Genomic DNA, 89810 nt, shown 5'->3' on the forward strand with positions numbered 1-89810 from the left:
TGTTGCTCAACCCGAATACCTTGAGCGAAACACCCGCCAGACTGCGTGGCCAATTGTTCCAGTTCATCCAGCGACTGAGGCCCCGCGAGGCTCAACGTCATCTGCCCGGCCTGATAGAACCGTCGGTAGAAATCCTGCAGCGCATGCTGGAATGTTTGACGGGGAACCGGAAGGCTGAAGCGATTGCCGGCATGAAACCATCGAATCGGATGCAAGGCCGACAAGGGCTGCAGGCGCTTCAGCAGGTCACGAGAGGCATCGTCCCGCGACCAGGCGATGAATTCCGCGTGCAGCACCTCCCGTTCTCGCAACTGATCGGCAATCGTCATACGCGGATGTGCGAGCATTTCGCACAGCCGCTCGAGACCGTCGGGGAACACGGCGCGCGGCAGTTCGAAGAAAAAGTCGGTAGTGCGCTCGCGTGTGCTGGCGTTCACTTGCCCGCCATGACGCTGCACGAACGCCATCAGCTTTTCGTCATCCGTGAAGCGCTCGGTGCCGAGAAAAAACAAGTGCTCAAGAAAATGCGCCAGCCCCGGCCAGCGGGCCGAGACATCATGACTGCCTGCCGCCACCCGCAATGCCGCCGCGCAACGCTTCAAACGTGGGGCCGAAACAAGCACCACGTTCAGGCCGTTGGGCAGGGTCAGGGATCGCTGGCTGATGGGGTTGGGCATGGCGCTGTGAGGTTTGATGACTGAGCGGCCATGCTAGCGGATTACGGGCGTGCAGGTGTGGGACGTGCGCAGGGGCGGCGCAGGAGAATTACCTTACGGTTTACTCAGGCCGGAATAAAACCCCGGTCGGCGATCCTTGAAATACGTATTGATCGCCTGAGACTCGCTCATCGATTCACGATCCAGATCCGCAATCACCAGCGCCTCATCCTGTCCAGCAAGACCGATTTGGCGACCGTCCGGCGCGCAGATGCTGCTCAAACCGCAGTAATGGATCTCGCCCTCACTGCCGCAGTAATTGGCATAAACCAGGTAGCACTGGTTCTCGAAGGCGCGGGCCCGCACGGTGACTTCCGCGACGAAATCGTACGGCGCCATGTTCGCGGTCGGTACCAGAATCAGGTCGGCGCCGGCCAGGGCCAGACGCCGTGTGTTCTCGGGAAACTCGACGTCGTAGCAGATCAAAAAGCCGAGTTTCCAGCCTCCGAATGCCACCACCGGAAAGTGCTCATCGCCCGCACTGAACATCGCGTTGTCCAGCTCGCCATACAGATGGGTCTTACGGTAATTGCAGAGCCGCACACCTTGCGCGTCGATCAACTGCACCGCGTTGTAAACCTGGCCGTCGGTGCTCAACTCCGGGTAGCCGTACAGAATCGCGACGCCCGTGGCCTGAGCGATCTCGGCAATCTTCAGCGCAGCCGGGCCGTTGCTTGCTTGCGCCAACTCCCGCGCGGCCTGGGCGCCAATGTTGTAGCCGCTGAGAAACATCTCCGGGAAGACCAGCAGCTTCGCCCCCTGCGCCGACGCCTTGATCGCCTGAGCTTCCAGGCGCAAAAGGTTGGCGCTGACATCCAGCGGCAGCGGCGGGCATTGGTAGAGGGCGACGCGCATAGTGGCTTCCTTATTCCGGCAAAACGATCGGGCCGATCTCGTGGAACACGTCACCCGGGCCCGGGTTCTCGGCGTGAGTCTTGCCGCCAAAGTGGGTCATGATGCCCCACACCGCGTTCAGCGACGTCTGCACAGCGCCCTCGACCCAGGCCGGCGTCCAGGACACGTCGTCACCGGCGATGAAGATGCCCCGTTGCTCGTCAGGCATGTCCTTCTGCATGAAATGCGCGTACATCCGCTGGTTGTAGCGGTAGTGGCCCGGCAGCGCGCCTTTGAAAGCACCGAGGAAGTGTGGGTCGGATTCCCATGACACGGTGATCGGGTCTCCGATGACGCGTGCGGCGATATCGACCTTCGGGTAGATCTTTTTCAGCGCGCCGAGCGCCAGGCTTACGCGTTTTTCAACGGGGTGGGGCAGCATTTTCAGCGCGTCACTCATCCACGAGTACGACAGGCAAATCACCCCCGGCTTCTCGACGCCGTTGGAATAGGTGCCGTTGTCGAATAGATAGGTGCCACGGGTCAGGCGATCAGTCAGGGTCATGCTCATCATGTCGCGGCCGGTCTCCGGGTCTTTGTCCTTCCAGAACGGCCGGTCGACCATGACGAAGGTTTTCGACGCCTGCATGTAACGCGTGCGGTCCAGTGCCATCCACATCTTCTGGGAAAACAGCGACTCTTCGCACTCGATCTGGGTGGTCAGCAACCAAGTCTGGCACGTCGCCAAAACCGCATCGTAATGGCGAACGTCACCCAGATTGTCTGTGACCGCGAACTGGCCGTTGGCGGCGCGGCTGATGCCTTTAACGCCCGTGCGCGGGGCGCCTCGGTGCAGCGTCGACAGGCTGGTGCCTTCTGGCCAATGCGCGCAACGTTCAGGGGCGTGGCGCCAGATGCCGATAGGGACTTGCGCGACGCCGCCGACGATCAGGTGCTGGTGATCGTCGCAGTTGGTCATGACCACGCGGAAGATCTCCAGCATCGAGTTCGGGAAGTCCGAGTCCCAGCCACCGGTGCCGAAACCGACCTGCCCAAACACTTCGCGGTGATAGAACGACAGTTTGGCGAAGGCTTTGGACGTGGCGACGAAATCATAGAACGTGCGGTCGTCCCACAACGGCACCAGCTTGTTCCACAGCTCCTTCAGCCGGGGCACATCGCGGTCGCGGATGGCTTGTTGGATGTCGGCGAACTGCGAGCCGTCCTCCAGCGCGTCGGCCCAGGCGTCAGCCACTTCCTGAAACAGCGCGGGCAAGTCCGACAGTTTCTGTGCGTAGTGGGTGCTGCCTTCCAGATCAATCACTGTGCTGCCCGACGCTGCCGTCAGCGGATTGGGGAAGGGCTTGGATTCCAGGCCGAGCTTGTCGACGTAGTGATAAAAAGCGGTGGAGGACACCGGGAAGCGCATGCCGCCCAGCTCGGCGATGATGCCTTCAGCGCCTTCGAATTGCTGCGAACGCAGACGGCCGCCCATTTTGGAGGCTTCATAAACGACGGGTTTGAGGCCCAGCTTCATCAGCTCATAAGCCGCGACCAGCCCGGCGATGCCTGCGCCGACAATCGCCACCTCTTTGCCGAGGTTCTCCGTAGGAATGCTGCCGAGGCCCGCAGGATGTTCGATCCAGTCATCGAAGGCGAACGGGAAGTCCGGGCCGAAAATCGTGATCGGTTTCTTTCCGTTGGCGGGGTGGCGATTGTTCTTCATGACTGACCTTGTTCGACTGAGGCGCGAAAGTGAACAAGTCTAGATAACAGTTGGGACGTTAATAAGACGCAGAGTGCCGTCGTTGTGTCGAGAACCCCAGCAAAGTGACGGAGCTTTTCGTCATATTGTCGGAAATGGCACGTCAGGACGGCTGGCCGCGATCAATCTTGCTGCTGAGGATGATCGACGTGGTGGTCTTCTCGACCCCGTCGACGCTGCCGATCAGATCAAGCATCTGATCCAGCTGCTCCGGCGAGTCCGTGCGCAGCCACGCCACGTAATCGAATTCGCCACTCACTGCGCACAACTGTTGCACTTGGGCGAGCGCACTCAGCCGCCGCAGCACTTCCTTGCCGGAGCGAGGCTGCACGGTGATGCCGACGTAAGCCTGCAGACCTCCATCCACCAGCCGCTGACCCAGTCGCACGCCGTAGCCGGTGATGATTTTGGCTTTTTCCAGGCGCGCCAGTCGCGAGGTCACGGTCGTCCGCGCGATGCCCAATTGCCGAGCAAGATTCGCGACCGGTTCCCGGGCATTGATTTGCAGCGCGGCGATCAGTTTGCGGTCGATGTCGTCGAGCGCTGGTGGGCGGGTGTCAGGCAAGGGCGGATCTCCTTCGGCAAGCGGGGCATGTTAGGAGATTCCGTAGGGGTTTGGGTGATATTCGAATGGCAAGGCGACGCGAAAGCTCAAGGATTCTGCGTTGATCGTCCACCAGAGATGGGCGTCAGAGAACCTGCGTCGGTCATGTAGGACTTTTCCGCGCTGTAAGGCTTTTGTCATTCTTCTGTCACCCCTGGCGTGCCTAAATTCTCTCCCCACCCCCTTTGAATCCACGCCGGGAGCCTCGTCATGACTCTGGATTTCTCCGAAACCGCCCGCTATATCCAGGCCGATATCCTCGACAGCTTCGACGAAGAACTGGAAATGGAGTACGACGACGCACGCCTGGATGGCCTGTTGGCTGATTTGGGTGAGGAGGTGCCCAAAGGGATTGATCGCCGCCTGTATTTCCGTGAGCTGCTGCGCCTGCAGGGCGAGCTGGTGAAACTGCAGGACTGGGTGGTGAGCCAGAAGCTCAAGGTGGTCGTGCTGTTCGAAGGCCGGGATGCGGCAGGCAAGGGCGGTGCGATCAAGCGCATCACTCAGCGGCTCAACCCGCGGGTCTGCCGTGTGGCTGCACTGACCGCGCCGAGTGAACGCGAGCGCACGCAGTGGTACTTCCAGCGCTACGTCGCGCACCTGCCTGCGGCTGGCGAAATGGTGCTGTTCGACCGCAGTTGGTACAACCGGGCCGGGGTCGAGCGGGTCATGGGCTTCTGCAATGACGAGGAGTACGAAGAGTTTTTCCGCACCGTCCCCGAATTCGAAAAAATGCTGGTGCGCTCGGGCATCATCCTGATCAAGTACTGGTTCTCCATCACTGATGACGAGCAATACCGGCGCTTTTTGATGCGCATCCATGACCCGCTGAAACAGTGGAAGCTTTCGCCCATGGACCTCGAATCCCGTCGTCGCTGGGAGGCCTACACCAACGCGAAGGAAGAAATGCTCACGCGTTCCCACACTGACGTCGCGCCGTGGTGGATTGTCGAGGCCGACGACAAGAAACGCGCGCGCTTGAATTGCATTCACCACCTGCTGGAGCAGATCCCGCGCGGCGATACCGAGACACCGCAAGTGGTGCTGCCGGAGCGCGAGTACAACGCCAATTACCTACGGGCACCGGTACCGCGTGAGATGGTTGTTCCGCCGGTTTATTGATCCTCCGCCGATATGTGATCACAGCGCTGGCAGGGTTCAGATCTTCCACGCCGGCGCTGTTTTCGCCAGTCGCTGTTGCAGGCTTTCGAGATTCTGCGTGAACTGGCGGGTCATTAGCTGATAACCGAGCACCTCGGTCGAGGCGGTTGGAACGTCGGGCCCGACGGTCAAACTCTCGGTCGGCCGCTGCAAACGCTCGGTCGCACCGGTCTGCAGCGCGCGGGCCATGCCGATCAACATGCGACGAATGCGCCGTTGCTCCGCCGTCACGCCCGTGCTGCCAGCGTCTGCCGGACGCAGGTTCGACAGAATTTCGAGAATGCTCAGGCACATGCGGTAGTGGCTCTGAATAGCGTCCAGCTCAACGATCGAAATCTTCACTTCCTTGGACACCGACGGCATCAGCGAACGCAGCTGCAGTAACGTCGCGCCCATCCGTGCCGTCAGCTTCACGTGCTCATCTGCGGTGATCGACTGCCCGCTGGCGATGCGATCGTAAGCCAGGGCACAGTCCCGCAGGCCACTTGCCAGGTTGTAGCGCCACGAATACACGGCGTACAGCGGCAGCGCGAATGAGAACGCCAGGGCGAGGGCGATGCCGATCAGGATATCCACCGTCCGCCACAACCCGTCCGTGATCGGGTTATCACCGTGGCCCGCCACGATAAACAGGGTGATCGCCGACAGCAGTGCCGTGTAGCCGCCCTTGCCGATGGCGTGATACGCGAAGAAGCCGCAGATCAGCGACATGATCACGTAAGTCAACAACGGCATGCCCAGATAGCTTTCCTGCGCCACGATCGCCAGGCCCAGGGCCGCCCCTATCAACGTCCCGTAGGCCCGCTCTACCGACTTCTTGCCGATGTTGCCGTGGTGCTGCAATCCGCCAATCACGATCAGCATCGTGACCGACGCCCACTCACCGTGGGGCAAATTAATGCCGGTCGTCAGAAGAATCGACACCAGCAGTCCGACCACGATGCGGCCGGCGTGAATGTAGCGGGCATGGCGATAGCGGCGGTATGGGTCCAGCAGTGGACGCAGGGCGCGGCGAAGCCAGGAGGGGAGAGAGGCTGAGTTCATGGGGTTACAGACCATGGGGATGATGAATATATCCGAAGCCCGGCAAACGCGGCGCGTCACCACCGGCATTGCCTCATTCACCAAATCATCACATGTGAGATGTTGCGTATCGGGATGCTTGCGCGTAGGGTGCGTTGCTATCACATGTGATGTTCAGGAAAAACCTCAATGGCTCGGAAAACTTCAACCGACTACATGCGCGAAATGCGCGCTCGGCTGACGGCTGCCGGGTACGTGAAACGAGAGCTGTACGTACTTCCAGAAAACGCGGAAGTGCTGAGAGACATCGAAAAAGTGCTGCGCCAGCCCTACTTGGGTAACCGGATCAAACTGGAGGGATTCATGACTGAGAACACCAATTGGACCATCGACACGCTTCACTCGGCCTTCGCCGAACTGGACGTGGTGAAGAACGAAGACATCAAACTAACCCTTATTCACGGTGCCGAGCCGAGTCTGAGCCTGGTGATGAACCAGTTCGGCGGCTTGCCCATCATCATTGCCATTGCGGGCGACCAGATCCTGGTTGATTCCGTCCTGGTCTACGCCTCTCAGGTCAAAGACCCAACGTCTTTCAACGAGACAGTGTTGCGCAGTCGGGACCTCTTCCCGCTGTCTTCGATCGGCATCGAGACCATGCCAAACGGCGAAACCGTCTACAGCATGTTCGGCGCCCTGAGTGCCGCCTCTTCGCTGACGGTCATCGTCCACGAAGTCCTCACGCTGGCAGACAACGTGATTCGTGCGGCTGATGCCTACGAAGACCTTCTAACAGTTGATTCACAGTAATCGGGAGACACATCAATGAGCCTTTGGAAAAAAATGGTCACAGCGCTGCGTGGTGGGGCTTCCGAGGTGGGTGAAGCCATCGTCGATGCTCAGGCACTGCGAATCCTCGACCAGGAAATCCGTGACGCCGACGCCTCTATGCTTGCGGCGCGCAACCAGCTGATTCAGATCAAAGCCAAGCACAAGCTCTCGCTGCAACGCGTCGAAGAGCACGACAAGAACATCGCCAACTGGGAGCAGAAAGCCCTCGCCGCGATGAATAAAGGCGAAGAAGCCCTTGCCCTGGAGTGTGCCGAGAAAGTGGCCGAGCTGACGGCCCTGCGCGATCAAGAGAAGCTTGCCGCCGATCAGTTTGGCGTACATGTGGCCAAGTTGACCGCACAGGTCATCAAGGCTGAAAGCCAGATCAAAGGCTTGCGTCAGCAGACCGATATGGCCAAGGCCCGCGACAGCGTGCAAAAGGCGCAGATCAACGCCGCTGCCGCAACCGGTGGTGCCAACGGCCGACTCGAAACCGCAGTGGGTTCGCTGGCCCGTATCAAGCAGCGTCAGGATGAGCAGGACGCGAGGCTTGAAGCGGCCGACGAGCTGACCGAGGCTGCTAATGGCGGTGATCTGGAGCGTCGTCTTCAGGATGCCGGGATCGGCGCAAAAACAGGCGGCGCGGCTGATGTTCTGGCCCGCTTGAAAGCGCAAAACCAGAGCGGTAACGCTGGGCAATAAGCACCGTTAAAAATAGGCAGCCGGATTTCCGTCTGCCTTTTTTCGGTTTCAGTTTTTTGGGCTCCAGCGGTGTACAGATGAATATCGGAAATGGACTACGAACGATACTTTGCCTTGCCGCTGTGATGATCGTTGTGCAGATGGTTAACTCCCTGACCGCCAACAGCCTGCTGTCCCACGGCCTGGTGCCCAGAACGGTATCCGGACTCCAAGGCATCGTGTTCTCCCCGTTTCTCCATGGCTCTGTCCGTCACCTGCTGAGCAATCTGCTGCCTTTTGTGGTGCTGAGCTGGCTGGTTGCGACCGAGGGGCTTCAATGTTACGTCCGCGTGGTGCTGCTCATCGTTGTGCTCGGCGGGCTGATGGTCTGGGTGGTCGGCCGGCCGGTCATCCATGTGGGCGCCAGCGGTCTGATCTTTGGCTTGTGGGCGTATCTGCTGGCCCGGGCGTGGTACCAGCGCAGCCTGGCGAGTTTCGCGATTGCACTGGTGACCCTGCTGGGCTACAGCGGATTGATCTTTGGGTTCATTCCGGTGCCGGGCGTATCGATTGAGTCACACCTGTGTGGCGCGCTTGCCGGTATTGTGACGGCCTGGCTGATGCACTCGCGGCGGCTTCTCGAGCGAGGTCCGGCGCAGTGAATTTAAAAATTTTTTACATCGCCTCGGCGCGAATTCAAAGGAGATGAAACATGAGCTGGATCAAACGCGCGTTAGGCTTGGAGTCCCCCACTCCACCGGGCGGTCTCGGCAATCCAAGCCTGGCTAATCCGTTCGGGCTGGCGACCGGTCGTATGCTCGACCTCGACGACTCGCTAAAGCTGATGCTCGACGGCCATTCAGAGCTGGTGGTACCTGACGAAGAAGTGGTCTGGGCGGTGGGTCAGGTTGACCTCGGGCAATCGGTCCGTCTGGTGCGCTTCTACTTCGAGGACGAGGATTACTGGCTGCAGGTCATGATGAACGGGCCTGCCGCTGAAGATGTTCAGGACATCATCCTGTTCGGTTACAGCAGCGCCGTCACGATCAACAGCGAGGCGGAGCTCAAGCGTCTGGTGGGGCCTGCGTCCAAAGTCGGTCTGCCGGTATTCGAGCATGACGGCTGGGAGTACGGTCGTCAGTGGGGCACGGAACAAGGCCAGACCGAGCTCACGCCCATGGACGAGCACGTCGTCAGTCCTGACGGTGCCTACCGCATCAAGCACCTGAGCATGTTGTACGCGCGGGACACCGGACTGGTGGATCGTCGCGAGTTTCTGTTGCTGTCCGTTGAAGAGGACGAGGAGGGCGTTGTCTCCTTCACCACGTCGGTCGGCGTGACCCTGCAGTCCACTGATTTCACCGTCATTTAAAAGGAAGTAAAAAATGCTTGAAGCGCTTCGTATGTCTGTCAGCTTCCAGTCGTTGCTGAGTTTTGTGGTCTACATCATTGTGGCCGGCGGATTGTTCTCGTTGTTTCAGATGGCCTACACGCGTCTGACCCCCCACAAGGAATTTGCCCAGATTCGTGAGGGCAATGTTGCCGCCGCCGTCGCCCTCGGCGGTGCGCTGATCGGTTTCGCTCTTCCTGCCAGCAACGTGATCACCTACAGCATCAGCGTGCTGGATGTGGTGATCTGGGCAGTAATCGCAGCAGTCGTACAGCTGCTGGCCTTCACCGCCACCAGCATGGTGCTCAAGGATCTGTCCGCACGCATCACCCGAGGCGAGCTTGCCGCGGCCATCTACGCCGCCAGCGTCTCGATCAGTGTCGGTTTTCTTAATTCGGCCTGCATGACGCCGTCGACCTGATCGCCCGTTATCGAAAAAGGAGTTATCGATGAGACGTAGTTCCCTCAAGCTGGTCCTGGCCAGCACCCTGCCGTTAGCGATCAGCGCATGCAGCAAGTCCGATACCGTCGAGGTTTCCGCGCAGCAGACCTATCCGTCGGTTCAGTCCTGCGTTGACCAGAAAGTACCGGTCGACATCTGCTCGGACGCTTACATGAGCGCCCTGGCGGAGCACCGCCGCATTGCCCCGACCTACGACGACAAGACGGCTTGCGAAGCAGATTTCGTCCCCGATTACTGCCAGCAGAATGCCGATGGCAAGTTCACGCCCAAGCTCGGCGGTTTTCAGCTGGAAGTTTCCGGTGAGCTTCCCAAGTCACAGGTTGATGCAGCGAAGGCTCAGGCTAACCAGTCGGGTGGCGGTGGCGGTGGCTTCGGTTCCGGGGTGAACGGATTCCTGATGGGCATGCTCGTCAGCAACATGGTCAACGGATTCACCGGCGGTGGTGGTCGTTACTACGCTCAGCCCATCTACCAGGAGCGGGACTCGCGGGGTGGGTATGGGTATTCCACACTGTCGCGCCAGATCGAGCAGGGCAAAACCTTCGGCAACTCCACCCAGGCGCGAAGCAGCTCGACCGGCACTTACAGCAAAAGCACCCTTGGTCGTAACTCCTCCGTCTCTTCTTCTGTTTCGCGTGGCGGTTTCGGCAGCCAGGCCACCGCTCGCAGCGGTTGGGGTGGCAAAAGCAGCGGTTCAAGCTTCGGCGGATAACAGGGACGTTACCCATGAAAAGGATCAGCATCCAGGAACGTCCTGACTGGCGCCAGACGGCCGAGCGTGAAGGCTTCAACTTTCACACCATCGACGGCGAGCGCTACTGGGATGAGCGGGCCTACTACCAGTTCACCGAAGCGCAGATCACACGCGACATTGAAGCGCCGACCCAGGAGCTTCATGCCATGTGCCTGGACGTTGTGGAAAGGGTCGTCGAGAGCGAAGAGCTGCTGACCCGGCTGGCCATTCCGCAGGCGTTCTTTGATCTGGTTCGCACCTCGTGGAAGGAAGGCCACCCGCATCTGTATGGCCGCTTTGACTTCAGCTATGACGGAGTAAACCCGGCCAAGCTGCTGGAAGCCAACATGGACACGCCTACGTCAGCGTATGAAGCGGGCGCGTTTCAGCTCATCTGGCTTGAAGAGCAGATCCAGCGCGGCGTATTGCCGGCCCACGCTTCGCAATTCAACTCGATAGCGGAGGATCTGGTCCGGGCTTTTGCGGCGATCAAGGAAGACGGGCCGTTCTACTTTTCGTGTATGTCAGGCTCCATCGAAGACCGGGGTACGACGGAATTCCTGCGCAAAATGGCTGAACATGTCGGCATCGACACCCGCCACATCGACATCGAAGACATTGGCCTGAACGCCAACGGCCGATTTGTCGATCTTGAGGGCCGCTGGATCGAACGCATCTTCAAGCTGCACGCTTGGGAGCATGTCTTTCATGAGCCCCACGGCCAGGCCATCCCCCAGTGCGATACGCAGTTCATCGAACCTGCCTGGAAGGCGATTATTTCGAACAAAGGCATCCTGCCGCTGCTTTGGGAATTCAACGAAGGACATCCCAATCTGCTGCCGTCCTTTGTGGATAAGCACCCGCAATCTGCGGTGCCAAAAGGCTGGGTGCGCAAGCCTTACTTTTCCCGCGAAGGCGCCAACATCGAAATCCGCACCCCGACTGACCAGGTCATTTTCGAAGACGGGCCCTACAACGATGCGCCCTACATCCTTCAAGAGTTCGCGCCACTGCCTCGTTTTGGAGACAGCTACACGCTGATCGGGTCTTGGGTGGTGGGTGATACGGCTTCGGGGATCGGGATTCGTGAAGATGACAGTTTGATCACCAAGGACAGCAGCCGGTTTTTGCCGCATGTGGTGATTGACTGAGATCGTGATGAGCCCGGTGTGGGTGCCGCGCAAGAACGAAAAAAGCCGCGCAATGCGCGGCTTTTTATTTGGTGGGCCCACACGGACTCGAACCGTGGACCAAGGGATTATGAGTTGCTGGGTGACCTGATATATCTAGATAAAACTGCATTAGATTAGCGTAGGTACAAAAAGCTGAAAACATCATAGGTTAAGGTGTTGAGCGTAATCCGGTGAAAGAAACCGAAGGTCTGTACTGTACCGCTGGCGTACCTCGGGGTACAGGGGTTTTTACCATAGACCAAGGCTGGAGCTATCGCAGATAGTGGTACGCGTTAACTTTTTAACCAAAAGTTCCAGCTGCTTTACAGGCTTGCAGAAATCCATACTTCAAAAAATTCTCATTGGTATATGGTGATTTGGCTGTGTGGCGGGCGACAGCTCGCAAGTACGCTTCAGGGCCTCTACCTTCCGCACCTGCTGATTCCTGGTGCCAACGCCATTCATCCATGACTTCCACGACCCATGCCTTTGCATCTAAGCTGCATAACTTCGCGCGATAGCGCTCTTCAATGCTATAGATTTCTTTCCAAGTCTCGATTTGCTCGTTCAGCTCAGCTGGGCCGAAGTTTAGGCCTATGTCGGCAGTAGTCAGCTTGTCGTGGTCAGCGTGCTGGATGAGCACATGCAAACTAATTGTGTAAGGTATGGTCGAAAATGGGTAAAACACCTTGCGGCGCTCCTGCAGGCCGCAGGGGTCTTTGGCGGTAAACGCCGTGTCTTTACTGCTCTTATAGCTACTGTTGCAATGTTGGCAGGCTGGGACCAAGTTTTTGAAGTTTATAGAGTTGAATGGGTAGATCGACTTCGGCATGTAGTGGTCGTATGCTTCGCGCTTGGTATGGTCTTTCCCCAAGAGATCGCTAATGCCGCAAAAGGGACATTTATCATTGCTATTGGTACTTACGAATTGCCTATAATGATCATTGATATCGCCAGTTTTTTTTGTCATGGCCGCAGCATCGAAGTCATAGAGGCCGACAAAGAACGCGCGCATGTCGCCAGCGATAACGGGAAACTTACTCTCAATGTCAGAGTGTCGAGTTGCATGACTTCCAGAGTGGTTGGCGCATAGCTGTTCGATGTTGTTATTGCTGCAATACCACCATTTCAACCGCCGAATCTGTTTTTGATTTAGATTACTAAAACCTTTGAAGATCTTCTCGACGTGACCATAAAAAAAGTCTGCGTTTTTTTTATCTGAGTAGTAAAATGCCTCCATCACCTCACGCAGTTCAACGTTGCCATCGAACAGGTGCAGACCGAACGGACCTACAGATGGCGCTTTGCACCAGACGTCAAAGAATATGTAGTCGATGAACTCTTGCATCTTCTCCATTTGATGTGGCACATAGGTATAAGGGAACAACATCAGTTTTGCCCCTTCTCTCGGTCCTGCGGAGCACGGCCGAGCATGGTGTTGACAAGCAATACTTTTTCTAACGAGTCGCCAAGTTCTTGATCTAGCTCGGTAATTAGAGCTGACACCTCCTCTCCACGTTCGAAGCGTTCCCGTAACCCAGTGAGGATTGACTGAGCATGTCCGCCGATGGTTTCGCGCTTGCCGAAAGTTGTCATGGTAATCTTGTTAATCGATGCGCCCAGCGTATTGTACTCGGGATGGGCAATGTTAACGGCACCACTATCCAAGTCTTTGTCGAAAATCATTACCTTGCCGGGCTTACTGTCTGATATCAGGAAAGGCGAGTGGGTGGTAATTAGCATTTCCTGACTAGTTTCGGCTTGTCCTTGTAAGCATTCACGTAGACGGCTGATGAAACTCGCTCGCCACGCTGGATTAAAATGAGTCTCAGGTTCATCCAGCAGGAACAGGCTGTTAGTATTACGAAATAGCAGGCATAGGCCTAGGCTGTGCAATAACTGGTGCTCACCGTCCGACAACTCTTTGAGTAGCATCGGTTTGGCTACACCCTTCTTCTTTAAGTAAAAATTCTTAAAGCGCATAGCACGTTCGTCGGAGGCCAGCGTAGGTACCGTTTCGCTCACGTAGTAACTTTTTGATCGATAGATATCGGTCTTTAGGCTGTCACTCACCGAATGAAGATTTAATACTAGTCACACTTGAAAAGCTTGAAATAAGTTGAGGGGCGCCCCGTCGAAGTTGTCATTAAATGCTTTCCTGGTAGCTTCATTTACCCAATAATCGAGAGTCAGTGTGTCTGTGGCGTCATCTTGATAACTCAAAGTGGCGCAACGCTTGAGCTTTTCTATTATTGAAGATCTTTCATCGCCTTCCAGAAGGCGCATTAGATTAACTGTATAGGCACCCGTCTCTGAATTCCATGATATGGCCGGGTTGTCTGTGAAATAGCCGTCCTCTGAATATCCAAGGGAGAAGTAGTCGCCTGAAGTCAATTGTGCTGCTTGCTTAGCAGGCACCTCAATGCTCCGCTTGAGGATGATGCGAAACTGCCTAAGCGCCTCGATACCTACATCTTCGCGGAAGGGTTGCAGTGTTGTGTGGTCTTGGAAAAGCAGATTGCAAAGCAGAATGGCCTGACTGAATCCGTTGTCCAGGTAGGCCAGCCGTGTTTCGGGGTGCCCGGGATAGCTCAACTGTTGAATCAGCGAATTCCAGTATTCGTCGAACTGCACGAAGCGCAGTTTGAAGAATGGCAGGCTGAGAATTTCGTTTTCGCCTGACGAGTAGCCCAGCACATATTGCGGCATCAGAATGTCAGCGTGGCCGCCGTCAAGCGCGTCGTAAACATTAGCGTTGAAGTCGCCTTGGTTGTTCCAAAGGAAACGTACGGATTCGCCGGGTTTTTTCCAGACGCTTACCTCGGCCCACACTGGACCATCGGGCTGGATGTATTCCGCTGGCACACGAATCAGGTAGTCCAACTCGAACGCCACAGGCGAGAAATCCTCACCTGCGTTCTGGAGTACCTCTGGCAGGAAGCTACGGCGTACACGCAAAATTTCAAGTTGGAAAAAGATCGCTGCCAGGGCTTCAAGCAAGTTGGATTTTCCGCTGCCATTCCGGCCTGCGCATACGAAAGGGGCGAAGTCTTCGGATTCTGTCAGCTCGTCCTGGAGTCCCCATTCGGTGCGAAAAAGGTGTTCAAAGCCGCAGGGCAAACTGCGAAAGCCTGCCGCGTCGGTGATCTTGATGCGCAGCAGTTTCATACCTGCACAGCCTTGAGTTCGATACGGTTGTTTGCGTCGTCAAAAGCCTGCACCAGCTTCCCAGCAGCCAGTGCCTCGAACACCCACGTCTTGATGTGTTCAAACTCATTAGTGCCCAGCTCGAAATCGTTGTCGAGTTGCCGCTCCACTAGGCGGGTTTGCGCCGCCGTCATAAAGTGCTGTATCGAAAACGGCGTGTTTCCCAGTTGACCTCGGTAGGCCTCCAGCCACTGCGTGATCAACGCCGCTCTCGCGTCAGCATTCTCAAGCGTCTCCAGCAAGTTTTCAGTGTCGGGTAGGTGGATGGCGAAGCCTTCTGCGGACGGATTATGTAAGAGTTCTACTGGCATGGCTTTCTCTTCTTCAGGTTCTATGCCCGGCAACGGAACACGCGACAAATCCAGCGTACCCTTGAATGCCTGCTGGCTCAGCGTGTTGAAGAGGGCTTCCAGATCAATGAAGCTTTGTTGGTAGCGGGATCTGAGCTCTTCGACTTTTTCGACGATGGCTGAAAACGCCTGTTGTTTTTCAAACGGCACGTCAATTGTGGGGATTGGATATATTCGAGAACCAGACACAAGCGGCTGCGCGGCCCTTCCTGCTATCTTGTTGAGATCATGAGCTGCTAACAAGTGTTTGAGAAACACGAGGTCTGTTCTCTTCAAAAATTTTTTAACGTAAAGCGCGTTATCAGTAACCCATGACTTTGGCTCTGTGATGTGCACTGAACCGCAGTAGTACCCCACTCGTCCAATGACAAGCGTTGGCGCATCAAACATATATTCTGAATGAACACCATTTACACCATTCCCGCCGTAAACTTTGTGCGGCCCCTGGGTGTTCATGTCTTTGGCCACTAGGCCATTTCCACTGGCCACCTTGATGAGCTGCCCAATTATCGTTGGTTCCCACCCCTTTTCATTCCGCACCGGATCGCCAAAAAATTCCAAAAATAGGCTCTTAAGCAGGTCATCAAGCTCCTTCAGATTTCGTTTGCGTACGGCGATGAGCCCTTCCACTTTGCCGAGCAGATGTACAATACGTATTTGGTTGTTAAAATCTGGGGCGTTATTCTCGAAAGGTATCGGTATTTCAATCTGTTTGAGAAATTTGAAATGCCTGCTGTATCCGGCTTCTTTAAGCTGAATGGACCGAAGGTAGTAGTAGATGTAGCGGGTGTGCGCCAGGTCAGGATTTACCCAAAGCGCTTTGGCACCGTCTGCACCCAGTGCAATCGGATCGTTTTCATATTTCAGTGCACGCGTGTGATCGCCAAAAATCAATATTGGAAGTAATTGGCCATTAACAAGGTTTGTGTCATCGGTGTAACCGGCAATTGGCGCTTTGCCTTGATCAATGATTTTGTATTTGCCTTGAGCCTGATATTCAGAGGCCTTGATTTTCGAAAACTTAGAGGTGGCATCTGTAATAACCTCTGAAAAGGGGTACCACTTCATCCCAGCATCCCCTTCAATTCGAGAAGCTCGCGCACTATGCCGCTTTGCACCCTGGCGAGTTCCATTTCATCCACTTCACCTACTTCGGCCTGAATCAAACGTTCCAGAATCACGCCCGGCGCGTCGTAGTGTACGTCCTCAAAAACGTTGGTTTTGTAGCGGGAATGCGAGAGGTCGTAGTTGTTTTTTTCGCTCGCAATCTCGGTGCGCGGTACCATGAAGCACTTGGTCGTGCGGTCGGTGTCGGCGGCGGTACTGCAGGAATCGCGGTTATGGAATTGAACAATGATGTCTTGTAGGTCGCCGTTGCCTTCTTGCTTGCTGCGTCTGTCGTCTAGCGAATAGCCGTCGGCGGCCATCTCATAGAACCAGACTTTTTCGGTCGCAGGCTGGGTGACTTTGTCCTTCGACCCCCAGACCTTGGTGAACAGCAGAATGGCTGTGCTGACTCCGGCATAGGGCTTGAACACGCCGCTGGGCATCGTGACGACGGCCTTGAGGTCGCAGCGCTCCACCAGCAACTGGCGAAGGGTCTTGAATGCGCCGCCTGAGCCGAACAGCACACCCTGCGGCACAATCACGCAGGCAGTGCCGCCTTTCTTGAGTAAGCGGAAGATGTTCTCGACAAATAGCAGCTCCGTTTTGGTTGTGCCCAGTTGCAGATTTTCATTGATGTCTCCCTTGTCGATGCTGCCGGTGAAGGGAGGGTTGGCCAGCACGATGTCGTATTCAGATTCCTCGGTGTAACTCTTGCTGAGGGTGTCTTTGTAGTCAATGTGTGGTTCGTCGATGCCGTGCATCATCAGGTTCATCAGTCCCAGGCGTACCATGGTGGCGTCGATGTCGTACCCCCACAGTGAACTGGCCAGAATTGCCTGAGCTTTTTCCGTGAGGGTTGCGGCTACTGAGGTGCGGACGAAGCCGTCTTCATCAGGTGTGAGGTTGTTTGTGCCCGCATTGATGGCTAGCTGCGTGACAATGTACTGGTAAGCACCGAGCAAAAAACCGCCGGAACCACAGGCCGGGTCGGCGATCTTGTGGCCCAGTTGAGGCTGCGCCAAATCGGCCATCAATTTGATGATGTGACGGGGGGTGCGAAATTGGCCATTTTTGCCAGCGGTGGCTATCTCTGACAGCAGCATTTCATAGACATCGCCCTGTATGTCTTGAAAGGCCTGGCCGTTCTCGCGCGAGTCGCGCTCCATCACCTCGAAGATGTCGTCGATAGTCTTCACCGCCTCCACTAGCAGGGCGGGCTTGGGGATGATGAATACTGCGTTTCTCATGTGATGGGTGAAGTTGGACTCCGCGCCGTTCAGGTCTTTTAGAAAAGGAAATACTTTGCCCTGCACATGCTGCAGCATCTCTTCGGCCTGCATGCGCTTGAACTCGCTCCAGCGCAGAGTACGTTTATCAATGCCGTACTGGTGTCGGTCATGTGCAAGGATTTCGACTAACTCCGTCGCGCTCTCACGACCACTGAGCTTGGTTCGATGTTCCGGTGGAACCCAGACACCCTCAAACTTGGATGTGTACTTTTCATCTGTCCATTCGGCGTCTGACTGGCGCTTGAGATCGAGCTCATCTAGCCGCTTCATGAAAAGCAAGTAGGTGATCTGTTCGATGGCGGTGAGCGGGTTGCTGATGCCACCGCTCCAGAATTTGTCCCAGAGCAGATCGATTTTGCCTTTGAGTTCGCGGTTGTTCTGTAGCATGAGTTGCCCTGATATTTAGGCAGACAACCGTTCGGTCAGCTGCAGGATTTCTTTGATTTCGCCCGGACTGAATACTCCACGGATGCCCTGTGGGTGAATGACCGTGAAGGGGGTGTTGATCAGGTCTTTCTTATCTACCTTTTCGCGCTCGATGATGAAGTTCTTCAGCAGGTTGAGGAACTCCATCTGCCGGCTGCTGAGCGTGGTGTGGGCGCGGATGAATTGGGCGAAGGCCGCGCTCACCTCGTCCGGGAAGCTCCTGAGCACTTCTATGCCCAGGATATGGCGGATGAACTGGATAAAGCTCGCCTTACGGTTTCTATAGACTTGGCGCAGTAGGTTTTCGGTGATATGCGGATGCTCTTCGTGGAGTATATCGGCTAGCTCACAGGACTCATCTGCACTCACTACTTCACCGTTCTTGATTTTCTGCAGCACAGGGTTGCGCTCGGTCAGTTCCGCAATCAGGCTTTCTACCATTTCACGGTAGCGGGTGATGCTCACGGCCTCGTGCTGCGGGCCGAATTCCACCCACTCCTTCTTGTGCAGTTCATCAGCCAGGTCGAGGTGGGTTTGCTCCTGGCCAGTGCTCTGTTCTCGAAATTTCATCAGCGGGCCGAGTTTGGCGACCATATTGTCGAAGGCGTCTTCATCGGCATTGGCCCAGTAGTAGATGGTCTGCGCGGTGCGGATCAGGTTTTCTTCCTGCTTCACGAAACTGACCGAGAGTGGCAGCTCGCTGATCTGTTCGACGATGCCCTCTTTGAGGATTTCCGCTTGCTCCTTGTCTTCGTTCAGTATGGCCAGCGAATATTCGAGCAGGTCGCGCTCGAAACGCATGGCCTTGAAGTCGGCCTCGGAGACGGTGCGGAACAGCGGCTTAATTTCTGCGCGCAGGAATTCTAGCCGGTCGTGGCTGAGGCTGATCCAGAAGTTGTCGTCGTCTAACCTTGCCAGGGCAGCGGCGGCCTCCTTGATCACCACGGATTCCTTGGGCAGCGCAGTAATTTGCAGGCGGAGCTTGGTGATTTCACGACTGGCAATGTCGACATGGCCGCTGTCGTTGGCCTTCTCGATCTTATCGAGCCGCAGACCCACCAGCCGCACGGGCAGCGACAACTGCGGCTTGAGTACTTTGCCCTTGGGATTGAGCTTGAAGTACTCGAAGTTGTCCCAGCAGTCGAGGATCAGGAACGCATCTTTCTCAAGGCACCAGGGCTTGGGCTTGCTGGTTTCCAGCAAGCGAGTGCCGCGCCCGACCATCTGCCAAAACTTGGTGTAAGAATAAACTGGTTTGGCGAACACGAGGTTCACGATTTCGCGCACATCAATGCCGGTGTCGAGCATGTCCACGCTGATGGCGATGCGTGGCATGTCGTTGTTGGTGAACTGGTCGAGCAGACCGCTTTTGCCGTAGACGCGCGGATCGTCCGACACCAGCACCTTGGCCAACTCGCCGTGGTGCTGTGGGTAGAGCTTGTCAAAGATTTCTTCCATACGCCGGGCGTGCGCCTTAGTGGCGCAAAAGAAAATGGTCTTGCCTGGCAGCACGCCGTTGGCGTCCTTGATGGATTCTTCCATGAACTCGCGGACGATCAGGGTGTTGGTGCCCTTATTGATTACTTGCTTTTCGAGCTGGGTGCCTTCGAAATTTATGTCTTCAACCTCTTTGCCCTGCAACATCAGCTTTTTCTGGTCTTCCAACGAAATGGTGCGCTTGCTAATGCCCTCCATCTGAAACTTGGTCTGGATCTTCATGACCTGGAAATTGGTGAGGTAAGGCGGTAGGTTGTTCACAGCTTCTTCGAAGGTGTAGGCGAAGGTCGGGAGGCCGTCGTCACAATGAAAGAGCTTAAATGTGTTGTGATCAATGATATCGGTTGGCGTAGCCGTCAAACCCAAGGTGATGGTTTTGAAATAGTCGAGTACTTCGCCGAAGGTGTTGTAAATGGAGCGATGGCTTTCATCGACGACGATGAAATCGAAGAAGTGTGGCGACAGGTGTTGCGCCTCATCCCGAATGATGTTGAGCATTGTGGGATAGGTGGCAACGTAAATGCGACGGTCCGTGGCAATCAGCTTTTCGCCCATATTGGGCCAGCGCGGCTCGTTGGGCATGTGTTCCTTGAAGGCCGCCAGTGCCTGCTCGCGCAGGGCAATACGGTCGACTAGAAACAACACCTTTTCGGCGTGGTCCGCGCGCATCAGCGCATCGACCATGGCGATGCAGGTGCGGGTTTTTCCGGTGCCAGTAGCCATCACCAGCAGAAAGTCGCGCTTTTTCTGCTCGATGCCTTCGAGTACTGAACGGATGGCGCGGATCTGATAATCACGACCTGCAATCGAAGTGTTGATGAACTCTTGCGTCAGCGGCTTGCGATTGCGGCGAATATAGGCGAAGCGCTCCAAATCGTCGCGCGTGGGAAAGCCGATTACCTTGCGCGGCGGGGCGTTTTCCAGATCCCAAAAGTAGATATCGTGACCGTTAGTGTAGAAACAGAAAGGCAGTTCGCCGCTCAGCTGCTTTTGAATGTTGTAGCAATATTGCTTGGCCTGCTCGCGGCCTATAGCGGCGTCTCGGCTGGTCTTCTTGGCCTCAATGACGGCCAGCGGCTTGCGGTCCTTGCTCAACAAAACGTAGTCACCGAACTGATGAGCTTCGTAAGTCGTGCTTGGTTCAGCCGCACCTTCAGGCAAGCCGATCAAGATATCGAACTCTTCAACTACCTGTGTAGGGTCTTTGACGTTCCAACCAGATCGCGCAAGCTGCTGGTCTACAAGCTCTGATCTTGTTTGCGCTTCGGATTGAAACATTCTTTATCGCCTCTTCCAATGTAGCGATTTTGAGATCAGCCCGTCTGAGGATGCACCGCCCAGAGCTACAGATTTCCGCAAGGGTATCTGGAGGGTGTCTATTCGGATTGGGCGCTCATCTATGTCATAGGTACGTCTGCCCGTACAGATCGAGCGATGCTACCCCCGCAACGGCCAGTTGCTGATTCTAACGTAATCGGGTGAAATTGATCGAAGTTTGAGCAAGTTAGCCGTGCCTCTCTACAGAGCAATGTCACCCCTGTCTCAGTACCCTTTTCTTGCACAAGCATCTCAGTGTTGCGCCGGAGGTGGATGGTGCACCCGCTTGCAGACATAAGCCTCATGCGTTTTTTTGGGTAGCTCGCCCAGATGGTGGTTTGTAATGGCGTTAGATACGCTGACTAACCCTTACCGCGAGCTATGGATGCCATCTTTGAAGCTGGTATGCACATAGCTAGCAATGTCCGCACATGCCGGAGTTGAGACTACAACGGTGTACCAGTGAACTGCCTAAGAGGAGGGATTGCCGATGGCGTAATCTATGCGGGCCTCGTCGATCTATGCGGGGTCTAGCCCGCGCTTTGCTGGCGAATTTTTTGATACCAATGCCGACGAGCTATGGGTGCCTGATATCAAGGCGTGTGCGCCAGGCGATAAGTGGCAGGTCTTCAGGGATGTAATGTTTGTCGAGCCCAACGGTGCCGCCTTCATCTTCGGAGTCGAGCACGAGGATGGCCGGCCACACGGCGTCAAAGTGGGGCTGGCTGAAGGACAGCAGCTTTTCATCGATTTCTTGCGAGAGCAAAACGAAATTAGCGACCTGGCGATAGGTGCTCTCAGGGCTATTTTTCATGGCTCAGAGCACGCTAGCAAGCGAGTGCCCCGGCGGTATACACGATCCATCGACAGCATCTTACAGAACTTGCTTAATGCTATCGAAATCGCGAAGGTGAATACGTGTGTGAAAAGTTCGAAGGTGAGGATAGGTTTCTCGAGAGCGCCCACGCTACGCTGCCTTTTGACGAGCTGCACCGTTAGTTCGTAGCCGGAGACGGTTCTTGTCCCAAGGGGGTTATCAGACATGCGTCAATCACTAATTGACTCCATAGGTCGTGAAAGCGCCCTGAAACTGATGGGCGATGCCGTGTTGCAAGCCATTGAGGAAAGCGGTTCCTCTGGCGTTCTTCGTAAAGCCAAAACGGACCAATTGATTGATGGCCCCCTATGCGTGGTCGAGGATGACCGCCAGGTTCCTCTGGTTGCCGATCCATCGCCAGTATCTCGATCACTGAGCAAACAGGTTCCTATTGCATGATTAATCTAGCCCTGCTTTGGCAGCTATCGCTGAGCTTGAGGTTTTGGATTCAGACAGTCGCTACTTGGGCTTATGAGTCTCAAAAGACATAGGTTCAGCCGTCGCTGGAGTAGGTCTACGTGTCCCAAGCTCCGTCAAAGTATCTACCCCATTTGCCTGCAAAATTGACTGAAGAGTCGTGCGTGTGACGAATGCGGGTAAGGACGCGCTGACATGGTTCTGCTCGTCAGTGAACTGCGGTTCTGCTGGAGAGGTGGGCTTCATTCTTCTGCTCATGTGCCTGTCGTGGGTAAGACCGCCGCAGTCAAGATGCGACGGTGCCAGTGAAGCCTAATCCTGCGGTGGACTCTTGTTAACGAAGTCCGAAATTTCATCCGAGCCCATGCTCAAACTATTACCCTCAAACAAAGAGTTGTCGCCAGCTTGCGACTTCTTGCTGCTTTCATCAATTGCTGTTGCTAACCTTCCCCCCGCCGTACCCGCAATCGCGGCACTGGCCTGGCTACTCACGTTGTGACCCACACGATCGGCAATAATCAATCCTGCTTGAGCCGCCAGTCTTCCCGCAGTCGCCACTTTCGATGCGTAGCCAGATTCCTGTCCACTGCCTGAGCCCATAGCATGAGCGAAAGCCGACGACCCTCCGGCGCTCGATGTTGGCTGATCACCAGCTGAATCACTCATGATGCTACCGGTATCGTTCGAGGTGCCTTCCATATTGGCCTGAGCTGACTTGAAAGCTGCGCTGAGGGCCGACGTGCCTCCTGCTAACTCATTGGCTCCCGCTAATGCCGCGCTACCCGCTGACGCTACTGCTGATGCCGCCATCGTGGCCGCCCCCAGCGCCGCGCCAGCACCGAAGCCGCCGATCCCAGAGGCTTGCCCACCTGTGCCGACGATACCCGCCAGCATGGGCGGGAGTTTGTTGACCAGCGTGAGCAATATCACGGAAGCCACAAGCAGAACGCAGAGGCTGTTCAAATCGGGCGTTCCAACCTCAAATGCCTTGTAGTACTGGTCTAGAAATGATTTACCTACGCCGATCAGAAACGTCATGGTGAAAAGCTGGATGCCTACGCCAAGCACGGTTTTATAGAAGTTGATTGCGATATCCGAGGTCCAGCGGCTGCCGCCAAAGCCTAAGAGGAAGATACCTGCGTAAGCGAGTAGCCATGCGGATACAAGCAACAGGAGCATATTGACCGCGATCAGCGCCAGTATCACCAGCACCACGATAGCGGCGGCAAGCATCAGCGCTGTGACTACTGGGTACATCACTGACGAGGATTCCCCGACCTTCGTGAGAATATTGAAACCGATGTCGATGATGCTCGATGGTGACAAGCCACTACCTAGCCCTGAGGCATCTGCACTGATGGTACGCATGGTGTCGATGATGGCTAAAGATATGGCGGGGCCATTGACGAGTAGCCACCAAAAGAATCCCAAAGTGCCAAAGAAGCGAACTGTTTCGGCAAAAAAAGCCTGTATATCAGCGTTCCTCAGTGCCATCAGGCCATAGGTCCAGGTCATGCTAATTAACGCTAGCCCCCAAAATAACCATGACGCTTTGGCAGTGATCTCGGATCGCCAGGTGACAGCAACCGTTGAAAAGCTATCGAGAATTTTGTTGAGCATGTTTCCGCTGTCCAAGCCGGCTGCCTGAGCGGTATGACTGAACGCCAATGTGATAAGTACTAGGTAGATGAGGGATAGTTTTTTCATGGATCACCATTTCCGGTCGGTGCTTTGAGTATTTCCATGCCCTAGGACGCAGCCTGCGTAATCGGTAGGACCGCTCTGCGGTAACTGCCGTCCGTTTGCACCAGGGCATTCGGTGCGCTTAGCGTCGTTCTTTGCATCGCAGCTGCTCATGAGTAGTACTGCGAGCGCTATGCCGAAGATGAGTCGAATAGGTAGGCGCATGTCTTCACCACTCCTTGTCGCTGCTTTTGCTGTTGCGACCCGCTAGCGCTTTATTACTAGCGGCAAGCCTTTGAGCGTCACGGTCAGCTTCAACTTGGGCGCTGGTGGCGAGAGCATTTTGCTGAGCTATTAGCAGGCTGCGAATTTGTAAGAGTTGGTTCGTCTGGGCGCTCGCCAACTGATTAGCCGATTGAATGGCCTGCATTTGGCCTGTGGCGCTGGTCGCCGAGCGCTGGAGGCGTGCAAGGGCGTCGGCATCTGCTTGCAGGGTTCCCTGTTGGTTCGAGACGCTGGCTAAAAGGGCGTCGTTTGCCTTTTTACGGGCGGTGGTGGCTTGGCTCTGTGCACTCGCGATTGTTTCGAGGTCTTGAGTCGTACAAGTGTCCACACCTATGCAGGGTGCTTCGCCGTAATGAGCTGAGTCCTGATAGCGCGAAAGGTACTGTTCTAGGCTCCCTGCTTGAGTTTTGTAATAGCTGAGTGTGTCCTGCGCCGCGAGCAGTTTGGAAATTGTCTGGTCCGCTTCGCTCCAGATGTAGGCCGCAGGCGCAGCAGTGTTCTGCAGCATGTTTTGATACTGCTGTAATTGGGTCGTGTATTGCTCAATCTGCTTGGTCACAGCTGCGACGTTTTGGATGGCACTGATGGTCGTCTGCGTTGTATTGGCAACGTCAATCACCGGAATGCCGGCGAGTGCGACATGGAAGGGCAGGGCAACGATCAGCCAAATAGTTCTTCGTATGCTTCTTGGCGTGTTCATTTGGACTCCAGAGGGAAAAGTGAAGTGCGGATTTTTTAGCCGCTAAAATTTCAGTGCCTGAACCAACCTAAGCATTTCGTCTTGGTTGGCTTCAATCCGCTTCAGAAGAGCTCGCACTACGCCGGGCGTCCAATCACTGCCGCAAACGGCTAGCTTGGGATCATCTGTTAGCCACAGCTTCAGCAATCCACCAAGTCTGCCTTGGTCTGCATTGACCTTCACGAGTTGCAGGACATATTCGGAGTCGAGCGTACTTTTTACTTCGTAACCTAGACTTAATCGCCTTAGATATTCCGCAACTGGCAGACTTACATGCGCTGCATTCTCTTTAATTTTTTGCTCCTCGCCAGGTAAGACGGGTACTCGAAGATGCTTCCCATATTTTCGGGTGTGTTCCTGCTGTTTGTTGGAGTTCATTTGTTAGTTTCCTTGTGGTGTCCCTAAAGTCGCGGTAGCGACCGGCCTCGCAGAGCAAGACAGCATTGAGTGCCGCAGGCGCGAATACGCGAGAGTGAAGTTAGCTAACCGACTTGTCGGTTGGCTAACTTCACCTATCTTGCCCCACAGTTCATCATCTTTTGTTTGATCTACACCTCTGGCTGAAGCTGAGCAAAAGCGTTCATTTATCGATTAATCGATAAATGATCGTCAAAAACACGAGGTTGTTCATGCGGATATCGCCTCAAAATAAGATTGTTCATTGAAACAACGGTGGAACAACGATGTTTCGACGGCCACTGGCTGCGTCGGCAGGTTACCGGTTTGGTTTCGTTATGAGTTTACGGACGTGCCTACGAAACGCTTGATAGTCAAACTTGATTACGCCTTCTTCGCTCAATGTTTCCCAGATTTTAAGCAATGAGTTTCCCTCTTTGAGAGCTTCTCTGATCTGAGCTTGATTGATAACTATCACGGCATGACGTGCTGATGGAGAATCTGGAATGGTGTTTTTGATGACGTATTCCGCAATTCTTTGGCTTAATGACTTCATGACTCCCTCCTAAGCGTTTGGGTTGTCTTGGTTTGAAGTGCGCCCCTCATCTGTCATACAACACTCGTCTAATGGGTGGGAGTTGCTCCTAATTCGCTTTAGCTTACCCAGGTGCTCTAATCCTACGCTGGATGGCTCGCTGCGCTTGACACTTGAGGGGCCGTCTTTGGTTGACGTTTGGGAAAGGGCAGCGCCCCTGATTGCGTGGTCTGGTGGAACTGACGGTGGCGTCACCGGCTTAAAGTTATAAGCCCCTTCCTGGTAGCGTTTAATCACCCCGTGGAACCAACGCACAGCCGTTGTCTTGATTGCTCCTGATTTGATCGCAGCGGACAGATCGTCGAGCATCCGTTGGCGATCCGCTGGCTCAACCTGCTGCACGGCTCTCAAAATTTGGTCTCTCGTCTCGGTGAGCAATGGAGCGGCGATGCGCAGGTCGTGGACAGCGGTTGCCGTTTGCTGAGCTCCAGGTGTAGTAGTCTTTTTATTTTTGAGTTTTTTTGTATTGTTAGTATTTATTAGCTTCTCTTTTTCCGAAGCTGAGATTTCCATAGGTGGATTTTCCATATATGGTTTTTCTTGGCTTGGATGTTGTACCTCACGGCCTTCTGGTAGGTCGGTTAGGTGCCATTCGTAGCCCGAAAATTTACGGCCGGCACCGTATTTTCTTTTAGATTTCAAATACCCCGACTCTTCAAGCTCTTTTATTGCAGACCGGATCGCTGAAATTCCTGTTCGGTGATGTTTCGCTAGTCCCTCCACGCTTAGCTGCCAGTTCGGTGGTAGTGATAGGAGCGCGGTGATCAGCCCTTTTGCTTTCAAGCTCAGTTGCGGGTCGCTGATGATATGGTTGGGGATTTTCGTAAAGCTCCTAGATGAAGCTTTCCTATCCACTATCAGAGAAGTCGGCATGTCTCTAACCTTGGTCGATGACTTTGGCAATGTCGGCGGTTCGGAAATAAATGCGCCGTCCGATTTTTACTTTGCACGGCAATAGCATTCTCGAAACCTCATTGTCTCCACCAAGACTTAGACGTAGGCCGTCTTTGCTTCGCAGCAGGATTTCTGCGAGTTGATCTATGGACAGCAAGGGGGCTCCGTCGTATCTCGCAAGCAACGCTTCTTCAGTAGTCATAGTTTTGCTCAGTTGTTTGGTTTCCGAATAATCCTAAGTAAGTTTTGCGGAGTTTTAAAGGTTATTTTTAAGTTTTGTAAGGTTTCTTAAAAATTTCTAATGTTTTCAATGGTTCTATTTTTAAATGTTCGTTATATCGGTTGGTTTTCTTTGGTATTTCCTCTTGGGATTTTTTGCAAGGCTTGCTGTACGGCCCTGTCCTCAGAGATCGATGAAGGAATTTTAGCCGCTAAAATCTTTAAAGTTTTCGCTATATCTAAAGCACGCTTTGCAATGAGCCGGAAGTTACAGAGGTTTAGCTAAAGTTTCTCGCTTCGGCTTTTTGATTTTGTCTATTCTCTTAACAAGATCTTCAGCTCGTAAGTGTGTATAGCGCTTTAGCATCTGCATTGATTTATGCCCGCTGATTGCAGATACCTCCTGATCGGAAAGTCCACCTTCGACCAATCTGCTCACCGCCTCATGTCTTAGATCGTGGAACCTGAAATCAGGCAGCTCCAGTTTTTTTACGAGTGTTCTCCATATTTTGGTGAACGTGTAAGGCCGCCGTTTGTTGTCCTTGCCAGGCTCTCCAAAGAACACCAGGTTGCAGTCAATTGGTCGTGTGGGATTCGCGATTGCTGTCTTGAAAAGCTCCGCAGCACGTTTGCTAAGCGGTACGATTCTGTGAGAATCGTTCTTGGTGTCTGTCAGCTTCACAATACGTCGTTCTATATCAACCTGCGGTCGCCGGAGTGACGCTATCTCCGTTGAGCGCATACCGGTCTCCAGAGCGATACCAACGATCCAGCCGAGCATGGGGTTGCTATGGTTATTGACGGCGGCAAGCAACCGGCGCTCTTCGTTGGGCGACAGACGACGATTGCGGCCTTCCCCTGGGCTTGGCTTGCGAATGTTCAGTACCGGGTTGAACGTTAGACCTAAACCCCATTCCTGAATCGCTACGGTGTACAAGTGACTCAATAGGGCCAGTTCGAGTCGCACGGTATTGTTGCTGATGGTCCCACCACGACTGGGCTCGTTCAGGCGCTTGTCGCGGTAGCCTGCGATGATTTCAGCGGATAGGGCAGCTAGTGAATATTTGCCCAGGTGCTCGATGAGCTTCTTGGCTTTCGAGGTTTCGCCACGCTGAGTAGTGGGCTTCTTGGTGGGGGTGATGTCGCTCAAGTAACGCTTGAGGGCTGCCTCCAGCGTCATGCGCTCGGAGCCGGTGCGCTGGATATACACACCCCTCACCATTTCGTCTTCGGTGCGACGCGACCAGTCCTCCGCATCGCGTTTGGTGCGGAAGGTTTTCGCCACTGTTGGCCAGCCGGTTTTGCGGATCAAAGCCTTCCAAGTGCCGGAAGGGGTTTTGACTAGTGTTGCCATCTGAGAGGACTCCAAAGGTGTACTGGCGCACCAGCACTGTACCGATTTTGTACCTTTGGACCATAGGACTGTATTTGTGCAGAACCACCCAGAAACGCGAAAGCCGCGCAGTGCGCGGCTTTGAGTATGGTGGGCCCACACGGACTCGAACCGTGGACCAAGGGATTATGAGTCCCCTGCTCTAACCAACTGAGCTATAGGCCCTCAGTAGGCCGCGGATTATAACGACGGTTTACGCGCTGTGCTATCCGAAACGTCTGAAACGGTTGTACGAAGAAATGTCGTGCAGAATTCCTCCGCGCGCAGGGGGAGGCTGACGAGGTAGCCCTGGATTTGTTCGCAGCCCTCGTCCGCCAGGAATTGCTGCTGTTCGAGGGTTTCGACGCCTTCTGCGATGACTGTCAGCTGCATGCTGCGGCCCAGCGCAATGATGGCGCGGACAATCGCTGCATCGTGGGGGTCATCAGGCAAACCGCGCACGAACGATTGGTCGATCTTGAGGATGTCCAGCGGCAGGCGCTTGAGGTAACTGAGCGAAGAGTAGCCGGTGCCGAAGTCGTCGATCGCCAGCTGTACACCGAGTGTTTTCAGGCGATGCAGGACTGAAAGCGCTTCCTCGGTCTGCGACATGATGAAGTTCTCGGTGATCTCCAGTTGCAGACACCCTGGCTGCAGCTCGTGCTGGAGCAGCAGTCGTTCGATCTTGTTGACGAGATCGGTCTGACGTAACTGGGCGCCGGCAAGGTTCACTGACAACGGGCCGGACATGTCGTAGCACTGGTTCCACGCATGCAATTGCTGGCAGGCCGTATCGAGCACCCATTCCCCGATCTGCAGGATCATGCCGTTTTCTTCTGCCAGCGGGATGAACCGCTCAGGTGGGACATCGCCGAACGTGGGGTGAAACCAGCGTATCAGCGCTTCGGCGCCGACCAGTCGGTGTGTCAGCAGGCTGATCTTGGGCTGGTAGGACAGGGTTAACTCGTTACGCTCGATGGCGCGCCGCAGTTCGTGCTCCAGGGCGACTCGCTCGCTGGCCTGAGCGGTCAGATCGCGTGTGTAGTGCTCGACGCGGTTACGACCTTTGGCCTTCGAACGATACATCGCCGCGTCGGCGTTCTTGATCAGCGTGGCGACGTCCGCGCCGTCTGTGGGAAACAGCGCGCTGCCAATGCTGGTGCTCATGAAGAACTCGTGTTCGCCCGCTTGAAACGGCGCTGAAAAGCTGTTGAGCAGCTTGGTGGCGACTACTTCGGCGTCAGTCGGATTTTGCAGGCCCGGCAACAGGATAATGAACTCGTCGCCTCCGAGTCGCGCGACGGTGTCGATGTCACGCAGGTTCTCCTTCAGGCGCACCGCAATGCTTTTCAGCAGCAGATCGCCGACCGGGTGACCGAGGCTGTCATTGATGTGCTTGAAGCGATCCAGGTCGAGGAACAACACCGCGCCGAGGCTGTAAGCCGCTCTTGAGTGAATCAGCGCGGCGTGCAGTCGGCTTTCGAACAGTGTCCGGTTTGGCAGGCCGGTCAGCGGGTCGTGGTGCGCCTGATAATCCAGCCGTGCCTGGGCCTGTTTCAGGCTGGAAATATCAGCGAACACCGCGACGAAATGGGTGATGAATTTATCGCGATTGCGCACGGCACTGATGGTCAGCCAGCTCGGGTAGATCTCACCATTTTTTCGCCGGTTGCTGATCTCGCCCTGCCAGTGACCTTCGGCCGTCAGTTGGTACCACATGGCGGCGTAGAACGCGCTGTCGTGGAATCCGGACGCCAGGAGACGCGGTGTCTCGCCGAGGGCTTCCTGTTCGCTGTAGCCGGTGATCTCGCTGAAGGCGCGGTTGACGGCATTGATCCGCTGTCGGGTGTCGGTGATCAACACACCCTCCGCCGTGCTCTCGAATACCGTCGCGGCCAGTTGCAGTTTCTCCTGCATCTGGTGGCGGTCGGTGATGTCGCGCGCGATGGTGAGCATGCAATCCTCACCGGCAATCGGCAGCGGTCGCGCGGAAATCTCGCACAGGCGGATCTGACCATCCCTTCGACGAATGTGGCTGGTGAAGTCCTTCACAAAGCCGTCGCGGTTCAATTGCTCAAGCAGTTGCTGTCGCTCGTTCAGGTCTACCCAGATGCCCAGGTCGAGGGTGGTACGGTCTACGGACAGCGAGCTGTGATAACCGGTGATCCGGCTGAAACCGTCGTTAACCTCCACCAGCAACCCGTCGTTTTGCCGTGTAATCAGCAGTCCGTCTGGCGAAGAATGGAAGGCCTTGGCAAATTTCTCTTCGGACATTTGCAGCTGTTGCTGGGCTTCCTTGAGCGGCGTGATGTCCCTCACCACCAGAACCACTGCGGCCGTGGAGTCCAGATCAAAGGGCTCGGCTGACAGAAGCCCGGTGAACAGGCGGCCATCACTGCGCCGAAACGGCATTTCCAGATTGCGTATGCTGCCCCTTTGAAGGCGTTGCAGCAGACTGTGGCCGATGTCGGGAATGCCCCAGATATTCAGCTCGGAGGGCACGCGTCCTACAACGTCGGCCGGGCTGACGCCAATTTGCTCGGCAAATGCCGGATTGGCCTCCAGAAAACAGCCATCGGAAAGGCGCGCGATCACCAGCATGTCAGGGCATTGCGCGAACACCGAGGCGAACTTCCCTTCCGACAGGCGCAGCGCTTCTTCGGTCTGCTTGGCTTCGCTGATGTCGATCATCAGCCCGCGCATCACGGGCTCTCGGCCACAGCCGATCATGCTCACGATATCGCGAATCCAGACCACCCTGCCGTCGGCGCTCAGGACTCGGTAATCGACGCTGTGATCATTGCCTTCCGCCACCTCACGGTCGCAGTAGGCTTGGGCGTAGTCGATGTCCTCGGGATGAACGATGCTGCGCCAGAATCCGGGCCTTCGCCATTGGTGCAGCGGATACCCCAGCAATTCCTGCGCATGGGGCGAGACGTAGTTGTAGGAGTAGTCGTGAGTGTTGGCTTCCCATGCGATGGCCGAAAGGCTCTCGATCATCCCGCGATAGTGGTACTCGCTGCTGCGCAGCTCTTGTTCCAGCGCGATCCGGCGGGAAATTTCCGAGCTGAGGCGACGGTTGACCCGCACCACAATGGCCAGCACCGTTGTCAGCACCAGCAGCCCGGGCAGTCCGATCAGCAAGAACTCGTGCCAGAGCTTGCTGCGTTCGCTGGCATGGATACCTGCCGGCAATGCGGCTGACGAATCCGTCAGGTCGTTGTGTCGTTCTGATGGGCGCGCCTGATTGACACCGACAAATCGGTCGCTGAGCAGGGGAGTGGATAAGTTTTGGTTTATATCGACTGGATTTCTGGATTGGGCGTCTTCGGTGGACTGTAACCCTTGCCGCATCGCTTGCCCTTCATCTTCGTTGTGAAGCAATGCCTGGGCGGAGACTGCAGAGGGGGTAAGCAAGCATAAGAGAGCAATGGCCGGCATCCAAATCATGGCAGCCTCGGTGATTCATTGGTAAGAATCAAACGAGTGTAGCCGGGCTGGACAACAGTGGCACTGTGCCGAAAATTTATTCCTTAAAACGCAAAACCCCCAGCAATGCCGGGGGTTTTGGTATGACGCGTCGCTTACTCGTCGAGGAACGAACGCAGGTGTTCGCTTCGCGTCGGGTGACGCAGCTTGCGCAACGCCTTGGCTTCGATCTGACGGATACGCTCACGGGTTACATCGAACTGCTTACCGACTTCCTCAAGGGTGTGGTCAGTATTCATGTCGATACCGAAACGCATACGCAGAACCTTGGCTTCACGGGCGGTGAGGCCCGACAGCACTTCGCGCGTCGCTTCTTTCAAGCTCTCTACCGTGGCGACATCGATTGGCGACTGCATAGTCGAATCTTCGATGAAGTCACCCAGGTGGGAATCTTCGTCGTCACCGATCGGCGTTTCCATGGAGATCGGCTCTTTCGCGATCTTCAACACCTTGCGGATCTTGTCCTCAGGCATTTCCATGCGTTCGCCCAGCTCTTCCGGCGTCGGTTCGCGACCCATTTCCTGCAACATCTGACGGGAAATGCGGTTGAGCTTGTTGATCGTCTCGATCATGTGCACCGGAATACGAATGGTGCGTGCCTGGTCAGCGATCGAGCGAGTGATCGCCTGACGAATCCACCAGGTGGCGTACGTCGAGAACTTGTAACCACGACGGTATTCGAACTTGTCCACCGCCTTCATCAAACCGATGTTGCCTTCCTGGATCAGATCGAGGAATTGCAGGCCACGGTTGGTGTACTTCTTGGCGATCGAGATCACCAGACGCAGGTTGGCTTCAACCATTTCTTTCTTCGCGCGGCGGGCCTTGGCCTCACCGATCGACATCCGACGGTTGATGTCCTTGATTTCCAGGATGGTCAGGCCGGTTTCTTCTTCCAGCGCGGTCAGCTTTTGCTGGCAACGCTGAATGTCGGCCTGAAGACGACCAATGGCTTCAGCGTATTTGCTTTTGCCTTTGGCCAGCCCATCGGTCCAGCTCTGGTCAACTTCGTTGCCCGGGAACTGGCGCAGGAAGTCGGCGCGCGGCATGCGTGCATCACGAACACACAGCTGCATGATGGCGCGTTCCTGGGCACGCAGACGCTCAAGGGCACCGCGGACGCGCTCAACCAGACCTTCAAACTGTTTCGGAACCAGCTTGATCGGCATGAACAGCTCGGCCAGAGCCAGCAGTTCAGCGTTGGCCTGCTTGCTGCCACGACCGTGCTTTTTCAACGCCTTGAGGGCGATTGCCATCTGGTCTGAAACGGCACCAAAGCGCTGGGCGGCGATGACTGGATCCGGGCCGCTTTCGACCTCGTCCTCTTCATCGTCGGTAGCGTCGTCCTCCTCGTCGTCAGCCCCTTCGACCTTCTCGGCCTTGGGATCTACCGGCGGCGGGACTTCGGCTGGCGGCGCTATGCCGTCATCCGGGTCGATATATCCGCTCAAAACGTCGGACAGGCGACCGCCTTCGGTGGTAACGCGAGTGTACTCGGAGAGAATGTGCTCAACCGTGCCAGGGAAGTGCGCGATGGCGCCCATCACTTCACGGATGCCTTCTTCGATACGCTTGGCGATTTCAATTTCGCCTTCACGTGTCAGAAGCTCGACGGTACCCATTTCGCGCATATACATGCGCACTGGGTCAGTCGTGCGACCGATGTCGGTCTCCACCGCAGCCAACGCAGCAGCGGCTTCTTCAGCGGCTGCCTCGTCGGTATCGGCGTCGGCCAACATAAGGGCGTCCGCATCCGGAGCACTCTCGTGTACGGGGATCCCCATGTCGTTGATCATGCGGATGATGTCTTCCACCTGCTCTGGATCTGAAATATCCTCAGGCAGGTGGTCGTTGACCTCTGCGTAAGTCAGATACTTCTGCTCACGACCCAGGGTGATCAACTCTTTGATACGAGACTGCTGTTGCGCTTTTCCGGACATAACACCCTATCCACTGAAGGTCTTGGCGGGCAAAAAACAAGCCGGGGATTATACCCGAGCTATGACCTCACACGCCAGTTGAGGTCGGGGTTTGTGCAGGAACTTTGCGATTTAACAGGTTGAGCAGCTGAACTTTTTCTTCCGCGCTCAGGCCTGACTGCCGTTCCTTCCTGATCAATTGCTCCAGATGTCGCTCGCGTTGGCGGGCAGACAAGCTAGTTATAGTGTCGAAAAACTGTTGTTCAAGGTTATCGGCCGAGATCAGCCATTCCTTTTCCGCCAGTTGACGCAGCAATCGTCCTTGATCGGTGCCATGCCAGCGGGCAATCAACTGCATCGTGCGCAGCTTCGGGTTTTTCTGTGTAGCGTCGATCAGGGCCACCAGAAGCTGTGAATACACATTCTCTTCATCGGCGAACGTACTGGCGTTGGCGACCTGCGCTGACAGTTCAGGGTGATGCAGCAACGTTCTGAGTGCTGTCAACGCCGGCGGCTCAACCGTCGCCGGTGTGCGTGGCCCGCGAGGTTCGAAATCAGGACGCTTGCCGTTCTTGTCCCATTTCTTGCCTTTGTCCCACGGCTTCTTGTCCCATTTCTTCTGCTGACCGCCCGGCGCGCTCGGTGTCCATTCCTGTTGCGCCTGATAATCGTGCTGCTGGTAATCGCCGTAATCGGGCACGGCGTCGTAATCAAAGCCCGGATCGTAGCTGGGCTGGGCTTCCGCCGGAGCAGACTGCATCAACTGGCTGACTGCAGCGGTGTCCAGTCCGGTGATCTCTTTCAGGCGTCGACGCATCAGCTCACGCAAATTCGCGCCCGGCACTTTTTCGATCAGTGGCGCGGCCAGCGTTACCATGTGTGCCTTGCCTTCCAGGGAGCGCGGGTCGGCCTCCTTGGTCAGTTGCTCGAAAAAATAGTCGGCCAGCGGCTGTGCGTGCTGGTTGATCCTGGCCTTGAATGCGTCGGTACCTTCGGCCCGCACCAGAGTGTCGGGATCTTCTCCTTCGGGCAGAAACAGAAACCTCGCGCGTCGGCCGTCTTGCAAACCGGGAATCGTCGCTTCCAGCGCACGCCAGGCGGCGTTTCGGCCAGCCTGGTCACCGTCAAAGCAGAACAACACGTTCGGTACCACGCGAAACAGCCGCTTCAAATGCTCTTCACTGGTCGCCGTACCCAGCGTCGCAACGGCATTGCGCAAGCCTTGTTGGGCCAGCGCAATAACGTCCATGTAGCCTTCGACGACGATAATCTCGTCCAGGTTACGGTTAAATTTGCGAGCTTCGAATAAACCGTATAACTCCTGACCCTTATGAAACACCGGGGTTTCAGGAGAGTTCAGGTATTTGGGCTTGTCGTCGCCCAGTACCCGCCCGCCAAATGCGATAACACGGCCGCGACTGTCGCGAATGGGGAACATCACCCGGTCGCGAAAGCGGTCGTAGCGTTTGCCGGTTTCGGCGTTTTCGATCAACAGGCCGGCATCGATCATCGCCTTCTGTTGAAGGGTGTCGCTGCTAAGGTGTTTGTAGAGGTTATCCCAGCCAGGAGGGGCGAAGCCGAGTCCGAAGTCCCGGGCAATCTCGCCTGACAGGCCACGGCCTTTCAGGTATTCCACCGCAGATTTTCGCGTTGGATGGCTCTTCAGCGCAGCGCGATAGTAGTCGGCGGCGGCTGTTAATAGGGGGTAGAGCGGCGAATCGGTAGGCTGCCTGGGCTTTTGCCCTTTGACGCCTTGTTCGCGTGGGACTTCCATCCCGGCGGCTTTGGCCAGGTCTTCGACGGCCTGGGGGAAATCCAGGTTGTCGTGGTCCATGATGAAGCCGAGGGCATTGCCACCCGCGCCACAGCCGAAGCAGTAATAGAACTGTTTGTCCGGGCTGACGCTGAACGACGGTGTCTTCTCTTTATGAAAAGGACAACAGGCGCTGAAGTTCTTGCCGGTCTTTTTTAATTGAACGCGTGAGCTGACAACATCGACGATGTCGGTGCGGTTCAGGAGGTCGTCAATAAAACCTTGGGGAATCAGTCCGGCCATGGCGTTCTCATCATCAGGCGCCCCGCCAGAAAGATCGTGGCGAATCCAAACCGTAACGACGGTTGCTTGGTCAGTGTAGACGGGTCAACGCGGCCTGAGTCAGGCTGGAAGAAATCGACGGGGTTTGTCTCGGTCGCATCTGCGGCGTCAACAGCCTCTGTCTTGTGTTGCTTGATCGGTGTTGCCTGAGGCTAAAACTGCAACTGCCGACAGCCCGGCTTTGAAGGCCGGGCAAGGCAGAAGCTTGCGTCAGACGTCTGTATTAATACAGACGAACGGCGCGGCGCTGTTCGCGCTGTACTTTCTTGGCGTGACGCTTAACAGCAGCTGCTGCTTTACGCTTACGCTCAGAAGTCGGCTTCTCGTAAAATTCGCGGCTACGAACTTCAGCCAGAACACCGGCTTTTTCGCAGGAGCGCTTGAAACGACGCAGAGCTACGTCGAAGGGTTCGTTCTCTTTAACTTTGACGGCTGGCATCCAGAGCTACCTTCATTCATTACCGGGGTCAACGCTTACTGCAACGCTTGCACTAAGTACGTCGGTTTTTAAGGGTTGCGGATGTTAACCCCTTGCTTCGCGGAATGCAAAGCCTCTGATCGAAAAGCACTGGTCGCAGGCATGAGCGGCGACTATTATGCGCGCCTTCGAATTCAGCCTCCACAAGGCGTACCCCATGCTAGTACTGGGAATGGAAACTTCCTGCGATGAGACCGGTGTCGCGCTGTACGACAGCGAACGCGGGTTGCTTGCCGATGCATTATTCAGCCAGATCGACCTGCACCGCGTCTACGGTGGCGTGGTCCCGGAGCTTGCCTCGCGTGACCACGTAAAACGCATGCTGCCCTTGATTCGTCAGGTGTTGGCCGAGGCGGACTGCGCCGTGACCGAGATCGATGCCATCGCTTATACCGCTGGCCCGGGACTGGTCGGGGCCCTGCTGGTAGGGGCTTCGTGCGCACAGGCTCTGGCATTTGCGTGGGACATCCCGGCGCTGGGTGTTCACCACATGGAAGGGCATCTGCTGGCGCCGATGCTGGAGGAAAATTCGCCTGAGTTTCCGTTCGTCGCTTTGTTGGTTTCCGGCGGCCATACGCAGCTGGTTCGCGTCGATGGCATTGGTCTTTACGAACTGCTGGGCGAGACCCTGGACGACGCCGCCGGCGAAGCTTTCGACAAAACCGCAAAGATGATGGGGCTGAACTACCCCGGTGGTCCGGAGATTTCCCGTCTGGCGCAATCCGGTGTGGCTGGGCGGTTTGTCTTTCCGCGTCCGATGACGGACCGCCCCGGGCTGGATTTCAGTTTCAGCGGCTTGAAAACCTTTTCGCTGAACACGTGGCAGCAGTGCCAAAGCGCCGGGGACGACAGCGAGCAAACCCGTTGCGACATCTCGCTGGCCTTCCAGCAGGCGGTGGTGGACACTTTGACCATCAAGTGCAAACGCGCGCTGAAGCAGACCGGGCTCAAACGTCTGGTCATTGCCGGGGGCGTGAGCGCGAACAAGGCGTTGCGCCTGTCGCTTGGGCAGATGCTCGATGGCCTGGGTGGCAATGTCTACTACGCGCGTCCTGAGTTCTGCACCGACAACGGCGCGATGATCGCCTTTGCCGGCTGCCAGCGTTTGCAGGCGGGGCAGAGGGAAAGTCTGAGCATTACGGTTCAGGCGCGCTGGCCGATGGAGCAGTTGCCCGGTCTTTGAGGGCAAATAGGTTCGAGCGCCTGATTGGGGATGTGAAAGGGGGCAGCGTCAGAAATGCCGTTCGCGCCCGGCAAACAGGTCGCGTAGATTGCCCCGATGGCGCCAGACGATGAGCAACGTCAATACGCTCATCGGCAGCAAAGCGTGGGGTTCCTGCCAGGCAAGCAGCGGAAGGGTGAGCGGCGTGGCAATCAGGGACGCCAACGAGCTGGTGCGAGTGAGGTAGAACGTCAGCAGCCAGGCGCCTATGGCGAGCAGGGCGGCTGGCGGATACAAGGCCAGCAACATGCCGGCGGCCGTGGCCACGCCCTTGCCGCCACGAAAACGGAAGTACAGCGGGAACAGATGCCCCAGCACTGCGCACAGTCCGATCCAGGCTTGCAGGCGTGGGTCGAGGTCCAATCCTCTGGCGATCAGCACCGGGATCATGCCTTTGCAGACGTCGCCAATCAGGGTCAGTACCGCGAGTTTCTTGCCGGCCAGGCGCAGCATGTTGGTGGCGCCGGCGTTGCCCGAGCCGCTGGCGCGAGGGTCCGGGCGACCGGTTATGCGGCTGATCAGGATGGCAAAGGACAGCGAGCCGAGCAGGTAGGCGAGGACCGCCAGTAACCAAAACATGCTAACCATTCCGGGCGAGGTTGCCTTGATTCTAACGGCGCATCGCGCCCTTGTCGTGCAGCGGAGAAACAGGCTTGGACAGAGTTTTCATTGAGGGTCTGGAGGTCGATACCGTCATCGGCGCGTACGACTGGGAGCGTGGCATTCGCCAGTGCCTGCGTCTGGACCTGAGTTTTGCCTGGGACAATCGGCCTGCAGCCGCAGGCGACGACCTGACCAAGGCGCTCGATTACGCCAGTGTGTCCGCACGAATTCAGACGTTCGCCGAAGCCTCTCAATTCCAGCTGGTCGAGACCTTTGCCGAGCGACTCGCCGAAGTGCTGATGAGCGAGTTCAACATTCCCTGGCTGCACCTCAAATTGACCAAGCCGGGAGCCGTGCCTGCGGCGAAGGGCGTTGGGGTGGAGATCGAGCGCGGATGTCGCTGACACGGATTTTTCTGGGACTGGGCAGCAACATCGAGCGGGAGCGCCATCTGTGCGCAGGCCTCGACGCCCTTGCCGGCTTTCTGACCGACATGACCTGCTCGCCCGTGTTCGAAAGTCATCCGGTGGGGATCAAGAGCGGGCCGTTTTTCAATCTGGTGGTGTCGGCGCTGACCGACCTGCCGCTGACTGAACTGGACCGCCGCCTCAAATTCATCGAAGCCGATAACGGGCGTTATGCCCCTGATCGAAAGGGGCTGCCGCTGGACATCGACGTCCTGCTGTATGGCGAAAAGGTCGGCAACTTCGACGGCCTGATTCTGCCTCGGGCCGAAATCCTCAAAAACGCGTTCGTGCTGTGGCCGCTGTCACTGATCGCGCCGCAACGCCTGCATCCAGAGGCCGGCGTGTCATTTGCCCAGCTTTGGGCCGATGCGAACATCGATCAGAAACTCTGGCCGGTTGCCTTTGAATGGCGCGGCGAGCAACTCACCCCGGCCACCCTGCTGGTTACGATGTAGCAGGCAGCCCGACCGAGCCGCAGCCAAGCCAGCGGCTTAAAGCTGATACGACGCCTTGTATACCTTCAGAGTATCCAGCCGCTCCCGCTTAAGCGCCTCGCCCAGTTGCTGGCCCTGAAAACCCTTCTCCAGCAGCGGTTGCACTGCCACTTGCCGCGCCGCTTCGGCAGCGCCGCGCAGATACTCGGCCTGCGGATACGTGCGCTGCTCAAGCCCCTTGCGGCCTCGGGCGTCCATTTCGCAGGCAGCGATAAACTCCTCGAAGCGCTGCGGGCGGCGATACACGTCAAAGCTCTGCAGCAGATCCAGCAATGTCGAAGGCTTCAGCTCCAACGCGCGATGACCATGGGTGTGATATTCGCCCACCAGCAGCGCCAGTTCCTGACAGTCCCTCGGCACTTTGAAACGCTGGTTCATTGCCTTGATCGCTTTGAGTCCCTTGTGCTCATGGGCGATATGGCGCGGCCAGTCCTCTTGCGGCGTGAGGCCCTTGCCCAAGTCGTGCAGCAAGCAAGCCCAGCGAACGCTTAGTGGCTGGCGGTGCAGGGCGGACTGATGCAACACGCTGAGAACGTGCGCACCGGTATCGATTTCAGGGTGATGGGCTTCCGGCTGAGGCACGCCAAACAGCGCGTCGACTTCTGGCATCAGCACGTTCAGGGCGCCGCATTCGCGCAGGACTTCGATGAACACCTGCGGCTCCCTTTCCATTAGCGCGCGGGAAATTTCCTTCCAGCTGCGCTCCGGTGTCAGCGCTTCCAGTTCACCCGAACCGCTCAGTTGGCGCATCAGTTCGAGGGTTTCCGGGGCGATGGTGAAACCGTCGGGAGCATAGCGCGCAGCAAATCGGGCCACGCGCAGGACGCGCAGTGGATCTTCGGCGAACGCGGGGGAAACGTGACGTAATACTCGGGCTTCAAGGTCCTGCTGACCGTGATAGGGATCAGTAAGTTGTCCATTCTTGTCTTCGGCAATGGCATTGATGGTCAGGTCGCGGCGGATCAGGTCTTGCTCCAGCGTGACGTCCGGGTGGGCGTGAAAAATAAAGCCGCCGTAGCCTTTGCCGGTCTTGCGTTCGGTGCGGGCCAGTGCGTACTCCTCACCGGTCAGCGGATGCAGGAAAACGGGAAAATCCGTTCCCACCGGGCGGTAGCCCTTGACCAGCATCTCTTCGGTCGACGCACCCACTACTACCCAGTCAATGTCAGTGACCGGTTTGCCAAGCAGGCGATCGCGTACCGCGCCGCCAACTTTATAAATCTGCATAAAAAAGCCTCCGTGAGGGCGACAGGATAAACCTTAAGTCGCGATCGCGGAGGCTGGAAACGCTCAGGGTTTATAAGTGGACGACCGCCAGGTCCAGCCGGGGATATTCACTGTCAGCGTGTTCGCTTCTCGGCGGCACATGGTGGACTTTCATCACCTGGTCGCCTTGCAGCGTTTCCAGATGGATATCAAAACCCCACAACCGATGCAGGTGTTTCAGCACCTCATCCGTCGAATCGCCCAAGGGTTTGCGGTCGTGCTGTTGATGACGCAGGGTCAGGGAACGGTCGCCGCGGCGGTCGATGCTGTAGATCTGCACGTTGGGTTCGCGGTTGCCGAGGTTGTATTGCGCGGCGAGGGTTTCACGAATCACCTTGTAGCCGGTTTCATCGTGGATGGCGGGCACGAGAAGATCGTCCTTTTGATCATCGTCCAGAATGCTGAACAACTTCAGGTCACGGATCACCTTGGGCGACAGGTACTGCAGGATGAAGCTCTCGTCCTTGAAGCTGCTCATCGCAAACTTCACCGCGGTCAGCCAGTCGGTGCCGGCCAGATCGGGAAACCAGTGGCGGTCTTCCTCGGTCGGGTGCTCGCACATCCGCCGGATGTCCTGATACATGGCAAAGCCCAGCGTGTAGGGATTGATACCGCTGTAGTAGGGACTGTCGAAGCCCGGCTGGTAGACGACACTGGTATGAGAGGTCAGGAATTCGAGCATGAAACCGTCAGTCACCAGCCCCTCGTCGTACAGATCGTTCATCAGCGTGTAATGCCAGAACGTCGCCCAGCCCTCGTTCATCACTTGGGTTTGACGCTGCGGGTAGAAATACTGGGCGATCTTGCGCACGATACGCACCACTTCACGCTGCCAGGGCTCCAGCAATGGGGCGTGCTTTTCGATGAAGTAAAGGATGTTTTCCTGGGGCTCGGCGGGGAAGCGCGAGAAGTCCTCTTTGTCGTTCTTGCTCGCACTTTTCGGAATCGTACGCCACAGATCGTTGATCTGCTTCTGCAGGTGCTCTTCCCGGTCCTTCATGCGGCGGCGTTCTTCCTCCGCCGAAATCGGATAGGGCCGCTTGTAGCGATCGACGCCGTAGTTCATCAGCGCGTGGCAGGAATCCAGCAGATCCTCGACCGCATCGATCCCGTGGCGCTCTTCGCACTGCATGATGTACTGCTTGGCGAAGACGAGGTAATCGATGATCGAACTGGCGTCGGTCCAGGTGCGGAACAGGTAATTGCCCTTGAAGAAGCTGTTATGCCCATAGCAGGCGTGGGCCACGACCAGCGCCTGCATGCAGATGGTGTTCTCTTCCATCAGATAGGCGATGCACGGATCGGAGTTGATGACGATCTCGTAGGCCAGACCCATCTGGCCTCGCGAGTAGGATTTTTCCGTGCTGAGGAAGTGCTTGCCGTAGGACCAATGGTGATAACCCAAGGGCATGCCGACAGACGCATAGGCGTCCATCATCTGCTCGGCGGTGATCACCTCGATCTGGTTGGGGTAAGTATCCAGCGCATAACGTTCGGCAATGCGGCTGATCTCCCGGTCGTAGGCCTGGATCAGTTCGAACGTCCACTCTGAACCCGTGGAGAGGGGTTGGCGCTTCTGCTCTCTAGCGGTCATGTCACTAACCTGCGCTGGAAGAGTTCACGGAACACCGGATAGATATCACCGGCAGAGACCAGCTGCTGCTGGGCGAACGTGTCGGCGAAGGCTTCGCCGATGCGCTCGTATTCGAACCACAGCGCCTGATGCTCGCGCGGGGTAATTTCGACGTAGGTGTAGTACTGCACGAACGGCATGATCTGTTTGATCAGGATATCGCGGCAAATGGGCGAGTCATCGTTCCAGTTGTCGCCGTCCGAGGCCTGGGCTGCGTAGATATTCCATTCGTTGGTGGGGTAGCGCTCCGCCATGATTTCCTGCATCAGCTTCAATGCGCTGGAAACGATGGTGCCGCCGGTTTCCCGTGAATAGAAAAACTCCTCTTCGTCGACTTCCCGCGCACTGGTGTGGTGGCGGATGAAGACGACTTCGATCTTGTCGTAGTTACGCTTGAGGAACAGATACAGCAGGATGAAAAAGCGCTTGGCGATGTCCTTGGTGGCCTGGGTCATCGACCCGGAAACGTCCATCAGACAGAACATCACGGCTTTGGAGCTGGGGTTCGGCTGTTTGACCAGCAGGTTGTATTTGAGGTCGAAGGTGTCCAGATACGGGACGCGACGGATGCGCGCTTGAAGTTTTGCGGCCTCGATTTCCAGTTCCTGGATATCGCCGAAGTTGTCGGGCTCCTCGATCCTCAGGCGTTCCAGCTCAGCCTGCACTTGGCGCAGCTTGGCCCTGCTGCTGCCGGACAGCGCGATACGCCGCGCATGTGCCGAGCGCAATGTGCGGATGATGTTGATGCGTGACGGGTTGCCTTCGTTACTGATGCCCGCGCGAACGGTCTTGAACGTGTCAGTGCCGCTCAGGTTGCGCTTGACCAGATTGGGCAGCTCCAGGTCCTCGAACATGAATTCGAGAAATTCTTCCTGAGTGATCTGGAACACGAACTCATCCATGCCCTCGCCGGAGTTGCCCGCCTTGCCAGGCCCTTTGCCACCGCCGCCACCTTGCGGGCGTGCAATGTGCTCACCGGTGGTGAACTCCTTGTTACCCGGATGAACAACCGTTTGCTTGCCGCCGCGACCATGGTGCAACACCGGTTCGTCGATATCCCGCCCCGGAATACTGATCTGTTCGCCGTGCTCCATATCGGTAATGGAGCGCCGGCTGACGGCTTCTTCAACTGCCTTCTTGATGTGGTCACGATAACGGCGAAGAAAGCGCTGCCGATTCACCGTGCTCTTGTTCTTCCCATTGAGACGTCGGTCGATCACATAGCTCATAGGCCCCTCCGGGGAGCTTCAAGTTGTGAGCCGCAAGCTGCGAGTAGAGGCGGTTATCCGGATAGCAGATGACGCGCTTTCTTCCTGCAGCCTGTGGCTTGACGCTTGCAGCTGCCTTACTGCGATTTCCGGACCCGTAGGTACCATTCGGAAAGAAGCCTTACCTGTTTATCGGTGTAGCCCCGCTCGACCATTCGTGTGACAAAGTCGTTGTGCTTCTGCTGGTCCTCTTTGCTGGCTTTGGCGTTGAAACTGATGACAGGCAGCAGGTCTTCGGTGTTCGAGAACATTTTCTTCTCGATCACCACCCGCAGCTTCTCGTAGCTCAGCCAGGTCGGGTTCTTGCCGTTGTTGTTGGCGCGGGCTCGCAGCACGAAGTTGACGATCTCGTTGCGGAAGTCTTTCGGGTTACTGATGCCAGCCGGTTTTTCGATCTTCTCCAGTTCCTCGTTCAACGCCACGCGATTAAGGATCTCGCCGGTCTCCGGATCACGGTATTCCTGATCCTGAATCCAGAAGTCCGCGTACAGCACGTAGCGGTCAAAAATGTTTTGGCCGTACTCGCTGTAGGACTCGAGGTACGCAGTCTGGATTTCCTTGCCGATGAACTCGATGTAGCGCGGCGCCAGGTATTCCTTGATGAAGCGCAGATACCGCTCGCGGGTTTCGGCCTGGAACTGCTCCTGCTCGATCTGTTGCTCCAGCACGTACAGCAAATGGACCGGGTTGGCGGCGATCTCATGGGGGTCGAAGTTGAAAACCTTCGACAAGATCTTGAACGCGAACCGGGTCGAGAGTCCGTTCATGCCTTCGTCGACACCGGCGCTGTCGCGGTATTCCTGAATCGACTTGGCTTTTGGATCGGTGTCCTTGAGGTTCTCGCCGTCGTAGACCCTCATCTTGGAATAGATGTTGGAGTTGTCCGGCTCTTTAAGCCGCGACAGCACGGTGAACTGCGCGAGCATTTTCAGCGTGTCCGGCGCGCAGTGGGCTTTGGCCAGCGAGCTGTTGAACAGCAGCTTGTCGTAAATCTTGATCTCGTCACTGACCCGCAGGCAGTACGGCACCTTCACGATGTAAATCCGGTCGATGAAGGCTTCGTTGTTCTTGTTGTTGCGGAAGCTGTGCCATTCCGATTCGTTGGAGTGGGCCAGCAAAATACCGGTGAACGGAATCGCGCCCAGGCCTTCGGTACTGTTGTAGTTACCTTCCTGGGTGGCGGTCAGCAATGGGTGAAGCACCTTGATCGGCGCCTTGAACATTTCCACGAATTCCATCAGGCCCTGGTTGGCCCGGCACAGCGCGCCCGAATAGCTGTAAGCGTCGGCGTCGTTCTGTGGGTATTCCTCGAGCTTGCGGATATCGACCTTACCCACCAGCGCCGAGATGTCCTGGTTGTTCTCGTCACCGGGCTCGGTTTTGGCGACGGCGATCTGGTTGAGAATGGAAGGGTAGAGTTTCACCACTTTGAACTGACTGATGTCGCCGCCGAATTCGGCCAGTCGTTTGGTCGCCCATGGCGACATGATGGTGTTCAGGTACCGGCGCGGGATGCCGTAGTCCTCTTCGAGGATCGTCCCGTCTTCGGTGGGTTTGAACAGGCCCAAAGGGGATTCGAAAACCGGGGACCCTTTGATGGCGTAGAACGGTACTTTTTCGACCAGCGTTTTGAGTTTTTCAGCCAGGGACGACTTGCCGCCGCCTACCGGGCCGAGCAGGTAAAGGATCTGTTTCTTCTCTTCCAGGCCTTGGGCGGCGTGGCGGAAGTACGAGACGATTTGCTCGATGCAGTCCTCCATGCCATGGAAATCCTCGAACGCCGGATAGCGCCGAATGACCTTGTTGGAGAAGATTCTGGACAGCCTGGAATTAGTCGACGTGTCGAACAACTCAGGCTCACCGATGGCCATCAGCAGACGTTCTGCGGCGGAAGCGTATGCGCTGCGATCGGTTTTGCAGAGCTCGAGATACTCCTGTAGCGAGAGCTCTTCCTGCCGTGTCGATTCAAAGCGTTGTTGGAAGTGGCTAAAAATACTCATGACGTCACCTCGCTCGATACGTGGAGCCGGCGGCGGATCGTCAGTTGATGCTGGATGGAAGCCGATCACGCGGCTGCCATTACCCCCCAAACACCATAAAAGTAGCTACCGATGACCCACGCGCCGGTGTACCGGCTCTCCCCTGATTCGGATGGCCTGAGGCTAAGAGTAGTTCGGATTCGGGCACAGAAAGAAGCGATGGAGATGAACAGGGCATACCCGTTCGTCAGATGAGGGCGCGAGCCCGCGTAGGACGCGGGATAGCGGCCAGCAAAAATATTTTTCGATCAGCCTTGCGTGGTTTCAGCAGGGAATTGGGTTTTCCACAACTCGAAACCGCCATCCATGCTGTAGACCTCGGAGAAGCCCTGACCTACAAGATAGGCCGCTGCGCTCTGACTGGAGTTGCCGTGATAGCAGAGGACGACCAACGGTTTATCCAGATCGGCCTGACGGATGAAGTCGGCGATGGAGTGATTATCGAGATGATGGGAATCCGGAATGTGCTGGGACGCGTAGGTCTGCGCGTCACGTACGTCCACCAGTACCGCGCCTTGTTCGCGCAGGGCATGGACTTGTTCGGGTGAAATGCGTTTGAAGTCAGTCATGGCTCGGGCTCCTGGGCCGTCGGGTCCTCGAACGGTCGAGAACGTAGTGAGATCTTTACTGCTGCAGCGGAATTGGCTCGCTGAGGGGGGTTAGCGCAGGGGCGGGTACCTTTGCGTCGCCGCGCTCGTCGCAGTCGCAACGGATCAGCGCGCGAGTGTCGACGTTGAGCAGCGTCATGGCGCCGCCCCAGACACAACCCGTGTCCAGCGCATACACCCCGGGCTCGTCACATCGGCCTTCAAGTGCGGCCCAGTGACCAAAAATGATACCGACGCCTTTGGTCTTGCGCTCCTTGTGCTTGAACCACGGCGCGTAACCCGCCGGCGCACTGTCGAGGCCTTCTTTGCTCTTGAGGTCGAGCTTGCCATCGCTGGTGCAAAAACGCATGCGCGTGAAGTAGTTTGTGATCACCCGCAGCCGGGTGACGCCCTGGAGGTCTTTGTCCCACTTGGCAGGCTCGTTGCCGTACATGCCGTCGAGAAAAGGCTCGAAGCGATTGTCATCGCGCAATGCCTGTTCCACCTCTTCGGCGCAGCGCAGAGCTTTCTTCAGCGTCCATTGCGGCGGAATCCCTGCGTGCACCAGTGCGATGTCGCGTTCGTCGTCGTAATGCATCAGCTTCTGTTGGCGCAACCAGTCGAGCAGCACGACGGCGTCTGGCGCTTCCAGAATCTCCCGCAGCGTGTCGCCTTTCTTCAAGCGCTCGATATTGCGGCCGGCCGCCAGCAGGTGCAGGTCGTGATTGCCCAGCACGCAGACGATCGAGTCGCGCATGGCGTAGAGATAGCGCAGGGTTTCCAGTGACTGTGGACCTCGGTTGACGAGGTCGCCGACCAGCCAGAGCGTGTCTTTGCCGGGCTCGAATGCAACGCGTTCGAGCAGGCACTTCAGCGGTTCAAGGCAGCCTTGCAGGTCGCCGACTGCGTAGACCGCCATCAGTGAAGCGCCCCCGGGACGGCCAGACGGAACGGAGCGATGACAGCATCGAAGCGCTTGCCGTCTTCGGCGAGCATTTGATAAGTGCCCTGCATGTTGCCCACCTTGGTGGTCATCACGGTGCCGCTGGTGTAGGTGTGGCTTTGTCCCGGCTGGATCAGCGGCTGCTGTCCCACAACGCCGTCGCCGCGCACTTCTTCAACCTGACCGTCGCCGTCGGTAATCACCCAATGGCGTGACAGCAACTTGGCTGGCAACTCGCCGTTGTTCTGCACGGTGATGGTGTAGGCGAAGGCGAAGCGGTTTTGCTCAGGCTGAGACTGTTCGGCTAGGAATCGGGTCTCGACGCTGACGTCGACCTGGTAACGAGAATCAGACATGCAAGAGGCCTTAGAAGCGAAAGCGGAAATAGCCGGAAGTCGTCCGGTTGGAAATCAGTCTAGGACATGTCACGGATAAAGACCGATGAGGCTTTGACCGGACATGTCCCGAGAAGGTCAGGCGGCGACTGGCTTTTCGCTGAGCTTGTCGGCCAGTCGCACAAACGCCGCCAGATCCAGCTGCTCCGGACGCAGGCTGCCATCGACGCCGGCTTCGGTGATTTCTTCGCTGGTCAGCAGGGCTTTCAGCGTATTGCGCAGGGTCTTGCGGCGCTGGTTGAAGGCCTCGCGGACGACGCGCTCAAGCACGCGGTGATCCTTGGCCGGGTGCGGCAGGGTTTCGTGGGGCACCAGACGAACGATGGCCGAATCGACTTTAGGCGGCGGATTGAACGCGCCGGGACCGACGTTGAACAGATGCTCCACGCGGCAGTGGTACTGAACCATGATCGACAGCCGTCCCCAATCACCGCCGCCAGGACCTGCCGCCAGACGCTCAACCACTTCTTTCTGCAGCATGAAGTGCATGTCGCGGATCAGGTATGCGTTCTGCAGCAGATGAAAAATCAGCGGCGTGGAGATGTTGTACGGCAGGTTGCCAACGACACGGAGGCTGTTGGGTGCGGCGTTCAGGCTGGTGAAGTCGAACTTCAGTGCGTCACCCTGATGCAGACTGAAATTCGGCTTGCTGCCGAACTGATGCATGAGAATCGGCACGAGGTCTTTGTCGAGCTCGACGACGTCCAATTGTGCGCCGCTGTTCAGCAGGCCCTCGGTCAGGGCGCCTTGTCCCGGGCCGATTTCCAGCATGCGGTCCTCGGTCTTGGCCCGAATGGAGCGCAGGATCTTGTCGATCACACCGGCATCGTGCAGGAAGTTCTGGCCAAAACGCTTGCGCGCCTTGTGTTGGAATTGCTCGTTCATGAATGGGTCTCGGCCATCTGATAGGCGGTTTCCAGAGCGAGCCTGAGGCTGCCGGTGTCAATCTTGCCGGTGCCCGCCAGATCCAGCGCCGTGCCGTGATCGACGGAGGTGCGAATGATCGGCAGGCCCAGCGTGATGTTGACGGCGGCGCCGAAGCCTTTGTACTTCAGCACGGGCAGGCCCTGGTCGTGGTACATCGCCAGCACTGCGTCGCAGTGCTCCAGATATTTGGGGGTGAAGAGCGTGTCGGCAGGCAGCGGGCCATGTAAATCCAGGCCCTCGCTGCGCAGACGCGCCAGAGTAGGTTCAATGATGTCGATTTCTTCGCGGCCCAGGTGACCGCTCTCGCCGGCATGGGGGTTCAGGCCACAGACCAGAATCCGCGGGCGGGCGATACCGAATTTGTTGACCAGATCCGCGTGCAGGATGCGCGTCACGCGCTCCAGCCGTTCAGCGGTGATCGCGTCGGCGACGTCACGCAGGGGCAGGTGAGTGGTCACCAGCGCCACCCGCAGATCACCGGTTGCCAGCATCATCACCACCTGTTCGGTGTGGGTCAGCTCCGCAAGAAATTCAGTGTGCCCGGAGAACGCGATGCCACTGTCGTTGATCACGCCCTTGTGCACCGGCGCTGTGATCATGCCGGCGAAGTGGCCGTCCAGGCAGCCCTGGCCGGCGCGGGTCAGGGTTTCGAGCACGAAGCCGCCGTTGGCTTTGTCGAGCTGGCCGGCAACGACCGGCGCCTGAACGGGGGTGTCCCAGACATACAGACTGCCAGCGGGGGCCGGGACGTCAGGCCAGGCGGCGGGTGTGACGGGGATCAAGCTGACAGCCACACCCAGCCGGGCGGCCCGCTCGGTGAGCAGGTCGCAGCTGGTAATGGCAATCAGGGGATGGGGCTGGGACTGCGCGGCGAGCAGCAGGCAAAGGTCGGGACCGATGCCGGCCGGCTCGCCGGGTGTCAGGGCGAAACGCTGGGGTTTCACTTGGCCGCCTGATCAGCTCCGGGGAGCTTGATCTCGACGTAGGCTTCATCACGGATCTGACGCAGCCAGGTTTGCAGCTCTTCGTCGTACTTGCGGTTACGCAGCACAGTCATCGCCTGTTGCTCACGGGCCTGACTGGTGCTGTCAGTCGAGCGACGGCCGAGGACTTCCAGAACATGCCAGCCGAATTGAGTCTCGAACGGCTTGGACACGACACCCTGAGGTGTCTCGTTCATGACGTCGCGGAACTCCGGAACCAGCGAACGCGGGTCAACCCAGTTCATGTCGCCGCCGTTAAGCGCCGAACCCGGGTCTTCGGAAAAGCTCTTCGCCAGTTCGCCGAAGTCTTCGCCATTCTGGATCCGGTCGTAGATCCGTTGCGCCAGCAGCTTGGTCTCGGCTGGGCTACGGATTTCGCTTGGCTTGATCAGGATGTGACGAACGTGGACTTCGTCGCGCATCTGGGTCTGAGTCTCGCCGCCGCGTTTTTCCAGCAGCTTGAGAATGATGAAGCCGCCCGGTGTACGCGCAGGAGGGGTGACCTCACCCGGACGCATCGACGACAGCATGTCACCAAACGGAGGCGGCAACTGAGCGGCTTTACGCCAGCCCATGTCACCACCGTCCAGAGCACTTTCACTGGCCGAGGACGCGATCGCCATCTGCTCGAAGTTCGCACCCTGTTGCAGCTTGCCGTAGAGGTCCTTGGCTTTGGCTGCAGCGGCCTGAATTTGATCCGACGTCGCGCTGTCCGGCGTCGGGATCAAGATGTTGGCCAAGTGGAATTCTTCGGAGAACTGAGCCTTGCCCAGGTCGGAAGCGAGGAAGTTCTTCACTTCCTGCTCCGAGACCTGAATACGTTCGGCAACCCGGCGCTGACGCACACGGCTGATGATCATTTCCCGGCGGATCTGCTCACGTGCGCTGGTGTAGGACAGCCCGTCGTGGGTCAGCGCAGCCTTGAACTGGTCAACGCTCATGTTGTTGCGTTGAGCGATGGTCGCAACCGCCTGATTCAGTTCTTCATCGCTGATGCGAATGCCGGAGCGTTCGCCGATCTGGATCTGCAGGTTTTCCAGGATCAGACGATCCAGAACCTGAGACTCCAGCGCGCTGGCAGGCGGAACACCCTGCCCGCGCTTGGCGATGGTTTGCTGAACCTCACGGGTGCGCTGGTCGAGCTGGCTTTGCATGACCACGTCGTTGTCGACGATGGCAACTACCTTGTCGATGGTGCGCACTTCAGCGTGCGCAACAGTACCGATAAGCAGCGCGCCCAGCATCAGCGGGCGCAGACAATCAGAAAGCTTGGTCTTCACGTTCACGATAACCTTGGATGCCTTTGTCGAGGAAGCTTTCAACTTTTTGGCCAACGACGCCGCCAAGTCCCTTCAACACGATTTGTAGGAAGACGCCGCGGTCGCCTTTTTCGTTCTGCGGTATCTCTTGGGTGGACTCGTCATAGTCGACCCAGTACCGGTTGATCAGACGCAGCTTCCAGCAGCAGTTGTCATATTCAAAACCACCAAAGGCTTCGAGGGTACGGTCACGGTTGTAGTCGTACTGCCAGCGAGCGATGGCGCTCCACTGCGGAACCACAGGCCAGATGACCGAGAAGTCATGTTGCTGAATCTTGTAGTAGTCCTTGATGACGGTGCCATCCGGATAGGTGTAGTCACCCCCACCTACGCTCCAGCGACCTGTAGTCTGGTCGTAACGAACCTGGTCGTTGCGATAGCGGTAGCCGGCGTTGATGATCTTGCCCGGCTCGTCTTCAGGCTGGTAGTGAACCATTGCGCTGCCGGAGCGAGTGCTGCGGCTGTCCGGGTCCCAGTTGAAGTCCGACGTCGCCCGCCAGTCGCGGTTGAAGCGATATTCGTATTCCAGTGCGTAAGGCGACACGTCGGACTGGGCGTCCTTGCGGTCTTCGTAGGCAATGCCTGGCAGTTGCACCTTACGGTCGGCGAAATACACCGCCTGACCAATGCTGACACGCTGACGCTCGAAACCGTTGTCTTCGATCCAGCGGTTGGTTACGCCCAGCGACAGCTTGTTCTCGTCACCGATACGGTCGGAGCCGACGAAGCGGTTGTCGCGGAACAGCGAGGCGTAGTTGAACGTGGTTTCACCCGAGTCGAAAATCGGGATATCGGTTTGATCTTTCTCTGGCACGTAGAGGTAGTACGCACGAGGCTCCAGCGTCTGGCGGTAGTTTTTCCCGAACCAGTTGGTGTTGCGATCGAAATACAGGCCGCTGTCGACGCTGAAAATTGGCACGCTGCGGTTTTCGCTGCTGTGATAAGTCTCATCCGCCAGCAACGTGCTCTTGCCCTGCGAGTCCAGGTCCAGATCGTACTGGGTGTAAACGTACTTGAGCTTGGGCGTTACAAAACCGTAGCTGGCAGTCAGCGGCAGGCTGATGGACGGCGCCAAGTTCAGACGATCGCCGTTCGCACGAGCAAGCCCCCGGACGTTGGTGTCCAGACGCGGCGAGGTCACGTCGTCTTCGTTGGTGTAGCCACCGGTTCTCAAATCACGATCAAAGCGAACCAGCTCAGTCTCGTAATCGAACTTGAAGCCTGCAGGCTGGAACGGCAGCGAACCATTCAGCGTGAGCTGAGGCAGGCGGCCATAAGGCGTGATCTGGGTCACGGTGGTCAGCTGATACTGCTGAGCGTTCAGCGTCGCGGTGTAGTTATCACCACGATAGTAGACCGCGCCCTGCTGGTTCAGGTAGTCGTGGGTGCTGACGCCTTCCTGACCGCTTTTCAGGTCCTTGAAGTAGTAAGGATCGCTGACTTTGGTGTAGTCGATCTTGCTGGTCAGACGCGAATCCAGACCACTTCGATCCTGCCAGTTGATCAACCAGCGGGTGTCTTTGTAGTCCGACTGATTTTTGCGATCGTCGTTGTCGTCGTTCAGGTAAGCCGCACCGAACTGACCTTCACTGCTCTTGGTCAGGTAACGGAACTCGCCTTCCAGCAACATGCCGCGCTTGGCCATGTAGGTCGGGTACAACGTGGCGTCGTAGTTCGGCGCCAGGTTGAAGTAGTACGGAGTGAGCAACGAGAAGCCGGTGTCGCTGTCCGTGCCGATGGTCGGTGGCAGGAAGCCGGACTGGCGACGGTCGTCGATCGGGAAATAAATGTAAGGCGTGTAAAGGATCGGAATGTCATGAACGCGCAGTGTGGCGTTGGTGGCAGTACCGAAACCGGTGGCCGGATTCAGGGTGATGTTGTTGCCCTTAACGGTCCACGCGTTGCTGTTCGGTTCGCACGTGGTGTACGTGCCGTCCTTCAAGCGGATGATCGCGTTCTCGGCACGACGAGCGTACAGGGCGTTACCGCGAACGTTGTTTTTGTGCAGCACGTATTCGGCGTTGTCGACTTTGGCTTCGCCGGTGTCGAGCTGGACTTCAGCGTGATCACCGACGATCAGGGCGCCGTTGTCGCGCAGACGGACATCGCCGTTCAGCTCGCCACGGTTCTCGGCCTGATGCAGGCTGGCTTCGTCAGCCTCGACCTGCATGCTGCCCTGACGCAGGACAACATCACCGGCCAGAGTCGCAACCTGCTCTTCCTGCTGATAACGCGAAGCCTTGGCGCCGATGAAGGTCGGTGCGTCGCTCTTCGGCGTCTTGTCGTCCATGCCCGGACGGATGGGTTCGATGTAGGCGCCCGAGCAATACGGACCGGTCTCGGCCAGTTGGGCTGCGGTCAGCTTCTCGCGCGGAACCCAGTCAAGGTGGCTGTAATCGGCGCTGCGCGATTTCAGGCCACGGCCCTTGGCCTCGGTGACCAGCATCGTTTTGGGCACGACTTCGCCATCGGAGGTGGTGGTCGTCTGAGCGCCATCTGCCGTGCTGCTGTTGGACGAAACACTGTTGGCGTCGTGCACGGGGCGCGGAGGCAACTGGGCTGCGTTGGTTTTCGGAGAGCAATCCCATGCACCTGTTGCAGACACCGAGCAGTCATACTGTTCGGCGGCAACCACGTACGGGACGGCCAGGGGTTGCATCGCCAGCAAACTGCCGGTTACGAGCAACGGAAATTTTTTACGAAACGCGGGGGATTTCAATGCCATCTTATTAGTCCGGGCTTCCTGCGCGCCATCTGCCCGCGGGGGGGCCGCACGCCTCTCGATGGGCTGAAAAAGATGTCGGATAATAAAGCATGACCCGCTTGACGGCTAGCGCCGTCGGAGACCCTTGCAATGCCAGATCAAGATGTACGCCTGCAACACCTGAAAGTTTGGCTCGATGAGCAGCTTCCGCGTTTATTTGAGGCCCAGGGCTGGGGCCCGATTCCCCCGGCCACGTTGACTGCCGCCAGTAGCGACGCCAGTTTCCGTCGCTACTTTCGCTGGGAGGGGGAGGGCCGAACTTTTATTGTCATGGACGCGCCGCCGCCCCAGGAAAACTGCAAACCCTTCGTGGATATCGCTCATTTATTGAGCGGGTCGGGCATTAATGTTCCGAAAATTTATGCCGAAGACCTGAATCAGGGCTTTCTTTTGTTGAATGACCTGGGTCGTCAGACCTACCTGGATGTCATCGACGAGGCAAACGCCGATCAGCTGTTCATAGACGCAATCGACGCACTGCTCGCCTACCAGCAACTGCCGATGGACGCGCCGTTGCCGAGTTACGACGTGGCACTGCTGCGCCGCGAGCTGGAGCTGTTTCCCGAGTGGTATGTGAAGCGTCATCTGGGCGTGGAGTTTGACCAGGCCCAGCAGGCCAGTTGGCAGGCAGTCAGCGATCTGCTGATCGAAAGCGCGCTGGCCCAGCCGAAGGTGCTGGTGCACCGCGATTACATGCCGCGCAACCTGATGCTCAGCGAACCGAACCCTGGCGTGCTGGATTTTCAGGACGCGGTGTACGGCCCGGTCACCTACGACATCACCTGCCTGTTCAAGGATGCTTTCCTGAGTTGGCCGGAGGAGCGTGTAGCGGCATGGCTCGAGCTGTACTGGAACAAGGCTGCGACGGCGGGCATCCCGGTGCAGCGCGAATTCGATGAATTCCGGCGTGCCAGTGATTTGATGGGCGTGCAGCGGCATTTGAAGGTGATCGGTATTTTCGCCCGCATCTGCCATCGTGATGGCAAGCCACGCTACGTCGCCGATGTGCCGCGCTTCTTCTCTTATATAGAAGCGGTGTTGGCGCGACGCCCGGAGCTGGTTGAACTGAGTAATCTGCTGACCAGCCTTGGCCATACAAAACCGACACAGGCAAAACCAGCATCTGTTGTGTAACGGAATGGACTGCAATTGAAGAGGGACTGCACGTGAAGATTGTCTTGATGAGGGCCGCATGAAAGCGATGATTCTGGCGGCGGGTAAAGGCGAGCGCCTGCGCCCGTTGACCCTGCACACGCCCAAACCGCTGGTGCGAGCCGGCGGTGTTCCACTGATTGAATATCACCTGCGCGCAATCAAATCGGCCGGATTCGAGAGCGTTGTGATCAACCACGCGTGGTTGGGCCAGCAGATCGAAGATCATGTGGGCGACGGTCACCAGTGGGGTCTGAATATCTCCTACTCCCCTGAGGGCGAACCGCTGGAGACGGGGGGCGGGATCTTTCGTGCGCTGCCGCTTCTGGGCGACGAGCCGTTTCTGGTGGTCAACGGAGACATCTGGGTCGATTTCGATTTCAGCGTGTTGATGAAGCCGCTCAAGGGGCTCGCCCATCTGGTGCTGGTGGACAACCCGCCGCATCACCCCGGCGGGGATTTTGCGCTGGTCGACGGGCAAGTTAACAAAGATGCTGATCAGCCGCGCCTGACCTACAGCGGTATCGCGGTGCTGCATCCGCAACTTTTCGCGGGCTGCACCGAAGGCGCGTTCAAGCTGGCGCCTCTGTTGCGTGACGCCATGGCGAAAGGCCTGGTGACGGGCGAACGTTTTGCCGGCCGCTGGGTGGATGTCGGTACCCATGAACGACTGGCCGAAGTCGAGCAGTTGCTTGCGGTGAAGCCCTAGATGCTGTGGCCATTCACGGTGGTCGGCGGTGGCGTCGGGTATCTGATTGCCAGTATTCCCGGCGCCATGCTCGGCGCGCTTCTGGGGCAGGCGCTTGATCGGCGGCTGCATTTCCGGAGCTGGGCGGAGATGCGCGAGCGTGCCAATGGCCGCACCGTGCCGCGCGACGACGAGCTTATTTTCATTCTGCTGGGGCGTCTGGCGAAGAGCGATGGCCGTGTGGTCGACGGGCACATTCAGCAGGCGCGCGTGGAAATGCGCCGACTGGACCTCAGCGAGGCGGCGCAGCGTCGGGCGATTCAGGCGTTCAATCGGGGCAAGGACGGGCGCGACAATTTGCGCGTTCACCTCACGCGCCTGAAAAGCCAGCCCCATGCGGCGGAGGGTTTGTTGCGTGCCTGTTGGCGCATGGCGTGGGCGGATGGCAGGGCGTCGCGCACTGAGCGCGAATTGATTGTGCAGTGGGGCAAATGGCTGGGCTGGCCGGCGGGCAAAGTCGAAGGCTTGTCATCGACCGAAGACGAGCAGCGTTCGCGGGGTGCTCCCGCCAGCAGTGGCGGCGAGTTTCAGGACGCGCTGCGTTTGCTGGGCGTGAAAGCGGATGCGGAACCAGCGCAGATCAAGCGCGCCTACCGTCGATTGCTCAGTCGCCATCACCCGGACAAGATCGCTGGCAGTGGCGCCAATCAGATACAGGTTCGTGATGCCACCGAGAAAACCCGCGAGCTGCACCATGCCTACGCGGTCATTCGCGATCGGCGCGGATTTCGCTGAGGCTCTGGGTCTGGATGCTGCCCACAGCACGGGCAGCGTCGAAGGCGGTAATGGTTACTTTGCGGCGTCACCCTCCAGCCAACCCCGAACGCGACGAAACAATTGATCTTGCTCCATCGCGGGATTGCCGGGAATGGCGCTCAACGCCACTTGGGTGAACCTGGCGTTCTTGTTTCGTTTGCTGGCATCCAGGCGGTCTTGTGCCTGCTGACGCGGCACCGAACGGTCCTTGTTGACGAAGTCGGCCGTCGGGACTTTCAGCGTGGGCAGCAGCGCCATCAGCGACGGCGTTTCCTTGCCGGTGTCCACGGCCGTGACCATGACCAGGCGTTGAACGGCTGGCGAGGGCCGCTCGCTCATGTAACGCGCCGCCCAATAAGCGCCGCTGCCATGGCCGAGGAGGACGATGCTCCGGGCTTTGTTCTGCTGGGCGAAGGTCACGGCGCTGTCGATCCGGGTAAAGATTTTCTCGGCGCTGGCCTTGGCCATCTCGGCTTGGGCAGCTGCCTGTTCGGCGGCCGCTGCGGCCTCCGCTTCAGCAGTGGCTGCAGGATCCGGTGCCTTGACCGGCGCGTCCTTGGGTTTATCACCCGTAGAGGCCGCAGCCGGAGCATCCGCAGCGCGCGCGAATACGCCGTCATTGTGAGCGTCCGGCATGCTCAGACTGAGGCTGGACCACCCGACGTCCGGCAACTTGCGGCGCAACGGTGCCACCGCAGTCGGCCAGTCTGCTGACTCATCGGCCCCCGGCACGATGATCACCGCGCCTTTGGGCTCGTCGACATTCGCCGGTTTCCACAACGCCAGAAACGTCTCGTCGCCCGCCTGCAACTGCTGTTGCTCGGCTTGTGGCACCTGACGCTCCAGCGCCAGGGTGTCTTCTTCAGTGCGCGACGGCAATGCCGCTCGCTCGACTGGCGCTTCAGCAGGCTTGGCGTCTTTGTCCGGCGCCGGATCCGCAGCCATGACGAGCGACGAGCAAGGTAGTATCAGCGTCAGGCACAGCGCAGGAAAGAGTGCGCGAAGGGTGTAGGACATCGAATATTCCAAAGGCCAGAAACAATTCCGGCAGACTAATGGGTTGACGGCGGTTTGTCAGGCCAGGCAATCGCCGCGTCTCAGCGAGCGACAGACACAGAGCATGATCGGCATGGGATTCAGGGAAATGGAGACGACAGTTTGAGAATCCGTGCGCTGTGCCTTCGGGTTATCGGCGATACCCGCGCGCTCTTGATCGGCCTGATGCTGATCGTGTTGCCAATGTCGCACTACGCCGTCGCCTCGCCCACGCAGGCCGACCCCTTGAGCCGCGAGCAGCGTGACTGGTTGACTCAGCGCGGGCAGTTGCGCGTGGGGCTCGTCCTTCAAACGCCTTACGCCCAGCTCGATCGTCGTGCGCAGCAGTTGTCCGGCGCGAACGTCGACCTCATTAATCTCATGGCGAAGACCCTTCAGGTGGAGCTGCTGTGGCGCAGTTATGCCGATCAGGGCGAGCTCGAAAAAGCCTTGGCCGACGGCCAGATCGACTTCGCGCCGGGCCTGACCCAGACGCCCGCCGGCTTGCGCCTGTGGCTGTATTCCGATCCGTACATGCGCGTTCCGCAACTGATCGTTGGCGAACGTGACGGCGCCGGCGCGGTGGATCTGGAGAAGCTCGACGGCCAGGTGCGCGTCGCTGTGCGCATGCCCAGCGCCACCGCTGACTACCTGCGCAGCAATTACACCCACCTCAATCTGCAAGGCGTGCCGCTGGAGCGTCAGGCGTTGCAGCTCTTGCTCAGTCAGCAGGCGCGATACGCCGTGATCGATGAGGCGCAACTCAGCCGTCTGTCCCGCGAAGCCGAGTTTGCCGGGCTCGCCGTGGTTGGCGACATTGGCTTCCCGCAGCTGCTGCGCGTGGCCTCCCGACGTGACACGCCGCAGCTCGCCGAGATTATCAGCCAGGCATTGAGCGCCGTTCCGGCCCGGGATCTCGAACAACTGCATACGCAGTGGCTTCAACCCAAATACCCGCAGATCAGTGAATCGCCGGGGCTGTGGAAGAACATCGCGCTGCTGCTGTTGGTCCTGCTCCTCGCCAGCGCGGCGATTGTTTACTGGCAGCGCAAACAACAGCAGCAACTGGAGAAACAATTACTCGCCGCCCGGGATGACATCGCCAGGCGTCTGGCAGGGGAGGAGGCATTGCGGCTGGCGCAGTTCTCCATCGATCAGAGCACCGTCGGCATTCTCTGGGTCAATTGGGACAGCCACGTGCGCTACGCCAATCAGGCCGCCGAAACCATGTTGGGTTATGCGCCGGGTGGAGTGGTGGACCGGCCGCTGATTGATTTCGAGCCGGGGCTGAACATGGATCGCTGGCTCAATCTGTGGAAAACCGCGCGCTCCAGCGAGGAAGGGCCGCAGAACTACGAAAGCAATTGCGTGCGCGCCGATGGCAGCATCCTGCCTGCCGATGTGTCGCTGAGCTTCCTGCGTTTTCGCGACGCCGAGTACCTGGTGGTGTTCATCACCGACGTGACCGAACGGCGGCGGTCCCTCGCCGCGCTGCAGGAGAGCGAGGCGCGCTTGCAGGTGCTGGCCGAGCAGTTGCGCGAGCTGTCGGCGCACCTGGAAACCGTGCGCGAAGAAGAAAAGGCCCGCATTGCCCGGGAAGTTCACGACGAGCTGGGTCAGATGCTGACCGTGCTCAAGCTGGAAACGTCCATGTGTGAACTGGCCTACGCCGATCTCGACCCTGGCCTGCGTGATCGGTTGAACAGCATGAAGCGCCTGATTGCGCAGTTGTTCCAGTTGGTGCGAGACGTGGCGACCGCGCTGCGGCCACCGATTCTCGATGCAGGCATTGCGTCGGCCATTGAATGGCAGGCCCGGCGCTTCGAAGCACGCACCCAGATTCCGTGCCTGGTGCAGGTGCCGGACAACTTGCCCAGCCTGCCGGACGCAACGGCCATCGGGCTGTTTCGCATTCTTCAGGAGTCGCTGACCAACGTCATGCGCCATGCCGAAGCGCATACGGTCGAGCTGAGCCTGACGCTGAGCGATGGCGTGCTGTGCATGCGCATCGCCGACGACGGCAAGGGTTTCGATCAGCACGCAGAACGTCCGGCGTCGTTCGGCCTGGTGGGCATGCGTGAGCGGGTTCTGATCATGGGCGGGCAATTGCATCTGGACACCTTGCCCGGAGAAGGCACAACCTTGCGCATCCACATTCCGCTGGATCCGGTCGCTGAGGAGCACGTGCATTGATTCGCGTATTGGTTGCCGAAGACCACACGATTGTCCGCGAGGGCATCAAACAGCTGATCGGCCTGGCGAAGGATCTGCAAGTGGTCGGAGAGGCCAGCAATGGCGAGCAGTTGCTGGAGGCTTTGCGCCACATCCCGTGCGAGGTCGTGCTGCTGGATATTTCCATGCCGGGCGTCAATGGCCTGGAGGCGATCCCGAGAATTCGCGCGCTGAACAATCCGCCCGCGATTCTGGTGCTGTCGATGCACGATGAAGCGCAAATGGCCGCGCGGGCCTTGAAGGTCGGCGCCGCCGGCTACGCGACCAAGGACAGCGACCCTGCGTTGCTGCTGACGGCGATCCGGCGGGTGGCTGCGGGCGGGCGTTATATCGACCCGGACCTGGCCGATCGCATGGTGTTTGAGGTCGGTCTGACGGACAGCCGGCCGTTGCACTCATTGTTGTCCGAGCGCGAGTTCTCGGTGTTCGAGCGCCTGGCCCAGGGCGCGAACGTCAACGACATCGCCCAGCAACTGGCGCTGAGCAGCAAGACCATCAGCACCCACAAGGCGCGCCTGATGCAGAAGCTGAAAATCAATTCGCTGGCCGAGCTGGTGAAGTATGCGATGGAGCACAAGTTGGTTTGAATGCGTGTCTAAAAACGACTTCCTGTGGTACTTCGTAAAACGCAATCGCGAGCAAGCTCACTCCTACAGGTTATTGCGATCCCCTGTAGGAGTGAGCTTGCTCGCGAAGACGCCAGACCAAGCCATAAATAACTTCCGGGCCACATACCTATCCCCGCCATCCCTGTAGGGCAATCCCTACCCGAAACCTTCCACCCCACCTAGGTCATTCTCTCTCACGCCCCGATTTGCGCGGCCTTCAGGCTCATCTATGTTTGATCCCTACGGTGGATCAAACAAAGGTGTGGGCAATGAGCAACGTCGATTCAAGCGCTGGGGCGAGTGATGTTCTGGTCAGCTTTCGCGGTGTGCAAAAGAGCTACGACGGCGAAGCCCTGATCGTCAAAGACCTCAACCTGGATATTTGCAAAGGCGAATTCCTCACCCTGCTCGGGCCGTCCGGCTCCGGCAAAACCACCAGCCTGATGATGCTCGCCGGGTTCGAGACGCCCACCGCTGGCGAGATTTTGCTGGCCGGCCGCTCGATCAACAATGTGCCGCCGCACAAGCGCGACATCGGCATGGTGTTCCAGAACTACGCGCTGTTCCCGCACATGACGGTCGCTGAGAACCTCGCGTTCCCGCTGTCGGTGCGCGGCATGAGCAAGACCGACGTGGCCGAAAAGGTCAAACGTGCCCTCGACATGGTCCAGCTCGGCACCTTCGCCCATCGCTACCCCGCGCAGTTGTCGGGTGGCCAGCAGCAACGGGTGGCACTGGCCCGCGCGCTGGTGTTCGAGCCGCAGCTGGTGCTGATGGACGAACCCCTCGGTGCGCTCGACAAGCAACTGCGCGAGCACATGCAGATGGAAATCAAACATCTGCACCAGCGACTGGGCGTGACCGTCGTTTACGTCACCCACGATCAGGGCGAAGCGCTGACCATGTCCGACCGCGTCGCGGTGTTCCACCAAGGCGAGATCCAGCAAATCGCCCCGCCGCGCACCCTCTACGAAGAGCCGAAAAACACCTTCGTCGCGAACTTCATCGGCGAGAACAACCGCATCAACGGCACCTTGCTCAGCCAGAGCGGCGACCGTTGTGTAGTGGGCCTGGCACGCGGCGAAAAAGTCGAAGCGCTGGCGATCAACGTCGGCGCCACCGGCAGCCCGGTCACGCTCTCTATTCGTCCCGAGCGCGTAAACCTCAACGGCCGCAGCGAGAGTTGCGTCAACCGCTTCTCCGGCCGTGTTGCCGAATTCATCTACCTGGGCGACCACGTGCGAGTGCGCCTGGAAGTGGCCGGTAAAACCGATTTCTTCGTCAAGCAGCCCATCGCCGAGCTGGATCCGGCGTTGAGCGTTGGCGATGTCGTGCCCATCGGATGGCAGGTCGAGCACGCGCGCGCGCTGGACCCGTTGCTGGATGCACATTGATACACCCGCGTTACGCGTCAACCGAAGAACCCAGAGGCGAGCCAAATCGCCCCATCGCTTAACCAACATTGTTCGTGGAGAGAAAAACTGATGCTCAAGACATTGAAGCTCACCGCCTTATCGGTAGGCATGATGTGCGCGGCGCAAGCCATGGCAGCGGACCTGACGGTCATTTCCTTCGGTGGCGCGAACAAGGCGGCCCAGGAACAGGCCTTCTACGCGCCGTGGGAAAAAGCCGGCAACGGCAAGATCATCGCCGGCGAATACAACGGTGAGATGGCCAAGGTCAAAGCCATGGTCGACACCAAAAGCGTTACCTGGGATCTGGTGGAGGTGGAGTCGCCAGAGCTGTCCCGCGGCTGTGACGAAGACATGTTCGAGTCGCTGGCCTCGGTCGATCTCGGCAACAAGGACAGCTACGTCAAGGGCGCAATTTCCGAGTGCGGCGTAGGCTTTTTCGTCTGGTCCACCGTGCTGGCCTACAACGCCGACAAGCTGAAATCCGCACCAACCGGTTGGGCTGATTTCTGGGACACCGAGAAATTCCCGGGCAAACGAGGCCTGCGCAAGGGCGCCAAATACACCCTGGAATTTGCCCTGATGGCCGACGGCGTTGCGCCGAAAGACGTCTACAAAGTGTTGGCGACCAAGGAAGGCCAGGACCGCGCCTTCAAGATGCTCGACAAGCTCAAGCCAAGCATTCAGTGGTGGGAAGCGGGCGCACAGCCGCCTCAATATCTGCAATCGGGCGACGTCGTGATGAGCTCGGCCTACAACGGTCGCATCGCTGCCGTGCAGAAAGAGAGCAACTTGAAAGTGGTCTGGACCGGCGGCGTGTATGACTTCGACGCCTGGGCCATTCCGAAGGGCGCGAAAAACGCCGAAGAAGCGAAGAAATTCATCGCGTACTCCCTCATGCCAGAGCAGCAGAAGACCTATTCCGAAAACATCGCTTACGGCCCGGCCAATACGGGCGCGGTCCCGTTGTTGAGCGCTGACACCCTGAAAAACATGCCGACCACCCCTGAGAACATCAAGGATCAGGTGCAGATCGACGTGAAATTCTGGGCCGACTTCGGTGAGTCCCTGGAACAGCGCTTCAACTCTTGGGCCGCCAAATAAGAGCACTGCCCAGTAAGCGCTTCGTTGTGAGTTAGATCCGGGTGCGTCGTTTGACCTGTCTGAAAGCAGGGCAGAGGACGCGCTCTTTGTTCAAAGATTTCGGAGTTCACTATGGCCATCGCCGTGCCCCTGACTGAAGGCGCCAGCCCGACCCTGAAGCAACGCCTGGCCCGTGCCGAGCGCGTCAATCGCTGGAAGGCTCAGGCGTTGATCGCGCCATTGGTGATCTTCCTGTTGCTGGTGTTTCTCGTGCCGATCGCGGCACTGCTCTACAAAAGCGTCAGCAACCCGGAAGTGGTGGGTGGCATGCCGCTCACGGTGGTGGAAGTGGCGAAATGGGACGGCAAGGGGCTGCCGCCTGAGGCGGTGTACAAAGCCGCGAGCCAGGACCTGGCCGAAGCGCGCAAGAATCAGACCCTGGGCGATTTGTCCAAACGCTTGAACCAGGAGTTGGCGGGCTACCGCAGCTTGTTGGCGAAAACCGCCCGCGCCATGCCCTTCAAGGAAGAGCCGGCCTCTTATAAGGAAGCGCTGGAAGCCGTCGATGAACGCTGGGGCGATCCTGCGTATTGGCAGGCGATCCGCCGCAACACCTCAAGCTTTACCCCCTATTACTTGCTGGCCGCTGTCGACCATCGCATTGATGACCTCGGTGAAGTGGCGCCCGCGACGCCCGATCAGGCGATTTACATCGACATCTTCGCCCGCACTTTCTGGATGGGCCTGGTGATCACCGTGATCTGCCTGCTGCTGGCGTATCCGCTGGCGTACCTGCTGGCCAATCTGCCTGCACGGCAGAGCAACCTGTTGATGATTCTGGTCCTGCTGCCCTTCTGGACGTCGATCCTGGTGCGCGTCGCCGCCTGGATTGTGTTGCTGCAATCGAGCGGCCTGATCAACGGCGCGCTGATGGCCATGGGCATCATCGATAAACCGCTGGAATTGGTGTTCAACCGGGTCGGCGTTTACATCTCGATGGTGCACATCATGTTGCCGTTCATGATCCTGCCTATCTACAGCGTGATGAAGGGCATCTCGCCGACCTACATGCGCGCCGCGATCTCCCTGGGCTGCAACCCGTTCGCGAGTTTCTGGCGCGTGTATTTCCCGCAGACCTACGCCGGTGTTGGCGCGGGCTGTCTGTTGGTGTTCATCCTCGCCATCGGTTACTACATCACCCCGGCGCTGCTGGGCAGCCCGAACGATCAGATGGTCAGTTATTTCGTGGCGTTCTACACCAACACCAGCATCAACTGGGGCATGGCGACGGCGCTGGGCGGGTTGCTGCTGCTGGCGACCGTCGTGCTGTACCTGATCTATAACTGGCTGGTCGGCGCCAGCCGCCTGCGTCTGAGCTGAGGAGAACGACCATGTTGAGCCCTTATTCCTCGCCCATCGAGCGGGTCTGGCATTACACGCTGCGCACGCTGTGCGGGTTGATTCTGTTGTTTCTGGTACTGCCGGTGCTGGTGATAGTGCCGCTGTCGTTTAACTCCGGCAGCTTTCTGGTCTACCCGCTGCAGGGGTTTTCGCTGCACTGGTACCAGGACTTTTTCGGCTCGGCGGAGTGGATGCGTGCTTTGAAGAACAGCCTGATCGTCGCGCCGGCTGCCACGGTACTTGCCATGGGGTTCGGGACGTTGGCGGCCATCGGTCTGACGCGCAGCAACTTCCCCGGCAAGGCGCTGATAATGGCGCTGGTGATTTCGCCGATGGTGGTGCCGGTGGTGATTGTCGGGGTGGCGAGCTACCTGTTTTTTGCGCCGCTGGGTCTGGGCAACAGCTATATCTCGCTGATCCTCGTGCATGCCGTGCTGGGTGTGCCGTTCGTGATCATTACGGTGTCGGCCACGTTGCAGGGCTTCAATTACAACCTGGTGCGCGCAGCGGCGAGTCTGGGCGCTTCGCCCACCACAGCGTTTCGGCGTGTGACCCTGCCGCTGATTGCACCGGGTGTGATCTCCGGGGCGCTGTTCGCCTTCGCGACCTCGTTCGATGAAGTGGTGGTCACGCTGTTCCTCGCAGGCCCGGGCCAGGCGACCTTGCCGCGGCAGATGTTCAGCGGCATCCGCGAAAACCTCAGCCCGACGATTGCCGCCGCCGCGACGTTGCTTATCGGCTTCTCGGTGGTGTTGCTGCTGGTGCTGGAATGGCTGCGTGGTCGCAGCGAGAAACTGCGCACGGCGGTGGAATGATCAATCCCCGCCGCAGGAACTGACCGGGCCGCGAATGGTAGGACCGGTTTTAGCCGAAAAGGCGTCGGGTGCCGCGCCGCAAAATTGATAGCGCACACATGGGCCTCTTCCCGGCTGAAGCCGGTCCCACAAATGCCATCTAACTCCCCCGCTTCACCACAAAACTGACGCATCCCACGATCCGGTCTATGTTTGACTCAGCGCATGCCACCCTGCCTTGTAAAAGAGCCACGTCTCCAACAACAACGTAAAGGACGAGCCCGATGAGCGTTTCTGCCTTCAAAATCGCCAATAAACTGATCACCGGCCCGGCTGCCATCGAGCAGCTGTCTGCCGAGCTAACCCGGCTCAACGTTCAAAACCCGCTGATCGTCACCGACGCAATCCTGGTCAAATCCGGAACGGTCGATCTCGCGCTGGCCCAATTGGGCGGCCGTCGGTATGGCTTGTTTGATCAGGTCAAACCCGAGCCAGAAATCGCTATCGTTGAAGACTGCACCCGGGCCTACCGTGACGGCGGTCATGACGGCCTGATCGGCGTGGGCGGCGGCAGTGCTATTGACATCGCCAAAGGCGTCGCCGCGTTCGCCAGTCACGAAGGGCCGCTGGCCGAGTTATTCGGGGTTGATCTGGTCAAGCGCAAAGGCCCGCCACTGATTGCCATTCCGACCACCGCGGGCACCGGTTCGGAAGTCACCAACGTGGCGATCTTTTCGGACAAACAGGCCCAGCTGAAAAAAGGCATCGTCAGCGATTATCTGTTGCCCGACGTCGCGCTGGTCAGCCCGTTGATGACCCTGACCTGTCCGCGCAGTGTCACGGCAGCCAGCGGAGTCGATGCCCTGGTGCACGCCATCGAAGCCTATTTATCAGTGAATGCTTCGCCGATCACCGACGCCATCGCGTTGGGCGCCATCAAGCTGATCGTCAAAGCGCTGCCCAAGGCCTACGCCAATCCGTCCAGCTTGCAAGCGCGAGAAGACATGGCCACCGCCAGTCTCATGGCCGGTATGGCGTTCGGCAATGCCGGGGTTGGCGCGGTGCATGCGCTGGCGTATCCGCTGGGAGGGCGTTTCAACATCGCTCACGGCGTCAGCAACGCGCTGCTGCTGCCCTACGTGATGGAGTGGAACAAACTGGCCTGCGTCGAACGGATGCGCGACATTGCCGACGCGATGGGCGTCCGCGTCGCGCATTTGAGCGACAGGGACGCCGCCGATCTGGCCGTGAAAGCCATGGCCGACTTGTGCGCAGCGGTGGGAATCCCGTCTGGCCTGCGCAGCTTCAATGTGCCCGAAGACGCCATTCCCGCGATGGCTGAGGAGGCCAGCAAGATCGATCGCCTCATGCGCAACAACCCGCGGAAACTGACCGCCGCCGACATCGAGAAAATCTACCGCGCGGCCTATTGATCCGGCTGGCCAGGCCAGGAACGTCAACCGCGACGACGGGCCAGCAACCAGCCGACGGTCAGCGTCAGGCCGGCGAGCACCATCAGCGTGGTACGTGGCCGTTGCTGGGTGAAGGTCGCCACTTCGTCCAGCAGATCGCCGTAACGTTCCTGCAGCTCACCCGCCGCTTGACGCGCCTTGCCTTCCATTTGGCTGCGCTCGTCACCGGTCAGGTTGCCGAAGACGTCTTGGGCCTTGCCAGCTGCCTGTTCCAGAACGCCTTTCACTTGTTCGCTTTTCATATCTTGGCTCCAGGAAATGAGTATCAGTGATGAATATCTCGCTGACCCAGACGGGTCAGCCACACTGATAGCTTAGAGCCCGGGCATCACTCCATGAAGGTGACTATGCACCAGAGGCACTGGCGCATTTGCATCACTCAGCGTTTACTTTTGCCCTGATTGGCGAACAGGTTTCGCTCCCTCGCCCAGACAATGGCTTCCGCCCGGCTGTGCACGTCGAGCTTGGAATACACCGTCGCGACATGGTTGCGAATGGTGTTGAGCGCCAGGTTCAGCCGTGCAGCGATCTCTTTGTCCGCCAGCCCCTCACAGATCAAACCCAGCACATCCCGCTCGCGAGCGGTCAGGTCGGTGAATGAAGCGCTGGGCATCTGTCGACTGTTGACCCGCTTGGCATTGGCCAGCTTTTCGATCAGCGTCTGGCTGAACCATGAGGCGTCCTGCATCACTGTTTCGATGGCCTCCACCAGCTCAAGCTCGGATCGCTTGCGCTCGGTAATGTCCATCAGTACGAAGAGGTAGCAGGCGTTGTCCTGAATCGTCACTGTGTCAGCGGCCAGCATGCAGTCCAGCGACTCGCTGCCTTTCTTGCGGACCTTCAGGTCGAGCCCGTCGACGCGGCCGGTGGTTTCCAGGACGTTGAACAGCCCGTCCATCACCGCGCCGTCCTCAATGAAGCCTAACTCCGCGACAGTCCGGCCAATCAGCTCCTGGGGGGTGTAACCGAGTGTGCTGAAGAACGCCTCGTTAGCTTCGACGATCTGTTGCCGATCAGCTGTACACACCAGTGTCGGCACCGGCGTCAGCTTGAACGCTTTGGCAAAACGCTCTTCGCTCTGGCGCAGCGCGGTTTCGGCTTTGCGTCTCGGCTCAAGGTCGGTGAACGAAAACAGCATGCAATCTTCTTCGTTCATGTCCAGCGGCTGCCCGGCGACGATGACCAGTTTGGTACCGCCCTCCGGCAACTTCAGCTCAGCCTGCATCTGCGGGATGGTCGCGCCCTGATTCAGACGCTCGATGGCGAGGTCCTTGCGCTCGGCATTTTCCAGCACGTCCACCTCGTACACCGAGCGGCCAATCACGTTCTCTCTCGAGTGCCCGGTCATTTCCAGAAAGCCCTGATTGACCTTGATGAAGCGCAGATCACTCAGGCGGCAGATCACGGCGGGGGCGGGGTTGGCGTTGAAGGTCTTTTCGAAGCGCTGCTCGGCGCCGGCCCACTCCGTTGCGTCGGCGAGGATCAGCACCAGCGATTCGGGAGTGCCGGTGCTGTCTTCAAGCACCATGCTGCGGACGCGATGGACCCAGCTGCGCTCCTCTTCTTCACCGATCTTGCTGACCTCGATGAGCACGTCGCTGAACACCTCGCCTGCCGCCACGCGGCTGATCGGATATTGGTCAACGTCCAGCGGATGATTGTTGCGATAACGCAGGGAAAACTTTTCGCGATAGGCCTCGCCGTTGGCGCCCAGTTCGCTGATCTCTTCGACCCCGTGCATCAGCAGCGCCGCTTCGTTGGCCCAGATGATGGTCTGATCGACCTCCACCAGCATCACCCCGTCCGACAGACCCGAGATGATCTGCTGCAACTGGCGGCGGTTGGTTTCTCTGGCGAGGATGGCCTCTGACATGCTTGCTCTCCTGACGTCTCAATGCGGTCGGGCTTCGGTCAGCCGGGCGCTCCACGCTATCGGACCGGCTGGCAAAAGCTTAGTGCTGCAGCTTAGTGCAGCCGTGCTTGCGAGGGTCGGTGCGAATGCACCAGCCGAAGCGGTGCAAATGCGCCATCACATCTCTCAACGCGCTGATCAAACTGGTTTCACGTCTCATAAGACGCGGTGAGTCCGCCCTCGCAGGCTCGCCCTTATCAACGCAGGTGGTGCATTTGCACTGATACGTCGGTTGCACGCCTGATGTGCACCCCCTGCACCAGAGGAAATTTTCATGGCTTCGACCTACGCAACATCTGCTGTTCTGGGCAGCGCTTCGCCGTTTCGAGTGTCTTGGGGATCGGTGTTCGCTGGTGCGGCAATCACGCTGGTGACCTATCTGGTGCTCAGCGTGCTTGGCACGGCGATCGGCGCGGGCGCGCTTGATCCGATGGCTCAAGGCAACCCGCTCAGCGGTTTCGGCAAGGGCGCCGGCGCCTGGTTGTTTATCAGTACCCTAGTGGCCATTGCCGCCGGTGCCTGGGTGTCGGGTCGTACTGCGCCGGACCGTGGTGGTCTGCATGGTTTGCTCAGCTGGACGGTCAGCACGTTGCTGACCACCTGGCTCCTCGCGTCGCTGGCCGGCTCGCTCGTCGGCACTGCCGGCAACATCGCCGGCAAGGGTATTTCCCTGGCGGCCGACGGCGTGGCTGCTGCCGCACCCGGTGTGGGCCAGAGCATCAAGCAACAGCTGGATAAGAACGGCATCAGCCTGGATTGGGACAGCCTGAAATCACAGCTGGACACCACGCTTAAGCAGTCCGGCAAGCCAGAGCTCGATCCTTCGAAGCTGGATCAGAAAGCTGACGTGGCTGGCGCCGATGCCAAGCAGACTGCAGAGCAGGCGTCTACCGATCCAACCCAGGCCGGCGATCAGTTGAAGCAGTGGTTTGATCGCGTCCAAAAAGCCGGCGAACCGGCCTTGAACGCTGCCGACAAGGACGCGCTGGTCAACATCGTTGCGGCCCGCACCGGCAAGAGCAAAGCCGAGGCGCAGCAGATCGTCGACAACTATGCCCAGGCCTATCAGCAAGCCGCGGCGAAAGTGGCAGAGCTCAAGCAGCAAGCTGAGCAACAGGCCCGTGAAGCGGCGGATGTCGCGGCCAAGCAGGTCGCCAAGGCGGCGTGGGGCACGTTCTTCATGCTGATCATCGGCGCGGCGTTGAGCTTTGGTCTGGCCCGTTATGCCCTGAGCTCGCGTCCTCGTCTGCTGGTCGAGACCGTGTAAGGTTTCAGCCGTCTCTTTTGATTCTGAATCCCCGAATCAAGCCTGGGCCCGGTGCGCAATGCTGTCGCACCGGGCCTTGTGCCGTTGACGCACCCTGAGTCACGCCGCTCGGATCACTCTCGTGCGACCCAACGCACGTTTCAAACTCTTGGAGTACAATGCGCGCCACCGTGATTTCGCTCATAAAAGGTGCGTCATGCAGCCCTTCGCTATTGCTCCTTCGATTCTGTCCGCCGATTTCGCCCGCCTGGGAGAGGAAGTCGACAACGTCCTGGCCGCTGGCGCCGACATCGTCCACTTCGACGTCATGGACAACCACTACGTCCCCAACCTGACGATCGGACCGATGGTCTGCGCGGCATTGCGCAAATACGGCATCACCGCGCCCATCGACGTTCACCTGATGGTCAGCCCGGTGGATCGCATCATCGGCGACTTCATCGACGCCGGGGCAACCTTCATCACCTTCCACCCGGAAGCAACCCAGCACATCGACCGCTCTCTGCAACTGATCCGCGAAGGCGGCTGCAAGGCGGGTCTGGTGTTCAACCCGGCGACCCCGCTGAACCTGCTCGAATACGTCATGGACAAGGTCGACATGATCCTGCTCATGAGCGTCAACCCGGGCTTCGGCGGTCAGAAATTCATCCCCGGCACGATCAACAAGCTGCGCGAGGCCCGCGCGCTCATTGACGCGTCCGGTCGCGACATCCGTCTGGAGATCGACGGCGGCGTCAACGTCAACAACATCCGCGAGATCGCCGCAGCCGGTGCCGACACCTTCGTCGCAGGCTCGGCCATTTTCAACGCGCCTGATTACCGCGAAGTCATTGCGAAGATGCACGCAGAACTGGCGTTGGCCCGTTGACCAGCGGCTTCGAGCAGCTGTTTCCGGGCCGTCTGCCCAAGCTGATCATGTTCGACCTCGACGGCACACTGGTCGACTCGGTGCCGGATCTGGCTGCAGCTGTGGATAAAACCTTGATCCAGCTTGGCCGGCCGCCGGCAGGAATCGAACGGGTACGTGACTGGATCGGCAACGGTGTGCGCGTGCTGGTACGCCGCGCGTTGGCGAACGGCATGGATCACACCGCCGTGGATGAAGAGTCCTCGGAGGCTGCGCTGGCGATTTTCATGGAGGCCTACAGCGGCAGTCACGCGCTGACCAAGGTCTACCCTGGCGTGCGGGAAACCCTGAAATGGCTGCAGAAGATGGGCGTCGAGATGGCGCTGATCACCAACAAGCCGGAGCGCTTTGTTGCGCCGTTGCTGGATGACCTGAAGCTCGGCCGGTTCTTTCGCTGGATCGTGGGTGGCGACACGCTGCCGCAGCAGAAACCCGACCCGGCGGCGCTGTTCTTTGTCATGAAAATGGCCGGCGTACCGGGGTCGCAGTCACTGTTCGTGGGTGACTCGCGCAACGACGTGCTGGCGGCGAAAGCGGCGGGTGTGGCCTGTGTGGCGCTGAGTTACGGCTACAACCACGGACGCCCGATCGCGGAAGAGTCACCGGCACTGGTCATCGACGATTTGCGCATGCTGATTCCGGGCAGTTCTGCCGGTTGCTTAGCGCAAGGCGCTGAGATAACGTTGCCCGACCTCAAGTCTCCCTCCTTTAGAGAATCCGTCGTGGTGGTCACTCGCAAACTCTGGATGAAAGTCATCAAGGCCCTGGCCCGCTGGCGTTGGCGCGCCTGACTTGAATCTGGCCGGAGCCCCGGCGCGTTTGCATCCCTGACCGTTTTCCCTCAGACCACGAGGCTGATATGACCCGCGAAGAATACCTGCGTTTGGCCGCTGAAGGCTACAACCGCATTCCCCTTGGCTACGAAACCCTGGCCGACTTCGATACGCCGCTGTCGATCTATCTGAAGCTGGCTGACGAGCCCAACTCCTATCTGCTTGAGTCGGTGCAGGGCGGGGAGAAGTGGGGGCGTTATTCGATCATCGGGCTGCCATGCCGCACCGTCATGCGCGTGCATGACCATACCGTCAGCGTGACCCACGACGGCGTCGAGATCGAGCGCCTGGAAGTCAAAGACCCGCTGGATTTCGTCGAGACCTTCAAGGCGCGCTACAACGTCCCGACCATCGCCGGTCTGCCACGCTTCAACGGCGGCCTGGTGGGCTACTTCGGTTATGACTGCGTGCGTTATGTAGAGCCGCGTCTGGGCAAGTGCCCCAATCCTGATCCGTTGGGCGTGCCGGATATTCTGCTGATGGTGTCCGATGCCGTTGTGGTGTTCGATAACCTGGCCGGCAAGATGCACGCGATCGTGCTGGTCGATCCGGCTGAGCTTGAAGCCTACGAAGATGGCCTGGCGCGACTCGAAGCGTTGATGGAGAAATTGCGCCAGCCGATCACGCCCCGTCGTGGGCTGGACCTGACCCGTCCGCAGGCGGCGGATCCGGTGTTCCGTTCCAGCTTCACCCAGTCGGATTATGAAAAAGCCGTCGACACCATCAAGGAATACATCCTGGCGGGCGATTGCATGCAGGTCGTACCGTCCCAGCGCATGTCCATCGACTTCAGCGCCGCCCCGATCGACCTGTATCGCGCGCTGCGGTGCTTCAATCCGACGCCGTACATGTACTTCTTCAACTTCGGCGACTTCCATGTCGTCGGCAGTTCGCCGGAAGTGCTGGTGCGGGTCGAAGACAACTTGATCACCGTGCGCCCGATTGCCGGGACGCGTCCCCGTGGCGCCACCGAAGAAGAAGATCACGCGCTGGAAGTCGATCTGCTGTCCGATGACAAAGAGATTGCCGAGCACCTGATGCTCATCGATCTGGGACGCAACGACACTGGGCGCGTTTCGGAAGTCGGCTCGGTGAAGCTCACCGAGAAGATGGTCATCGAGCGTTATTCAAATGTCATGCACATCGTGTCCAACGTGACCGGTCAGCTGAAAAGCGGCCTGACGGCGATGGATGCGCTGCGGGCCATCTTGCCGGCGGGCACGTTGTCGGGCGCGCCGAAGATTCGTGCGATGGAAATCATCGACGAGCTGGAGCCGGTCAAGCGCGGGGTGTACGGCGGCGCCGTGGGCTACTTTGCCTGGAACGGCAACATGGACACCGCGATTGCCATTCGCACCGCCGTGATCAAAAACGGCGAGCTGCACGTGCAGGCCGGTGGCGGCATTGTCGCCGACTCTGTGCCAGCGCTGGAGTGGGAAGAAACCCTCAACAAGCGCCGCGCCATGTTCCGAGCGGTAGCCCTGGCGCAGCAGACGCCTGAGGCTTGATGGTTGGTCTGCTCATGAAAACGGCGCACGGGGCGCCGTTTTTTATGCCGAACACCAATCCGTTGTAGGAGTGAGCTTTGCTCGCGAAGGCTGATTCCGCGCCGCTAAATCTTTAGCGTGCTCAACGAAACCTTCGCGAGTAGGTGGAGCGCCACCCAGGGCGCTCCGACATGTTTTAAGTGCGTCAGAAATCCAGACTCACCGCCAGATTCACCCCTTGCTGCGTCACGTCATCATTCTTGCGCCAGTTATAGCCGGCCCGCAGCGTCAGGTCCGGCGCCAGTTTCTGGCTCAGGCCCACGCTTGCACGATTCAGACTGCGCTGGGGGTCATAGCCTTTCAGATCAAAGTCCACGCCCGGCACGCTGTTCAGCGCGATGGTCACGTCCTGCTGATCGGTGTCGAACTCGCGCTCATGGGCCACTTCGCCAAACACTTGAGTCTGCGGCGTGACGTCGAACTTGCCTTGCAGCCCCGCGCCTAACCGTTTCGACTTGCGCGTCTGGTCGTCGTAATTAAGTGCCGTCGCGCGCGCACTGTTCTCCGAATAGCCATCGACATTGACGTGGGAATAGTCGGCGCTGATGAACGGCGAGAAATGCCAGCGACTGCTCTGCTCGGCCAGATCAAAGCCCACGCGGCCACTGATGGCCCACAGGTCGCCGTCGGTGTCGCCTTTCTCTGCCCCTTCGCTGATGCCCAGCGCGAACTTGCGCTTGAGGTTGTCGTAGTCGAGCTTTCCGCCCGAAGCGGCCAGGTCCGCCCACCAGTGTTGCGCCTGATATTGCACGAACGCGGTCGCGATATAGCTGTTGAGTTTGTAGTCCGAGTCCTTGGCACCGGCTTCGAGGGTTTGCCGGTAAGCGCCCGCAACCAGGCCGGCTCTCCAATCCTCGGCGAAGCGGTAGCTGCCACCCACTGTGAGGTTGTAGCCATGACCGTCGCCGCTGGCGGAATTGCTTTGCGCGTCGAAATCCATTTTCTGACCGCCGCCGGCGACGATGGCGCGCCATTCACCAACGTTCTGCCAGTTGCCCCAGTCCGCCAGCCATTGACTGCGCAGTTCATCCTGTTGCGCGCGCAATGTGCCGTTGGCCATTTCCGGCAGCAAGGTGATCTCCCACGGTGCCGACAGAATCGAATACCCGTAATCGGCGATAAGGCGTTGACCCGCAACCGTCGGGTGCACGCCGTCGTTGAACAGCAGCTTGGTCGGATCAGGGGTCAGGCCGCCAATCCCGTAGACGCTGTTGGCGGTGCAGTTGTTGCCGTTGAAACAGGTGCCAACCAAGTTCTGATCGGCCGCCAGCCCGTAGCGCGCCGGGTCGGTCAGGACATCACGTATGAGCCCCGGGACATTGAGCGGAATGACTTCGGCATCGATTTGCCCCAGCCGATTGACCAACTGCTGGTTGAACACCCCGCTCAGCAACGTCGATGGCCCCTGTAATGGCGTGCCGAATACAGCGGGTGTGCGGCCGATGTCCGGCAGCAGCCAGACCATGATGTAACGCGCGCCGGCCTGGGACAGGATTTGTGCGCCGTTCGCCAGGTTGTTGGCAGCGTTGACGGCCTGTCCCGCACTCAGCACCCGGCCCTGAAGGAAGTCGTTGCCGCCCCCGGTCAGGTAGTAAAGGGCGTTCGGGTCAGCCCGCGAGCTGTTTTCAACCAGATAACCGGGTCGTGTCCGGAACACCGTCGTGACGCCCGTCGACGCATCGGTGTTGGCAACCTGTGATTGGGTGGTGATCGCCGCGAGGATCTGATCGGTCCGGTCGCCGCCCACGGCCCAGTTATTGCCGTCCGCCAACCCTTGCGCCGCGCGAACGGGGGAGGTCGACGCCTGCAAATCACCGGGCGCCACGCCAAGCATTCCGCCCAGCAACGTTGATGAGTTCAGACCGAATGCCTCTCCGCTGCCGTTGAGGTACGTCGGGCCGGTGCGGTTGGTGAAGCGCAAGGTCGCGCCCGGTGGTCCGCCCGCATCGGGGAACTGTCCGGCGTCGGCGAGGCTGTCGCCGAACACGATCATCGTTGAATAGGGGGAAGAGGCGGCCAGGGCGGAGGAGCAAGCGAGCGAGAGCAGGCAAGCCGCGAACGGCCAGCGCAGTGTGGCTTTGAGCATGGGGGCATCCCTTATTGTTTTAGTGCTGTACGAGAAGGTAGCAGCCGCGACATAAATCACCCACGATGCTGTGGCATTCACGGCAAATATTCTGTACCGCCTTCCACGCTGCAATCTGCACCTTGCGAACGTTCAAATCCTGCCAATCGGCCTCTGAGCCGCGCCATCCGGGCACTGCGATATTGCGCGGCCTGCGGCGGTACGCTACTGTGCGGCAACGTATGAACGAGACCTTTCCTGTGTCGATTGTCAGCAGCTTCTTGATGCGCGTTATCAAGGGCCACGCCCGTTGGCGTTGGCGCGCCTGACTATTTCCCCCGCCGGCCCCGCCGGATCTGTATTGATATGCCTTCTGATGCCTCGGTTTTGCAGTGCCTCGCCGGAACACTTCCTGCGACCCCTCTGCGTGCCACTGAGGTCAGTAAACAGAAGGCCACGTTATAAAGTCAGTCATTCAAAAGGTTAAGCACCATGCTGCTGATGATCGATAACTACGACTCCTTCACCTACAACGTCGTGCAGTACCTGGGCGAGCTGGGTGCCGACGTCAAAGTCATTCGCAACGACGAGATGACCGTCGCCGAAATCGAAGCCCTGAACCCCGAGCGCATTGTCGTTTCCCCCGGCCCGTGCACGCCGAACGAAGCCGGCGTGTCCATTGACGTGATCAAACACTTTGCCGGCAAGCTGCCTGTGCTCGGCGTCTGCCTGGGCCATCAGTCAATCGGCCAGGCGTTTGGCGGCGACGTAGTGCGTGCGCGCCAGGTCATGCACGGCAAGACCAGCGAGCTGATCCACGAAGACAAAGGCGTGTTCGAAGGCCTCAAGCATCCGCTGACTGTGACCCGCTATCACTCGCTGGTGGTCAAGCGCGAGACACTCCCGGACTGCCTGGAATTAACCGCTTGGACTCAGCTCGAAGACGGCTCGGTCGATGAAGTCATGGGCCTGCGACACAAAACCCTTAACGTTGAGGGCGTTCAATTTCACCCTGAGTCGATTCTTTCCGAGCAGGGCCACGAGCTGTTCGCCAACTTCCTCAAGCAGACCGGCGGCACCCGTCAGGGTTAAGGGCAATTCGACATGGCAATGGATATCAAAACGGCGCTGGGCCGGGTTGTGAATCAACTGGACCTGAGCACCGATGAAATGCGCGACGTCATGCGCGAAATCATGACCGGCCAGTGCACACAGGCGCAGATCGGCGCATTCCTGATGGGCATGCGCATGAAGAGCGAAAGCATCGACGAAATCGTCGGTGCCGTGTCGGTCATGCGCGAGCTGGCGGATCAGGTCCAGCTCAAGACGCTGGACGGCGTGGTCGATATCGTCGGCACCGGTGGCGATGGGGCGAACATCTTCAACGTCTCGACCGCCGCTTCATTCGTGATCGCGGCGGCCGGTTGCACAGTGGCCAAACACGGCAATCGCGCGGTCTCCGGCAAGAGCGGCAGCGCTGATTTGCTGGAAGCCGCAGGCGTTTACCTGAACCTGACCCCAGTGCAAGTGGCGCGCTGCATCGACAGCGTCGGTATCGGCTTCATGTTCGCGCAGACCCATCATGGCGCCATGAAGCACGCCGCCGGGCCACGCAAGGAACTGGGCCTGCGGACCCTGTTCAACATGCTCGGTCCACTGACCAATCCTGCCGGCGTCAAGCATCAGGTGGTCGGCGTGTTCAGTCAGGCGCTGTGCCGGCCATTGGCCGAGGTGCTACTGCGCATGGGCAGCAAACACGTGCTGGTGGTGCACTCCCAGGATGGCCTGGACGAATTCAGCATCGCCGCGCCGACGTTTGTCGCGGAACTGAAGAACGGCGAAGTGACCGAATACTGGGTGCAGCCGGAAGATCTGGGCATGAAGAGCCAGAGCCTGTTCGGCCTGGTGGTCGACAGCCCGGCGCAGTCGCTGGAATTGATTCGCGACGCGTTGGGTCGGCGCAAATCCGAGCACGGCCAGAAAGCTGCTGAAATGATCGTGCTCAACGCCGGCGCCGCGCTTTACGCGGCTGACCATGCGTCGTCATTGAGAGAAGGCGTGGCCTTGGCCCACGACGCATTGCACACGGGCCTGGCCCGCGAGAAGCTGGAAGAACTGGGTGCCTTTACCGCGGTATTCAAGCAGGAGAATGAAGAATGAGCGTGCCGACGGTATTGGAAAAGATTCTGGCCCGAAAGGTCGAGGAAGTCGCTGCGCGCCGTGCCAGCGTCAGCCTCGCCGAATTGGAAACCTTGGCCGCCGCAGCCGATGCGCCGCGTGGGTTCGCTAAAGCAATGATTGCTCAGGCCAAGCGCAAGCAGCCGGCCGTGATTGCAGAAATCAAGAGGGCTTCGCCGAGCAAAGGCGTGATCCGCGAAAACTTCCAGCCGGCGGAAATCGCCAAGAGCTACGAAGCGGGCGGGGCGACGTGTCTTTCCGTATTGACCGACATCGATTTCTTCCAGGGCGCTGACGAGTATCTGAAGCAAGCCCGGGCGGCGTGCTCGCTGCCGGTGATCCGCAAGGACTTCATGATCGACCCGTATCAGATTGTCGAAGCACGGGCATTGGGCGCCGATTGCATCCTGTTGATCGTGTCGGCACTGGATGATGTGAAGATGTCCGAGCTGGCATCGGTCGCCAAAGATGTCGGCCTCGACGTGCTGGTTGAAGTCCACGATGGCGACGAGCTGGAGCGGGCACTCAAAACCCTCGACACCCCGCTGGTGGGCGTCAACAACCGCAACTTGCACACGTTCGACGTCAGCCTGGAAACTACCCTCGACCTGCTGCCACGTATTCCCCGTGATCGGCTGGTCATTACCGAAAGCGGTATTTTCCACCGCGCCGATGTCGAGCTCATGGAAATCAGCGATGTCTATTCCTTCCTGGTGGGCGAGGCGTTCATGCGCGCCGAGAAGCCGGGCGTGGAACTGCAGAGACTGTTCTTCCCGGAGAAAGGCACGGCGATCAAGTCCGGCGGGCTGGACTGATCCAGGGTTGTAGGCCAGAAAGCCATCGCTCTTCGCGTCAGGAGGCAGCATGACCCTTCAGCTCTTGGAAACCTGCGTTGAAGCCGGCCTCAAGGCCGAGCAAGACCTCCTGGCGTCGGTGTGTGATGGCCACGCTGACAGTGGCTTGCTGTTCTGGCGGCCTATTGATCGCGCGTTGGTTATGCCACGCCGGTTGAGTCGGCTTCCCGGCTTCACTGAAGCCAGCGAAACCCTCGCCGACAGTGGCTGGCCCGTCCTGTTGCGTGAAAGTGGCGGCGAGCCGGTGCCGCAATCTTCTTCAACCGTCAATGTGGCGCTCGTGTATGTCCAGCCGGACACCGATCTGGATCGCGACCGCATCGAAAATGCCTACATGCGCCTGTGTCAGCCGATCCTCGATACCCTGGGGGAGCTGGGCGGCGCTGCATCCCTGGGCGAAGTCGAAGGCGCCTTCTGCGATGGCCGCTTCAACGTCAACCTCAACGCTCGCAAGATGGTCGGCACCGCGCAGCGCTGGCGCCAGAGTCAGGGTGGCAAACGGCCGGTGGTGTTGGCCCATGCCGCGATGCTGCTGGATGACGAGCGCGTGGCAATGGTCAACGCGGTCAACCGCTTCAATGAGACCTGTGAGCTGGATCAACGATGCAAAGCAGAAAGCCATATTGCTTTGCATGAGCTATTTGACGCGCCGGATTTTCTAACCCGCCTGAGGGAACGATACGAACGCCTGCTCGCCCGGATCTGATTCCGCTGCGGGCATCGAGCACGTCGTTAGCGGGTGCCGAACACCACCATGGTTTTGCCCCGGACATGCACCAGATTCTGCTCTTCGAGCGACTTGAGCACACGACCGACCATTTCTCGGGAACATCCCACGATACGGCCAATCTCCTGGCGGGTGATCTTGATCTGCATGCCATCGGGGTGGGTCATCGCGTCGGGCTGTTTGCATAGATCGAGCAAGCTGCGGGCAACGCGCCCGGTGACGTCCAGAAACGCCAGATCGCCGACCTTGCGCGTGGTGTTGCGCAGCCTTTCGGCGATCTGCGCACCGATGGCGTACATCAACTCAGGGTCATGCTGACTGAGCTCGCGGAATTTGGCGTAGCTGATTTCGGCCACTTCACATTCGGTTTTAGCACGCACCCAGGCGCTGCGCTGGGCGCCGGCGGCCGTCTGCTGAAACAGCCCCAGTTCGCCAAAGAAATCCCCGCTGTTCAGGTAGGCCACAATCATCTCGCGGCCTTCGTTGTCTTCGATCAGGATCGTCACCGAGCCCTTGATGATCAGGTATAGCGAGTCCGATTCTTCGCCTGCGCAAATGATGTTGCTCTTCGCCGGGCATCGTCGTCGCTGGGCGTGCGGCAGCAGTTTGTCGGCGATTTTCATCTTGTTCGGAGGCGGCACGGCGAGCATGGCTGTATCCCGTAAAAAACTGCGCCCTGAGGCATTCCTAGAGGTATCGGCAGTATTTCCGATTTAACGCAGTTCAACAGCGGCAATTAGCCTTTTTTTCAGACACTTCCTACATTTCGGTCGTTTTCGGGCATGTCCAGTCCACTCAGCGATGGTAGGGCCCTGTGCTAAGCTGGCCGCCATTTTTCAAGCATTGGAGTCCGGTGATGAAGGCGCGTATTCAATGGGCGGGTGAGTCGATGTTCCTCGGTGAGTCCGGCAGCGGCCATGTGGTCGTGATGGATGGCCCACCCGAAAGCGGCGGTCGCAACCTGGGTGTTCGCCCGATGGAAATGGTGCTGATTGGCTTGGGTGGCTGCAGTAACTACGACGTGGTCAGCATCCTCAAGAAAGCACGTCAGCCCATCGAGAGCTGCGAGGCGTTTTTGGAAGCAGAGCGCGCCAGCGAAGATCCCAAGGTGTTCACCAAGATCCACCTGCACTTTGTGGTTAAAGGACGCGGTCTGAAAGAAACGCAGGTCAAGCGTGCGATCGAGTTGTCGGCCGAGAAATACTGCTCGGCATCGATCATGCTGGGTAATGCGGGCGTCGAAATCACCCACGATTACGAGATCATCGAACTGGGCTGAGCAACGCTCAATTTTCACAAAAGCGGTGCAGGCTATGGCATGCGACTTCTGACGTCTGCATAATGCGCCCCTTTTTCAGGGCGCGACCGCCGGATAGCCGGCTCGCCTCCGACCAGACAACCAAAATCGCCAACGCGAAGAGGTGTTAACCGTCCTACGCAGCTGAGCCGGGCTCAGTTGACGGGCATGCTTGATCACGCGGCCAGCGCCGCACCCATATAGAGAGTTTTTAACGGTGAAAAGCAAACTCAAGCTCCACGGGTTCAATAACCTGACCAAGACCTTGAGCTTCAACATCTATGACATCTGCTATGCGGAAACCCCGCAAGACCAGCAGGCTTACGTCGAGTACATCAACAGCGTGTACGACGCCGAACGCCTGACGCGGATTCTCACCGATGTCGTCGATATCATTGGCGCGAACATCCTGAACATCGCGCGTCAGGACTATGACCCACAAGGCGCCAGTGTGACCATTCTGATCTCCGAGCAGCCGGTCACGCCGACTGACAGCCAGATCGAAGAATCGCCGGGTCCGCTCCCGGAAACAATCCTCGCGCACCTGGACAAGAGCCACATCACGGTTCACACCTATCCTGAAATCCATCCCGTAGACGGCATCGCCACCTTCCGAGTGGACATCGACGTGTCGACCTGCGGCGTGATCTCGCCGTTGAAAGCGCTGAACTACCTGATCCACAAGTTCGAGTCCGACATCGTGACCGTCGACTATCGTGTGCGCGGTTTCACCCGTGACGTCGAAGGCAAGAAGCACTTCATCGACCACGAGATCAACTCGATCCAGAATTACCTTTCCGACGACACCCGCGACAGCTACCAGATGACTGACGTGAACGTGTACCAGGAAAACCTGTTCCACACGAAAATGCTGCTCAAGCAGTTCGAGCTGGACAACTACCTGTTCGGTGACGCCACCAGCAATCTCTCCGCTGAGCAGCGCGAGCAGGTGACTGGTCGCGTGAAGCACGAGATGCTCGAAATCTTCTACGGCCGCAACATGCCGGTCTAAGGTTTCAGCGGTACAAAAAAAGGCGCCTCTAGAGGCGCCTTCTTTGTATCTGGCTTTCAACGATAATCGGGCTCCGTAATAACAGCCCGAAATCGCAGTTTCGGTCAGATCCTGTAGGTGGTCTTGGTCATGACTTTGGCGATCAGGCTCATGCCGAATTTCACCGGTGCCGGAAAGCGGAATCCGCCTGCCTCGATCGCGCTTTCGGCGTGTTGCTCCTCGTCGGCACACATCTGTTTGAGAATCGCACGGGACTTCTCGTCCTCGACCGGCAATTGCTCCAGATGCTCATTCAAATGCTTGCAGACTTGATCTTCCGTCGCGGCAACAAAGCCCAGGCTGATCCGATCACTGATCAAGCCCGCCACTGCGCCGATGCCGAACGAAGCGCCGTAGAACAGCGGGTTGAGCACACTGGTATGACTGCCCAACTGATGAATGCGTTGCTCGCACCACACCAGGTGGTCGATTTCTTCCTCGGCGGCGTGCTCCATGGCTTTGCGCACCTGAGGCAGTTTCGCGGTAAGCGCCTGCCCCTGATACAACGCCTGAGCACAGACTTCGCCGGTGTGATTAATGCGCATGAGCCCGGCGACATGTCGGGTGTCGGTCTCATTCATCTTGATATCGGGTTGAACAATGGCAGGCGAGGGACGGTGTGCGTGCGCGCTGACGGGCAGCAGCGTCTTCATCGCAGCATCGGCCTGAAGCAGAAAACGGTCGATAGGGGAGTAGTGACGTTCGGTAGCCATGGGCGCCTCCGGGTAAATCCACGATGGCCAGTCTACCGCAAACGATGAAGCCGGGCTTGTCCGGCGTCAGCCCGCCGAGGCGCAAGGCACGCACTCGGCAGGTCGATAGAATCCGAACGCGGTGACTCAGCCCGGCGGCCAGTTCATCTGGCGCTGACCCAGCACGTGCATGTGAATGTGATAAACGGTCTGCCCGCCTTTCTCGTTGGTGTTCATGACCACGCGAAAGCCGTCCTCGCAACCCAGTTCTTTCGCCAGGCGCTGCGCCGTGAACAGGATATGGCCCAGCAGCCCTTTATCGTCTTCAGTCACGTCGTTGAGGGTGGCGATCGGCTTCTTCGGAATGACCAGAAAATGCACTGGCGCCTGTGGGGCGATGTCGTGAAAGGCCAGCACTTGATCATCTTCGTAGATGATCTTCGCCGGGATTTCGCGGTTGATGATCTTGGTGAACAAAGTATCCACAGCCTTCTTGCTCCGTTTCGAGGGGGATGAAGGCAGTGTACTGAGCGTCCCGGGTCACGCCCAGCCGTTTGTTGCGACGGGTCGCGTCAGACTGACGTACGAGATTTGAGAATCGAGCCCCAGAGTTTTCGCGTCATCCAGCGACCGGCGAAGCGCGGAACCCGCGTCAGCAGCCTGTTACGCCAACCCGGGATAATCACCGCACGGTTCTTTTCCAGCGCGCGAACCGTGTACAGCGCAACTTCTTCGGCGGTCATGTGTTTGTCGTGGGTGAACTTGCCGGCGTCCAGCTGTGCGGTGCGGAAAAACGCCGTTCGCGTCGGCCCGGGGCACAACACCGAAACCTTCACGCCGGTTTTATGCAGCTCCTCGCGAAGCCCCTCGGAAAAATGCAGTACATACGCTTTGCTCGCGGCGTAGGTGCTCATCCACGGCCCTGGTTGAAAGCCCATGATCGAAGCAACGTTGAGAATCTGACCGCCGCCTTGGACCGCCATCAGGTTGCCAACCGTGTGACACAGCCGCGTCAATGCGAGCACATTAAGGTCGAGCAGGTCCTGCTCTTGCGCCCATTCTTGAGCGAGAAACGGCCCGCTGTTGCCGATGCCCGCGCAGTTGACCAACAAATCGATGCTTCGCGCGCCCTCTTCGAGCTCTAGCAGAAAGCCCGAGAGGCGCAGCGGTTCACCCAGATCGCAGGCGCGGAACAGCACCTCGACGCCAAACCGTTGGGTGAACTCAAGTGCAATGCTTTCGAGCATCTCCCGGTGCCTGGCCACCAGAATAAGGTTGCGACCCCGGCGGGCGAGGGCTTCTGCCATCGCCAGGCCAATACCGCTGGATGCCCCTGTGACCATGGCGTAACGGGTCATGCAATTCTCCAGTGTTTGCAGCTCGTATTGAGACAGCGTCCTTGCTGCCAGATAGTTATTGGTCGTCGTTGCTGTCGGACGAGTCACCAATATCTACAGGATCAACGGGGACGGTCGGTTGTTCCGCGTCATTGGTGTCATTGGTGTCATCGTCGTAGGGCAATGCTTGTTCGTATGCGCTGGTGGTGGCTTCAACTTCTTCCTGAATGGTTTTCAGGCCACCCATCACCCCAGCCACGATCGCCAGCGCCAGTACCACAAGCCAGATTACTGCGAGGGCTTTAACGCGTGGCGTATTGGCGGGCGGCGGCGGACCATACTGATTAGGGCCTGTGCTACCGGGCACGGCCATCATCACGATTGGAAAGAAGCTGCCCACCACCGGCACCAGATTCAGCAGCAGCAACCAGGCCGACATACCGGCGTCATGCAGGCGCTGGGCGCCGATCTGGACACTGATGACGACAAACGCGACGAACGCGACGGTGCCCAGCAGCCCTCCCGCCACGAGCGAAACGCTGAGAACGCCGACACACAGGGCGGCGACCAGTATGGCCACGCCCACCAGCGCCATGCTCCACGCCAGATAGCGCAGACGGCCGATCCGCCCTTGAGTGGTAAACACCTTTAATTCGCCGACGGCGGGCCAGTCTTGTGCAACCGGTGTGCGCGGCGGCGCGTAGGGCGATGCCGCGGGTTCGAAGTATGGACGCTGGGGCGAGTGTTCAACGACTTCTTCAAGGCTCAGTGATACCGGCTCCTCAGGTTCGATACGGCCTTCGACACCCGCATCGTTCAGCGCCGCGAGATAACGCTGCGCGTCGTCCCGCGTCAGACTGCGCTTGATGGTCACCGGGTTGCCGGTGAATAGACGATCAACGCCGGAAACGTCGGTCTTGAACAGCTGCGCCAGGTTCAGGCGCGCTGTTTCCAGCTCAACACCTGTCCGCAACTGTCCCTCGAAAACGATCTTGAAGTGCTCCGCCATGCTGGCTTCCTTGTCTTTTGAGTTCATACGATGTGAGCAGTGCGCGTCAGAACGGTTTGACGACTACCAGAATGACCACAGCCAGCAGGATCAACACCGGTATCTCGTTGAACCAGCGATAGAACACATGGCTGCGGCCTGGTTCTCCGCGCGCGAAGCGTTTGACCTGAGCGCCGCACACGTGGTGATAGCCAATCAGCAGGACGACCAGGGTGAGCTTGGCATGCAACCAGCCTTGCTGCAGGAAACCCGGGGCCAGGACGATCAGCCAGATACCGAATACCAGTGTGGCGATCATCGAGGGAATCATGATGCCCCGGTACAACTTGCGCTCCATGGTGCAGAAACGCTCGCGGCTAACCGAGTCTTCGCTCATGGCGTGATAGACGAACAACCGCGGAAGATAGAACAGGGCTGCGAACCAGCACACCATGGCGACGATATGCAGGGCTTTGATCCAGAGATAGAGCATTTTGATTTGTTTCCAGGAACACGGTGCCAAATAGTAGTGGCTTCGGCGCCCGTACGTCACGTTCGCGGTTGTCCCATTGGCAATCGACCCATATGATCAGCGGCTTTCCACTGGTTTCGTTGAGGGGCAGGTTATGGTCAAGGTCGGTATCGTCGGCGGTACGGGTTACACCGGCGTCGAGTTGTTGCGTCTTCTGGCGCAACACCCGGAGGCTGAAGTGGTTGCGATCACCTCGCGCTCCGAGGCAGGTCTGCCTGTCGCTGACATGTATCCAAACCTGCGCGGTCACTATGACGGTCTGGCGTTCAGTGTGCCGGACGTCAAGGTGCTTGGCGCCTGCGACGTGGTGTTCTTCGCCACGCCTCACGGTGTCGCACATGCGTTAGCGGGCGAGTTGCTCGCCGCTGGCACCAAGGTCATCGACCTCTCCGCCGATTTTCGTCTGCAAGATCCGGTCGAGTGGGCCAAGTGGTACAACCAGCCCCATGGTGCACCGGAGCTGCTCGACGAGGCGGTATACGGCCTGCCGGAAGTCAACCGCGAGCACATCAAAGGCGCACGCCTTATTGCGGTGCCGGGTTGCTATCCCACCGCCACTCAGCTGGGCTTTCTGCCGCTGCTCGAAGCGGGCCTTGCTGATGCATCACGATTGATCGCCGACTGCAAATCGGGTGTCAGTGGTGCAGGTCGCGGCGCCAGTGTGGGCTCGCTGTATTCCGAAACCAGCGAGAGCTTCAAGGCTTATGCCGTTAAAGGGCATCGCCATCTTCCCGAAATCACCCAAGGGCTGCGTCGTGCAGCCGGCGGCGATGTCGGGCTGACGTTCGTGCCGCACCTGACGCCGATGATCCGCGGCATTCACGCCACGTTGTACGCGACCGTCGTCGACAGGTCGGTCGATCTGCAGGCGTTGTTTGAAAAACGCTATGCCAATGAGCCATTCGTCGACGTGATGCCCGCCGGCAGCCATCCGGAAACCCGCAGCGTACGTGGAGCCAACGTCTGCCGCATGGCTGTGCACCGTCCGCAGGATGGCGATCTGGTGGTGGTGCTGTCGGTCATCGACAATCTGGTCAAAGGCGCTTCGGGCCAGGCCGTGCAGAACATGAACATCATGTTTGGCCTCGATGAGCGCCTGGGCCTGTCCCACGCGGGGATGTTGCCTTAACAGCGCCAGGTCGTACGTCTCAGGTTGTAAGCCGATAGCTGGCTGTTTCTTGCAGCTTGTCGCTTGCGGCTGCCGTGACAATAGTTGACCAATTTTCTAGGAGAAGCGGATAATGCGCGACATTACGCATTATGACGGCTTAGCGCCGGGAGATTTTGAGCATGAGCGTTGAATCCTTCACCCCTGTGGCTTTGGAATTCACCCACGGTGCCGCGCACAAGGTGAAAACTCTGGTCGATGAAGAGGGCAATGACCGCCTGAAGCTCCGCGTCTTCGTGACCGGTGGCGGTTGTTCCGGCTTTCAGTACGGCTTCACGTTTGATGAAGACGTCGCCGAAGATGACACGATTGTTGAGCGCGAGGGTGTCAGCCTGGTGGTTGACCCCATGAGCTTCCAGTACCTGGCAGGTGCGGAAGTGGATTATCAGGAGGGTCTGGAAGGCTCTCGCTTCGTAATCAAGAATCCTAATGCCGCGACTACTTGCGGCTGCGGCTCTTCGTTTTCGATCTGATCCAACCGTCGCACACAAAAACGCCGCGCATTTGCGCGGCGTTTTGCATGGCGAGGGTAGAGCTTAGGCCGGGTAGATTGCGCCCAAAACACGCAACCCTTTGGCCCCGGTCACGCTCGGACGGTTGGCGGGTACGCTTTCCAGTGCGCAATGGGCAAGCCAGGCGAACGCCATTGCTTCCACCCAATCAGGATCAACACCGAATTCCGCTGTGCTTGTGACCTTTGTTGCCGGCAGCAGCGCCGCCAGTCGATCCATCAATGCCTTGTTGTGAGCGCCGCCACCGCAGACCAGCAGCTCTTTGGTCTGCGCCTGTGCCGATTGCAGCGACTCGGTAATGCTCAATGCGGTGACTTCCAGAAGTGTAGCCTGCACGTCTTCGGGTCTCAGCGTTGGCATCTGGAACAAATGGTGATGAACCCAGCCAAGGTTGAACACTTCACGGCCGGTGCTTTTCGGACCCTTGGTCTGGAAGAACTGATCACTGAGCATGGACTTGAGCAGCGCATCATTGACTGTTCCACTCGCGCCCCACGCGCCATCGCGGTCATAGCTCACGCCACGCTGTGCTTGTATCCACGCGTCGAGCAACACGTTGCCAGGACCTGAATCGAACCCGGAAACCGGTTTGTCGATCTCGATCAAGCTGAGGTTGCTGAAGCCACCGACGTTGAGTACGGCGCGGTAGTCCTTGTTATCGTCGAACAACGCTTCGTGGAATGCCGGAACCAGCGGCGCGCCCTGTCCACCTGCAGCGATATCGCGCTTGCGGAAATCGCTTACGACGGTAATGCCCGTCAGCTCAGCGAGCAGGGCAGGGTTGCCTATCTGAATGGTGAAGCCACGGGCTGGTTCGTGGCGAATCGTCTGGCCGTGGCTGCCAATCGCGCGGATTTCGCCGGCTGACACATTCTGCTGATCCAGCAGGGCCAGTACGCCTTGAGCCGCGAGATGAACCCATTTCTGCTCGGCGATGCCGGCACGGGCCAGCTCATCCGGACCACTGGCGCATAGCCCCAGCAGTTCGGCGCGAAGATCGTCCGGCATGGGAATGTAGTAGGTGCCGAGCAAACGTGGTCGGTCATCCTGTTCTACCAGCGCGAAGTCGAGTCCATCCAGACTGCTTCCGGACATTACACCTACATATAAAGTCATGGGTCAGCGCTTACTCGAGGCCAGCATGGTGGCCTTTTCCTGGTCCATGCGAGCCATCAAAGGTTGGCTCTCCTGCATGAACCGCTGTTTTTCGGACTTGGCGATCGGGTCAGCCATCGGCAGCTTCTGCCCCAACGGGTCGACATGAACGCCGTTTACCTGAAACTCGTAATGAACATGAGGACCCGTGGACAGGCCGGTGGTTCCAATATAGCCAATGACTTGGCCCTGCTTGACGCTGGATCCGGACTGAATACCCTTGGCAAAACCCTGCATGTGGCCGTACAGCGTCCGGTAGGTCTCACCGTGCTGAATGATCACGGTATTGCCGTAGCCGCCGCGCCGACCGGCAAGAATGACTTTGCCGTCGCCGGTCGCCTTGATTGGCGTACCACGAGGTGCAGCGTAGTCGATGCCTTGGTGGGCGCGAATCTTGTTCAGGATCGGGTGTTTGCGACCGGATGAAAACAGTGAGCTGATGCGGGCGAATTCGACCGGGGTACGGATGAATGCCTTACGCATGCTGTTGCCATCGGCGGTGTAGTAGTTGGTGTTGCCTTGCTTGTTCGTATAACGCACTGCGGTGTAAGTCTTGCCACGGTTTACAAAGCGCGCCGAAAGAATATTGCCTGTACTAACCGTCTTGCCGTTGACGACCTTTTGCTCGTAAATGACATCGAATTCGTCACCTTTGCGGATATCCTGGGTGAAGTCGACGTCGTAGCCGAAGATGTTTGCCATCTCCATGGTCATGGTATGGCTGAGGCCTGCACGCTGGGCGGATTGCGACAGCGAGTTGTTGATCATGCCGTGCACATAGGCAGTGCGAACATTGGGTTTGCTTACGTCACGGGTAAACGTGTAGCCCTTGTCTGTCCGGGACAAGCTGATGCTTTCTGTCTCGCTCAGCTTGCTGTGCAGCTGCTTAAGGCTGCCTTCAGGCGACAGTTCGAACTGCAGAACCTGGCCGTTTTTCAACTGGCTGAATTGCTTGGCTTGTTTGTCGCTGGCAATAACGTCATGCACTGCCGTTGCGGGTAAGCCGACTTTGCCGAACAGCGTCGACAGCGTATCGCCTTTCGATACCACCACTTCCCGGTGGGTGGGACCCTTGGCAGTGGCAACCTCTTTCGGCGCAGCCTTTGTGTCGGTGGAGGGCTTCGCTGTTTCAGTCGGCTCAGTCGCATCACCTTCGATCTGGGCGAAGGGAGAATCTACCGGCGCCTCTGTGGCTTGAGTCTGTTCTTGAGCGTCTTGTTCTTGCTCGATCTGATCAGCGGGCGTGTCCAGTTCAAGAGCAAGGTTTGTTCGTTTGGCTTCGACGTCACTGGATGGGAATACGAGGAGAGCCAGGCTGAGCAGTGCGGCGATACCGCTGGCTGCTAGCAGGTGGCTCTTCGGATAAAGCGGTGGCGCTTTAGGCGGAGTGTCGGTCATAGGTAATTTTGACTTTGAAAAAAGATGAAATGGAAAAGATGAATGACATGATGAAGATGAAATAACTGTATAAAATATAACCAAATCTCGCCTGAGGCAAGCTTGCGATCGGCTCGCTCCGCGATTCGTCGAGCACCTATTGTCAGAACTTGTATTTGGGCGCTGATCTTGTATGGTTGTTTCCCTTTGAAATAAGGCATTACGGGGCGGTTATGAAGTCGGTTGAAGAGCAGCTAGCGCTGATCAAGCGCGGTGCAGATGAACTCCTGGTCGAGGCCGAGCTGATCACAAAGCTCAAGCGTGGGCAGCCACTTCGCATCAAGGCCGGTTTTGATCCAACCGCGCCCGACCTGCACCTCGGGCACACAGTGCTAATTAATAAGCTGCGTCAATTCCAGGATCTCGGGCATCAGGTGATTTTCCTGATTGGCGATTTCACCGGGATGATCGGCGATCCAAGCGGCAAGAGCGCTACCCGTCCCCCGCTTACGCGCGAGCAAGTGCTCGACTATGCCGAGACCTATAAAGCTCAGGTCTTCAAGATTCTGGATCCGGCTAAAACCGAGGTGGCCTTCAATTCCACCTGGATGGACCAGCTGAGCCCCGCTGATTTCATTCGGCTTTCTTCTCAATACACCGTTGCCCGTATGCTTGAGCGTGATGACTTCGACAAGCGTTACAAGTCGAACCAGTCGATCGCCATCCACGAATTCCTTTATCCGCTCGTGCAGGGTTACGACTCGGTTGCCTTGCGCGCGGACGTCGAGCTGGGTGGCACCGATCAGAAATTCAACTTGCTGATGGGGCGTGAGCTTCAGCGCGCCTATGGTCAGGAGGCTCAGTGTGTTCTGACGATGCCGTTGCTGGAAGGGTTGGACGGCGTCAAGAAGATGTCCAAGTCCCTGGGTAACTATGTGGGTATCCAGGAAGCGCCCGGCATTATGTACAGCAAGCTCGTCTCCATCCCAGATGCGCTGATGTGGCGTTACTTTGAGCTGCTGAGCTTCCGCTCCATGGAAGCGATCGCTGCCTTTAAGGCGGATTGCGACGCCGGGGCGAATCCGCGCGACATCAAGATCAAGCTTGCCGAAGAGATTGTCGCGCGCTTCCATGGTGAAGAGGCTGCAGCTTCTGCCCATCGTTCTGCAGGCAATCGTATGAAGGATGGGGAGCTTCCGGAAGATCTTCCGGAGATCGAGCTGGCCGCTTCCGAAGACATGCCGATTGCTGCCGTCCTTAATAAGGCGGGGCTGGTAAAGAACTCGGCAGTCGCTCGCGACCTGCTGGCATCCGGCGGCGTGCGTATAGATGGTGAGGTGGTAGAGCGCGGGTTTGTATTCAAGCTGGGGGCGACCCATGTTTGCCAGGCCGGCAAGAAAGCGTTCGGGCGGATTACACTTCGCTTGGAATAAAGTTCAAATAAGTGCTTGACGCCCCTCTGGATCTGTCTATAATTCGCCCCACTTCCGGCGCAGACGAAACGGAAAACTCCTTGATAATCAACGAGTTGGACGAAGTAAGCAGCGAGGAATGCTTCGGTTCAGATGCTTGAATCGACAGCGGTGAAAAAGGCAGTTGACAGCAGGTTGTAACGCTGTAGAATTCGCCTCCCGCTGACGTGAGACGTTAAGTCGAACGAAGCGCAAGTGGTTGAAGTTGATGAGGAAACTTTGAAAACTTCTTAAAATAACCGCTTGACAGAAACAAGAGACGCTGTAGAATGCGCGCCTCGGTTGAGACGAAAGATCTTAACCACCCGCTCT

General features: G+C 58.2%; 80 protein-coding genes, 1 tRNA gene and 1 pseudogene (1 of these 82 cut by a window edge). 35 read left to right on the top strand and 47 right to left on the bottom strand.

The window, feature by feature from the left end; translation table 11 throughout:
• From pqqF to ABEH28_RS21120, 4 genes are all read right to left on the bottom strand, one after another.
• On the bottom strand, positions 1-677 hold the 5' portion of the coding sequence (pqqF, locus tag ABEH28_RS21105; protein ID WP_346630989.1) for a pyrroloquinoline quinone biosynthesis protein PqqF. 1687 nt of this gene lie to the left of the window's left edge; 677 of the gene's 2364 nt are visible here — the first part of the coding sequence; its start codon is at positions 675-677; its stop codon lies beyond the left edge, outside the window.
• 93 nt (positions 678-770) lie between these two features.
• Positions 771-1571 carry a carbon-nitrogen hydrolase family protein gene (locus tag ABEH28_RS21110; protein ID WP_346630990.1) on the bottom strand — a complete coding sequence of 267 codons (801 nt, stop codon included), beginning with the start codon at positions 1569-1571 and terminating at the stop codon, positions 771-773.
• A 10-nt stretch (positions 1572-1581) separates the two neighbouring features.
• On the bottom strand, positions 1582-3276 hold the full coding sequence (locus ABEH28_RS21115) for an NAD(P)/FAD-dependent oxidoreductase (protein ID WP_192173124.1): 1695 nt from the start codon (positions 3274-3276) through the stop codon (positions 1582-1584).
• 142 nt (positions 3277-3418) lie between these two features.
• The gene (locus ABEH28_RS21120) at positions 3419-3880 is read right to left on the bottom strand and encodes an Lrp/AsnC family transcriptional regulator (protein WP_192173123.1); all 462 of its coding nucleotides are present in this window, start codon (positions 3878-3880) and stop codon (positions 3419-3421) included.
• A 255-nt stretch (positions 3881-4135) separates the two neighbouring features.
• On the opposite strand from ABEH28_RS21120, the gene ppk2 reads away from it, so the two are divergent.
• Positions 4136-5041 (top strand): polyphosphate kinase 2, encoded by a 906-nt coding sequence (gene ppk2 / locus ABEH28_RS21125; RefSeq protein WP_244655959.1) that lies wholly within the window; start codon positions 4136-4138, stop codon positions 5039-5041.
• Between the two features lie 36 nt (positions 5042-5077).
• On the opposite strand, the gene ABEH28_RS21130 is transcribed toward ppk2, so the two are convergent.
• Positions 5078-6124 carry an FUSC family protein gene (locus ABEH28_RS21130; RefSeq protein WP_192173121.1) on the bottom strand — a complete coding sequence of 349 codons (1047 nt, stop codon included), beginning with the start codon at positions 6122-6124 and terminating at the stop codon, positions 5078-5080.
• A gap of 168 nt (positions 6125-6292) precedes the next feature.
• On the opposite strand from ABEH28_RS21130, the gene ABEH28_RS21135 reads away from it, so the two are divergent.
• The 7 genes from ABEH28_RS21135 to ABEH28_RS21165 all read left to right on the top strand — a co-directional run bounded on the left by ABEH28_RS21135 (position 6293) and on the right by ABEH28_RS21165 (position 11352).
• A complete protein-coding gene (locus ABEH28_RS21135; protein WP_192173120.1) occupies positions 6293-6913 on the top strand; it encodes a YjfI family protein in 621 nt (206 codons plus the stop codon).
• 15 nt (positions 6914-6928) lie between these two features.
• The gene (locus ABEH28_RS21140; RefSeq protein WP_074886925.1) at positions 6929-7636 is read left to right on the top strand and encodes a PspA/IM30 family protein; all 708 of its coding nucleotides are present in this window, start codon (positions 6929-6931) and stop codon (positions 7634-7636) included.
• Between the two features lie 77 nt (positions 7637-7713).
• On the top strand, positions 7714-8277 hold the full coding sequence (locus ABEH28_RS21145) for a rhomboid family intramembrane serine protease (protein WP_346630991.1): 564 nt from the start codon (positions 7714-7716) through the stop codon (positions 8275-8277).
• Between the two features lie 50 nt (positions 8278-8327).
• On the top strand, positions 8328-8987 hold the full coding sequence (locus tag ABEH28_RS21150; protein ID WP_192173117.1) for a DUF2491 family protein: 660 nt from the start codon (positions 8328-8330) through the stop codon (positions 8985-8987).
• A 13-nt stretch (positions 8988-9000) separates the two neighbouring features.
• Complete coding sequence (locus ABEH28_RS21155; RefSeq protein WP_074886933.1) at positions 9001-9426, top strand: DUF350 domain-containing protein; 426 nt, start codon at positions 9001-9003, stop codon at positions 9424-9426.
• A 28-nt stretch (positions 9427-9454) separates the two neighbouring features.
• The gene (locus ABEH28_RS21160; RefSeq protein ID WP_133775475.1) at positions 9455-10180 is read left to right on the top strand and encodes a DUF1190 domain-containing protein; all 726 of its coding nucleotides are present in this window, start codon (positions 9455-9457) and stop codon (positions 10178-10180) included.
• Positions 10181-10194: 14 nt separating this feature from the next.
• Positions 10195-11352: a glutathionylspermidine synthase family protein gene (locus tag ABEH28_RS21165; RefSeq protein WP_346630992.1), complete on the top strand. Its 1158-nt coding sequence runs from the start codon at positions 10195-10197 to the stop codon at positions 11350-11352.
• A gap of 322 nt (positions 11353-11674) precedes the next feature.
• On the opposite strand, the gene ABEH28_RS21170 is transcribed toward ABEH28_RS21165, so the two are convergent.
• The 6 genes and pseudogenes from ABEH28_RS21170 to ABEH28_RS21195 form a co-directional block, all read right to left on the bottom strand.
• Positions 11675-12763, bottom strand: a complete 1089-nt coding sequence (locus tag ABEH28_RS21170) for a hypothetical protein (protein WP_346630993.1) — start codon at positions 12761-12763, stop codon at positions 11675-11677.
• Positions 12763-14541, bottom strand: a pseudogene (locus tag ABEH28_RS21175) (restriction system-associated AAA family ATPase). The gene ABEH28_RS21170 and the pseudogene ABEH28_RS21175 overlap by 1 nt, the downstream one beginning before the upstream one ends.
• Positions 14538-15998, bottom strand: a complete 1461-nt coding sequence (locus tag ABEH28_RS21180) for a restriction endonuclease subunit S (RefSeq protein ID WP_346630994.1) — start codon at positions 15996-15998, stop codon at positions 14538-14540. The pseudogene ABEH28_RS21175 and the gene ABEH28_RS21180 overlap by 4 nt, the downstream one beginning before the upstream one ends.
• The gene (locus tag ABEH28_RS21185) at positions 15995-17713 is read right to left on the bottom strand and encodes an N-6 DNA methylase (RefSeq protein ID WP_346630995.1); all 1719 of its coding nucleotides are present in this window, start codon (positions 17711-17713) and stop codon (positions 15995-15997) included. Before ABEH28_RS21185 ends, ABEH28_RS21180 begins: the two co-directional genes overlap by 4 nt.
• Positions 17714-17728: 15 nt before the next feature.
• Positions 17729-20527 carry a DEAD/DEAH box helicase family protein gene (locus tag ABEH28_RS21190; RefSeq protein WP_346630996.1) on the bottom strand — a complete coding sequence of 933 codons (2799 nt, stop codon included), beginning with the start codon at positions 20525-20527 and terminating at the stop codon, positions 17729-17731.
• Between the two features lie 616 nt (positions 20528-21143).
• On the bottom strand, positions 21144-21380 hold the full coding sequence (locus ABEH28_RS21195) for a hypothetical protein (protein WP_346630997.1): 237 nt from the start codon (positions 21378-21380) through the stop codon (positions 21144-21146).
• A gap of 228 nt (positions 21381-21608) precedes the next feature.
• Here ABEH28_RS21195 and ABEH28_RS21200 point away from each other — a divergent pair, with 228 nt between their 5' ends.
• Entirely contained in the window at positions 21609-21842 is a 234-nt protein-coding gene (locus ABEH28_RS21200) for a hypothetical protein (protein WP_346630998.1), read from the top strand.
• Between the two features lie 330 nt (positions 21843-22172).
• Here the strand turns inward: ABEH28_RS21200 and trbL are convergent, their stop codons facing one another.
• From trbL to rpsU, 12 genes are all read right to left on the bottom strand, one after another.
• Positions 22173-23567 carry a P-type conjugative transfer protein TrbL gene (gene trbL, locus ABEH28_RS21205; RefSeq protein ID WP_346630999.1) on the bottom strand — a complete coding sequence of 465 codons (1395 nt, stop codon included), beginning with the start codon at positions 23565-23567 and terminating at the stop codon, positions 22173-22175.
• Positions 23568-23772: 205 nt separating this feature from the next.
• Complete coding sequence (gene trbJ, locus ABEH28_RS21210; RefSeq protein WP_346631000.1) at positions 23773-24528, bottom strand: P-type conjugative transfer protein TrbJ; 756 nt, start codon at positions 24526-24528, stop codon at positions 23773-23775.
• A gap of 42 nt (positions 24529-24570) precedes the next feature.
• Positions 24571-24945 carry a conjugal transfer transcriptional regulator TraJ gene (gene traJ / locus ABEH28_RS21215; protein WP_346631001.1) on the bottom strand — a complete coding sequence of 125 codons (375 nt, stop codon included), beginning with the start codon at positions 24943-24945 and terminating at the stop codon, positions 24571-24573.
• 337 nt (positions 24946-25282) lie between these two features.
• Entirely contained in the window at positions 25283-25519 is a 237-nt protein-coding gene (locus ABEH28_RS21220) for a TraK family protein (RefSeq protein WP_346631002.1), read from the bottom strand.
• 9 nt (positions 25520-25528) lie between these two features.
• Positions 25529-26431, bottom strand: a complete 903-nt coding sequence (locus ABEH28_RS21225; protein WP_346631003.1) for a helix-turn-helix domain-containing protein — start codon at positions 26429-26431, stop codon at positions 25529-25531.
• Positions 26432-26435: 4 nt separating this feature from the next.
• Complete coding sequence (locus ABEH28_RS21230; RefSeq protein ID WP_346631004.1) at positions 26436-26654, bottom strand: DNA-binding protein; 219 nt, start codon at positions 26652-26654, stop codon at positions 26436-26438.
• Positions 26655-26939: 285 nt separating this feature from the next.
• Positions 26940-28025, bottom strand: coding sequence for a site-specific integrase (locus tag ABEH28_RS21235; RefSeq protein WP_346631005.1), 1086 nt, complete (start codon positions 28023-28025; stop codon positions 26940-26942).
• 127 nt (positions 28026-28152) lie between these two features.
• Positions 28153-28229, bottom strand: a tRNA-Ile gene (locus ABEH28_RS21240).
• 15 nt (positions 28230-28244) lie between these two features.
• Positions 28245-31493 (bottom strand): EAL domain-containing protein, encoded by a 3249-nt coding sequence (locus ABEH28_RS21245; protein WP_346631006.1) that lies wholly within the window; start codon positions 31491-31493, stop codon positions 28245-28247.
• Between the two features lie 134 nt (positions 31494-31627).
• Positions 31628-33472 (bottom strand): RNA polymerase sigma factor RpoD, encoded by a 1845-nt coding sequence (rpoD, locus tag ABEH28_RS21250; protein WP_192173115.1) that lies wholly within the window; start codon positions 33470-33472, stop codon positions 31628-31630.
• Between the two features lie 67 nt (positions 33473-33539).
• Positions 33540-35507: a DNA primase gene (gene dnaG, locus ABEH28_RS21255; protein ID WP_192173114.1), complete on the bottom strand. Its 1968-nt coding sequence runs from the start codon at positions 35505-35507 to the stop codon at positions 33540-33542.
• Positions 35508-35769: 262 nt separating this feature from the next.
• Positions 35770-35985, bottom strand: coding sequence for a 30S ribosomal protein S21 (gene rpsU, locus ABEH28_RS21260; RefSeq protein WP_002551877.1), 216 nt, complete (start codon positions 35983-35985; stop codon positions 35770-35772).
• Positions 35986-36181: 196 nt separating this feature from the next.
• On the opposite strand from rpsU, the gene tsaD reads away from it, so the two are divergent.
• The gene (gene tsaD, locus ABEH28_RS21265) at positions 36182-37207 is read left to right on the top strand and encodes a tRNA (adenosine(37)-N6)-threonylcarbamoyltransferase complex transferase subunit TsaD (protein WP_346631007.1); all 1026 of its coding nucleotides are present in this window, start codon (positions 36182-36184) and stop codon (positions 37205-37207) included.
• Between the two features lie 48 nt (positions 37208-37255).
• Here tsaD and plsY read toward each other — a convergent pair whose 3' ends face one another.
• Entirely contained in the window at positions 37256-37825 is a 570-nt protein-coding gene (plsY, locus tag ABEH28_RS21270; RefSeq protein WP_074886952.1) for a glycerol-3-phosphate 1-O-acyltransferase PlsY, read from the bottom strand.
• A 74-nt stretch (positions 37826-37899) separates the two neighbouring features.
• Here plsY and folB point away from each other — a divergent pair, with 74 nt between their 5' ends.
• Both folB and folK read left to right on the top strand, forming a co-directional pair.
• Positions 37900-38253 carry a dihydroneopterin aldolase gene (gene folB, locus ABEH28_RS21275; RefSeq protein WP_346627151.1) on the top strand — a complete coding sequence of 118 codons (354 nt, stop codon included), beginning with the start codon at positions 37900-37902 and terminating at the stop codon, positions 38251-38253.
• On the top strand, positions 38244-38771 hold the full coding sequence (gene folK / locus ABEH28_RS21280) for a 2-amino-4-hydroxy-6-hydroxymethyldihydropteridine diphosphokinase (protein ID WP_346631008.1): 528 nt from the start codon (positions 38244-38246) through the stop codon (positions 38769-38771). Before folB ends, folK begins: the two co-directional genes overlap by 10 nt.
• A 36-nt stretch (positions 38772-38807) precedes the next feature.
• Here folK and ABEH28_RS21285 read toward each other — a convergent pair whose 3' ends face one another.
• The 11 genes from ABEH28_RS21285 to ABEH28_RS21335 form a co-directional block, all read right to left on the bottom strand.
• Positions 38808-40037 carry a multifunctional CCA addition/repair protein gene (locus tag ABEH28_RS21285; protein WP_346631009.1) on the bottom strand — a complete coding sequence of 410 codons (1230 nt, stop codon included), beginning with the start codon at positions 40035-40037 and terminating at the stop codon, positions 38808-38810.
• Positions 40038-40107: 70 nt separating this feature from the next.
• On the bottom strand, positions 40108-41670 hold the full coding sequence (locus ABEH28_RS21290) for a SpoVR family protein (RefSeq protein WP_133775468.1): 1563 nt from the start codon (positions 41668-41670) through the stop codon (positions 40108-40110).
• On the bottom strand, positions 41667-42938 hold the full coding sequence (locus ABEH28_RS21295) for a YeaH/YhbH family protein (RefSeq protein WP_074886967.1): 1272 nt from the start codon (positions 42936-42938) through the stop codon (positions 41667-41669). The genes ABEH28_RS21290 and ABEH28_RS21295 overlap by 4 nt, the downstream gene beginning before the upstream one ends.
• 116 nt (positions 42939-43054) lie before the next feature.
• Positions 43055-44977: a PrkA family serine protein kinase gene (locus tag ABEH28_RS21300; protein WP_192173109.1), complete on the bottom strand. Its 1923-nt coding sequence runs from the start codon at positions 44975-44977 to the stop codon at positions 43055-43057.
• A 287-nt stretch (positions 44978-45264) separates the two neighbouring features.
• A complete protein-coding gene (glpE, locus tag ABEH28_RS21305) occupies positions 45265-45585 on the bottom strand; it encodes a thiosulfate sulfurtransferase GlpE (protein ID WP_192173108.1) in 321 nt (106 codons plus the stop codon).
• A gap of 55 nt (positions 45586-45640) precedes the next feature.
• Positions 45641-46522: a symmetrical bis(5'-nucleosyl)-tetraphosphatase gene (locus ABEH28_RS21310; protein ID WP_346631010.1), complete on the bottom strand. Its 882-nt coding sequence runs from the start codon at positions 46520-46522 to the stop codon at positions 45641-45643.
• Positions 46522-46902, bottom strand: a complete 381-nt coding sequence (gene apaG, locus ABEH28_RS21315; RefSeq protein WP_192173106.1) for a Co2+/Mg2+ efflux protein ApaG — start codon at positions 46900-46902, stop codon at positions 46522-46524. The genes ABEH28_RS21310 and apaG overlap by 1 nt, the downstream gene beginning before the upstream one ends.
• Positions 46903-47019: 117 nt before the next feature.
• The gene (gene rsmA, locus ABEH28_RS21320) at positions 47020-47826 is read right to left on the bottom strand and encodes a 16S rRNA (adenine(1518)-N(6)/adenine(1519)-N(6))-dimethyltransferase RsmA (protein WP_192173105.1); all 807 of its coding nucleotides are present in this window, start codon (positions 47824-47826) and stop codon (positions 47020-47022) included.
• Complete coding sequence (pdxA, locus tag ABEH28_RS21325) at positions 47823-48812, bottom strand: 4-hydroxythreonine-4-phosphate dehydrogenase PdxA (RefSeq protein ID WP_346631011.1); 990 nt, start codon at positions 48810-48812, stop codon at positions 47823-47825. Before pdxA ends, rsmA begins: the two co-directional genes overlap by 4 nt.
• Positions 48809-50131 (bottom strand): peptidylprolyl isomerase, encoded by a 1323-nt coding sequence (locus tag ABEH28_RS21330; protein ID WP_192173103.1) that lies wholly within the window; start codon positions 50129-50131, stop codon positions 48809-48811. Before ABEH28_RS21330 ends, pdxA begins: the two co-directional genes overlap by 4 nt.
• The gene (locus tag ABEH28_RS21335) at positions 50112-52895 is read right to left on the bottom strand and encodes an LPS-assembly protein LptD (protein ID WP_192173102.1); all 2784 of its coding nucleotides are present in this window, start codon (positions 52893-52895) and stop codon (positions 50112-50114) included. The genes ABEH28_RS21330 and ABEH28_RS21335 overlap by 20 nt, the downstream gene beginning before the upstream one ends.
• 129 nt (positions 52896-53024) lie before the next feature.
• Between ABEH28_RS21335 and ABEH28_RS21340 the strand changes: the two genes are divergently transcribed.
• Genes ABEH28_RS21340 through ABEH28_RS21350 form a run of 3 tightly spaced genes read left to right on the top strand, consistent with a single transcriptional unit; the run spans position 53025 to position 55569 of the window.
• Positions 53025-54068 carry a phosphotransferase gene (locus ABEH28_RS21340; protein ID WP_346631012.1) on the top strand — a complete coding sequence of 348 codons (1044 nt, stop codon included), beginning with the start codon at positions 53025-53027 and terminating at the stop codon, positions 54066-54068.
• 58 nt (positions 54069-54126) lie between these two features.
• On the top strand, positions 54127-54795 hold the full coding sequence (murU, locus tag ABEH28_RS21345; RefSeq protein WP_346631013.1) for an N-acetylmuramate alpha-1-phosphate uridylyltransferase MurU: 669 nt from the start codon (positions 54127-54129) through the stop codon (positions 54793-54795).
• On the top strand, positions 54796-55569 hold the full coding sequence (locus tag ABEH28_RS21350; protein WP_346627143.1) for a DnaJ domain-containing protein: 774 nt from the start codon (positions 54796-54798) through the stop codon (positions 55567-55569).
• 54 nt (positions 55570-55623) lie between these two features.
• Here the strand turns inward: ABEH28_RS21350 and ABEH28_RS21355 are convergent, their stop codons facing one another.
• Positions 55624-56607: an alpha/beta hydrolase family protein gene (locus ABEH28_RS21355; protein WP_192173098.1), complete on the bottom strand. Its 984-nt coding sequence runs from the start codon at positions 56605-56607 to the stop codon at positions 55624-55626.
• 204 nt (positions 56608-56811) lie between these two features.
• Here ABEH28_RS21355 and ABEH28_RS21360 point away from each other — a divergent pair, with 204 nt between their 5' ends.
• The 7 genes from ABEH28_RS21360 (at position 56812) to ABEH28_RS21390 (ending at position 65588) form a co-directional block, all read left to right on the top strand.
• Positions 56812-58818: a transporter substrate-binding domain-containing protein gene (locus tag ABEH28_RS21360; protein WP_346631028.1), complete on the top strand. Its 2007-nt coding sequence runs from the start codon at positions 56812-56814 to the stop codon at positions 58816-58818.
• Positions 58815-59444, top strand: a complete 630-nt coding sequence (locus tag ABEH28_RS21365; protein WP_122536572.1) for a response regulator transcription factor — start codon at positions 58815-58817, stop codon at positions 59442-59444. The genes ABEH28_RS21360 and ABEH28_RS21365 overlap by 4 nt, the downstream gene beginning before the upstream one ends.
• Positions 59445-59734: 290 nt before the next feature.
• Positions 59735-60859 carry an ABC transporter ATP-binding protein gene (locus ABEH28_RS21370; protein ID WP_192173097.1) on the top strand — a complete coding sequence of 375 codons (1125 nt, stop codon included), beginning with the start codon at positions 59735-59737 and terminating at the stop codon, positions 60857-60859.
• Positions 60860-60949: 90 nt separating this feature from the next.
• The gene (locus ABEH28_RS21375; RefSeq protein WP_346631014.1) at positions 60950-61981 is read left to right on the top strand and encodes a polyamine ABC transporter substrate-binding protein; all 1032 of its coding nucleotides are present in this window, start codon (positions 60950-60952) and stop codon (positions 61979-61981) included.
• A 111-nt stretch (positions 61982-62092) separates the two neighbouring features.
• Entirely contained in the window at positions 62093-63340 is a 1248-nt protein-coding gene (locus ABEH28_RS21380) for an ABC transporter permease (RefSeq protein ID WP_346631015.1), read from the top strand.
• Positions 63341-63351: 11 nt separating this feature from the next.
• Positions 63352-64176: an ABC transporter permease gene (locus ABEH28_RS21385; protein WP_346627140.1), complete on the top strand. Its 825-nt coding sequence runs from the start codon at positions 63352-63354 to the stop codon at positions 64174-64176.
• Between the two features lie 263 nt (positions 64177-64439).
• On the top strand, positions 64440-65588 hold the full coding sequence (locus ABEH28_RS21390; protein ID WP_346631016.1) for an iron-containing alcohol dehydrogenase: 1149 nt from the start codon (positions 64440-64442) through the stop codon (positions 65586-65588).
• Between the two features lie 23 nt (positions 65589-65611).
• Here the strand turns inward: ABEH28_RS21390 and ABEH28_RS21395 are convergent, their stop codons facing one another.
• Both ABEH28_RS21395 and ABEH28_RS21400 read right to left on the bottom strand, forming a co-directional pair.
• Positions 65612-65869 carry a CsbD family protein gene (locus ABEH28_RS21395; RefSeq protein WP_346631017.1) on the bottom strand — a complete coding sequence of 86 codons (258 nt, stop codon included), beginning with the start codon at positions 65867-65869 and terminating at the stop codon, positions 65612-65614.
• Between the two features lie 137 nt (positions 65870-66006).
• Positions 66007-67500: a helix-turn-helix transcriptional regulator gene (locus tag ABEH28_RS21400; RefSeq protein ID WP_282372481.1), complete on the bottom strand. Its 1494-nt coding sequence runs from the start codon at positions 67498-67500 to the stop codon at positions 66007-66009.
• A gap of 313 nt (positions 67501-67813) precedes the next feature.
• On the opposite strand from ABEH28_RS21400, the gene ABEH28_RS21405 reads away from it, so the two are divergent.
• From ABEH28_RS21405 to trpE, 4 genes are all read left to right on the top strand, one after another.
• The gene (locus tag ABEH28_RS21405) at positions 67814-68806 is read left to right on the top strand and encodes a hypothetical protein (protein ID WP_192173093.1); all 993 of its coding nucleotides are present in this window, start codon (positions 67814-67816) and stop codon (positions 68804-68806) included.
• A gap of 196 nt (positions 68807-69002) precedes the next feature.
• On the top strand, positions 69003-69674 hold the full coding sequence (gene rpe, locus ABEH28_RS21410) for a ribulose-phosphate 3-epimerase (RefSeq protein ID WP_122624536.1): 672 nt from the start codon (positions 69003-69005) through the stop codon (positions 69672-69674).
• A gap of 47 nt (positions 69675-69721) precedes the next feature.
• Positions 69722-70504 (top strand): phosphoglycolate phosphatase, encoded by a 783-nt coding sequence (locus ABEH28_RS21415; protein WP_346631029.1) that lies wholly within the window; start codon positions 69722-69724, stop codon positions 70502-70504.
• Between the two features lie 68 nt (positions 70505-70572).
• Entirely contained in the window at positions 70573-72054 is a 1482-nt protein-coding gene (gene trpE / locus ABEH28_RS21420; protein WP_346631018.1) for an anthranilate synthase component I, read from the top strand.
• A 184-nt stretch (positions 72055-72238) separates the two neighbouring features.
• Here trpE and estP read toward each other — a convergent pair whose 3' ends face one another.
• Positions 72239-74179 carry an esterase EstP gene (estP, locus tag ABEH28_RS21425; protein WP_346631019.1) on the bottom strand — a complete coding sequence of 647 codons (1941 nt, stop codon included), beginning with the start codon at positions 74177-74179 and terminating at the stop codon, positions 72239-72241.
• Positions 74180-74650: 471 nt separating this feature from the next.
• Between estP and ABEH28_RS21430 the strand changes: the two genes are divergently transcribed.
• From ABEH28_RS21430 to ABEH28_RS21445, 4 genes are read left to right on the top strand one after another with little or no spacing between them, the layout of a single operon-like run.
• Entirely contained in the window at positions 74651-75250 is a 600-nt protein-coding gene (locus ABEH28_RS21430) for an aminodeoxychorismate/anthranilate synthase component II (protein ID WP_282372476.1), read from the top strand.
• Positions 75251-75268: 18 nt separating this feature from the next.
• Positions 75269-76318 (top strand): anthranilate phosphoribosyltransferase, encoded by a 1050-nt coding sequence (gene trpD / locus ABEH28_RS21435; RefSeq protein ID WP_192173234.1) that lies wholly within the window; start codon positions 75269-75271, stop codon positions 76316-76318.
• Positions 76315-77151, top strand: a complete 837-nt coding sequence (trpC, locus tag ABEH28_RS21440) for an indole-3-glycerol phosphate synthase TrpC (RefSeq protein WP_346631020.1) — start codon at positions 76315-76317, stop codon at positions 77149-77151. Before trpD ends, trpC begins: the two co-directional genes overlap by 4 nt.
• A gap of 49 nt (positions 77152-77200) precedes the next feature.
• On the top strand, positions 77201-77896 hold the full coding sequence (locus ABEH28_RS21445) for a lipoate--protein ligase family protein (protein ID WP_192173088.1): 696 nt from the start codon (positions 77201-77203) through the stop codon (positions 77894-77896).
• Positions 77897-77922: 26 nt separating this feature from the next.
• Here the strand turns inward: ABEH28_RS21445 and crp are convergent, their stop codons facing one another.
• Entirely contained in the window at positions 77923-78567 is a 645-nt protein-coding gene (gene crp / locus ABEH28_RS21450) for a cAMP-activated global transcriptional regulator CRP (protein WP_346631021.1), read from the bottom strand.
• A gap of 206 nt (positions 78568-78773) precedes the next feature.
• On the opposite strand from crp, the gene ABEH28_RS21455 reads away from it, so the two are divergent.
• Both ABEH28_RS21455 and speD read left to right on the top strand, forming a co-directional pair.
• Positions 78774-79196 carry an OsmC family protein gene (locus tag ABEH28_RS21455; RefSeq protein WP_192173086.1) on the top strand — a complete coding sequence of 141 codons (423 nt, stop codon included), beginning with the start codon at positions 78774-78776 and terminating at the stop codon, positions 79194-79196.
• 235 nt (positions 79197-79431) lie between these two features.
• Positions 79432-80226 carry an adenosylmethionine decarboxylase gene (gene speD, locus ABEH28_RS21460; RefSeq protein WP_037019204.1) on the top strand — a complete coding sequence of 265 codons (795 nt, stop codon included), beginning with the start codon at positions 79432-79434 and terminating at the stop codon, positions 80224-80226.
• Positions 80227-80330: 104 nt separating this feature from the next.
• On the opposite strand, the gene coq7 is transcribed toward speD, so the two are convergent.
• From coq7 to hemJ, 5 genes are all read right to left on the bottom strand, one after another.
• Entirely contained in the window at positions 80331-80978 is a 648-nt protein-coding gene (coq7, locus tag ABEH28_RS21465) for a 2-polyprenyl-3-methyl-6-methoxy-1,4-benzoquinone monooxygenase (RefSeq protein ID WP_282372473.1), read from the bottom strand.
• Between the two features lie 126 nt (positions 80979-81104).
• Positions 81105-81443, bottom strand: coding sequence for a histidine triad nucleotide-binding protein (locus tag ABEH28_RS21470; RefSeq protein WP_065991361.1), 339 nt, complete (start codon positions 81441-81443; stop codon positions 81105-81107).
• A gap of 86 nt (positions 81444-81529) precedes the next feature.
• Positions 81530-82315: an SDR family oxidoreductase gene (locus tag ABEH28_RS21475; RefSeq protein WP_282372471.1), complete on the bottom strand. Its 786-nt coding sequence runs from the start codon at positions 82313-82315 to the stop codon at positions 81530-81532.
• 55 nt (positions 82316-82370) lie between these two features.
• Positions 82371-83303 (bottom strand): DUF805 domain-containing protein, encoded by a 933-nt coding sequence (locus ABEH28_RS21480; RefSeq protein ID WP_346631022.1) that lies wholly within the window; start codon positions 83301-83303, stop codon positions 82371-82373.
• Between the two features lie 46 nt (positions 83304-83349).
• Complete coding sequence (gene hemJ / locus ABEH28_RS21485; RefSeq protein WP_192173082.1) at positions 83350-83775, bottom strand: protoporphyrinogen oxidase HemJ; 426 nt, start codon at positions 83773-83775, stop codon at positions 83350-83352.
• A gap of 133 nt (positions 83776-83908) precedes the next feature.
• Between hemJ and argC the strand changes: the two genes are divergently transcribed.
• A complete protein-coding gene (gene argC / locus ABEH28_RS21490) occupies positions 83909-84943 on the top strand; it encodes an N-acetyl-gamma-glutamyl-phosphate reductase (protein WP_192173081.1) in 1035 nt (344 codons plus the stop codon).
• Positions 84944-85104: 161 nt separating this feature from the next.
• Complete coding sequence (gene erpA, locus ABEH28_RS21495; protein ID WP_122536594.1) at positions 85105-85455, top strand: iron-sulfur cluster insertion protein ErpA; 351 nt, start codon at positions 85105-85107, stop codon at positions 85453-85455.
• A gap of 63 nt (positions 85456-85518) precedes the next feature.
• Here erpA and ABEH28_RS21500 read toward each other — a convergent pair whose 3' ends face one another.
• Positions 85519-86610, bottom strand: a complete 1092-nt coding sequence (locus ABEH28_RS21500; protein WP_237251496.1) for an anhydro-N-acetylmuramic acid kinase — start codon at positions 86608-86610, stop codon at positions 85519-85521.
• 3 nt (positions 86611-86613) lie between these two features.
• A complete protein-coding gene (locus ABEH28_RS21505; protein WP_346627127.1) occupies positions 86614-88047 on the bottom strand; it encodes a peptidoglycan DD-metalloendopeptidase family protein in 1434 nt (477 codons plus the stop codon).
• A gap of 212 nt (positions 88048-88259) precedes the next feature.
• Here ABEH28_RS21505 and tyrS point away from each other — a divergent pair, with 212 nt between their 5' ends.
• Positions 88260-89459 (top strand): tyrosine--tRNA ligase, encoded by a 1200-nt coding sequence (gene tyrS, locus ABEH28_RS21510; protein ID WP_346631023.1) that lies wholly within the window; start codon positions 88260-88262, stop codon positions 89457-89459.
• Positions 89460-89810: the final 351 nt, after the last annotated feature.

Origin of the sequence: Pseudomonas sp. Ps21-P2 (assembly GCF_039672565.1) — a bacterium.
In the GTDB taxonomy this organism is placed as follows: Bacteria; Pseudomonadota; Gammaproteobacteria; order Pseudomonadales; family Pseudomonadaceae; genus Aquipseudomonas.

Coding starts and splice junctions, on each gene's coding strand:
- ABEH28_RS21220 (WP_346631002.1), bottom strand. CDS start 25,519: ATGAAGTCATTAAGCCAAAGAATTGCGGAATACGTCATCAAAAACACC.
- ABEH28_RS21310 (WP_346631010.1), bottom strand. CDS start 46,522: ATGGCGGTCTACGCAGTCGGCGACCTGCAAGGCTGCCTTGAACCGCTG.
- ABEH28_RS21110 (WP_346630990.1), bottom strand. CDS start 1,571: ATGCGCGTCGCCCTCTACCAATGCCCGCCGCTGCCGCTGGATGTCAGC.
- ABEH28_RS21225 (WP_346631003.1), bottom strand. CDS start 26,431: ATGCCGACTTCTCTGATAGTGGATAGGAAAGCTTCATCTAGGAGCTTT.
- ABEH28_RS21130 (WP_192173121.1), bottom strand. CDS start 6,124: ATGAACTCAGCCTCTCTCCCCTCCTGGCTTCGCCGCGCCCTGCGTCCA.
- ABEH28_RS21290 (WP_133775468.1), bottom strand. CDS start 41,670: ATGACCGCTAGAGAGCAGAAGCGCCAACCCCTCTCCACGGGTTCAGAG.
- ABEH28_RS21150 (WP_192173117.1), top strand. CDS start 8,328: ATGAGCTGGATCAAACGCGCGTTAGGCTTGGAGTCCCCCACTCCACCG.
- tyrS (WP_346631023.1), top strand. CDS start 88,260: ATGAAGTCGGTTGAAGAGCAGCTAGCGCTGATCAAGCGCGGTGCAGAT.
- trpD (WP_192173234.1), top strand. CDS start 75,269: ATGGATATCAAAACGGCGCTGGGCCGGGTTGTGAATCAACTGGACCTG.
- coq7 (WP_282372473.1), bottom strand. CDS start 80,978: ATGGCTACCGAACGTCACTACTCCCCTATCGACCGTTTTCTGCTTCAG.
- ABEH28_RS21160 (WP_133775475.1), top strand. CDS start 9,455: ATGAGACGTAGTTCCCTCAAGCTGGTCCTGGCCAGCACCCTGCCGTTA.
- ABEH28_RS21115 (WP_192173124.1), bottom strand. CDS start 3,276: ATGAAGAACAATCGCCACCCCGCCAACGGAAAGAAACCGATCACGATT.
- ABEH28_RS21395 (WP_346631017.1), bottom strand. CDS start 65,869: ATGAAAAGCGAACAAGTGAAAGGCGTTCTGGAACAGGCAGCTGGCAAG.
- ABEH28_RS21335 (WP_192173102.1), bottom strand. CDS start 52,895: ATGGCATTGAAATCCCCCGCGTTTCGTAAAAAATTTCCGTTGCTCGTA.
- hemJ (WP_192173082.1), bottom strand. CDS start 83,775: ATGCTCTATCTCTGGATCAAAGCCCTGCATATCGTCGCCATGGTGTGC.
- ABEH28_RS21405 (WP_192173093.1), top strand. CDS start 67,814: ATGGCTTCGACCTACGCAACATCTGCTGTTCTGGGCAGCGCTTCGCCG.
- rpe (WP_122624536.1), top strand. CDS start 69,003: ATGCAGCCCTTCGCTATTGCTCCTTCGATTCTGTCCGCCGATTTCGCC.
- ABEH28_RS21185 (WP_346630995.1), bottom strand. CDS start 17,713: ATGCTACAGAACAACCGCGAACTCAAAGGCAAAATCGATCTGCTCTGG.
- ABEH28_RS21375 (WP_346631014.1), top strand. CDS start 60,950: ATGCTCAAGACATTGAAGCTCACCGCCTTATCGGTAGGCATGATGTGC.
- murU (WP_346631013.1), top strand. CDS start 54,127: ATGAAAGCGATGATTCTGGCGGCGGGTAAAGGCGAGCGCCTGCGCCCG.
- ABEH28_RS21480 (WP_346631022.1), bottom strand. CDS start 83,303: ATGGCGGAGCACTTCAAGATCGTTTTCGAGGGACAGTTGCGGACAGGT.
- ABEH28_RS21390 (WP_346631016.1), top strand. CDS start 64,440: ATGAGCGTTTCTGCCTTCAAAATCGCCAATAAACTGATCACCGGCCCG.
- ABEH28_RS21475 (WP_282372471.1), bottom strand. CDS start 82,315: ATGACCCGTTACGCCATGGTCACAGGGGCATCCAGCGGTATTGGCCTG.
- ABEH28_RS21455 (WP_192173086.1), top strand. CDS start 78,774: ATGAAGGCGCGTATTCAATGGGCGGGTGAGTCGATGTTCCTCGGTGAG.
- ABEH28_RS21500 (WP_237251496.1), bottom strand. CDS start 86,610: ATGACTTTATATGTAGGTGTAATGTCCGGAAGCAGTCTGGATGGACTC.
- estP (WP_346631019.1), bottom strand. CDS start 74,179: ATGCTCAAAGCCACACTGCGCTGGCCGTTCGCGGCTTGCCTGCTCTCG.
- ABEH28_RS21170 (WP_346630993.1), bottom strand. CDS start 12,763: ATGTTGTTCCCTTATACCTATGTGCCACATCAAATGGAGAAGATGCAA.
- ABEH28_RS21350 (WP_346627143.1), top strand. CDS start 54,796: ATGCTGTGGCCATTCACGGTGGTCGGCGGTGGCGTCGGGTATCTGATT.
- ABEH28_RS21340 (WP_346631012.1), top strand. CDS start 53,025: ATGCCAGATCAAGATGTACGCCTGCAACACCTGAAAGTTTGGCTCGAT.
- ABEH28_RS21155 (WP_074886933.1), top strand. CDS start 9,001: ATGCTTGAAGCGCTTCGTATGTCTGTCAGCTTCCAGTCGTTGCTGAGT.
- ABEH28_RS21505 (WP_346627127.1), bottom strand. CDS start 88,047: ATGACCGACACTCCGCCTAAAGCGCCACCGCTTTATCCGAAGAGCCAC.
- apaG (WP_192173106.1), bottom strand. CDS start 46,902: ATGTCTGATTCTCGTTACCAGGTCGACGTCAGCGTCGAGACCCGATTC.
- ABEH28_RS21195 (WP_346630997.1), bottom strand. CDS start 21,380: ATGAAAAATAGCCCTGAGAGCACCTATCGCCAGGTCGCTAATTTCGTT.
- ABEH28_RS21235 (WP_346631005.1), bottom strand. CDS start 28,025: ATGGCAACACTAGTCAAAACCCCTTCCGGCACTTGGAAGGCTTTGATC.
- folK (WP_346631008.1), top strand. CDS start 38,244: ATGTCGCTGACACGGATTTTTCTGGGACTGGGCAGCAACATCGAGCGG.
- glpE (WP_192173108.1), bottom strand. CDS start 45,585: ATGACTGACTTCAAACGCATTTCACCCGAACAAGTCCATGCCCTGCGC.
- rpsU (WP_002551877.1), bottom strand. CDS start 35,985: ATGCCAGCCGTCAAAGTTAAAGAGAACGAACCCTTCGACGTAGCTCTG.
- ABEH28_RS21285 (WP_346631009.1), bottom strand. CDS start 40,037: ATGCAGATTTATAAAGTTGGCGGCGCGGTACGCGATCGCCTGCTTGGC.
- ABEH28_RS21190 (WP_346630996.1), bottom strand. CDS start 20,527: ATGTTTCAATCCGAAGCGCAAACAAGATCAGAGCTTGTAGACCAGCAG.
- ABEH28_RS21135 (WP_192173120.1), top strand. CDS start 6,293: ATGGCTCGGAAAACTTCAACCGACTACATGCGCGAAATGCGCGCTCGG.
- ABEH28_RS21200 (WP_346630998.1), top strand. CDS start 21,609: ATGCGTCAATCACTAATTGACTCCATAGGTCGTGAAAGCGCCCTGAAA.
- erpA (WP_122536594.1), top strand. CDS start 85,105: ATGAGCGTTGAATCCTTCACCCCTGTGGCTTTGGAATTCACCCACGGT.
- ABEH28_RS21445 (WP_192173088.1), top strand. CDS start 77,201: ATGACCCTTCAGCTCTTGGAAACCTGCGTTGAAGCCGGCCTCAAGGCC.
- ABEH28_RS21430 (WP_282372476.1), top strand. CDS start 74,651: ATGCTGCTGATGATCGATAACTACGACTCCTTCACCTACAACGTCGTG.
- ABEH28_RS21230 (WP_346631004.1), bottom strand. CDS start 26,654: ATGACTACTGAAGAAGCGTTGCTTGCGAGATACGACGGAGCCCCCTTG.
- ABEH28_RS21300 (WP_192173109.1), bottom strand. CDS start 44,977: ATGAGTATTTTTAGCCACTTCCAACAACGCTTTGAATCGACACGGCAG.
- ABEH28_RS21355 (WP_192173098.1), bottom strand. CDS start 56,607: ATGTCCTACACCCTTCGCGCACTCTTTCCTGCGCTGTGCCTGACGCTG.
- ABEH28_RS21295 (WP_074886967.1), bottom strand. CDS start 42,938: ATGAGCTATGTGATCGACCGACGTCTCAATGGGAAGAACAAGAGCACG.
- ABEH28_RS21415 (WP_346631029.1), top strand. CDS start 69,722: ATGTTCGACCTCGACGGCACACTGGTCGACTCGGTGCCGGATCTGGCT.
- ABEH28_RS21145 (WP_346630991.1), top strand. CDS start 7,714: ATGAATATCGGAAATGGACTACGAACGATACTTTGCCTTGCCGCTGTG.
- dnaG (WP_192173114.1), bottom strand. CDS start 35,507: ATGGCCGGACTGATTCCCCAAGGTTTTATTGACGACCTCCTGAACCGC.
- rsmA (WP_192173105.1), bottom strand. CDS start 47,826: ATGAACGAGCAATTCCAACACAAGGCGCGCAAGCGTTTTGGCCAGAAC.
- trpC (WP_346631020.1), top strand. CDS start 76,315: ATGAGCGTGCCGACGGTATTGGAAAAGATTCTGGCCCGAAAGGTCGAG.
- ABEH28_RS21400 (WP_282372481.1), bottom strand. CDS start 67,500: ATGTCAGAGGCCATCCTCGCCAGAGAAACCAACCGCCGCCAGTTGCAG.
- ABEH28_RS21360 (WP_346631028.1), top strand. CDS start 56,812: ATGCTGATCGTGTTGCCAATGTCGCACTACGCCGTCGCCTCGCCCACG.
- trpE (WP_346631018.1), top strand. CDS start 70,573: ATGACCCGCGAAGAATACCTGCGTTTGGCCGCTGAAGGCTACAACCGC.
- rpoD (WP_192173115.1), bottom strand. CDS start 33,472: ATGTCCGGAAAAGCGCAACAGCAGTCTCGTATCAAAGAGTTGATCACC.
- crp (WP_346631021.1), bottom strand. CDS start 78,567: ATGCTCGCCGTGCCGCCTCCGAACAAGATGAAAATCGCCGACAAACTG.
- tsaD (WP_346631007.1), top strand. CDS start 36,182: ATGCTAGTACTGGGAATGGAAACTTCCTGCGATGAGACCGGTGTCGCG.
- ABEH28_RS21380 (WP_346631015.1), top strand. CDS start 62,093: ATGGCCATCGCCGTGCCCCTGACTGAAGGCGCCAGCCCGACCCTGAAG.
- ABEH28_RS21245 (WP_346631006.1), bottom strand. CDS start 31,493: ATGATTTGGATGCCGGCCATTGCTCTCTTATGCTTGCTTACCCCCTCT.
- ABEH28_RS21180 (WP_346630994.1), bottom strand. CDS start 15,998: ATGAAGTGGTACCCCTTTTCAGAGGTTATTACAGATGCCACCTCTAAG.
- trbL (WP_346630999.1), bottom strand. CDS start 23,567: ATGAAAAAACTATCCCTCATCTACCTAGTACTTATCACATTGGCGTTC.
- ABEH28_RS21165 (WP_346630992.1), top strand. CDS start 10,195: ATGAAAAGGATCAGCATCCAGGAACGTCCTGACTGGCGCCAGACGGCC.
- trbJ (WP_346631000.1), bottom strand. CDS start 24,528: ATGAACACGCCAAGAAGCATACGAAGAACTATTTGGCTGATCGTTGCC.
- argC (WP_192173081.1), top strand. CDS start 83,909: ATGGTCAAGGTCGGTATCGTCGGCGGTACGGGTTACACCGGCGTCGAG.
- ABEH28_RS21385 (WP_346627140.1), top strand. CDS start 63,352: ATGTTGAGCCCTTATTCCTCGCCCATCGAGCGGGTCTGGCATTACACG.
- traJ (WP_346631001.1), bottom strand. CDS start 24,945: ATGAACTCCAACAAACAGCAGGAACACACCCGAAAATATGGGAAGCAT.
- ABEH28_RS21370 (WP_192173097.1), top strand. CDS start 59,735: ATGAGCAACGTCGATTCAAGCGCTGGGGCGAGTGATGTTCTGGTCAGC.
- ABEH28_RS21140 (WP_074886925.1), top strand. CDS start 6,929: ATGAGCCTTTGGAAAAAAATGGTCACAGCGCTGCGTGGTGGGGCTTCC.
- plsY (WP_074886952.1), bottom strand. CDS start 37,825: ATGTTTTGGTTACTGGCGGTCCTCGCCTACCTGCTCGGCTCGCTGTCC.